The organism is Streptomyces sp. NPDC047974, assembly GCF_040653375.1.
Lineage (GTDB): Bacteria > Actinomycetota > Actinomycetes > Streptomycetales > Streptomycetaceae > Streptomyces.
Genome location: NZ_JBEZNU010000025.1, coordinates 1 through 112,230, shown reverse-complemented (window position 1 = coordinate 112,230; position 112,230 = coordinate 1). Strand labels below are relative to the sequence as shown.

Below are 112,230 nucleotides of genomic sequence, written 5' to 3'. Positions count from 1 at the left end.
GCCGGGGCGGCCCTCTTCGACCTGGGGGTGACGCCGTTCGCGGTGTACGGCTCCGGGCATGACGGGGCGGAGCCGGACCCGGCGAAGGACGGCGGTCTCGCGGCGGCCGGAGTGCCGTACCTGGGGCCGGGGCGGGCGCTGGACGAGGAGCGGCTGCGCGAGCTGCGGCCGGAGCTGGTGGTGGACGTCACGTACGACGGGAAGAGCCCGTACGCCGTGGACGAGGAGCTCCTGGGGCGGCTGGGCGTGCCGCTGGTGGCGCTCTCCGTCGGCAACGACCTGAGTCTGCCGGCGATCATCGGCCGGTTCGGGGAGCTGGGGGCGGCGCTGGGGGCGCCGGAGCACGGGCTGGACGGCGCGGGGGTGCTCGCGGAGGCGGAGGAGGCGGTGCGGGAGGCGGCCGCGGCGGCCGGAGCCGGGGGCGCGGCGCTGGCGCTCTCCGGCGGCGGCGCCGAGCAGGTCCACCTGGCGCGTCCGGTGGCCTGGCCGGAGCTGGCGCGGCTGGCCGGGCTCGGGGTCCGGCTGCTCGACCCGGGGCCGGGGCCGGGCGCGAACTGGCTGACCACCGGCTGGGAGCGGGCCCTCGACCTCGCCCCGGCGCTGGTCCTGTACGACAGCCGGGCCCACGCGAGCCGGCCCGAGGGACCGGAGCGGCTGCCGGCCGGTGCGCGACTGCTGCCGTGGAACCCCGAGACCCCACCGAGCCCGGCCGCCTACGCCCGCTTCTTCCACGCCCTGGCCCAGGCCCTCGCGGAGACCCCGCGTCCCTGAACCGGGTCCCGCCGAGCCCCGGTCCCCCGGGGCCCCTGTCCCCCGGGGCCCGTGCCCGCCCCATCCGAGCCGCCCGCCCCGTCCGACCCGCGCGGCCCCGTCCGAGCCGCGCGCCCCCGTCCGAGCCGCGCGGCCCTGACCTCCGCCCCCCGCCCCCGCCTCCCTGTCGCCCGTGGCCCGTCGCCGTCTCAGGAGGTGAGGCGGGAGCGGAGGGAGGCGGCGAACTCCTCGGCGCGGGTCAGCTGGAGGCGGAGGTCGGCGACGCGGGCGGCGGCGGCCTCCTCGTAGCGGCGGACGCGGGCGACCAGGAGCTCGCGCTCGTCCGGTTCGAGTTCGCCGTCCGTGCCGGGGAGGTCGGCGGCGAGGCGGTCGACCGAGGTGAGGAGCTCACGCGTCTCGTCGAGGCCGAAGCCGAGCGGCTGCATGCGGCGGATCACCATCAGCCGGGTCACGTCGGCGTCCGTGTAGAGGGGGAAGCCGCCCGGGGAGGCGGCCGAGGGGACGACCAGGCCGCAGTCCTCGTACTGCCGGATGGTGCGCAGGGGGAGTTCGGTGCGGGCGGCGACCTCGGAGATCTGCATGGGCTCGCCCACCGCGGTCCGTGCGCCGGGCATGCGGGCCGCGGACGGGCGCACTCCGGTCGCTGCGGTCGCTCCAGTCGCTCCGGTCATTCCGGTGAAGCCGGTCACTCGGGTCACGACAGGGTCCTCCTCGTATGGCGCCTGGGAACCAACCTCCACGCATTAGATCCGATTCGTCCTAATTTCAGGCGCTATGACGGTCGGAAACGCGGAGAGAGCCAGCCGTCAGGGCCAGACCAGGCAGTACGGCTGGTGGCCGGCCTCGTGGAGGCGGACGGAGAAGTCCTGCCACTCGTGGAGGAGCTGGTAGACGTCGAAGGCGTCGCGCGGGCCGCCGCGGTCGGGGACGGTGGACCAGATGAAGGCGGCGGCGCCGACCGACTCCTCGCCGATGGCGCGCAGCGGGTCGACCACGGTCGTCGGGAGCTTCACCACCGCGTAGTCGGGGTGCAGGACGACCAGTTCCAGCGGGGGGACCTTGTGCAGCGGCAGGCCCTGGATGCCGGTGAGGACCATCGCCGCTATCGTCTCCGGCTTGATCTTGGAGAACATGCCGCCCATGCCCAGCTCGTCGCCGCCGAGCTCCTCCGGGCGCATCGAGATCGGGACGCGGGCCGCCGTGGCGCCGTCCGGCGCGCCGAAGTACTTGTAGGTCACCGCCAAGCTGCGGCTCCCCAGGGGCGGGTCCGCAGGGGGCTGCTCGGGGGATGCGCGATTGTCCGGCGCGGCCGGGTCCTCCGCCCGCCGGCGCCGGTGCCTCCCCCGCCGGACAGGCTCCGGACCCAGGTCGTCCGTCCCCTCGCCCGGTCCGCCACCGCGATGCATATCTCCACCCGACTGCTTTTTCTCGGCAACACGACCCCGCCGCGCAACCCGATCATCGTGTCAGTGACCTCCCCCGCGTCACTGCGGTGAAACACCTGTCCGCAAGAAACGCCGCCGCCTCTGACACCATGGTTCCCGTGAGCCAACCCCATGAGGTCCCTGTCGCCACAGTTTCGCAGACGCGGCGGCAGGCCGCCCCGGCGTGACGCACAGGGTGCCCACACCGTCCCTCCGTACCAGACGTCGTACTCGCAGGTCAGGATCGTTGTGTCGTATTCATACGAAGCCCCAGTCTCACAGACGCTTTTCGACCGCGCGTCCCTTGTGACGCCCGGCGGCGTGAACTCACCGGTGCGGGCCTTCCGGGCTGTGGGCGGTACGCCCCGGTTCATGGTGTCCGGCACCGGTCCGTACCTCACGGATGCGGACGGTCGCGAGTACGTCGACCTCGTCTGCTCCTGGGGGCCGATGATTCTCGGCCACGCGCACCCCGAGGTGACCGCCGCCGTGCAGGCCGCGGTGGCCCGCGGCACCTCCTTCGGTACGCCCGGCGAGGGCGAGGTGGCGCTCGCCGAGGAGATCGTGGCCCGCGTCGAGCCGGTCGAGCAGGTGCGCCTGGTCTCCTCCGGAACCGAGGCGACGATGTCCGCGATCCGGCTCGCCCGCGGGTTCACCGGGCGCGCGAAGGTCGTCAAGTTCGCGGGCTGCTACCACGGGCACGTGGACGCGCTGCTTGCCGCCGCCGGCTCCGGCGTCGCCACCCTCGGCCTGCCCGACACGCCCGGCGTGACCGGCGCCCAGGCCGGCGACACGATCGTGCTGCCCTACAACGACCTGGAGGCCGTCCGGGCCGCGTTCGCCGCGCACCCGGGCGAGATCGCCTGTGTGATCACCGAGGCCTCGCCCGGCAACATGGGCGTCGTCCCGCCGCTGCCCGGCTTCAACCAGGGCCTCGCGGACCTGTGCCGGGAGAACGGCGCGCTGTACATCTCCGACGAGGTCATGACCGGCTTCCGTACCAGCCGCGCCGGCTGGTACGGCGTGGACGGCGTCAAGGCCGACCTGCTGACCTTCGGCAAGGTCATGGGCGGCGGCTTCCCGGCCGCGGCGTTCGGCGGTCGTGCCGACGTCATGGCGCACCTCGCGCCGGCCGGCCCGGTCTACCAGGCGGGCACGCTCTCCGGTAACCCGATCGCCACCGCCGCCGGGCTCGCGCAGCTGCGGCTGCTCGACGAGGCCGCGTACGAGAAGGTGAACGCGGTCTCGAAGGAGATCCAGGGCCTGGTCACCGGCGCGCTCGCCAAGGAGGGCGTGGCGCACCGGCTGCAGACCGCGTCCAACATGTTCTCGGTCTTCTTCACCGCCGACGAGGTGCGGAACTACGACGAGGCGAAGCGGCAGGAGGCCTTCCGCTTCAACGCCTTCTTCCACTCGATGCTCGCGGACGGCGTCTACCTGCCGCCGTCGGCCTTCGAGTCCTGGTTCGTCTCCGCCGCGCACGACGAGCGCGCGATCGAGCGGATCGCCGCGGCGCTGCCCGCCGCCGCCCGTGCCGCCGCGGAGGCCACGGCATGAGCGCGAGCGAGGACGTGAAGGGCGCGGCGGACATCACCGTCGTCCACCTCATGCGCCACGGCGAGGTGCACAACCCGGACGGCGTGCTGTACGGGCGCCGGGCCGGCTACCACCTCTCCGAGCTGGGCCGGCAGATGGCCGACCGGGTGGCCGAGTCGCTGGCCGAGCGGGACGTCACCCATGTCGTCGCCTCCCCGCTGGAGCGGGCGCAGGAGACGGCCACCCCGATCGCCAAGTCGCACGGCCTGGACCTGGCCACCGACTCACGCCTCATCGAGGCGGCGAACGTCTTCGAGGGCAAGACCTTCGGCGTCGGCGACGGGGCGCTGCGCCGCCCGGCGAACTGGAAGCACCTCACGAACCCCTTCCAGCCGTCCTGGGGCGAGCCGTACATCGAGCAGGTCGTGCGGATGATGGGCGCGCTGGACGCGGCGAAGGACGCGGCGCGCGGGCACGAGGCGGTGCTGGTCAGCCACCAGCTGCCGATCTGGATCGTGCGGTCCTTCGTGGAGCGGCGCCGGCTGTGGCACGACCCGCGGCGCCGGCAGTGCACGCTGGCCTCGCTGACCTCGTTCACGTACAAGGGCGACAAGATCGTCTCCGTCGGGTACAGCGAGCCGGCGATCGATCTGGTGCCGGTGCACCTGCGGGCCGGTGCCAAGCCGGTGAAGGGCAGGCAGAAGGCCTTCGGGGCGTAGCCCGCACCCGACCCCACCCGCTTGACTGGACATCGTCAAAGCGACATCGTCGAAACGACGTCGTCAGGGCGGCCGGAGAGAGGTTCCTCTCCGGCCGCCCTGAAATTTTTGTGCGAGTGACCGGAACCTCCGTGTTCCTCCCCGCATCTCACTCATTGTCGGTTTGGATGATGTTTCGGTCACACAACAGCGCGAATGGGGATGACATGCGCGGGATCAGTCGAAGGGGCCTTCTCGGAGCGGGTGTAGGAGCGGCGGCCGCGCTCGGGGTCGCCGGGTGCAGCGACAAGGACCAGGGCGGCAAGGGAAGTTCCGGACCGGACAAGGGCGGTGCCCCCACGACCGGCGGCGACGCCGCCACCCCCGCCCCGACCAAGGACGACGTCCGGCTCATCGGCGACGGTTCCACCGCCGACACCGGCAAGCAGCCCCACCAGCCCGACACCCCCGTCCCGCTCGAACCGGGCCAGACCCCGCCGCAGTTCGTGGTCTTCTCCTGGGACGGCGCCGGCGAGGTCGGCAACGGCCTCTTCCCCCGCTTCCTCGAACTGGCCCGCAACCACGACGCGGCCATGACCTTCTTCCTCTCCGGCATCTACCTGCTGCCCGAGTCCAAGAAGGACCTCTACCGCCCGCCGAACAACCGCGTCGGCGCCTCCGACATCGGCTACCTCACCGACGAGCACATCAAGGACACCCTCAAGAACGTCCGCCAGGCCTGGCTCGACGGACACGAGATCGGCACCCACTTCAACGGCCACTTCTGCGGCGGATCCGGCTCCGTCGGCAACTGGACCCCGGCCCAGTGGCAGAGCGAGATCGACCAGGCGATGAAGTTCGTCACCGAGTGGAAGACCAACAGCGGCTGGACCGACCTCGACCCGCTGCCCTTCGACTACTCCAAGGAGCTCGTCGGCGGCCGCACCCCCTGTCTCCTCGGCCAGGACAACCTGCTGCCCACCGCCAAGCGCCTCGGCTGGCGCTACGACGCCAGCTCGCCCGGCGGCCGCCAGACCTGGCCCGTCAAGCGCAAGGGCATCTGGGACTTCCCGCTCCAGGCCGTGCCCTTCCCCGGGCACTCCTTCGAGGTCCTCTCCATGGACTACAACATCCTCGCCAACCAGTCGAAGAACTCGACCAAGGGCATGCCCTCCCGCTATCCCGGCTGGCGCAAGCAGGCCACCGACGCGCTGATCGCCGGCTTCACGCGCGCGTACGAGTCCAACCGCGCCCCCTTCTTCGTCGGCAACCACTTCGAGCAGTGGAACGGCGGCATCTACATGGACGCCGTCGAGGAGGCGCTCAAGGCGATGGCCGGGAAGAAGGACGTCCGACTGGTGTCGTTCCGCCAGTTCACCGACTGGATGGACGTCCAGGACCCGGCGATCCTGGCCCGACTGCGTACCCTCGACGTGGGGCGGAAGCCGGCCGGTGGGTGGAGCACCTATCTCACAGCCGCTTAGGCGATCTTGACAAGGGGCGTTACGGGCACGTAGGGGGGTGCCCAAGATCCCCCAAACGCCCATGCGAAACTTTTCACATGAGCCTTAGCCGTGGCCTCCGTCCTGCCTCCCGACGCGCCCTCGCCGCCGTCGGCGCGCTGTCCGCCGCCCTCGTGCTCTCCGCCTGCGGTGGCGACGACAACGGCACCTCCGGTGGCGGCAACACCAACTTCGTCACCAGCAAGGGCGGCATCTCCACCGTCCCCAAGGGCCAGCGCGAGGGGATCAACCAGATCGCCGGCGAGACCCTGGAGGGCGAGAAGCTCGACGTCGCCGACCTCAAGGGCAAGGTGGTCGTCCTCAACGTGTGGGGCTCCTGGTGCGGCCCCTGCCGCGCCGAGGCCCCGCACTTCGCCAAGGCCGCCGAGGACCTGAAGGGCGAGGACGTCGCCTTCGTGGGTCTCAACACCCGCGACGCCAACAAGCAGCAGGCGCTGGCCTTCGAGGAGGAGTACAAGATCTCCTACCCGAGCCTCTACGACCGGGACGGCAAGCTCATCCTCTTCGGCTTCCCCAAGGGCACCCTCAGTCCCAAGGGCATCCCCTCCACCGTCGTGCTCGACAAGGAGGGCAAGATCGCCGCCCGCGCGCTCATGGCCGTCGACGAGACCAAGCTGCGGTCCATGATCGACCCGCTCCTCAAGGAGAAGTGAGCCGGTGAACGAGACCGTCACCAGCGGAGCCCTCCTGCTCGCCGTCCCCGTCGCCCTCCTGGCCGGCCTGGTCTCCTTCTTCTCGCCGTGCGTGCTCCCGCTCGTCCCCGGCTACCTGTCGTACGTCACCGGTGTCTCCGGCACCGACCTCGCCGACAGCCGCCGCGGCCGGATGACCGCCGGCGCCCTCCTCTTCGTCCTCGGCTTCACCGCCGTCTTCGTCTCCGGCGGCGCGCTCTTCGGCTACTTCGGCGCCACGCTCCAGGAGTACAGCTCCACGCTGAGCACGATCCTCGGCATCTTCATGATCGCCATGGGGCTCTTCTTCGCCGGGCTGATGCCGTGGTTCACCCAGCGCGAGTTCCGCTTCCACCGGAAGCCCGTCGCCGGCCTCGTCGGCGCCCCGGTCCTCGGCGCGCTCTTCGGCATCGGCTGGACGCCGTGCATCGGCCCGACGCTCGCCTCGGTCAACGCGCTCGCCCTCGAACAGGCCAGCGCCGGACGCGGGGCCATACTGGCCCTCGCGTACTGCCTCGGCCTCGGCGTCCCCTTCGTCCTCGCCGCCATCGCCTTCCGCAAGGCGCTCGGCGCGTTCGGCTGGGTCAAGAAGCACTACGTGTGGGTGATGCGGATCGGCGGCGGCATGATGATCGTCACCGGTGTCCTCCTCCTCACAGGCGTCTGGGACAGCATGGTCTCCACGATGCAGGGCTGGTCCAGCGGTTTCACGGTGGGAATCTGATCCATGAGCAAGACAGACACGACGGACGCGACCGACGCCGCGGACACCGAGCGGACGGCCGGTGACGACGCGGCCGGTGCCGACCTCTCCACCGCCCCCCGGGAAGAGACGATCGGCGGCCCCACCCTCGGGGTCGTCGGCTGGATCCGCTGGTTCTGGCGCCAGCTCACCTCCATGCGGGTGGCGCTGATCCTGCTCTTCCTGCTCTCCCTCGGCGCCGTGCCCGGCTCCCTCATCCCGCAGACCAGCGCGGACGAGATGAAGGTCGCCGACTTCAAGCAGGCGCACGAGACCCTGACGCCGCTGTACGAGAAGCTCCAGCTCTTCGACGTCTACAGCTCGGTGTGGTTCTCCGCGATCTACATCCTGCTCTTCGTCTCCCTCATCGGCTGCATCGTCCCGCGCACCTGGCAGTTCGTCGGCCAGCTCCGCGGCCTGCCGCCGGGCGCCCCCAAGCGGCTGACCCGCCTGCCCGCGTACACCACCTGGCGCACCGAGGCGGACCCCGAGGAGGTCCGCGAGGCGGCCCTCGCCGTCCTCAAGGGCCGCCGCTTCCGGGCCCGTACCGCCGGTGACGCGGTCGCCGCCGAGAAGGGCTACCTCCGGGAGGCGGGCAACCTCCTCTTCCACCTCGCGCTGATCGTGATGCTGGTGGCCTTCGCCTGGGGCCAGCTCTTCAAGTCCGAGGGCGGCAAGCTGGTCGTCGAGGGCGACGGCTTCTCCAACACGCTCACCCAGTACGACGACTTCAAGTCCGGCTCCCAGTTCGGCGTCGACGAGCTGGAGCCGTTCAGCTTCACCCTGGACGGCTTCACCGGTACGTACGAGAAGAGCGGCCCGCAGCGCGGCACCCCCCGCACCTTCGAGGCGGCCGTCACCTACACCCGGGGCGACGGCAAGGACGAGAAGGCGGTCATCCGGGTCAACGAGCCGCTGAAGGTCGGCGACTCCAAGGTCTATCTGATCGCCCACGGCTACGCGCCGGTCGTCACCGTCAAGGACGGCAGGGGCAAGGTCGTCTTCCGCGGCGCCGTCCCGCTGCTGCCGATCGACAACAACATCACCTCCACCGGCGCGATCAAGGTGATGGACGGCTACCGCGACAAGAACGGCAAGGCGGAACAGCTCGGCTTCAAGGCCTTCTTCGTGCCGACCTTCGCGGGCGCCGGGCAGGGGAACATGTTCTCCCAGTTCCCCGCGCTCGACTTCCCCGTCATGGCCCTCACCGGCTACCGCGGCGACCTGCGGGTCAACTCCGGGCTGCCGCAGAACGTGTACCAGCTCGACACCTCCAAGATGACCCAGTTCAAGGTCGCCGGAGGCACGGGGGTCGCCCAGCGGATGCGGCCCGGCGAGACCATGACGCTGCCCGACGGCGCCGGCTCGATCACCTTCGAGAAGGAGATCAAGGAGTGGGCGAGCTTCCAGGTCTCCCAGCAGCCGGGCAACGGCCTCGCCCTCTCCGGCGCGGTCGCCGCGATCGCCGGACTCACCGGCTCGCTCTTCATCCAGCGGCGCCGGGTCTGGGTCCGCGCCGTCCGCGGCGAGGACGGCAGGACCGTCGTCGAGATGGCGGGCCTCGGCCGCAGCGAGTCCGCCAAGCTGCCCGAGGAGCTCGCCGAGCTCGCGGTCGCGCTCACCGCCACGGCGCCCCCGGCGCCCGAACCCGCCGCACCGGAATCCGCCGCATCCGAACCCGCCGAAGCAGAAGCGGAAGCATCAGAAGGGGTCGAGAAGTGATCCTCGCCGCCGAGACCAACGAGAGCCTGGCGCAGATGAGCAACACGCTCGTCTACTCCTCGATGGCCGTCTACACCCTGGCCTTCCTCGCCCACATCGCCGAGTGGGTGCTCGGCAGCCGCAGCAAGGTCGGCCGCACGGCCGCCGCGCTGACGCAGCCGGCCGCCGAGGCCGCGAAGGTGACCGTCCAGGTCAAAGGGGCCGGCGGCACCACCGTCCTGGACCGGCCCAAGGTCGTCACCCGGGCCGCCGCCGGCACCCGTGACGTCCCCGACGGCCCCGGCGCCGCCGGCGGCACCGTCAAGGGCGACCTGTACGGCCGGATCGCCGTCTCGCTCACCGTCCTCGCCTTCGCCCTGGAGGCGGCGGGCGTGGTCAGCCGCGCGATCGCCGTGCAGCGCGCCCCCTGGGGCAACATGTACGAGTTCTCCACCACCTTCTCCACGGTGGCGGTCGGCACCTACCTCGCCTTCCTGCTGGCGAAGAAGAACGTCCGCTGGATCGGCCTCCCGCTGGTGACGACGGTCCTGCTCGACCTGGGCGTCGCCACCACCTGGCTGTACACCGAGAGCGACCAGCTGGTCCCGGCCCTCGACTCGTACTGGCTGTGGATCCACGTCTCCACCGCGATCTTCTGCGGCGCCGTCTTCTACCTCGGCGCCGTCGCCACCCTGATGTACCTCTTCCGCGACTCGTACGAGAACAAGCTCGCGAACGGCGGCGAGCCGGGGTCCTTCGCCCGGTCCGTCCTGGAGCGCCTGCCCTCCGCCGCCTCCCTCGACAAGTTCTCCTACCGGGTCAACGCCGCCGTCTTCCCGCTCTGGACCTTCACGATCATCGCGGGCGCCATCTGGGCCGGCGACGCGTGGGGCCGCTACTGGGGCTGGGACGCCAAGGAGGTCTGGTCCTTCATCACGTGGGTCGGCTACGCCGCCTACCTGCACGCCCGGGCCACGGCCGGCTGGAAGGGCCGCAAGGCCGCGTACATCGCGCTCATCGCCTTCGGCTGCTTCCTCTTCAACTACTACGGCGTGAACATCTTCGTCAGCAGCAAGCACTCCTACGCCGGCGTCTGAGCTGGCACGGCCCCCCTCGGGGGGCCACGCTGGAGGTATGAGCGAGATACCCCGGGGCAGGAGCGAGACCCACGACGGCGACACGCACCTGCTGCGGTACGTGATCGAGCTGCCGCACCCCCAGGCGGTGGTGTGGGAGAAGGTCGCCTCGCCGGAGGGGCTGCCCTCCTGGCTCTGCGCGGCGGACCCGCTGGAGCCGAGGCTGGACGGGAGGGTCACCCTCCGCTGGCTGAACGGCGACACCGAGGTCTCCGGGCGGGTGACCGCCTGGGACCCCGACCACGTGGCCGAGTACACGGTCGACGCCCCGCACGGACGGATCCGGTTCCATCTGGAACCGGACGCCGGCGGGGCGTCGACCGTGCTGCGTTTCACCAACGAGTTCCGGGGCGACCGGGACCTGCTCCTCGACTGCCTGGCCGGCTGGCACGACCACTTCGAGCGGCTGCGGGACGCGCTGGACGGCCGTCCGACGGACTGGCGGCAGTGGACCACCGGCCGCTGGAGCGAGCTGCGCGAGCTGTACGCCCAGGACACGGCGCGCTGGCCCAAGTGGGTGCCGTAGGGGACGCGGTCTATCCCTTCTTCGGCGGCAGGCAGCTCGTCGCCGGGGATTCGCCCTCGGGCCAGGCGGTCTGGACGAAGCGCTGGGTGCCGTCGGCGGCGAGTTCCACGATGGGCACGGCCTTGTTGTACGGGTTGCCGTGGTTGTCGAGGCAGATCCAGCCGCTCGCGCCCTGGACCCGCAGCGAGCCCTTGACCTGCGGCCACTGGGTGCCGACGTCGGCGAGCTCCGGGTAGGGGGCGTTCGCGGGGGTGGCCTGGCGGATGGCGTGGACGGCCGTCGCCATCGCGTCGTACGCGATGATCGCCTGCCCGTCCCGGAGCGGGATCGGCCGGGGGTCGGCGCGGGCGATGTCGGTGAGGAAGGTCTGGAAGGCGACGACCGAGCCGCCGGTCGTCGGCACCGGCCTGCCCGGTGCGGGCCTCCAGGCGTCGGGATGGGCGAGCGCGGCGTACCGGACGGTCAGCTTCTTGCCGAGGGCCGCGCGGTTCAGCTTCTCGTCGGCGCCGAGGTACGAGCCCTCGTCGCCGGTCAGGACGGTGAAGGCCCGGTCGGCGCAGCCGCGGGAGCCGAGCGCGTTGATGAACTGGCGCAGCTGGGTGTGGCGGCCGGCGAAGAAGACGGTCTCGGCGCGGGTGTCGCAGATCAGGTGGGTGATCTGGCGGAAGGTGTTGGCGGTGGTGCCCTCCTCGGTGTTGTCCTTCGGCGAGGTGTAGAGCTGCGGCTCGTAGGGGGCGCCCTTGAGGGACTCGGCGAAGGCGGTCCGCAGGGTGTCGATGTAGTGGTCGCCGGTGCGGGAGTCCTGGACGAGGATCGCGCGGGCCGCGTCGACCCGGCCGAAGTCGGCGAGGGCCCGGGCCTCGTCGCTGTTGGTGGGGGAGACCCGGGCGAGGCCGGGGAAGCGGTCGCGGCCGGGGCCGTTGGCGAGGTCGTCGGCGGTGATGGTGGTGCCGACGACGGCGATCCCCGCGCCGGTGAGGGCGGTGACCGCCTCCCGTACCTCGGCGGAGGAGGTCGCGACGCCGGAGACGGCGCGGAGCCGGTCGGGGGCGCCGGTCATGGTGACGAGCCGGTCGACGACCGTGCGCCAGTGGGCGTTCCTGTTGCCGGTGTTGGCGAGGACGAGCCGGATCTTCGGGGTCTCGCTGTTCGACTCGTGGTTGGCCCGGTACTGGTAGGCGTACGCGCCCTGGAGTTCGCGGAGGATCTTCTCCCGGGTGCCGGAGTCGGTGGCGGTGATCGGGAGCAGCACGGCGACGGTGGCGTACTCGCCGGCCTTGAGGGTGGCGTTCTCGCGCCCGATGGCGCCGGTGATGGCGGCGAGGGCGGGGACGCCGAAGGCGTGGCCGTCCCCGTTCACGCCGACGCACTCCCCGCTGCCGGAGGGCCGTTCCACGCCGGCGGCGCAGGAACGGTCCTCCGGCTGGAGGAGCCGCACCAGGCCCCAGCCGCCGAGGCCGGCGACGAGGGCGGTCGCGAGGAGCACGGTGAGGAGCTTCTGCCGGGGCGTCCAGAAGAAGCGGCGGCGCAGCCGGTCGAACATCGCGTCAGACTCCGTCCTCGCGCCCGGGCGGCAGCGACAGCTCCCGCCAGGCGCGGATGTCCCGCGGCCAGTGCCCGGCCGCGTCCCACAGTGGACCGCTGCCCGTGAGGTGACGGCCGGAGAGCCGGCGCAGCTCGTACGCGAGCCGGGCGGCGACCTCCTCGTCGGGCAGCGCGAGCGGATCGGTGAGCAGCCATACGGCGTGCAGCAGCCGCCGTACGGAGAGGTGCAGTTCGGCGGCGTCGGGGCCGAGCCCGTCGGGCAGCGCCGGGGCGGCCTCCTGGCCGAGGGCGACGGCCCGGCGCGGGTCGGGGCCGGTGCGGCCCCGCTCGCGCGGGTAGGGGGCGGCGGCGACGAACCGCAGCAGGCCGAGCCAGCCGAGGACGTCGGGGCCGGGGAAGGTGAGCCGGAGGTGGGCGACGGCCTCGGCGGTGTCGCCGAGCGCCAGGTCGTGGTGGAGCCGGTGCGGCCCCGGCTGGGGTCCGTAGTGGCGGCGGAGGGTCTCGTGGACGGCCCGCCAGGCCGAGTACTGCGGATGGTCGGCGTCCTCGAAGCGGAGCCGGTGCAGCAGCAGGGAGCGCAGCAGCGGGTCGCCGACGAAGTGGCCGGGGTGGTCGGTCCAGTGCTCGGCGCGGAGCCGGTCGCGGACGCGGAGGGCGACGTCGCCGTCGAGGGACTCGGCGGCGAGCCGGGCCTGCGCGAGGCGGCGGGCGGAGTCCTCGTCGTGGGCGGCGGCGAGGACCGCGTACGGCCCCGGTCGGGGCACCGGCAGCAGGGCGGCGAGGAGGGCGGGGGCGACGGGCAGGGGCGCGGCGTCCTCGCGGAGCTCCACGGTCCGGTCCAGGAGCCCGCCGGGGGTGAGGCGGGCGCGGTCGGCGGCCGGGGTCTCGCCGGCCGCGCGGGCGAGCAGGTCGACGCCGAGCGGACGGCCGCCGGTGAGCCGGTGGACGGCCCGGGAGAGCGTGGCGGGGGCGCTGCCGGCCGGGTCGTGGCGGTCGAAGGCGGCGCGGGTCTGGGTGGGGGTGAGCGGGGTCAGCTCGACGGCGAGGAGGCCGGAGCCGACCCGCCCGGTGCGCGGGCAGGGGGCCTGGTGGGCGGTCTCGGGCAGCCGGAGGCGGGTGGCGTGGCGCAGCGCCTCGTGCTCGCGCAGCCGGGAGGCGGCGAGGACGACGGTGTGGTCGCGGCGGCCGTCGGAGCGGGCCCGCAGAATCGGTTCGACCACGGCGCGGCCCACGAGCTCGTGGGCGTTGTCCAGGAGGATCAGGGGTCTTCCGACGCGGCTGCCGCGGCGCAGCCCGGTGTAGGCGCGGAGCAGGTCCTCGGTGAGGGTGAGGACGAGGAAGGCCTCGGCCTCCTCGCGGCGCGGCCCGCCCTGCGCGAAGTCGACGGCGAGCTGCTGGAGGCCGGCCCGGCCGCGCCCGCCGGCGTTGCGATAGCCGCCGAACCATTCCTCGGGCGCCTTCTTGAAGCGGTTGAAGAACTCGTCGACGACCGTCTCGACGGTGGCCTCCGCGACGAGCCCGGCGAAGGGAGCGCCGGCCTCGGCGGCGGTGCCGGCGAGCTTGGCGAGCACCCGGCCGACCCAGGCGGCGGCGGCCGCGCGCCCGGCGTCGACGGTGGCGAGCAGCGGCCCGAGGCGTAACAGGTCGCGGCGGGCCCGCTCGTCGTCCTCCCGCGTCCAGCCGACCGAGGTGACGGCGACGAGCCCGAGCGCGAGCCGCGGAAACGGTACGGCTCTGACGGCGTCGGCCTTCCGCCCGAGCTGCACCGAGAGCTCCGCGAGCGCGCCGGTGACCGGGGACCAGCCGGCCCCGTGGTCGGCCGGCTCCTCGACGTGGGCGCAGTCGAGCAGGGCGAGCGGGGTGAAGTCGCGGTAGCGGTTGCGGACTTCCTTGAGCAGCACGGTCTTGCCCATGCCGCGTCCGCCGGTGAAGACGGTGACGGGCGGGTCGTCGCCGTGCTCGAAGGGCACCCGCCCCTGGCCGTTCGGCCCGAGCCCGATGAGCCGCGCGGCCAGTCCGCGAGGATCCAGGACCGCCTCGCGGCCGTACAGCTCTCTGTCCACCCGCCACCCCCGTCGCAGTGAACTCCAGGATAACGACGGCGTGTTGGGAACAGGAGGGAACTGGAACGCCTTTTCGGGACCGTTGCCGAAGTGTCGTCACTCCGTGGCGATCGCGTCGAGCTGCGCCCGCAGATACCGGTGGGACTCGATGCCGTGGATCGTGGTGCCGGGGGTGCACTCGTAGAAGTACACCAGCGACATCAGCTCCTCGTCGGGCGCGTCGGCGGGCGGCGGCAGCACCCGGTGCCGTCCGGACCGCCACCGGCCGCCCGTCCAGCCCGCCATCAGGTCGCCGATGTTGACGGTGAAGGCGGCGGGGTCGTACGGCGCGTCCCGCCAGCCCCCCGCCTCGGTGAAGACCTGCAGCCCGCCCTTGCCGTGCTGCCGGTCGAGGACGGTGACGGTCCCGAAGTCGGTGTGCGGCCCGATCCGGAACTGCCCCGGCTCCGGCGCGCCGGTCCGCTCCTGCCCCGGGTACCAGTTGATGTTGAACCCGAAGGTGGGGTGCCCGGTGTGCCGCGTGAAGAAGTCCCGCTCCTCGCCGAGCGCCACCCCGAGCAGGTCGAGCACCCGGTCCGACAGCGCCTTCATCTGCGCGAGATACGTCTCCACCAGCGGCTTCAGCTCCGGCACCTCGGCGGGCCAGAGGTTCGGCAGGAACCACTCGGCGTCCACGGCGGGGTCGCCGGTCGGCTCCTCGGCGGCGAAGGACAGCGACTCCTTCAGGTCGGGCGGGGTGGCGGTCCCCTCCGCGTACCCGTTCGCCTCCGCCCCCGGCCCGAGCCACCCCCGCCCGCCGACCCGCACGGCGTACGGCTCCTTGACGGCGGCGGGGAGATGGAAGAAGGCGCGGGCGCTCTCGCGGATCGCGGCCGGCAGCGCGGGGTCCACCCCGTGCCCGGACACGAGCAGGAACCCGGCCTCGCGCAGCGCCCGGTCGACGGCGGGGAGCTGTGGCGCGGGGTCGCGGGCGAGGTCGATGGTGGGCAGCTGCGCGGTGTCAGTCACGGCCGATGTCCTCGTTCCAGAGGGTGGGGTGGGCGGCGATGAACTCGCGCATCAGCGCGACGCACTCGGCGTCGTCGACCACGACGACCTCGACGCCGTGCCGCGCGAGCCACTCCTGGCCGCCGCGGAAGGTCCGGTCCTCCCCGATCACGACCCGCGAGATCCCGAACTGCCGCACGAGCCCGGAGCAGTACCAACAGGGGGACAGGGTGGTGACCATCGTCGTCCCCCGGTACGAGCGCTGCCGCCCGGCGTCCCGGAACGCGGCGGTCTCGGCGTGCGCGGACGGGTCCCCGTCCTGCACCCGCCGGTTCCGCCCCCGCCCGAGCAGCGCGCCGTCGGCGCCGTAGAGCGCGGCGCCGATCGGCACCCCGCCCTCGTCCCGTCCGGCACGGGCCTGGTCGACGGCGGTGCGGAGCCACCGGCGGGCCTGGTCCTGGTCCATACGGGGAGCCTTCCCCGGCGGACCGGGCGCATCACACCTCGCGCCGACTCGCGTCCGTCGGGAGCGGGTCCGCGACGAAGGTGCCCTTGCCGTGGACGGTCAGGATCAGGCCGCGCTCGCGCAGAACCGAGGCGGCGCGGCGGACAGTGAGATAGGCGACCCCATACTCCGTGGCGAGGTCCCGCTCGGCGGGCAGACGGGCGCCGGGAGCCAGCTCGCCGGCCGCGATCCGCGCGGCGATGTGATCGGCCACCGCGACGTACACCAGCTGGGGGCCCTGGGGGTTGAACTCGGGGATCTGTCCGCTGTCGGTCACACGGCCAACGTAAGCACCGAAGATCTGTGCGAACCATTGATGAGCTATGCAGAGCTATACATGCCTTATAGGGTCGTGTGACGTGAAGACCCCGGCGAGGTGGCTAGACCTCCCGGGGCATGGCCACCAACTATCAACGGAGTTGATGACGTGCGGAACCTTATCGCGCACGCCCTGATCCCCTTCCTCCCTCTGCTCCTCTGGCTGCTCACGCCGGCGGCGCAACGCCGCCGCCGGTGGACCTTGTGGCTGGCCACGGTCGGCGTCGACCTCGACCGCCGGAACATCCACGCCGGAGCCGCCCGATGAGCCGCTGCGGGGCCCGGCGGTCCGTGTACGCCGTCGCGGAGGTGGTCCGGCCCGTGTGGGGCGGGTCCGTCTGCGTCCTCGACGTGGGCCATGACGGCCTGCACCGCGACCGCGCGGGCGACGGCTGGTGGGTGACGCCGGAGGTCGCCGACGCCGTGACCGTCTCCCTGCTCGCCCGCGCCCTCGCGCCGGAGCCCGAGCCCGAGTTCCGCTCGCCGCGCTGCATCGTCGGCCGCCACGACCGCTGCCGCGACCACGCGCCCCGCGACAGCGGTGTACCGGGGGTGCGGTACCTCGTGTGCGAGTGCGCCTGCCATACGGGCGGCCAGGCATGAGGGGGCATGCTCCGCGCCGGCTGGATACGCCGGCCGAGGCACCCCTGCTGGAGGGCATGGTGACGCCACAGGCCGACCACGCCGGAGAACTCATCCCCCGCCCCGAGCCGGGTGTCGGGCTCGTAGTCCCACCGCTTCACGTGCAACGGCTCCGCGCCCTTCTCCGGCGGCTGCATCCGGGGGGCCTGGGGGCCGTCACAGCCCTCCAGGGCAGGAGGGCTGTGAGGGAAGGCGTAGACGCCGCCGGGCGTCAGGCGCGCGTGGACCAGCGGCAGCAGTCGACTACGAGGACCCCGCCGAGCTGCCCGGCCGGCGTCGGAAGCGGCCCACGGCGTTCCTGTGGCCCGAGTCCGGGGGAAGGGAGTGGCTGGTCCCTCCGGACTCGGTGGTGCCGGAGGAGTAGGCCCCTTCCCTCCCCGCCTCACGCCACCGTCACGCCCCCCGCCTCCTCGTACGCGAACAGGGCCGGCGGGGTGTCGTTCTCGAAGAAGGTCTTCGCGCGGATGAGGGCCTGTTCGTCGGCGCGGATGCGGCCGGGGCGGGAGGCGGTGCCCAGGAGGACGCCGCCGAAGCGCATGCGGAGGTAGGCGGCGGAGTTGTGGAGGGCGGTGGTGAGGCCGTCCGCGACGACGTGGTGTTCGTGGGACAGGGCCGTGACGCCCCACAGGGTGCGGCCCGCCATGCGCTGCTTGAAGTCGGAGTCCGGGAGGTTCAGCCAGCCGGACCAGTAGTCGAGGTAGCGCTTGGTCTGGGCGGAGAGGGTGTACCAGTACAGGGGGGAGACGATGACGATGTCGGTGGCCTCCCGGGTGGCCTTCCACAGCTCCTCCTCGACCTCGCCCATGCGGTGCGCGGCGGTCTCGTGGCGGCCGTCCTGGAAGTCCGGGAGGTCGAGGGCGTTCAGGTCCACCCAGCGCTGCGGTGTCCCGGCGGGCAGGTGGGCGGCGGCTTCGCGGGCCAGGATCTCGGAGTTGCCGTCGGCGCGGGAGCTGCCGAGGACGAAGAGGAACGAGCGGTCCGAGCCGGGGTTCGCGTCGGGGGACATGGGGGCTCCTGGTTCGTGGGTGCGCACGGGCGGGGCGGCCGGGGCCGGTACCCCTGCCAACTAGTCGTCGTGCGCGGGTATTCCGCTTCCGCTGAAGAAGTCGATCGGATCTGCCGATGCGGGCCATCGGCAGGACGCCCCACTGGCCCGTGGACCCGTACGGGGCCGCGTCCGTAGCGTCGGCGGCATGAGAAACGAGACCAGGGGAACCCTCGAACTGACCCTCGCCATGGTGCTGTCGGGCACGCTCGGCGTCTTCGTCGTGGAGTCGGGCGCCTCGCCCTTCGAGGTCGTGTTCTTCCGGTGCCTCTTCGGGGCGGTCGCGCTCGGCCTCTACAGCCTGGCGCGGGGCTACTTCACCGGGCACGGCTTCACCGCGCGGTCCTTCGGACTCGCCGTCCTCGGCGGGGTGTTCATCGTCTTCAACTGGGTGTTCCTGTTCGAGGCCTACGCCGCCTCGTCCATCTCGCTCGCCACCGTCGTCTACCACACGCAGCCGTTCTTCCTCGTGCTGCTCAGCGCCTTCTTCCTGCGGGAGCGGATCCCCGCCGGGAAGGTGGCGTGGCTCGCCGTCGCCTTCGCCGGGCTCGTCCTCGTCTCCGGCGTACGGCCGGGGGACACCGCCTCCCTCAAGGGGCTCGGGTACGCGCTCGCCGCCGCCGTGCTGTACGCGCTCGCCACCTTCGTGACCAAGCGGATCGGCGGCGTACGGCCGCATCTGATCGCCCTCGTGCAGGTGGTGGCCGGGGTGCCGCTGCTGCTGCCGTTCGCCGACTTCGGGGCGGTCGCCGGGCTCGGCGCCGGGTGGGGGTGGCTGGCCGGGCTCGGGATCGTCCACACCGGGCTGATGTACGTGCTGATGTACGCCGCCTACGCCAAGCTGCCCACTCCGAAGATCGCCGTGCTCGCCTTCACCTACCCGGCGGTCGCGATGGTCGTCGACTGGGCGGTGTACGGGCACCACATCGGGCTCGTCCAGGCGCTCGGCGTCCCGCTGATCGTCCTCGCCAGCCTGAAGGTCACTCTCGCGCGAGCCGCCGCGCCTGCTCCACGAACAGCCGCACGTGTGCCGGAAGCCGCTTCCCCCGCCGCCACGCGAGCTGCGTGAAGAGCGTGAACGGCGGCTCCCAGCCCAGCGCCGCCAGCGCCCCGGACGCCAGTTCCTCCTGGACGGTGATCCGGGGCAGCAGCGCGATCCCGAGCCCGGACGCCACCGCCCGCTTGCTCGCCTCGATCGTCCCGAACTCCAGGAAATCCGGCCGGGACGTCCCCGCCCCCGCCCCCGCCAGCTCCGCCTCGAAGAGGTCGCGGTAGGCGCAGCCCGGCTCGGTGCCCACCAGGGCGGTGCCCGCGAGATCGGCCGCGGCCAGTCCCGTACGGCCCACGAGGGCGTGGTCCGGGGCGGCCACCAGGGCCAGCGGCTCCGGCGCCAGGACCTCCGTCTCCAGGCCGTCGTGCTCGGTCTCCGCCTCCATGAGGAAGCCGAGGTCGTACGTGCCCTGCCGCAGCGCCTGCCGCGTCGCGTCGCCGAGCGTGGGCCGCAGGGCCAGGCGGACGGCCGGGTACCGGTGGTGGACGTACTCCAGGAGCGGCGGGAGCCGGTAGGTGGTGAGGGACTCCATGGTCCCGATGGTGATCGTCCCGGCGGCCTCCCCGGCGGCGACCGCGGCCCGCGCCTCCTCGGCGAGCTCGGCCATGCGGCGCGCGTACGGCAGCAGCCGCTCGCCGGCCCCGGTCAGCCGGATGCGGCCGCCGAGCCGCTCGAAGAGTTCCGTGCCGAGGGCCGTCTCCAGGGCCTTGACCTGCGAGGTCACGCTGGACTGGGCGTAGCCGAGCTCGGCGGCGGCGCGGGTGAAGGAGAGGACTTCGGCGACCTTCTCGAAGGTCGCGAGGAGCCGCAGCTCCATCAGGCGGACTTCGCCGCGCGGGAGCGGGCTCGGGTGTGGGCTCGGGAGCGAGTGCGGGAGCGGCTCACGCGTCCTTCTCCCCGTCGCCCTCTTCGCGGCGCTTCAGCTCGTCCTCGCGGCGGCGCAGATCCGCCTCCCAGTCCTCGAACAGGGCGTCGTCCCGCTCCTTCTGCTCCGCGGCCTCCGCGGCCTTCTCGTCGGAGAGGGACTTCAGGAATTCGGGGTTGTCGTCCGGCGCCACCCAGCCGCCGCGGCCGCCGCGCCCGCCCCGGGCGCCGCCGGCCGTGGTCCGCCGGGCCTTGCCCGCGAAGATCCACACGATCGGCCCGACGATCCAGAACAGCAGGATGATGATCACCCAGACCACCTTGGGCAGGTGCTTGACCTCGTCCTCGGGGGTGTTCAGGCAGTCGATGAAGGCATAGATCGTCAGCGCCAGTGGCAGGATGAACATCAGTGCCCTGAGCATGTGGAGCAGCCCCCTGGAAGCGGTGGCGGGGGCGCGTCGAGTCGGCCCCGGTGACAAGTCCAGCGTAGCCGGTGACCGATACTTGCCCGTATGGCTTACGACGATCTCCGCTCGCTGCTCAGGGCCCTGGAGCGCGAAGGCGACCTCAAGCGCATCAAGGCCGAAGTCGACCCGTACCTGGAGGTCGGGGAGATCGTCGACCGCGTGAACAAGGCGGGAGGCCCGGCGCTGCTCTTCGAGAACGTGAAGGGCTCCGCGATGCCGCTCGCGATGAACGTGTTCGGCACGGACCGGCGGCTCCTCAAGGCCCTCGGCCTGAAGTCGTACGAGGAGATCAGCGAGAAGATCGGCGGGCTGCTCAAGCCGGAGCTGCCGCACGGCTTCGTCGGCGTCCGGGAGGCCTTCGGCAAGCTGGGCTCGATGGTCCACGTGCCGCCGAAGAAGGTGAAGTCCGGCGACGCGCCCGTGCAGGAAGTGGTCCTGACCGGCGACGACGTCGACCTCGACCGGCTGCCCGCGCTCTTCACCTGGCCCAAGGACGGCGGCTCCTTCTTCAACCTGGGCCTCACCCACACCAAGCACCCCGAGACCGGCGTGCGGAACCTGGGCCTGTACCGGCTCCAGCGGCACGACAAGCGCACCATCGGCATGCACTGGCAGATCCACAAGGACAGCCGGAACCACTCCGCGGTCGCCGCCGAGCGCGGCGAGCGGCTGCCGGTCGCGATCGCCTTCGGCTGCCCGCCGGCCGTCACGTACGCCTCCACCGCCCCGCTGCCCGGCGACATCGACGAGTACCTCTTCGCCGGCTTCGTGCAGGGCAAGCGGATCGAGATGGTCGACTGCAAGACCGTGCCGCTCCAGGTCCCGGCGAACGCCGAGGTCGTGATCGAGGGCTGGCTGGAGCCGGGCGAGATGCTGCCGGAGGGGCCGTTCGGCGACCACACCGGCTTCTACACCCCGCAGGAACCGTTCCCCGCGCTGAAGATCGACTGCGTCACGATGCGGAAGCGTCCGCTGCTCCAGTCGATCGTGGTCGGCCGGCCGCCGACCGAGGACGGGCCGCTCGGCCGGGCGACGGAGCGGTTCTTCCTGCCGCTCCTCAAGATCATCGTGCCGGACATCGTCGACTACCACCTGCCGGAGTCGGGCGGCTTCCACAACTGCGCGATCGTCTCGATCGACAAGAAGTACCCGAAGCACGCGCAGAAGGTCATGCACGCCATCTGGGGCGCCCACATGATGTCGCTGACCAAGCTGATCATCGTGGTCGACAAGGACTGCGACGTGCACGACCTGCACGAGGTGTCCTGGCGGGCCCTCGGGAACACCGACTACGCCCGCGACCTGACCGTCGTCGAGGGCCCGGTCGACCACCTCGACCACGCCTCCTACCAGCAGTTCTGGGGCGGCAAGGCGGGCATCGACGCCACGAAGAAGCTGCCGGAGGAGGGCTACACCCGGGACGGCGGCTGGCCGGACATGGTGGAGTCGGACCCGGCGACGGCGGCCCTGGTGGACCGCCGCTGGAAGGAGTACGGGCTGTGACCACGGCCGCGGTCCCGGGTGCCCAGCCCGGGCGTACCAAGGCGTTCCTCAGGCTCGTGATGATCGAGCACTCGGTCTTCGCCCTGCCCTTCGCCTACATCGCCTCGCTCACCGCGATGTTCCAGCTGGACCGGAGCATCGACTGGTGGACGCTCTTCCTGGTCACGGTGTGCATGGTGGGGCTGCGGACCTTCGCCATGGCCTGCAACCGGATCATCGACCGCGAGATCGACGCGCGTAATCCGCGCACCGCCCAGCGCGAGCTGGTGACGGGCGCGGTGTCGGTGCGGTCGGCGTGGACCGGCGCCGGGATCGCGGTCGTCGTCTTCCTCGGCGCCGCCGCGCTCCTCAACCCGCTCTGTCTGGCGCTGGCGCCGCTGGCCGTCATCCCGATGGTCGTCTACCCGTACGGCAAGCGGTTCACGAACTTCCCGCACGCGATCCTCGGCCTCGCGCAGGCGATCGGCCCGATCGGCGCCTGGCTCGCGGTGACGGGGGAGTGGTCGTGGGACGCGGTCATCCTGGGGCTCGCGGTCGGCATCTGGATCGGCGGCTTCGACCTGATCTTCGCCTGCCAGGACGTGCAGGCGGACCGGGCGCACGGCGTGATGTCGGTGCCGGCCCGCTTCGGCATCCCGGCGGCGCTGTGGGGCGCCCGCGCCTCCGCCGTCGTCACCACGGGGCTGCTGGTCTGGTACGCGCTGGCCACGGACGCGGGCCTGTTCTTCTGGGTCGGCCTGGTGATCGTCGTGGCGGCCTTCTGCTACGAGCACTCCCTCGTGAAGCCGCACGACCTGTCCCGGCTCAACCGTGCCTTCTTCACGACGAACGGGTTCATCGGCATCAGCCTCTTCGTCTGCGCCCTCCTCGACCTGCTGGTCCGAGGGCTCACCCTCTAGGCTCGGCGCCATGGACGACGGCAAGCGCACCCCGTGGGTCGTGGGGGTTTCCGGGGCGTCGGGGACGCCGTACGCGGCTTCCGTGCTGCGGGGGCTGCTCGCGGCGGGGGAGAGCGTCGACCTGATCGTCTCGCGGGCCTCGCGGCTGACGCTGCTCGACGAGACGGGGATCGGCTTCCGGGACGCGCACTGGCGCGAGGACCTGGCGGCGTGGCTGGCGCGCGGCGCGGACGGGAAGCCGGACGCGTACGGCGACGTGGACGTCAGCGACGTGCGGTACTGGGCGGCGGGCGACCTGGCGGCGGGGCCGTCCTCGGGGTCGTACCCGGCGAAGGGGATGCTGATCGTGCCGGCCTCGACCGCCGCGGTGGCGGGAGTGGCGCTCGGTCTGTCGAAGGACCTCTTGCAGCGGGTGGCGAGCGTGACGCTCAAGGAGCGGCGTCCGCTGGTCGTCGCGGTGCGGGAGACCCCGCTGAGCGGTCAGACGCTGAAGCAGATGGTGGCGCTGGACGAGGCGGGCGCCGTGGTGCTGCCCGCCTCTCCGGCGTTCTACGCGGGGGCGACGCACATCCAGGACCTGGTGGACTTCGTCGCCGGGCGGGTGCTCGACGCGGCAGGGGTGCCGCACGGGCTGTACCGCCGGTGGCGGGGGGAACTCGGAGGCGGAGCTCCGGGGGTCCCCCGTGCCGGTTAGCGCTTCTTCGCGGCCTTCTTCACGGCCCGCTTCGAAGCGGTGGTGGGCTGGTGGGCACGCGAGCGGTTGGCCAGGTCCTGCAGCTCGCGCATTCGGGCGTAGGCCATCTCGATCGTGTACACGGTGTTCTCACTCCTGAAAGATCGTCGTTGATCCGTCTTTGATCCACTGAAAGATTCGCAGGGTGTTGGCCCTGCATGCCTTAGATTCTACACCTAAACTTGCGGTATCGCTGGACAATGGAAGGTCGTATACCTATGGACGCCGTGGACAGGCAGCTCATCCAGGCCCTGCGCGAGAACGGCCGCGCCTCGTACGCCGAGCTGGGACGGCTCGTCGGGCTCTCCGGCCCCTCCGTCACCGACCGGATCAACCGCCTGGAGGCGGCCGGGGTCATCACCGGCTACCGCGCCACCGTCGACGCCGCCTCGCTCGGCCTCGGCGTCACCGCCCTCATCGGCATCTCCCTCTCCGACGCCGCCGACCACGAGGACGTGGCCCGCCGGCTGAAGGACCTCGCCGAGATCGAGGACTGCTGGTTCATCGCCGGCGACGACTCCTTCATGCTCAAGGTCCGCGCCAACGACGTCGACGGACTGGAGAAGACCATCCGCCGCCTCTCCGGCACCAAGGGCGTGTCGAGGACCCGGACGACGATTGTGCTCTCCACCAAGTGGGAGAACCGGGTCGGGGACCTGCCCGAAGAGGCCTGACGCGAAGCGGCAATGGGGGTGCCTCCCGCCCGAAGGGTGGGGGAGTACGGTGGGCGAAGCCTGATTTCGTCGGATACATGGGAGGCGGCCGCATGGACGCGGGGCTCAAGCGTGAGCTGGAGCAGAAGGTGCTCGCCGGTGAGCGGCTGAGCCGTGAGGACGGCATCGCCCTCTACGACTCCGACGACCTCGCCTGGCTCGGCGGGCTGGCCCACGAGGTCAGGACCCGCAAGAACGGCGACGTGGTCCACTTCAATGTCAACCGGCATCTGAACATGACCAACGTCTGCACCGCCTCCTGCGCCTACTGCTCCTTCCAGCGCAAGCCGGGCGAGAAGGACGCGTACACGATGCGCATCGAGGAGGCCGTCCGCCTCGCCAAGGCGATGGAGAGCGAGAACCTCACCGAGCTCCACATCGTCAACGGGCTCCACCCCAACCTGCCCTGGCGGTACTACCCCCGGTCGCTGAGCGAGCTGAAGAAGGCGCTCCCGAACGTCTCGTTGAAGGCCTTCACCGCCACCGAGATCCACCACTTCGAGACCATCTCGGGCATGTCGGCCTCCGACATCCTCGACGAGCTCATCGAGGCGGGCCTGGAGTCGCTGACCGGTGGCGGTGCCGAGATCTTCGACTGGGAGGTCCGGCAGCACATCGTGGACCACCGCACCCACTGGGAGGACTGGTCCCGGATCCACCGGCTCGCCCACTCCAAGGGTCTGAAGACCCCCTCGACGATGCTGTACGGGCACATCGAGGAGCCGCGCCACCGCGTCGACCACGTGCTGCGGCTGCGGGAGCTCCAGGACGAGACCGGCGGCTTCCAGGTCTTCATCCCGCTGCGCTACCAGCACGACTTCGTGGACATGCAGGACGGCAAGGTCCGCAACAAGCTGCAGGCGCGGACGACGATGGCGACCGGCGCGGAGGCCCTGAAGACCTTCGCGGTCTCCCGGCTGCTCTTCGACAACGTGCCGCACGTCAAGGTCTTCTGGGTCATGCACGGCGTGCAGACCGCGCAGCTGGCGCTCCAGCACGGCGCGGACGACATGGACGGCTCGGTGGTCGAATACAAGATCACGCACGACGCCGACAACTACGGCACGCCGAACAAGCTCACCCGCGACGACCTGCTGGAGCTGATCCGCGACGCCGGCTTCCGGCCGGTCGAGCGCAACACCCGGTACGAGATCATCCGCGAGTACCCGGGCCCGGACGAGGGGCGGCGGGAGTCGCCGCAGCCGATGCGGGTCTGACGTCCCGAGCACGCGGAACGGCCCGGCGGGGGATCCCCCGCCGGGCCGTTCCGCGTCACGCCGCCGTGTGCTCCACCGGGATCCACAGCTCCGCCGCCGCCGTCCTCCAGTCCTCCGCCGGGCGGACCGAGAGGATCTCGGGGCCGGGGCGGCTCCGGTACGGGTTCGAGGGGAACCACTGGGTGAAGACGTCCCGCCAGAGGTGCTGGAGCGCCTGCGGGTAGGGACCCTCGCTCTCGAAGACGGCCCAGGTGCCGGCGGGGACGAGGAGGCTCTCGTCCTGCTCCGGCCGCTCCGGCTCCCCGCGCTCCTCCGGTCCGGTGACCGCGCCGTACCAGTGGTCGAGCTCCACGCCCTCCTCGCGGCTGTCGGTGAGGTGGACGACGGCGGAGACGAGTCCGGTGGGCGCCCCGGCCGAGAGGCCCGTGAGCCGGTCCAGGGTCTCCCGGCCGAGCCCCCGGATCTGCGCGGCGATCGCCGGGTTCTCGCCCTCGTGGACGAGCGGGACCCGGGCCCTGCTGCCCGTGATCCGGAAGGCGCCCCTGGCCTCGGTGCGGTACTTCATGCTGCTGTTCCCTTCGACGACGAGGCGGAAGGACATGCGCGGCTGGGCGGTGAGCGCGACGCCGGCGCGGCGGGCCTCGCCGGGCCCGATGCCGTGGACGGCGCGGAACGCGCGGGCGAACGCCTCCCCGGAGCCGTAGCCGTACCGGACGGCGATCTCCAGGAGCGTCCGCTCCCCGGCGAGCACCTCGGCGCCGGCGACGGTGAGCCGCCTGCGCCGCACGTACTCCGACAGCGGCATCCCCGCGAGGGCGGAGAAGAGCCGCCGGAGGTGGTACTCGGACGTCGCGGCGATCCGGGCCAGCTCGGCCGGGTCGAGGTCGCCGTCGAGGCGCTCCTCGATGCGGTCGAGGGCCTGGTTCAGTCCCTCCAGCAAAGTCCCTCCAGCACGGCCTGTCCTTCCTGTTTCCTGTGGTCCCCACCGTAGGAACGGGGTGCGGGCCCCGACCCGACAATCGATGCCCGATCGGGTCGGGTCGGGCGGTCGGGCGGGTCAGGCCAGGGGCAGCAGCATGACGATGTCGTCGCGGTCGTCGCCCGGGGCGACGCGGATGGCGCCGGGGACGCGCCCGACCTCCTTGTACCCGGCCCGGGCGTAGAAGGAGTCGACGCCGGTGCCGCCCCGGCAGGTGAGCCGGATCGCCTCGATCGCCTCGAAGCCGGGGGCGGTGCGGGCGGTGCGCTCGGCGGCCGCCATGAGGTCGAGACCGTACCCCTTGCCCTGGTGCTTCGGGTGGACCATCACCGTGTACAGCCACACCCAGTGGGTCATCAGGCGGTGGGTGTTGAACGTGAAGAAGGCGGTGGCGGCGACCTCCCCGTCCTCGTCCCGCCCGACCAGGAGCCGGGTGGTGCCCTGGACCATGGCGGCGAGGTGCGTGCGGAGGGCGGGGCGGATCTCCTCGGCGGTGACGGGCGGGACGAAGCCGACGGCGCCGCCCGCGTTGGAGACGTCGGCCCAGAGGGCGAGGACGCCGTCGGTCAGGGACGGGTCGACGGCCGGATCGGCCTCGAAGGTAAGGGTCATGAATGCATTTTATCTATTACCCCCTCCGGCCCTCAAGAGGCTTCCGCCCCTCGGACGCCCCGCCCGCCGGAGGCGGGCGTACCGGCCCCCGCCTCCGGCGGGCGCCCCTCCCCGTGCTTCACTGGGGGACGCTCGTCCCGTAATGGGAAGGTTCGGCACCCCGGAACCCCGGAACCTCGGAACGAAAGAGTGGGTCATGCTCCGCTACTCGCTGATGCGGCTCGGCATCTTCGCCGGGTGTTTCCTCGCCCTGTGGGGCCTCGTCTACGTCGGCGCGCTCCCGCGCGGCCTCGGCGACTCCAACCTCCTGTGGGTCCTGCTCCTCTCCATCGTCGTCTCGGCCCCCCTGAGCTTCGTCCTGCTCCGCAGGCAGCGCGACGACCTGAGCGCCGAGATCGTCGAGAAGGTCGACCGCGCCAAGGGCCGCCTCCACGAGAACCGCACCCGCGAGGACGCGCTCTAGGCCGAGCCGGCCCCGCGCCTGGTGTCGTCCCGCCGCGGGCGGGGGCGATGTCGTCGGCGACCCCGGACCGTCCGGTGGAGGTGAGGTAGGGACATGGCGGGCGATGCGTGGATCAGTGAAGCCGCGCCGTACCTGGCCCCGCGTGAGTCCGGGCAGAGTGACGCGTGGACCGACGAGGCCGCTCGCCGGGGGCGTCGTGGTGGACAGAGGCTTCTCCACGCCGGTGAGGTGGAGGCTCCCGAGGTCGTGCGGGCGGCCCTCGGGCTGTCCGTCGGCGAGCGGGTGGTCGTGAGGCGGCGGCTGATCCTGCTGGACGACCTTCCCGTGGAGCTGGCCGACTCCTACTACCCCGTCTCCGTCGCCGGCGGCACGCCGCTGGCGGAGCCGCGCAAGGTGCCCGGCGGCGCCGTCACCCTGCTCAAGGAGCTGGGGTACGTCGGTGCCGAGGTCGTCGAGGACGTGAGTGCCGGTCTGGCCGTCGAGGAGGAGCGCGTACACCTCGGGCTCGCCGAGGGGAGTGCCGTACTCCGGCTGCTGCGGCTGACGCGGACCGCCGACGGGACGCCCGTGGAGGCGGCCCTGATGGTCATGCCGGACGGCAGGCACCTGACGTACCGGCTCGGGAAGCGAGGCGCGTGATGGCGGCGCACCGGTACCGGCTGTCCGTGGTGGACGAGGAGATGTAGGGGCCGCGTAAGGTTCCTCACAGATCGAGCGCCCCTGGTGTGAGCCGTACGGCTCACACCAGGGGTGTTTGTGTTTCGGCCCAGAGTGGCCGGTTCCTGGTCTCAAAGAAGGGCTTTGAGGTTCTCAAAGTTCAAGTGTTAACGTATCGGCCATGACGACAGCAGAGCGCTACCTCGACGCCGCGGGCATCCCGCTCGTGGCGCGCCTGCACGTCGATCTCTGCCGCTGTATGTCCGCGGCCTGTTGTCGCCGCGAGTCCTGAGGCCCCGGCCTCCCCGGCAGCATGCAGCGGCGCCCCGCGCGAGAGCGCGAGAGAGTGCCGCACCCCTTCCGTATTCCCCGATACGCATCAGTGGAGTGTGTCCGTGTCCGCGTCCGCGTCCGCCACCGAGGCCAAGCCCTCGTCCCGGATACCCAAGTTCCCCTTCTGGGCCCAGATCGTCGCCGGTCTGGTCCTCGGCGTCCTGCTCGGCTGGATCGCCCGGAGCCAGGACGTCGCCTGGCTGAAGGAGACCCTGATCCAGGTCGGCGGCATCTTCGTCCAGCTGCTGAAGCTGGCCGTCGCCCCGCTCGTGTTCTTCGCGATCCTCGTCTCGATCACCAACCTCCGGAAGGTCAACAACGCGGCCCGCCTCGCCGCCCAGACCCTCCTCTGGTTCATGATCACCTCGCTCGTCGCGGTCGCCATCGGCATCACGATCGGCCTGGTCACCAACCCCGGCGCCGGCACCGGCCTCACCCCGGCCGACGGCAAGGCCCCCGAGGGCCAGGGCAGCTGGATCGACTTCCTCACCGGCATCATCCCGACGGACGTCATCACGCCCTTCACCGAGCTGAACGTCCTCCAGATCGTCTTCATGGCCGCCGTCGCCGGCATCGCCGCCCTCCAGCTCGGCGAGAAGGCCCAGCCGATCCTCTCCCTCTCCGAGTCGATCCTGGAGCTGCTCCAGAAGGCCCTGTGGTGGGTCATCCGCCTCGCCCCGATCGGCACCGCCGGCCTCATCGGCAAGGCGATCGTCAACTACGGCTGGGACCTCCTCGGCAAGTACGCGACCTTCACCGCCGACGTCTACATCGGCTGCGCCCTGGTCCTCTTCGGCGTCTACCCGCTGCTCCTCGCGACCGTCGCCAAGGTGAACCCGGTCCAGTTCTTCAAGGGCGCCTGGCCCGCCATCCAGCTGGCCTTCGTCTCCCGCTCCTCGGTCGGCACCATGCCGGTCACCCAGCGCGTCACGGAGCGCCTCGGCGTCCCGAAGGAGTACGCCTCCTTCGCCGTCCCGTTCGGCGCCACCACCAAGATGGACGGCTGCGCCGCGATCTACCCGGCGCTCGCCGCGATCTTCATCGCGCAGATCTTCGACGTCCAGCTGGGCATCAAGGAATACCTGCTCATCGCCTTCGTCTCGGTGATCGGCTCCGCCGCCACCGCCGGCCTCACCGGCGCCACGGTCATGCTGACGCTGACCCTCTCCACCCTGGGCCTCCCGCTGGAGGGCGTCGGCCTGCTCATGGCGATCGACCCGATCCTCGACATGATCCGGACCGCCACCAACGTCGCCGGCCAGGCGCTCGTCCCGGTGATCGTCTCCGCCCGCGAGAAGATCCTCGACCGCGAGAAGTACGACACCGTCACCGCCTCCCCTGTGAACGACCGGGAGCCGGCGCTCGCGGCTTGAGCGGGCTCTGTGGAGGCCTTCGTGTCACCCCCCGTCCGGGTCCGGGCGGGGGGTGACTGCTGCTACGAATGTTCTATCTGTTCATAGTCGTACCGGGTCGTTCATCTTGTTGATGTGAGGCTTTCGGAGTGGGCGCGTCGGCAGGGTGTGTCGTCCGTCGAACGGAGGGAAGGTCCGGACCGGCAGGCGGCCCGGGTCCTGTCCGATCCGGACGCGGCCGTGATCGTGACGGAGCCCCGGGACCGGCTGGCACGATGCGGTGTCGAGTGCCTCGAAGCCGCCCTGTCGGCGTCGGGGCGGCGGCTGGTCTTCCTCGGGTGAAGAAGTTCAAGGCGCAGCCCGGTTTCGTGGTGCAGGCGTTCCGGTTCGCGCTGGATCCGAACGCGGCTCAGGAGCGGGCGTTGCGTTCGCACTGCGGTGCTGCGCGGGCGGCGTACAACTGGGCCGTGAGCTGGGTGACCGCGTCGTGGTGGCAGCGCAGGGCCGAGGAGACGTACGGCGTGCCCGAGGCGGAGCTGACGCCGTGGCGGCCGTGGTCGCTGCCCTCGCTGCGGAAGGCGTTCAACGCCGTCAAGCAGGACGATCCGCGTTTCGCCGGCTGGTGGGAGGAGAACTCCAAGGAGGCGTACAGCACCGGCCTGGCCAACGCGGCCGCGGCGTTCGACAACTATGCCAAGTCGAAGAACGGCAAGCGGCGCGGCAAGAAGAGGGGCCCGCCCCGGTTCAAGGTGAAGCGGAAGGCGCGTCTGGCCTGCCGGTTCACCACTGGCACGATCCGTGTCGAGGGTGACAGCCGGCACGTGACGCTGCCGAGGCTCGGTGCGATCCGCACCCACGAGCCCACCGGCAGCCTCCTCGCGCGCGTCCAGGCCGGGACCGCGCGCATTCTGTCCGCCACGGTCCGGCACGAGTGCGGACGCTGGTTCGCCTCCTTCCAGGTCGAGGCCAAACGGGACCTGGTCCGTGTCGCCCGCCCCGAAGCCGCCGTGGGGGTTGATCTCGGTGTGAAGTCCCTGGCGGTGCTGGCCGACAGCACGGGCGAGATCCGCACCGTGCCCAACCCCCGGTACTACGACCAGGCACTGAAACCGCTGCGCAGGGCCTCCCGTACCGTGTCCCGCCGCCAGGGGCCCGACCGCCGTACCGGCCGCAAGCCGTCGAAGCGGTGGGAGAAAGCCAACGCGGCCCGCAACAAGGTCCACCACCGGGTGACGAACCTCCGCGCGGATGCCCTGCACAAGCTCACCACCGCGCTGGCCGCCGAGTACGGCACCATCGTGATCGAAGACCTCAACGTCGCCGGAATGCTGAAGAACCGGCGCCTGGCCCGCCGGATCGCCGACGTCGGGTTCGGCGAGATCCGTCGCCAGCTCACCTACAAGACCCGCCAACGACACGGCACCCGCCTTGTGGTCGCCGACCGCTGGTATCCGTCCTCCAAGTCCTGTTCCGGCTGCGGCGCGGTGAAAGCCAAGCTGCCGCTGCACGTCCGGACCTACGAGTGCGACGTCTGCGGCCTGGTCATCGACCGGGACGACAACGCCGGACTCAACCTCGTCGCCCTCGCGGCGACCCGCAGTACCGGTACCGGAGTGGCCGGAGACCGGGACACCCCCGTGGTGTCGAAGCCTCGTGGAGCCGACCAGAAGACCCGCACCACCCGCCGCGGCCGCAAGGCCACGGTGGGGCGGGCAGACGGCGCGATCCCCGCCCCACGCGGGAAGGAAACGAGAGACCGTACTCAAACCGAAGCCCTCACGCTCTGGTGACGAGACGGACCTTCCGGGCCGAAATTCCCGGAATGCCGAGACCCGACTACGGTCTTGGTGACGGCACGTAGGCTTTCGCGGGCAACTCGGTAATCGATCTTGGAAGCAGGGCGGAGAGACGCGTGGCGGGGACCAAGAGGCTGCCTCGGGCCGTGCGCGAGCGGCAGATGATGGACGCCGCCGTGACGTGCTTCGCACGGCAGGGGTACCAGGCGGCCTCGATGGACGAGATCGCCGAACTGGCGGGCGTGTCCAAGCCGCTCGTCTACCTGTACCTGAACTCCAAGGAGGAGCTCTTCACCGCCTGCATCCGGCGGGAGGCCCAGGCGCTGCTCGCGGCCGTCGCCGAGGCCGAGGCCGTGGCCGACGCGTCCGCGCCGCCGGACGAGAGGCTGTGGGCGGGACTCCTCGCCTTCTTCGGGCACGCCGCCGACCACCCCGACGCCTGGGCCGTGCTCAGCCGGCACGCGCGCACGCAGGGCGAGCCCTTCGCGACCGAGGCGGCGCGGATGCGGGAGGAGATCACGGCCTTCGTGACCGGGCTGATCGACGGGGCCGCGCGGGCCGCGCACGGGCCGGTCGAGATCGGCGAGCGCGACGTGGCGGCGCTGGCGCAGGCGCTGGTGGGATCCGCCGAGTCGCTCGCGACCTGGGCCAACGAGACGCCGGGGGTGACGGCGCGGGAGGCGGCGGCCACCCTGATGAACTTCGCCTGGTCCGGGCTCGGAAACCTCATGAAAAACGAGCGCTGGTCTCCCCGTTGAGGCTTACCGCGCAGTAAGGTTACCGGCTAGTCAAAGACTGGTCCCCTGCTCCACGCACGTCCGCTCCACGCACGTCCGCTCCACGCACTTCTGCTCCACGACGTACGACCTTCGTTCATCGCGCAGACCGAGGAGCCGCCCGTGTCGACCGAGCTCGCCTTCCTCCGCGTCGACGGACGGGTACGGGAGGTGTCCGCGCCCGCGCTCGTGCCCCGGGTCGAGCGCGGTTCGCTCGCCGACCTGCCGTACGACAACGCCCGGCAGGAACCCGACGCCGTCGTCTTCTCCCGGAAGGACGGGGAGGGGAACTGGCGGGACGTCACCGCCGCCCGCTTCGCCGCCGAGGTGCACTCCGTCGCCAAGGGACTCGTCGCCCACGGGCTGCGCCCCGGCGACCGGCTCGCCCTGATGGCCCGCACCACCTACGAGTGGACGCTGCTCGACTTCGCCGCCTGGGCCGCCGGGCTCGTCACCGTCCCCGTCTACCCGACCTCCTCCGCCTTCCAGACCCGCTGGATCCTCCAGGACTCCGGCGCCGTCGCCTGCGTCGTCGAGGACGCCGGGCAGGCGCGGCTCGTCTCCGCCGAACGGAGCCGGCTGCCCGGCCTCAGCCACCTCTGGGTCCTCGACGCGGGGGCCGTGGAGCAGCTGCGGCAGGCCGGGGCGCGGGTCCCGGACGAGACGGTGACGGCCCGGCGAGGGCTGCTCACCCCGGACGTCCTCGCCACCCTCGTCTACACCTCCGGCACCACCGGCCGGCCCAAGGGCTGCGCCCTCACCCACGCCAACTTCTTCGCCGAGGTCGACAACGCGGTCAGGCTCCTCCACCCGGTCTTCGCCCCCGAGGGCGGCGAGCCGCCGTCCACCCTGCTCTTCCTGCCGCTCTCGCACGTCTTCGGGCGGATGGTGGCGGTGGGCTGCGTCCGGGCACGGGTACGCGTCGGGCACGCGCCGTCCGTGGAGGGCGAGGACCTCCTCGACGACCTGGCCGGCTTCCGGCCGACGTTCCTCCTCGCGATCCCGTACGTGATGGAGAAGGTCTACAACCGGGCCCGGGCCGTCGCCGAGCGCTCCGGGAAGGGTGCCGCCTTCGACCGGGCCGCGCGGACCGCCCGCCGCTTCGGGCGGACCGAGACGCCCTCGCTCTCGGTGCGGGCGGCGCGCGCCCTGTACGACCCGCTGGTCTACCGCCGGATCCGGGCGGCGCTCGGCGGGCGCGTGCGGTACGTGATCTGCGGCGGCTCGCCGCTGGGCGTGCGGCTCGCGGAGTTCTTCCGGGGCGCGGGCGTCGAGGTCTTCGAGGGGTACGGCCTGACGGAGACGACGGCCGCGTCGACCGTCACCCCGCCGCTCGCGCCGCGCACCGGCACCGTCGGGCTTCCGCTGCCCGGCACGGGGGTGCGGATCGCCGACGACGGGGAGGTGTGGCTGCGCGGCCCGCACGTCTTCGCCGGGTACTGGGACGCGCAGCGCGGCACCGCCGTCCCGTACACCGACGAGGGCTGGTTCCCGACCGGCGACCTCGGCTCGCTCGACGAGGACGGCTACCTCACCATCACCGGCCGCAAGAAGGACCTCCTCATCACCTCGGCCGGCAAGAACGTCGCCCCGGCGCCGCTGGAGGACTGGCTGCGCGCCCACCCGCTGGTCGCCCAGTGCATGGTGGTCGGCGACAACCGCCCGTACGTCACCGCGCTGATCACCCTCGACCACGAGGGGCTCGCCCACTGGCGGCGGATGCGGCAGAAGGACCACCTGGCGCTGTGGGAGCTGACGCGGGACACGGAGCTGCTCGCGGTGGTGCAGAAGGCGGTCGACGACGCCAACCGGCTCGTGTCCAGGGCCGAGTCCATCCGCGCCTTCCGCGTCCTGACCACCGAGTTCTCCGAGACCTCCGGCCATCTCACGCCCTCGCTGAAACTCCGCAGGCGGGCGGTGCTGCGGGACTTCGCGCGGGAGATCGAGGAGATGTACGGGACGGAGCACGCGTACGAGTAGGGCGCCCCCGTCCCGGGGGCGCCCCAGGCCGTCCCTTCCGGGTCATGCCCGGCTCACACCGTCAGGGGCACCTCGTGGATCTCGTCGGCCGCGTGGCCGGTCCGCTGGTGGATCCGCTGCACGGCGTCGGCGGAGGGGCCCGTCGACAGGCAGTAGACGGTGCCGGACCGGGGGTCCGCCCACGCCTTCTGGAAGTGGACCCCTTCCTCCTTCTCGATGGCGAGGTCGGCGCGGTGGGCTTCGAGGAGCTGGTCCTCCGTGATCCCGACCATGCCGCGGTGCACGTCCATGTAGGTGGCCATGGTTCTCACACCTCCCTTTCCATGGTGCGCCCTCAGGGCCAGAGCAGCTCCTTGGCCCAGCCGGAGGGGGTGTCCGGGGTGCGGCGGTAGCGGAGCCGGAGGTGGCGGCGGCGGGCGTCGCCCTGGAAGAACTCGACCTCGGCGGGTTCGACGACGTACAGGGTCCAGGTGGGGGCGTCGGCGTCCGGCTCGGCCTCGGCGCGGCGCCAGGCCGCGTCGCTCGCCGCGGCGAGGGTCTCGGGGGAGTCGAGGGGTTCGCTCTGGCGGCCGGTGAGGGCGGCGGCGAGGGCTCCGGTGGTGCGGGCGTGCAGGTCCGCGTACGCCTCCTCGCGGCTCGCGGTGGCGACGCGGCCCCGGACGCGGACCTGGCGGGCCCGCACCGGCCAGTAGAAGCCCAGCGCGGCCTCCGGGTTGGCGGCCAGCTGCCGGCCCTTCGCGCTGGTCGCGTGCGAGGCGAAGTGCCAGCCGCGGTCGTCGGCGTCGTGGAGCATCACGGTGCGGACGTCGGGGCGGCCGTCCGCGCCGGCCGTCGCGAGGGAGGGCGTGTGCGGTTCGCTCTGGCCGGCGGCGACGGCGTCGAGGAACCAGGAGTGGAAGAGGGCGAGGGGGTCGGCGGGGGCGGTGCCCGGGTCGAACGCGGGCAGCTCGCCGTCCCAGACCCGCAGCGAACGCAGCGCGTGATGGAAGTCGCTCATGCGCCGAGCGTAAGCCGCGCCCGGGTCGAACCCGGGCCCGCGACGGTGCGGTGGGTCCGGTCAGGAGCGGGCCAGGATCATCGTCGCGGCGGAGCAGAACCAGCCGCCGGTGGCGGAGGCGAGGGCGAGTTCGGGGAGGGAGCCGTCGGCGCGGCGGACCTGGAGGCCGGGGGCCTCGCCCCGGAGCTGGCGGACGGCCTCGACGAGGAGGAAGAGGCCCCGCATGCCGGGGTGGCAGGCCGAGAGGCCGCCGCCGTCGGTGTTGACGGGGACCGCCGTCTTGTCCGTGAGGTACGCCCCGCCCTCCCCCTTCGCGCAGAAGCCCAGGTCCTCCAGGGTCACCAGCGTCATGTACGTGAAGGCGTCGTAGACCTCGGCGACGTCGATGTCCGCGGGCGTCACCCCGGCCCGCTCGAAGGCGAGGCGGCCGCTGACCGCCGCCGGCGAGACCGTGAAGTCCGCCCACTCGGACATCGTCGTGTGCGAGACGTGTTCCCCGGTGCCGAGGATCCAGACGGGCGGCTTCGCCAGGTCCCGCGCGTACTCCTCGGCCACGAGCAGCACCGCGCACCCCCCGTCGCTGCGGATGCAGCAGTGGAGCTTGGTGAAGGGGTCGGCGATCATCGGGCCGTCGAGGACCTCGTCGACGGTGATCGGGGTGCGGAACATCGCCTCGGGGTTCAGCGCCGCGTTCGCCCGCGCCCGGACCGCGACCTCGGCGAGCTGCTCCAGGGTGGTGCCGTACTCGTGCATGTGGCGGCGCGCGGCCATCGCGTACTTGGCGACGAGGGTGTGGCCGTACGGCGCCTCGAACTGGAGCGGCCCGCGGGCGCCGAAGGAGAGGTCGGAGGTGCGGCGCCGGGCCTTGATGTCGGCGCGCGCGGTGGAGCCGTACACGAGCAGGACCGCCTTGGCGTGCCCCGCGGCGATCGCGTCGGCGGCGTGGGCGGCCATGACCTCCCAGGTGGCGCCGCCGACCGTGGTGGAGTCCACCCAGGTGGGGCGCAGGCCCAGATACTCGGCGACCTCCACGGGAGCGAGCGTGCCGAGCCCGGCGGAGGCGAGGCCGTCGACGAGCGAGCGGTCGAGGCCGCTGTCGGCGAGGGCGCGCCGGGCGGCCTGGGCGTGGAGCGCGTAGGGGGTGGCCTCGTCGACCCGGCCGCAGTCGGAGAGCGCGACGCCGGCGACGGCGACCCGGCGCCGGCCGGGGCGGGCGGTACGCGGGGAGGCGGTGGCGGTTGCGTGGGCGGTCATGAATCTGACGGTACATCAGATATCTGCGATCCGGGCCCCGTCGGTATGGCAACCCACCTTCCCCGGGCCTAGCATGACGCACCGTCAGATACGGAGGGAGTCCCATGGAGACCGCCACCGAGGAACAGCGGGAGATCCGCCGCGCCCTGCGGGACCTGCTCGACCGGTACGCCCGCCCCACCCCCGCCCCCACCCCCGAGGGGTACGACCCCGCCCTCTGGGCCCGCATGTCCGGCGAACTCGGGCTCGCCCGCCTCGCCCTCCCCGAACTCGCCCTCGCCTGCGAGGAGACCGGCCGCGCCCTCGCCCCCTCCCCGCTGCTCGCCACCACCGTCCTCACCGCCCCCCTCGTCGCCGCCCTCGGCACCCCCGCCCAGCGCGCCGACCTCCTGCCGAGGATCGCCGCCGGCGAGCTCACCTGCGCGCTCGCCGCCCCCGGCGGCTCCCTCGCCCACGCCCTCGGCCTCACCGGCGACAACACCACCGGCGCCTGGTCCGGCGACGGCCGGGCCGGCGGCGTCCAGGCCCGCCCCGCGCCCGACGGCGACGGCTGGCTCCTCTACGGCGAGGCCGCCCAGGTCCTCGACGGCCACAGCGCCGGCCTCCTGCTCGTCGCCGCCCACACCGGCGGCTTCGCCCGCAGCCGTACGCTCCTCTACCTGGTCCGCACGCGGGACGCCGGCACCGGGCTCGTCCGCACCCGGCACGCCGGACTCGACCCCACCCGCGCCCCGGCCACCGTCCAGCTCCGCGACGTCCCGGCCGAGCTCCTCGGCGAGGACCCCGCCGACCCCGCCGACATCACCCGCGCCCTCGCCACCGCGGGCCGCACCGCCGCCGTCCTCCTCGCCGCCGAGGCCACCGGAGCCGCCCGGGGCGCCCTGGAAGGCGCCCTCGGCCGCGTCACCGCCGGCGAACGGCACCGCCTCGCCGACCTCCACGTCCAGGTCGAGGCCGCCCGCACCCTGACCTACTGCGCCGCCCGCGAGCCGGGACCCGGCCCCGAGAGCGGGCCCCTCGCCCTCGCCCAGGCCCTCGACGTCCTCCGCGACGCCGCCGGGGAAGCCGTGCCGCCGCACGACGCCGACCGCTACGGCCGCCGCGCCACCGCCGACGCGCTCCTCTTCGGCCCCGCCGGACGCCTCCGGGCCCGCGCGGCGGAACGCACCGGCCTCCTCGGCCCCACCGGAGAGGCGGCCGCCTGATGCCCAGAGGAACGAGACTCGGCGTCGGACTCGTCCAGAAGGTCTCCTCGACCCGGACCTTCGCGCGGATCGCACCCCGCGTCATCCCCGCCCTCGACAAGGCCGTGCACCGGCTCAGCGGGGGGAAGACCCTGCTCAGCACCCGGATGCTGCCCGGCGTGGTGCTCACCGCCACCGGCGCGAGGAGCGGGCAGCGGCGGACCACCCCGCTCGCCTGCATGCCGGAGCCCGAGCGGGGGACCTGGCTGCTCATCGGCTCCAACTTCGGCCGCCCCGGACACCCCGCCTGGACGGCCAACCTGCTCGCCCACCCGGACGCGGAGATCAGCTGGAAGGGCGAGGCGATCCCCGTACGGGCCGAGCGGCTGACGGGGGAGGAGCGGGCGGCGGCCTGGAAGGCGGCCCTCGCCTTCTGGCCCCCGTACGCCTCCTACCAGGCCCGGATCGAGCGCGAGATCCGGCTCTTCCGGCTCACCCGGAGGTGATCCCGCCCGGGACGGCGGGCCGGGCGCTGCTCGCGCTCGCCGCCGGCCCGTACACACGACGACGCCGACGGCGGCCTTGCCCCTCGCGGGGGCGGTGACCGACGTCGGCGTCGACGACAGGACGGGTGAAGGAAGGGCTCCGGTACGGCCCCCGGCCTATCTGACCGGCTTCTTGCCCGTGATGCCCAGGTGCACCAACAGGGCGAGGTTCGGCTTGAGTTCGGCCTGCTTCACACCCCAGGTGGTGAAGCCCTTCTGGTGGCCGGCGACCGAGGCCAGCATCGCCACGAGCGAGCCGGCCATGGCGGCCGCGCTGACCTCCTTGTCGACCTTGCCCTTGGCCTGGAGCTCCTTCACCGCGTCCGTCAGGGAGTTGGTGACCGAGTTCAGGATCTTCATGCGGATCTTGTAGAAGCGCTTGTCGCCCTCCGCGGCGCCGAGGTCCACGACCCGCAGGATCGCGTCGTGCTTCCGCCAGAAGTCGAGGAAGCCGTCGACGAGTTCCTCGGAGGTCTGCCAGGCGGCCTTGCCGATCCAGGAGCGGCCGGAGACCAGTTCCGTCAACCCGGCGCCCTCCTTCGCCATTTCCTCCGCGATCTCCAGGACGGCGCCTTCGACGTCCGGGAAGTACTGATAGAACGTCGCGGGTGAAGTACCCGCCTTCCGGGCCACGTCGATGACCTTGACGTCCCGGTACGGCGAGGAGCTGAGCATCTCACCGAGGCAGTCGAGCAGCTTCTGCCGCGTCGCCTGGCCGCGTCGTCCGGCCACGCGGCCGTCGACGGTGCGTACTTGTCCTGTCATGCCGTCAGCTTACCGAGGGGCGATCAGCGCGCGATTCGGCCGACTGCAAATGGGGTGCACCCCGTTCTCCGAGGTCGGCGGGGGTCTCCTCGGCGCGTCGTGCGAAGGGATCGCGCCAGGTGCCCGCCCCGCCCCGGACGGCGCACACCGGAGGGCGCCCCCGTCCCCGCCGCCCTAGCGTGGGGCCATGGCCGTATACACGGAAGGCACCCCCTGCTGGGTGGACGCGCAGCTCCCCGACCTGGAGGCGGGCAAGCGCTTCTACGGCGAGCTGTTCGGCTGGACCTTCGACGACGACCGCGACGAGGCCCTCCTCGACGGCCGCCGGGTCGCCGGACTCCTCCCCAAGCGGGACGGCCGCATGCCCACCACCTGGACCGTCTACCTCGCCACCAAGGACGCCGGCACCGTCGCCGCCCGGGTGAAGGCCGCCGGCGGGCAGATGGTCATGGAGCCGTACCCCGTCGGCCCCTTCGGCGTCCTCGCCCTCGCCGCCGACCCCGGCGGCGCCGTCCTCGGCCTGCGCCAGTCCGGCGACGACGACGGCTTCGAGGTCACCAACGAACCCGGCTCGTTCTGCTGGATGGAGGTGTACACCCGCCGCCCCGGCCCCGTGGACACCTTCTACGCCTCCGTCTTCGGCTGGCTCGGCCGCCAGGCCGACCCCGCGGAGGAGGGCAAGGAGCCCGGCTTCGACTACCGCGTCTGGTCCCCGCCCGGCTCCCGCCCCGGCGACGACACCGCCTTCGGCGGCCGGGCCGTCATCACCGACGCCTTCCCCGCCGAGATGCCCGGCCACGTCCTCGTCTACTTCGCCGTCCGCGACTGCGACGAGGCCTGCGCCACCACCGTCCGCCTCGGCGGCCGGATCGCCGAACCCCCCGTCGACACCCCCTACGGCCGCATCGCCGTCCTCCACGACAACCAGGGCGCCCGCTTCGCCGTCCTCGCCGAACCCCTCCCCGCCGACCCCCTCCTCGCCCCCGGCGAACCCGCCGCCCTCTCCACCGACACCACCCCGCTCGGCACCCCCGCCCCCACCCCGTCCACCCTCTCGGAGCCCCCCGCCGCACCGTGAGCGATCCGCTCGATATGACCTGTGACACCCCGATCCGCCCCCGGGTTCGCAACCGGGGCCTCGGACAGGAAGAATCAGGGCCCGGGGCCGTATCGTCGTGGCCCGTACGGGGAGGTGGCAGGCAAGTGGAACAGCTGACGCAGCACGACCCGAGACGCATCGGGCCGTTCGAGGTGCTGGGCCGGCTCGGCGCGGGCGGTATGGGTCTGGTCTATCTCGCGCGTTCGGCGTCCGGCCGGCGCGTGGCGATCAAGACCGTGCGCACCGAGCTCGCGGAGGACCAGCTGTTCCGGGTGCGGTTCACCCGTGAGGTGGAGGCCGCCCGGGCGGTGTCCGGCTTCTACACGGCCGCCGTGGTCGACGCCGACCCGCGGGCCGCCGTGCCGTGGCTGGCGACCGCGTACGTCCCGGCGCCCTCGCTGGAAGAGATAGTGAACGAGTGCGGGCCGCTCCCGGCCCAGGCCGTCCGCTGGCTCGCCGCGGGCGTCGCCGAGGCGCTGCAGTCCATCCACGGCGCGGGGCTCGTCCACCGCGACCTCAAGCCGTCCAACGTGCTCGTCGTCGAGGACGGGCCCCGGGTGATCGACTTCGGCATCGCGTCCGGCGTCTCCAACACACGGCTGACGATGACCAACGTCGCCGTGGGCACCCCCGCCTACATGTCGCCCGAGCAGGCCCGCGACTCGCGCAGCGTCACCGGCGCCAGCGACGTCTTCTCGCTCGGCTCCATGCTCGTCTTCGCCGCCACCGGGCACGCGCCCTTCCACGGCGCCAACCCGGTCGAGACCGTCTTCATGCTGCTGCGCGAGGGCCCCGACCTGGAGGGCCTGCCGGACGAGCTGCGGCCGCTCATTGAGGCGTGCATGCAGATGGACGTGGCCCAGCGCCCCACCCCGGCCGACCTCCAGGCCATGCTCGCCCCGCACCTCTTCGGCCCGGGCAGCGACGACAGCGGCACCGCCTCCGCGTGGCTGCCCGAGTCCGCCGTCACCATGATCGAGACCCGGCGCGGCGGCCGCACGACCCCGCCGCCGCCGGTCTCCCCGCCGCCGATGCCGCCGCGCCCGCCCGCCCCGTACGAGGGCGGCGACCCGCGCTCGCCCGAGCCCGCCCACGCGGGCGGCCGGCACGCGGGCCCCGCGGCGGAGTCCGGCGGTCCGGTGCGGCTCGGCGGTGCCACCGTGCCGATCGGGCCCGGCCCCCGGGTCGCCGACACCCGGGCGGCGCTCCGCCTCGGCCAGGCCGCCGACCCGCACGCCACCGGCTGGGTCCGTCCGCCGGGCGGCGAGGCCGCGCCGGGCGCCACGCCCGCGCCCGTACCGCAGCAGGCGGCGCAGCCCGAGCCGGGGCCCTGGCGGCCGTGGCGCTTCCGCATGTCGAACGACGTGTGGGGGACGCCGGTCGTCGACGGCGACCTGCTCTACGTGACCTCCTTCGAGGTGCACGCCCTGGACACCGGCTCCGGCCGGCGCCAGTTCAAGACCCGGGACGTCGCCTGGTCGATGGCGGTGGCCCAGGGCCGCATCCACGCCTCCGACGGGCCGACCCTGTACGCGCTCGACGCCACCGACGGCGGCGAGCGCTGGCGGCTGCGCACCGACGCCTGGGTGTACTCCCTCAAGGTCGACCGGGGCACCGTCGTCACCGGCACCCGGGGCGGCGGCGCGCAGGGCTGGGAGGCGTCCAACGGCGCCAAGCTGTGGGAGGTCACCGGCTGCCAGACGGACTTCGAGACCCCGGAGGCCGGTCCGGCGATCCACGGCGACACCGTGTACGTGTGGCAGGACGCCCGGCTGAAGGCCCTCGACGCCCGGACGGGCACCGAGCGCTGGTCGTACCCGATCGGCGACGCCGCCTCCTGCGGGCACGTGCCGGTCCGGGTCGCCCCGGCCGAGGACGGCTGCGTGTACGTCTCCGCCGGCACCCGCGTCCTGTCGATCGACATCGCCGCCGGGCACGTCCGCTGGCACTTCGAGGCGCCCGCCGTCTTCCTCTCCCCGCCGGCCTTCGCGCCCGGCCCGGCCGTCACCGGCGGCGGCGTCTACCTCGCCGACCACCTCGGCACGGTGTACGCCCTCGACGCCACCACCGGCCAGGACCGCTGGCGGATCGCCACCGAGCAGCGCCAGTCGTCCGAGCCGGTGCTCGTCGCGGACGGCAACGTGCACGTGGGCAGCGGCAGCGCGCTCTACACCCTGGACGCGGTCACCGGCACGCCCCGGTGGCGGTTCGCGGCCGGTGCCGAGCTGGTCGGCACGCCCGTCGTCGCCGACGGCCGGGTCCACTTCGGCTCCGCCGACCACGTCCTCTACACCCTGGACGCGACCGGCGGACAGCTCCGCTGGAAGCTCGCCACCGGCGGCGAGATCACCGGCTCGCCGGTGGCCAAGGGCGGGGTGGTGTACGCGTGCAGCAAGGACCGGTGCGTGTACGCGCTCGACGCGGCGAAGGGCACGGCGACGGCCGGCCGGGGCGCGGCGGCCCGCTAGGCCGTTTCCTCCGGATCGAGCCCGGCATGATCCGGAAGAGACGGCCTAGGCCCTCGGGCCGCCGTCCGCCGGGCGGCCGTCCGGGTCGCGCGGCGGCTCGGCGGGGACGTCGAAGCGGCCGGGGGCGGCGTACGGCATGGACCGGGTCTCGCTGCCGTACGGCTCCCAGGTCCCCCGGTCCGTCGCCTCGTCCCCGGTTCCGTACGGCTCCGGCGGCGGGCCCTCGTCGAGCGTCGGGTGGGTGTGCGGCCGTGCCGCGGCCGGCTCCAGGCGGTGGTGCTTCGGGCGGCCGGACATGACGAGCGCGCCGAGCAGGAGCAGCAGCCCGCCGCCGACGGCGTTCGCGACGCCGTCGCCGAGGCCGCGGCCGTCCCCGGAGATCACCAGGCTGCCCTCGGCCTGCCCGACCCGCACCATCCACAGGACCGTGAAGCCGAGGACGATCACCCCGGCGGCCGCGACGAGCAGCCGGGAGCGCAGCACCACTCCGAGCAGGGTGACGAGGGCGGCGAAGGCGAACGGCAGCAGGATCGAGCCGATGACCCCGGAGTCGGAGCCGGTGATGCCGGTGAAGAGGTCCCCGATCGCGTAGTCGCTGCCGTGACGGCCGTCGTACCAGGCACGGAAGGGGCTCCAGACGGCGGCCGTCGCTCCGGCGAGGGCCAGGACCGAGCCGACGATGTTGCGGATCATCGATCGGCCTCCTCGGGGGCTGCGCGGTCCGGCTCTCTCGCTCCCGACGCTACGCCCGGTCCCGGGGGCCCGCCATGCGGGATCCGGGGCCCCGCTAGGGTGTGGCGCGCACACGACGGACGGACGGGGAGATGGTGACGGTGGTACGGACCCGGCTGAAGATGGCGGCGACGCTGACGGTGGTGGTGCTGGCGCTGACCGGCTTCCAGACGAGCAGCAGCGGCGGCGGCAAGGGCGGCAGCGGCAAGAGCAAGTCGAAGAGCAGCGGCGGGGGCGGCTGCTCCAGCGACAAGAAGGACAACGACGACTACGAGGGCTCCGGATCCGGCTCCGGCTCGGGTTCCAGCGGCTACGACAGCAGCAGCAGCAGCGCCGGCGGCGGCAGCGAGTACACCGCCGAGCCGACGGCCACGGCCACGTACGGCCCGGGTGTCGACGTGCTCGTCGTCGACTGCGTGAAGCCCGAGCAGAAGAAGCGCAAGGGCAAGCCCGCCCGCAAGGCCGACACCACGGCGACGCTCCGGATCGTCAACGAGGGGCTGTACAGCACCACCGAGACCTACCGGGTGACCCTGGAGTTCAGGAGCGGCACCGGTTCGGTCGTGGACACGGCGGAGACGGTCGTGACGGTGGAGGGCGGGCAGCGGAAGGACTTCGAGGTGAAGATGGCGAAGCCCCGCCTCGTCGACAAGGTCAAGAAGTGCGTGATCCGCGAGGCGGTCGAGACGGGCGCGACGCCTACCGCGTCCGGTACCCCGTCCCCCGCCTCCTGAACAGCTCCGCCTGCCGGTCCGCCGGCAGGTTGCCGAGCGTCACCAGGTGCGGGGCCTGGGCGAGGGCCTGGGACCTGACGGCCTCCTTGGCGGACCAGAGGGCGCGGACCGTGCCCTGGACGGCCCCGGTGGGGTAGGAGGCGATGACGGCCGCCGCCTCCCGCGCGGCGGCCGCCGCCCCGCCGGGCTCCGTCACCTCGCTGACCAGCCCCGTCTCGTAGGCCCGCCGCGCGGAGATCCGTTCGGCGGAGCCCATGAGGGCCATCCGGGCGATCTCCCCGAACGGCATCCGCTGCGCCATGTGGATGGTCTCGAAGGCGCTGACCATGCCGTAGGTGGTGTGCGGGTCGAAGAAGGCCGCCGTCTCGCCGGCGATCAGGAACTCGGCCTCGCCGAGCAGGTAGAAGGCGCCCCCGCAGGCCATCCCCTCCACCGCGGCGATCACCGGTTTCCACAGGTCGTTGGCCTTGGGGCCGATGGTGAGCAGCGGGTCGTCGAGGGTGTACGGGGACGAGGGCTGCGGCACCCGGCCGGCGTCGTCGCGGTCGATGCCGGTGCAGAAGGCCCGGCCGCCGGCGCCGGTGAGGACGACCGCCCGGATCTCGTCGTCGTACCGGAACTCCCGCCAGACGGCGGCGAGTTCGTCCGCCATGGCGAGGGTGATGGCGTTGAGCCGCTCGGGCCGGTCGAGGGTGACGACCGCGACGCCGGTCGCCTTGTCCCGCTCCAGGGAGATCGTCATCCGCGTTCCAGGAGCCAGCGGGGGACGGCGAGCCCGTCGATCCGGGTGAAGGCGACGCGGACGGGGGCGCCGATGCGGAGCCGGGCCGGGTCGACCGAGTTCAGGGGCGCGTCGGGGGCGGCGACGACGTTGCCGGCGAGGCGGATGCGGGGCGCGTCGGCGAGTTCGACGAGGACCGCGTTGTAGGGGGCCTGCTCGGCGTAGTCGGGGAGGAGCGGCGGGTGCGGGAGCACGTACGACCAGATCCGGCCGCGCCCGGACATCAGCCGCCACTCGGCGGCGAACGACTGGCAGTGCGGGCAGCAGGGGCGGGGCGGGAAGCGGAGTTCTCCGCAGTCCTTCCCGGCGCAGGCCTGGACGCGGAGTTCGCCGCGGGCGGCGTACTCCCAGAAGGGAGCGCCGTCCTCGTCGACGACAGGGGTCAGCATCGGTTCAGCTCCTGAGGAGTAGGGCGGACGTGGGGACGCCCTCGCCGGCGGTGACGAGGCAGGTGGCGGCGGACGGGACCTGGGCGGTGGAGGTGCCGCGGAGCTGCTTCACGCCCTCGGTGATGAGGTTGAAGCCGTGGACGTACGCCTCGGAGAGGCCGCCGCCGCCGGTGTTGAGGGGGAGCCGGCCGCCGAGTTCGAGGGCGCCGCCCTCGGTGAAGGCGGCGCCCTCGCCGCGGCCGCAGAAGCCGTAGCCCTCCAGGGAGAGCGGGACGAGCGGGGTGAAGGCGTCGTAGATCTGGGCGACGTCCACGTCGTCCGGGCCGAAGTCGGCGTGCTTCCACAGGTGGCGGGCGGCGGTCCAGGCGGGGCCGGTGAGCGGGTCGTCGTTCCAGTAGTTGACCATGCCGTGGTGCTGGGCGGGCAGGCCCTGGGCGGCGGCGTGGACGTAGACGGGCGTGCGGCGGCAGTCGCGGGCGCGTTCGGCGGAGACGACGACGCAGGCCAGCGCGCCGTCGGTCTCCAGGCAGTTGTCGAAGAGGCAGAGGGGTTCGCTGATCCAGCGGGAGGTCATGTACATCTCGCGGGTCAGCGGGCGTTCGTACATGATCGCGTCGGGGTTCTGGTTGGCGCGGTTGCGGCAGGCGAGGGCGACGTTGAAGAGGTGGTCGCGGGTGGCGCCGTACTCGTGCATGTAGCGGCGGGCGAGCATGCCGATCTCGTCGGCGGGGCGGAGCAGCCCGTGGGGGCGGGTCCACTGGCCGGGGGTGGGGAGCTGGACGGCGGTGTTCTTCCAGGGGCGGGGGCCGGAGCCGCGCTTCCTGGACCGCCAGGCGACGCCGACGCTCGCCTGGCCGGTGGCGACGGCGGCGGCGAGGTGGCCGACGGTGGCGCAGGAGCCGCCGCCGCCGTAGCCGACCTTGGAGAAGAAGGTGACGTCGCCGGCGCCGATGGCCTTGGCGACCTCGACCTCGTCGGTCTCCTCCATCGTGTACGAGGCGAAGGCGTCGACCTCGGACGGGGCGATGCCGGCGTCGTCGAGGGCGGCGAGGATCGCCCGGCAGGCGAGGGTCTTCTCGGTCTCGGGGAGGTGTTTCGCGAAGGCCGTCTGGCCGATCCCGACGATGGCTGTGGCGTCCTTGAGCACCGGACCTCCTTCTGGGGCAGCACTGCTGACAGCGCGTCAGGCTACAACTAATCTGACGGATAGTCAGCTACGGGTGGGCTACCGGGAGGTTGGGTATGGACGTGCGCGGCGACCTGGAGTGGGGCACGATCCCGGGACTCGTCCGGTCGGCGGGGGAGCGGTACGGCGAACGGGAGGCCGTCGTCGACGGCCGCACCCGGATCACGTACGCCGGACTCGCCGCCCGCGTCGAGCGGTCCGCCGCCGCCTGCCTCGCCACCGGGATACGCGCCGGGGACCGGGTCGCGGTCTGGGCGCCCAACAGCCTCGACTGGATCGTCGCCGCGCTCGGCGCGGTCACCGCCGGCGCCGTCCTCGTCCCCCTCAACACCCGCTTCAAGGGCACCGAGGCCGCCGACGTCCTCGCCCGCTCCCGCGCCCGCCTCCTCTTCGTCACCGGCACCTTCCTCGGCACCTCGTACGTCGCCTCGCTGCGCCGCGCCGGGGTGCCGCTGCCGGACCTGGAGCGGGTCGTCGTCCTCGGCGACACCGCGCCCGACGAGGCCGAGTGGACCACCTGGAAGGCCTTCCTCGCCGAGGGCGACCGGGTCCCGGCGGAGCGCGTGCGGGCCCGTGCCGACGCCATCGCCCCGGACGGTCCCTCCGACATCGTCTACACCTCCGGTACCACCGGCCGCCCCAAGGGCGCCGTCATCAGCCACGCCCAGACCCTGCGCTGCTACGCGGAGTGGGCCGGCCTCGCGGGCCTGGCGGAGGGCGACCGGTACCTGGTCGTGAACCCCTTCTTCCACACCTTCGGCTACAAGGCGGGCGTCCTCGCCTGTCTGATGCGCGGGGCGGTGATCGTGCCGCAGCCCGTCTTCACCGTCGACACCGTCCTCGCCAACATCGCCGCCGAACGGATCAGCGTGCTGCCCGGACCGCCCACCCTCCACCAGTCGCTCCTCGACCACCCGGCCCGCACCGCCCACGACCTGAGCAGCCTCCGCCTCGTCGTCACCGGCGCGGCCGTCGTCCCGCTGCTGCTCGTCGAACGCCTCCGCGCCGAACTGGGCGTCGGCACGGTCCTCACCGCGTACGGCCTCTCCGAGGCGAGCGGCCTGGTCACCATGTGCCACCGCGACGACCCGGACGAGACCGTCGCCACCACCTCGGGCCGCCCCGTCGCCGGCGTCGAGGTCCGCCTCTCCGACGCGGGCGAGGTCCTGGTCAGGGGCCACAACGTGATGCGCGGCTACTTCGAGGACGAGGCGGCGACGGCCGCCGCGATCGACCCCGACGGCTGGCTGCGCACCGGCGACATCGGCGTCCTCGACGAGGCGGGCAACCTCCGGATCACCGACCGGCTCAAGGACATGTTCATCGTCGGCGGCTTCAACGCCTACCCCGCCGAGATCGAGCAACTCCTGGGCCTGCACCCGGACATCGCCGACGTCGCCGTCATCGGTGTCCCGGACGCCCGCCTGGGGGAGGTCGGCAAGGCCTTCGCGGTGCGGCGCCCGGGCGCGCGGGTCACCGCCGACGACCTGATCGCCTGGTCGCGGCGCGAGATGGCCAACTACAAGGTGCCGAGGCAGGTCGAGTTCGTGGCGGAACTGCCGAGGAACGCGAGCGGGAAGGTGGTCAAGGGGGAGCTGCGGACGCGGGGTTGAGGCGAGGGGAGCGTTATCCGGAGGATTGGAATCCTTTTATAGAAAGCCCTCCGCGGCCGCAACCGGTCCGCCGCGTGTACACGTCATAGAGGCGCGCACTCCCCGTCCCCGTCCCCGTCCGATCCGAGGAGCAGCAGGTGTCCACCCAGGAGATCCCCCTCACCCTCACCCCGAACCAGGCCGCCACCGGAGTCGTCATCCCGGTCACCCTGCCGACCGGCCCCACCCAGCTCCACGTCCCGCCCTGCCGCCACGGCGACCTCGTCCCGGTCCGGCTCGCCGGCGGCACCGTCCTCCTCCGCATCACCGTCGCCGGAGGCCAGGCCCCGCAGCGGCGCAGGTCCGGCGTCGCCGGCTGCCTCGTCCCCCTCCTCGTCATCGGCGCGATCGTCGGAGGCTCGTACCTCCTCAACGCCAACGACGAGAAGGACACGCCCGACGCCCGGCCCACCATCCCCACCTTCTCGATCTCGCCCTTCCCCAGCCTGGACCTCCCCACCCCGGGCGCCGACCCCACCGCCGACCCCACCCCCACCGAGGAGGAGCCCGACCCGTACGACAAGGGCACCTGCCTCAACGGCACCCTCCCGAACTCGGAGACCGCCCAGTCCGTCAGCGGCGTCGAAGAGGTCTCCTGCTCGGCCTCGGACGCCCACTACAAGGTCATCCAGACCTTCCCCATGACCTCCGACATGGACCGGTGCAACGCCAACCCCAAGACGGAGTACGCCTTCTCCCACCGCTACACCATGAACGGCACCACCATCAGCGAGTACGTCTACTGCCTCGTCGGCCTGGGGTCGTACGCCCGCAACTAGGCCGTCTCCTCCGCCTCGACGCGGCCCGCACCCGATCCTCGGGCGGGGCGCGTCCGGTGGCACGCTTCCCGGCGGGCGCTCGCCCGTCCGGATGACACCCGGCCCATCCGCCCTTCCCGGCTCCGGACCTGCGGATACGCTCCGAGACCCGGTCCCGGATCGCGCGAGGAGCCCCTGATGCAGGCAGCCGGTCCCGTCGTGGCCGCCGCCGTCCTGGCGGTCGCCCACCTCCTCAGCCCGCACGCCGCCCGCGCCGAGGCCGGTCCCGCGCCGTGCGTCGCGGGGGAGTCCGAGACCCGCGGGGACTCCAGCGTGGACGGCAAGGAGCTCCGCTGGGAGGACGACAGCAAGTACAACGACGCGCTGACCTGGGCCCACCGGGCCTGGTCGCTCGGCCTGGTGAAGATCGCCCCCGACGACGCCGGAAGCGTCAACGACCTGGAATGGCGCGACTACTCCAAGGCCGACGGACACGGGGGCTACTGGCAGGGCAAGCCCGGCGTCGACTACGTCTACCTGAACTCGTACTACATGGACGGCCGGTACAAGGACCGCAGCTCTCGCCGGCACATCGCCGTCCATGAGCTCGGCCACGCCCTCGGCCTGTGCCACAAGCCGGACACCTGGGCCTCGGTGATGTGGACGAAGGTCCCCGACAACCCGCCGACGGCGCCCACGGACCGCGACGAGGCGAACTACCGCAAGCTCTGGAAGTGACCATGAACCGACCCCGGATCGCCGGCCTCGCCCTCGCCGGGACGCTCGTCCTCGGCGCCACCGCCTGGGCCGCGACGGAAGCCCTCACCGCCCGTACGGCCCCCGTGCACGCCCTCTGCCTCCCCGACCTCTCCCGCGACGAGTACGTGCCGGCCGCGATGACCCACCTCGCCTACGCCGCCGTCGAATCGGCCGTCGGCTACGACCCGGACGCCGACGGCGGCCCCGGCGGCATCCAGCGCGTCCGCCTCCGCGTCCTGCGCCCCCTCAAGGGCGAGGTCCCCGCCTCCCTCACCCTCGGCCAGGGCGTCGGCCGCGACCCTCAGGGCCGCTACACGAGCCACGACCCCCAGTACCCCGTCCTCGTTCCCGGCCGCACCTACGTCGTCGGCTACACCCAGGACCCCGCCTACGGCGACGGCTACGCCCGCTACGCCAAACAGGAACCCGACTCGGCCCTCGCCCGCTGGACGGCCCACGTCTCCGGCGGCGCGATCGCCCCGCCGGCGGAGGGCTGCGCCGAGGGGGCGTGAACGCGGGCGGCCGGTCGAGCGCCGGCATCGACGGGGCCGCACTCGACGCACGGAGCAAAGACAGGAGGGGCCGGGCGTGTGCCCGGCCCCTCCTGTGCGGTGGCCTGTCGCGTCGCGCGCGGTCGCTGCCCTGACGGATCCCCCCTGGCTCCGCCCGGCCGTCCCCCGGACCGCGCGCTCCCCCGTCGACCGGCCCCCTGTGGAGGGCACCGGCAACTCCCCCGAAGTCGCCGCCGGTGCCGTCATCCCCGTGGGGAGTGGCTTACTTGGCCGGGGCGGCGTTGCCCTCGCCGACGACCTTCTCCGTGATGGCGTCGACGGCCGGCTCGGAGGTGGCGTGCATGTCCTTGGTGGTGATGTCCGCCTCGGCCGAACCCGTGATCTTCTCGGTGATGGCGTCGACGGCCGGCGTCGAAGTGGCGTGCATGTCGAGGGGCTTGATGATCGGGTCCTGCTTCAGCGGGTCGGTCATGCTCGTCAACTCCTGCGTCTGGAATAAGAAGAGAGGAGAAGATCCGGCCGACCCTTCCCCCATGGAAAACCAGCCGGATCTCCGGGCCGACCACCCTAACCCCCGGGTCGTCGGCCTTGTCACCGGGCCGCCCGTCCCCCGACGAGGCGGCCTGTTCTGAGAACCAGCATGCCGGGTGGCGATAAACGAACGATGAACGTGCTGGCGGCGTGCGGTCTAGGCGGCCGCGGCCGGTTCCAGCAGCGCGCGGACCTGGGCCGCCTCCGGGGACTCGAGGGCGTCGAAGACGCCCAGGGCCTCGTGCCAGCACGCCTGCGCCCGGCCGCTCTGGCCGAGGAGGTAGAGGGCGCGTCCGAGGACGGTGAGCACGTTGGCCCGCCGCCACTCGCCCCCGATGCCCCGGAGCACGGTGAGCGCCATCTCGGCGTTGGACGCCGCCTGGGGGTACCGGCGGGCGGCGAGGTCCACCTCGGAGAGGCGGAACAGCGTCATGCCCTCCCAGAGCCGCTGCCTGCTGTCGGCGAAGACGGCCAGGGCCTCCTGCAGGCGCTCGCCCGCCGCGGCGAGCTGGTTGTCCTGGGTGAGCGCCAGCCCCAGCGCGTACCTCCCGTTCGCGCCGCGGAGGGCGTGCCCCATGGAGTCGTATATCTCCGTGCCGCGGAGGGCCAGTTCGATCGCGCTCGACGTCCGCCCCATGGCCAGGTGGATACGGGACAGGTTGCAGAGGGCGCTCGCCTCGCCGGGGTCGTCGCCGATCTCCCGGAACCTCTCGATGGCCTCGGTCAGGTGCTGCTCGCCCTCCGCGAAGCGGTTCTGGTAGAGCGCGATGATGCCCCGGGCGTTGGCGGACCAGCACGCCGGAACCGGATCGCCTGCCTTCTCCGCGCAGGGCAGCGCGAGCTCGGCGTCGCGGTCCGCCTCCTGGAAGCGGCCCGCCGTGTGGTGGACCCCCGCCAGGACCATGAGGGCGCGCCCTTCGGCCTTGTCGTCCCCGAAGGCGCGGGCGGCGTCCCGGGCGACGGCGCCCGTCGCCTCGAACTCCTTCGCGTTGGCTCCGGATTCGCCGAGGTCCAGGGACGCCCACAGCAGGTCCACCGCGCGGCGGAGGGTCGAGGGGGTGGTGGCGGAGTGGCGGACGCAGGCGAGGAGGCAGTGGGATTCGGCGTAGAGCCAGTCCTGGGCCTGGTGGCGGTCGGTGAAGGTGAGGCCTTCGTACTCGGTCGGTTCCAGGTGGTCGACCAGGCGGTCGCCGGGGCGTTCGATGGCGTACACCCGGGCCGCCGTCGAGAGGTAGAAGTCGAGGAGGCGGGAGAGGGCCGCGGCCTTCTCCGTCGGGGGGTGCTCGTCGCGGTCGGCGCAGGCGCGGGCGTAGAGGCGGACCAGGTCGTGGTAGCGGTAGCGGCCGGGGGCGGCGGACTCCAGGAGGGAGGTGTCCACCAGGGCCTCCAGGAGGTCCTCGGTGTCCCAGAGCGGGAGGTCGAGGACGGCCGCCGCCGCCGCGAGGGAGATGTCGGGGCCGTCCGCCAGGCCCAGGAGGCGGAAGGCCCTCGCCTGGGCCGGTTCGAGCTGGCCGTAGCCCAGTTCGAAGGTGGCCTTGACGGCGAGGTCGCCGGCCTGGAGTTCGTCGAGGCGGCGGCGCTCGTCCGCGAGCTTCGCGGCCAGGACCGAGACCGTCCAGGTGCGCCGCGCCGCCAGGCGCGAGGCGGCGATGCGGATCGCGAGGGGGAGGAAGCCGCAGGCCGCGACGACGTCGAGGGCCGCTTCGCGCTCCGCCTGGACGCGTTCGGTGCCGACGATGCGGGTGAAGAGCTGCAGCGCCTCCTCCGGGGACATCACGTCCAGGTCCACCAGGTGCGCGCCCGCCAGGTCGAGCATCCGGATCCGGCTGGTGACCAGGGCCGCGCAGCCCGCCGTGCCGGGCAGCAGCGGGCGGATCTGGGCGGCGTCCCGGGCGTTGTCCAGGAGGACCAGGACGCGCCGGCCGTCCAGCGTCGAGCGGTAGAGGGCGGCGCGGTCGTCGAGGGAGTCCGGGATGGCCGAGTCCGGGGTGCCGAGCGCGCGGAGGAAGGAGCCGAGGACCGTCTCCGGCGCCGCGGACTGCGCGCCCGCGCCCTGGAGGTCGACGTACAGCTGCCCGTCCGGGAAGTGCGGGCGCGCCTCGTGTGCGACGTGGACGGCGAGCGTGGTCTTGCCGACCCCGCCGATGCCGGCGAGCGCCGAGACCGCCATGACGGAGCCCTCGGCGGTCGCGAGCCGGTCGCCCAGCTCCCGCACGAAGGCGGCGCGGCCGGTGAAGTCGGGGACGGTCGCGGGGAGTTGTGCCGGGCGGGACACCGGCGCCGCCGCCGGGGCCTGCTCCTCGACCGGGCGGGCCAGTTCCGCGTCGCCCTGGAGGATGCGCTGCTGGAGGCGGGAGAGCTCCGGGGTCGGGTCGACGCCGAGCTCGTCGGCGAGGAGGCGACGGGTGTCGGCGTACACGGCGAGTGCCTCGGCCTGCCGGCCGCCGCGGTAGAGCGCGAGCATGAGGAGTTCGCGCAGCCGCTCGCGCAGCGGGTGCGCGGCGGTGAGCGCGGTCAGTTCGGAGACGGCCTCGGCGTGCGCGCCGACCTCCAGGTCGATGTCGAGCCGGGTCTCCAGGAGGGTGAGCCGCCACTCCTCCAGGCGGGTCCGCTGGTTCTCGGCGTACGGCCCCGGGACGGCGGCCAGCACCTCGCCGTCCCACAGGTCGAGCGCCTCCGCGAGCCGGGCCCGCGCGCCGGCCCGGTCGCCGCCCGCCCGCCGCCGCTCGGCCTCGGCGGCGAGCTCCCGCGCCCGGGTGAGGTCCAGCGCGGTCGTCCGCAGCGCGTAGCCGCCGTCCACGCTGACCAGTACCTCGGCGCCGAGCGCCTTGCGCAGCCGGGAGGCGTACGTGCGCAGCGCGGCGAGCGCCTGCGAGGGCGGCTCCTCGCCCCAGAGCGCGTCGATCAGCTCGGCGGCGGTCGCCGTCCGTCCGCCGCGCAGCAGCAGCGCGGCCAGGACCGCCCGCTGCTGCGGCGACCCGGTGGCCAGCGCCTCCTCGTCCCGCCAGGCCCGTACGGGGCCGAGCACGCCGAAGCGCAGAGCGGTCGTGGGGGTGTCCTCGGCCGCGGTGCCCCCGTCGGACCGGCCGGCTCCGCCCGCTTCCGGCCGCTGTCGGGGCACGCCGAGGGCGGCCCCGGCCTCCCGCGTGCGAGGGGCCTGCGCCGGGACGCGCGGCCCTCTGTCCTGACCCATGGCTCCCCCTGCCCTGCCGGTGGTATCGCCCCAGACAGTCTGCCTTGTCCGGAGGGAGCGCGTCAGCATCGGGGCGCCCTTGTGGAGGAGCTGTGACCGGGGCCGGGCGTCACGATAGCTGACGGTTCGTCAGATCGGCGCTACCGTGAGGGGTATGGAGACCCAGGAGACCTTCCCCAGGATCATCTCGGTGGACGACCACACCGTGGAGCCCCCGCACGTCTGGCAGGACCGGCTCCCGTCGCGGTACCGCGACACCGGCCCGCGGATCGTCCGCGCCCCGCTGAAGGAGATGACCTTCCTCGGCGGCAAGTTCGCGCCCGTCATGGGCGCGAAGGGCGACGACGGGCCCATCGGCGACTGGTGGGTCTACGAGGACCTTCACCGGCCCCTCACCCGGCTCGACACGGCCGTCGGCTACGACCGGGACGAGATACGGCTCGAAGTGATCACGTACGAGCAGATGCGTCCGGGTTCGTTCTCCGTGCCGGACCGGCTCGCCGACATGGACGTCAACCACGTCCAGTCCGCGCTCTGCTTCCCGACCTTCCCGCGCTTCTGCGGCCAGACCTTCACCGAGGCGTCCGACCGGGAGCTCGGGCTGCTCTGCGTGCGCGCCTACAACGACTGGATGGTCGAGGAGTGGTGCGGGCCCGAGGCGCGCGGGCGGCTGATCCCGCTCACCCTCGTCCCGCTCTGGGACCCGGAGCTGGCCGCCGCCGAGGTGCGGCGGAACGCCGCCCGGGGCGTCCGGGCCGTCGCCTTCTCCGAGATCCCGCCGCACCTGGGGCTGCCCTCGGTCCACACCGACCACTGGGACCCCTTCTTCCGGGCCTGCGACGAGACCGGCACGGTCGTCGCGATGCACATCGGCTCGTCCAGCCGGATGCCGTCCACCTCGGCGGACGCGCCGCCGGCGGTCGGCTCCACCATCACCTTCGCCAACTGCTGCTTCTCGATGGTCGACTGGCTGATGAGCGGCAAGTTCGAGCGCTTCCCGAACCTGCGGATCATGTACGCGGAGGGCCAGATCGGCTGGATCCCGTACATCCTGGAGCGGGCGGACGTCGTCTGGGAGGAGAACCGCGCCTGGGGCGGGGTCGCCGACAAGGTCACGCGCCCGCCGTCGGAGCTCTTCGCCGGGCACGTCTTCGGCTGCTTCTTCGACGACGCCTTCGGGCTGCGGAACCTCGACGCGATCGGTGCGGGGAACGTCCTCTACGAGACGGACTACCCGCACTCCGACTCCACCTGGCCGAAGTCCAAGGAGGTGGGGGAGGCGCAGATGGGCCACCTGGCGCCGGATGTCGTCGAGCGGATCGTGCGCGGCAACGCCGTCGACCTGCTGGGGCTGACCCCGGAGGGGCTGTGGCGGCCGTGAGGTGAGGGGCGGGGTCCCTCTCGGACCCCCGCCCCCGTGCCGCCTAGGCCAGGACGCTCCGGACGTTCTGTTCGCTCACGTCAGGCGCGTGGCGGGCGACGGTCCGGTAGTCGTCATCGTCGTGGAGGACGGTCAGGCCGTGGTGGGCCGCGGTGGCCGCGATGATCAGGTCGACGGCCGAGGCGCTCCGGTGCTCCCCGACCCTCGCCATCCGGCGCTGTACGGAGTCGATCCAGCGCCCGGCGTTCTTGGGTACGGCGACGTCGGGGTAGAGCTCGGTGAACATCTCGGCGATCTCGTCGTACTCGCGCCCGGAACGGGCGCTGTGCAGGAACTCGGCGCGCTGCGGGTAGCACGACGCGATCGCCTCGGCGTCGATCGCGTCGTACCAGGCCGACTGGAGTGCCGGGTCGCCGAGCAGCCGGACGAGGCCGGAGGTGTCGAGGAGGTAGATCACCCAGCGTCCTTCTCGGCCCGATGGCGTCGCTCGGCGTCCTCGACCGCTCCCCAGTGGCGAGCCCGCTCGAAGTGGCGCCCGATGCGCGCCGCGCGCTCCTGCCGGTCGGCGTAGAAGCGCAGGGCCAGGTTGACGGCCTCTTTCTTGGTCCGCGCCTTGGACAGGGCCATGGCCCGCTCCAGCGCGTCCTCGTCTATGTCGATCTGAGTGACGGCCATGGCGGGCCCTCCGTCCTGTGGGTCATGTACAAAAAACTATACCTCTTACACATGACGCTCGCCCGGCGACGCGTCGCCCCCCTTGCCTGATGACCCGTCAGCCGCCAGCATGGCCCCGTCACCGTAACTGACGCAGCGTCAGATGAGGGGGTTCCCGTGGTGGTCTACGGCATGCAGCTGCCCGTCCAGTCCCAGTCCGTGATCTACGCCGAGCCCTGGGAGGCCGCCGCCGGGCCGGCCGACCTGCTCGCCGTCGCCCGCGCCGCCGACGCGCACGGCTTCGACTACGTCGCCTGCTGCGACCACGTGGCCATCCCGCGCCGGCTCGCCGCCGGGATGAGCACCGTCTGGTACGACCCCGTCGCCACCCTCTCCTTCCTGGCCGCCGCCACCGAGCGGGTCCGGCTGCTCTCGCACGTCGCCGTCGTCGGGCTGCGGCATCCGCTGGTCACCGCCAAGGCGTACGCGACCGTCGACCACCTCTCCGGCGGCCGCCTGGTCCTCGGGGTGGGCGCCGGGCACGTGCAGGAGGAGTTCGAGGCGGTCGGGGCGGACTTCTCGGGGCGCGGCGGCGTCCTCGACGAGACGCTCGACGCGCTGCGGGCCGCGCTCGGCCCGGAGGAGTACCCGGAGCACCTCGGCGAGCGGTTCGCCTTCAAGGACCTCGGGCAGCGGCCCCGGCCCGCGCAGGAACGCGTCCCGGTCTGGGTCGGCGGCTCCTCCCCCGCGGCGGTGCGCCGCGCCGCGCTCAAGGGCGACGGCTGGCTGCCGCAGGGCGACCCCCGGGACGTGCTCGCCCGCCGGATCGGGCGGATCCGGCGGCTGCGCGAGGAGGCCGGGATCGCGGAGCCCTTCGTCTTCGGCGCGATCGCCGAGCCGCTGTACGTCGGCGCCCCCGGCTGGGAGGTCGGGCGGCGCACGCTCTCCGGCGCGCCGGAGGAGCTGGCGGCCTCGCTCCGGGAGTACGGGGCGATGGGCGTCGGACAGATCCAGGTGCGGTTCCGCAGCCGGAGCCGCAGCGAACTCATCGACCAGATGGCGGCCTTCGGGGCGGAGGTCGCCCCCCTTCTGTAGGGAGTGTGCGCATGGGCAAGCTGGACGGGCGGGTCGTGATCGTCACGGGGGCCGCGCGCGGGCAGGGCGAGCAGGAGGCGCGGCTCTTCGCCGCCGAGGGGGCGAAGGTCGTCCTCGCCGACGTGCTCGACGGGCCGGGGGAGGCCCTGGCCGAGGAGCTGGGGGAGGAGCGGGCCGCCTACGTCCGCCTGGACGTGACCCGCGAGGAGGAGTGGGCGGGTGCGGTGGCCGCCGCGAAGGAGCGGTTCGGGAGGATCGACGGCCTGGTGAACAACGCCGGCGTCCTCCGCTTCAACGAACTGCTCGCCACGCCCCTGGAGGAGTTCCAGGCGATCGTGTCCGTCAACCAGACCGGCTGCTTCCTCGGGATCCGGGCGGTGGCGCCGGAGATCGCGGCGGCCGGCGGCGGCACGATCGTCAACACCGCCTCGTACACGGGCGTGACGGGCATGGCCGGGGTCGGCGCCTACGCGGCCTCCAAGCACGCGGTGCTCGGGCTGACCCGGGTGGCGGCCCTGGAGCTGGCCCCGAAGGGGATCCGGGTGAACGCGGTCTGCCCGGGCGCGATCGACACCGCCATGAGCAACCCGGAGGGGGTGGACCCGGCGGCCACCGGCGAGCTGTACCGCAGGCTCGTGCCGCTCGGCCGGATCGGCCGCCCGGAGGAGGTGGCGGCCCTCGCCCTCTTCCTGACCTCGGAGGACTCCTCGTACGTGACGGGGCAGCCGTTCGTGATCGACGGGGGCTGGCTGGCGGGCGTCTCCCTGTTCTGAGCATCCCTGACGGATCGTCAGGTATTGACACGGCGCAGTGCATCCAAGAATCTGACGACACGTCAGAAACTCACGAGGACGGTGACTTCCGTGGAATTCGGGATCTTCGTACAGGGATACGTCGGCAAGCGCGCCGAGACCGATCCCGAAGCCGAGCACAAGGCCCTCATGGAGGAGACCGAGTACGTCATCCAGGCGGACAAGCACAACTTCAAGTACGCCTGGGCCTCCGAACACCACTTCCTGGAGGAGTACTCGCACCTCTCGGCCAACGACGTCTACCTGGGCTACCTCGCCCACGCCACCGAGCGCATCCACCTCGGCTCCGGCATCTTCAACCCGCTCGCCCAGGTCAACCACCCGGTGAAGGTCGCCGAGAAGGTCGCCATGCTCGACCACCTCTCCGGCGGCCGCTTCGAGTTCGGCTCCGGGCGCGGTGCCGGTTCCCACGAGATCCTCGGCTTCTTCCCGGGCATCACGGACATGAACCACACCAAGGAGATCTGGGAGGAGACCATCGCGGAGTTCCCCAAGATGTGGCTCCAGGAGGAGTACGCGGGCTTCCAGGGCAAGCACTGGTCCCTGCCGCCCCGCAAGGTCCTCCCCAAGCCGTACGGCGCGTCCCACCCCGCCATGTGGTACGCGGCCGGCTCCCCGTCCTCGTACGCCATGGCCGGGAAGATGGGACTCGGGGTGCTCGGCTTCAGCGTCCAGAAGGTCTCCGACATGGAATGGGTCGTCGAGTCCTACAAGAACGCGATCAAGGAGGCCAAGGCGGTCGGGGACTTCGTCAACGACAACGTCATGGTGACCTCCACCGCGATCTGCGCCGAGACCCACGAGAAGGCGGTCGAGATCGCGGTCGGCGGCGGGCTCAACTACCTCCAGTCGCTGCTCTTCCGCTACCACGACACCTTCCCGCGGCCCGAGGGCATCCCCGAGTGGCCCGAACTCCTCCCCGAGTACTCCGCCGAGATCATCGAACTCCTCATCGCCGAGGAGCTGATGATCTGCGGCGACCCGGGCGAGGTGCTCGCCCAGTGCCGGCGCTGGGAGCAGGCCGGCGCCGACCAGCTCTCCTTCGGGCTCCCGATCGGGATCTCGTACGAGGACACGATGAACTCGATCAAGCTGATCGGCGAGCACGTGATCCCCCGGATCGACACCGACCCCGTCCACCGCACGACCCGCTTCCGCCAGGCCTCCGGCGCGTAGCGCCCCCTGCGCGGCGCCCCTGCCCACGACGCGTGGGATCCGAAGCGCGAGGCGTCCGGCTTCCCGGGCCGGTGCCTCGCCACCCGCCCCGGCCGGCGGCCGTTCCGCGGCGGCTCCGGCCGGGGCGCACCCGCGTGCGGAAGCCTCGTACAGAAAGGGACCGCCATGCTCGACCACCTCATCAAGGGCGCCACCGTCGTGGACGGCACCGGCGGCCCCGCGTACGTCGCGGACGTCGGGATCCAGGCGGGACGGATCACCTTCCCGCCGCCCGGCGCCGCCGCCCGCACCACCGAGGACGCCACCGGCCTCGTCCTCGCGCCCGGCTTCGTCGACCCGCACACCCACTACGACGCCCAGCTCTTCTGGGACCCGTACGCCACCCCCTCCATGAACCACGGCGTCACCACCGTCGCCGGCGGCAACTGCGGGTTCACCCTGGCGCCGCTCCACCCCGACCGGCCCGAGGACGCCGACTACACGCGCCGCATGATGTCCAAGGTGGAGGGGATGGCCCTGGCCGCGCTCGAAGAGGGCGTGGACTGGAGCTGGTCCTCCTTCGGCGAGTACCTCGACGCCCTGGACGGCCGGATCGCCGTCAACGCCGGGTTCATGGTCGGGCACTGCGCCCTGCGCCGGTACGTCATGGGCGAGGACGCCGTCGGCGGGCAGCCGACGCCCGAGCAGCTGGACCGGATGGTCGCGCTCCTGCGCGACGCCATGCGCGCCGGCGCCTGGGGCCTGTCCACCACCCAGTCCTCCACCCACTCCGACGGCGACGGCGCCCCCGTCGCCTCCCGGCACGCCACCCCCGCCGAGCTGATCGCCCTCTCCAAGGCCGTCGGCGAGCACGAGGGCACCCAGATCGAGGCGATCCTCGCCGGCTGCCTCGACCGGTTCTCCGACGCCGAGATCGACCTCTTCGTCGAGATGAGCGCCGCCGCCGGACGCCCCCTGAACTGGAACGTCCTCACCATCGACGCCGCCGTCCCCGAACGCGTCCCCCGCCAGCTCACCGCCTCCGAACGGGCCCGCAAGTCCGGCGGCCGGATCGTCGCCCTCACCATGCCGATCCTCACGCCCATGAACATGTCCCTCGGGACCTTCTGCGCGCTCAACCTCATCCCCGGATGGGGGGAGGTCCTCTCCCTCCCCCTCCACGAGCGCGTCGCCCGGCTCCGCGACCCCGAGGTCCGCGCCGAGCTGCTGCGCCGCGCCGACTCCAGGGAGGCCGGCGTCTTCCGGCGGCTCGCGGACTTCGGCCGGTACGTCATCGGCGACACGTACAGCCGCGAGAACGAGGGCCTGACCGGCCGGGTCGTGAAGGACGTCGCCGCCGAACGCGGGCAGGACGCCTTCCAGTGCCTCGTCGAGATCTGCGCCAACGACGACCTGAGGACCGTGCTGTGGCCCATGCCCACCGACAACGACCCCGCCTCCTGGGCGCTGCGCCGTGAGACCTGGGACCACGAGGACGTGCTCCTCGGCGGCTCCGACGCCGGCGCCCACCTGGACCGGATGTGCGGAGCCCCGTACACCACCCGCTTCCTCGGCGACTGCCTGCGCGGCCGGAGGCTGGTGCCGCTGGAGCGGGCGGTGAAGATGCTCAGCGACGACCCGGCCCGGCTCTTCGGCCTGCGCGAGCGAGGCCGGATCGCCGAGGGCTACCACGCCGACCTGGTGCTCTTCGACCCCGAGCGGATCGACGCGGGCCCGGCGACCCTCGTCCACGACCTGCCCGGCGACAGCCCGCGTCTGGACTCGCGCGCCGTCGGCATCGTCTCCGTACGCGTCAACGGCGTGGAGACGGTCCGCGACGACGAGGTGACGGGGGCGATCCCCGGGCGCGTCCTGCGCTCGGGCCGCGACACGAGGACGGTGAGCACCCGATGACCATCACCGAGAAGCTCTACATCGGCGGCGCGTGGACCGAGCCCGACGGCGGGCACTACGAGGTGATCGACCCCGCCACCGAGGAGCTCGTCGGCCTCGCGCCCGAGGCCTCCCGGGCCCAGGTGTACGAGGCGGCCGCCGCCGCACGCGAGGCCTTCCGGTCCTGGTCGCGGACGAAGCCCGGGGAGCGGGCCGAGATCCTCGACCGGGCCGCCGCGATCATCGCCAGGGACGCCGACGCGCACACCGCGCTCGCCCGCGCCGAGACCGGAGCCACCACCGCCACCGCCCGCGCCATGCAGGTCGCCGTCGGCTCCGCCCGCTTCCGGCGCTACGCGCGGGGAGCCCTGGAGCCCGTCGAGGAGGCCCTGCCGCCGCAGATCAGCGAGGCCGGGCCGATGGGCGGGGCGGGGGTCCTGGGGGCCGTCGCGGTCCGCCGCCCGGTCGGCGTCGTCACCTGCGTCACCTCGTACAACAACCCCTGGGCCAACCCGGCCGGCAAGATCGCCCCGGCGCTCGCCATGGGCAACACCGTGGTGGTGAAGCCGGCCCCCCAGGACCCGCTGTCGGTCTTCGCCATGGTCCGCGCCCTGGAGGAGGCGGGCGTCCCGGCCGGGGTCGTCAACCTCGTCACCGGCTCCGCGCCCGCCGTGGGCGAGGCGGCCGTCGACTCCCCGGACGTCGACATGGTCTCCTTCACCGGCTCCACCGCCGTCGGCCAGGCCATCGGCGAGGTCTGCGGCCGCTCCCTGAAGCGGCAGCTGATGGAGCTGGGCGGCAAGGGCGCCGCCCTCGTCCTCGACGACGCCGACCTCGACGCGGCGGTGAGGGGGATCGGGACGACCTTCTCCTTCTACAGCGGCCAGATCTGCACCGCCCCGACGCGGGTCCTCGCCCAGCGCGGGATCTACGAGCGGCTCGTCGGCGGGCTGGCCGCGTACGCCGGACACCTGAAGGTCGGGGACCCGGCGGCGCGCGGCACGGTGGTCGGGCCGGTGATCTCGGCGGCCCACCGCGACCGGGTGGAGGCGTACGTGGAGCTGGGGCGGAAGGAGGGCGCCCGGATCGTCACGGGCGGCGAGCGCCCGGACCTCGCCCAGGGCTTCTACGTCGCCCCGACGCTGCTCGCCGACTGCACCGCCGGGATGCGGGTCGTGCGGGAGGAGATCTTCGGTCCCGTCGTCGTGGTCGTCCCCTTCGACGACGAGGAGGAGGGGATCGCGCTCGCCGGCGACAGCGACTACGGCCTGATCGACTACGTGTGGTCCGGCGACGTCGCCCGCGCCTTCCGCATCGCGGCGCGGCTGCGGTCCGGCGGGGTCGGGATCAACACCGTCGGCCGGAACATGGAGGCGCCCTTCGGCGGCTTCAGGAAGAGCGGGGTGGGGCGGGACGTCGGGTCCTACGCCCTGCACGCCTACAGCGAGACGCAGGCGCTCGTCTGGCCGGGCTGACCGGTCGGTACAAAGGCCGGAACCCAGTCCTCCCAAGGGTTCCGGCCGTCCGGCGGGCGCCCGGGAAAATTCCTCGGGAAAATTTGGAACCGGACATTTCGCCCTTCGCTGCGGTTCCCGCATATCGGACGCCCGGCGACCGACCTACCAGTTGGTCGGTCCATCGGGTTGGTCGATCTTTCAATCATTGGCGAGCGTCCCGATCTGCCCTCGCAATGCAAGGCGATGATCGATCAACTGAGCGGAGTTTGACCCTCCGGATAAGGAAACCGCAGCACTTAACGTCCTGTTCATGACTCAGGTGGAAGCACGGCCCCAGGCCGGAGACACGGTAAGGGGCGCGACCGCCCCGGGCGACGCCGGCGGCGTCCGCAAGAAGGGCCTCGGCGGCAATTCCGTCGGCCTCTTCGGCAACGCCGTCATCGGCATCTCCACCGTCGCCCCGGTCTACTGCCTGACCTCCACGCTCGGCTCCACCGCCGGCGAGGTCGGCCTCCAGATGCCCGCCGTGTTCCTCGCGGGCTTCCTCCCGATGCTCCTCGTCGCCTTCGCGTACCGGGAGCTCAACCGGGCCATGCCCGACTGCGGCACCTCCTTCACCTGGACCGTGAAGGCCTTCGGCCCGAAGATCGGCTGGATGTGCGGCTGGGGCCTGGTGATCGCCACGATCATCGTGCTCTCCAACCTGGCCGGCGTCGCCACCTCGTACTTCTGGCTCCTCGCGGGCGAGATCACCGGCAGCGACTCGATCGCCGCCCTGGACGACAACAAGGCCGTCCACATCCTCACCTGCCTCGCCCTCATCGCCGCCGCCACCGCGATCAGCTACCGCGGCATGACGGCCACCAAGGGCGTCCAGTACACCCTCGTCGTCCTCCAGCTCGTCGTCCTCGCCGTCTTCGTCGCCCTCGCCCTCTCCAAGGCGGGCTCCTTCGAGACCTCGGTCGACTTCTCCTGGTCCTGGATGAACCCCTTCGCGGTGCAGTCCTTCGCCGCCTTCACCGCCGGTCTCTCCCTCTCGATCTTCATGTACTGGGGCTGGGACACCTGCATGGCCTCCAACGAGGAGACCGTCGGCAGCGACAAGACCCCCGGCCGCGCCGCGCTCATCGCGATGGTCGTCCTGGTCGGCTCCTACCTCGCCACCGGCATCGCCGCGCAGATGGCCGTCGGCTCCGGCGACCAGGGCCTCGGCCTCGCCAACCCGGACACCTCCGACAACGTCTTCGCCGCCCTCGCCGGGCCGGTCATGGGCCCCGTCCTCGGCGTCCTGCTCTTCGTCGCCGTCCTGGCCTCCGCCGCCGCGAGCCTCCAGACCACCTTCATCCCGGTCGCCCGCACGGTCCTGGCCATGTCCACGTACGAGGCGCTGCCGAAGTCCTTCACCAAGGTCCACCCGGTCTTCAAGACCCCCGGCAAGGCCACCGTCGTCGCCGGCGTCGCCACCGGCGTCTTCTACACGGTCATGACCCTGGTCAGCGAGCACGTCCTGGTCGACACCATCTACGCGCTCGGCCTCATGATCTGCTTCTACTACGGCATCACGGCCTTCGCCTGCGTCTGGTACTTCCGCGCCGACCTCTTCCGCTCGGCCCGCGACCTCACCTTCAAGGGCCTCATGCCGGCCCTCGGCGGCCTCATGCTCACCGCGGTCTTCGGCAAGACCCTCTACGACATGTGGGACCCGGCCTACGGCTCCGGCTCCGCCGTCTTCGGCGTCGGCTCCGTCTTCGTCATCGCGGTCGGCCTCCTCGTCCTCGGCGCCGTCCTCATGCTGTGGATGCAGCGCCGCAGCCCCGCCTTCTTCCGCGGCGAGGTCCTGACGAAGGAGACCCCGTCCCTGGTGGTCCCCGACTGACCACGCGCACACGACACGCCTGAGTCACCGAGAACGCGAAAGTGGCGGCCCCGTGGGGGGTGCCGCCACTTTTGCTTTTTTCGTTCTCCAGTCACGCCGGTGTGGTGTGGGTGAAACCGAGGCAGGCCAGCCCTTCGGCCCGGCACAGTCGGTCGGAGGGGCCGGCGACCTCGGTCTGGAGCAGTTGGTAGGCGGCTCCGTGGGTCTGGCCCCAGCGCATCGCGGCCCGCCACAGGATGCGTCCGAGGCCCCGTCCTCGGGTCTCGGGCAGGACAGCGAAGTACTGGGGCATGAGGCGGGGGCGCCCGATGGCATCGGGGAGCACCTCCATGGGGCCGATCGCGCCCACGATGCGGTCCTCGACGGCGGCGGCGAGGACCGGGCCGCACCGGCCCGCCCGCATCTGGGTGTGGAGGAAGGCCAGGCCATCGCCCGCCATGGCCTCGGCGAACGGGGCGAAGGTCTCCTGAACAGCGATCGGCCAGGCGGTGACGGGCCGGACCGGACCACCCGGGTCGGGGCAGGGGGCGACGGTGAAGTCCTTCAGCTGGATACGGGTGCCCCGTGGGTGCGTGGTCTCGGGGCCGAGGGGGCGTACGACTCGGGCGTTGACCACATCGTGCACGGCCGCGAGTTTCGCGGCCAGCTCGGCGGCCTCCTCCACGACGCTGTCGCGGAGCCCGTAGGCGAAGACCTTGGCAGTGCCGCGTCCACGCCGACTCAGGGTGGGGATGAGGGTGTGCTCGCGCTGGTGCACCACGTCGCCGCGTAGGACTTTCTCGTCCTTCTCGCCGCCCCAGCGCCGGTCCTTGTCGTAGGGCAGGAAGTCCCCGGATTCGGCCGCTCGCAGTGTGTCCTCGAAGAGGCCGACGGCCAGGGCATCGGGATGGACGGGACCGAGAGTGGGCACGATCGGCGCGGTCAGTTGGGGCCGGAGCCAGTCCCAGCGGAAGAACATGAGCGGCACCCTAGCGGTGGGACGAGGGGGGCTCAGGCCCCGACGCGAGTACGCCGGGGCCTGAACGGAGTTGTCCGGATCAGGTGGGTCAGTGGGGGTTGTCGTCCCCGGCGTCGCAGGAGCACTCCGCGCTTTCCACGATCGCGTCCAGGTCCTGGACGGCGGTGATCGACGCGGTCGCGACGGGTGGGGCCGCGCGGCGGGCCGAGGCCGGCGGGCCGGGGAGGATGGTCACCGCTACGGGCGGGGTCATGAGGCGTTCTCCTTGTCTCCGTGCTGGCAGTAGCTGTGCAGCGGCGCCTTCGCCTCCTGGTAGTGCTTGGCCAGGGGGCGGCAGACCCGGCAGGTGCCGGACAGGGCGCAGCCCTCGCACCCACCGGTGCGAAGCATGAGGCGGTCGGCGATGGCACCGAGCCGGGTGAGGCCGTCGATGCCCTCGGTCATCAGGTCGATCCGGTCGTCGCGGCCGACCTTGCAGATCGACACCTTGGCGTGCGGGTCGGCGTGGAAGAAGGTGTGTCCCGCGTTGCAGCCGGTGAACGGCTTGCGCTGCCGCAGGTGGGCGGCGGACTGGGCGAGCAGCGGCTCACCGCCGCCGTAGATCGTGGGCGTCATGTTCGTGTACGCGTGGTTCTCGACGTTCCACTCGTCGGCGAGGGCGGCCATCTCGTCTGCCTCGGAGGCGTTGTCCTCGGTCACCACGACGTTGATGCGCAGCGGCAGTCCAGCCTCGCGTGCGGCGTCCATGCCACGCCGGAACGCCTTCCACGCCCCACGTCGCTGGGTCAGCGTGTCGAAGGACTCCTCGCTCGCCCCGTACATGCTGACCACCAGGCGGTAGGGCGGGCAGTCCCGGAAGAGCTTGAGGAGGTCCGGCCGCCAGAGCAGCGAGCCGTTCGTGGAGAGGGTGAGCATCATCCCGGCCTGCCAGGCGTACCGGTAGGCGCCCTGGAAGTGGGGATCCATGGTGGGCTCGCCGCCGGTGATCTGGAGCCAGAGGACACCGGCCTCACGCATGATGTCGAGCAGCCGCACCTTGTCCTCCCAGCCGAGGCCGGAGAAGGGCCGCTCGCCGAGGTAGCAGTGCTTGCAGCCGAAGTTGCAGCCGAGGTTGATCTCCCAGGACGCCCGGCAGTAGCCGTACGGGGACGGTTCGCGCACCAGCACGGTGCCCTGCGCGGTCTGGCCATCCAGGTCCAGGCCCCACATGTCGGCGGCGGTCTGCACCGCCCAGGTGGGAAGCGACCCACCTTCGGCGGCGGCCCGGCGCAGGCCCCCGAAGTGGTCGGCGGAGATTCGGGCGCCGGCCCTTGCTCCCGGCTTGAGGAGAAGGTGTCCGTCGAGGAACGGGGAGGCGATCAGAGCGTGGGCCATCGGTGGCCCTCCTTCCGGATCACGGAACGGGGACAGCACACGGGACTTCTGACGGTCGGCGCTGCAGTGGATCTCGCCCAGGCCGTTGCAGGTGCCGCAGGTCCTGCCGGACGAGTCGGCGCCGCTGCCACCGCAGTCCCCGCACTGTGCGTTGCGAGGCGAGCGAAGGCGTCGTCGGGGCCTGTGCGGGCTCGCGATCAGCTGGTCCACGAGACCTCCTCCGGGGCGTCTTCCCAGGTGTGCTGCTTGGCGTGGTCGGCGAACAGACAACAGCCCTCACCGTCAGGCCCCGGGGCGGTCACCGGGCAGTCCGGCAGCGCGACGAGTTCCGTCTCGTCCGTCCCACGCCAGCGGAGCCACAACGCGGTCCCGTATGCGTCGGCGTCGGTGAGGAGACCGAAGTGCTCACCCTCGTCGTGCGCGGACAGCTGGCACTGCACCGCTCTGTCGATGTACGGGGCGGTCGACTTCTCCCGTGCTTCCTTTGCCAGTTCGAGGGGCACCCGGCGCCAGTGCGCGCACCGCATCACGACACCATCCGGAAGGACGCGACGGCATTCCGTTCCTGCTGCGAGCACCGGGGGCAGACGCACGGCGGGTAGCGGCCCGGGTTCCCCGGGACCACCGGGTCCTCGCCCACGCGTACCTCTGCGCGAGGCCCCCATGTCCGGCCGGAGTCGCGGGAGACCCGCAACGTCATCCGTACGTCGTCCTGTCCGTTCGCCATGGTCAGGAGCATCGCGAACCGCATGCCCGGCCAGAAAGGCCAACCGGATTACCCAACTTGGGTAATATCACCCTCGGTTGACCAAGTGCAGCGATCCGTAGTCCTCATGCCGGAGCGTGCCCGATGCCCGAGCCATCTCGCTCGAAGGAACTCCCGGTCAGCCTGCTCACGGACCCAGTGATGATCGAGGCATGCCAGGCAAGAGACTTCGGCCGCATCTTTCAGCTGGTCAAGGCACGAGCAGGCATCTATCCGTCGATGGTCGCGCGTCGCTGCGACCTGACCCCGAGCCGCGTGGGCGAGGTGATCGCCGGACGGCGGCAGCTGCTGCACATGGACGTGATCGAACGGATCTCGGACGGACTGCGCATCCCCGGGCACATGCTCGGACTTGCCCGACGCTCCTGGGAGACGCCGCCCAGCCTGACGGTCACACCCCGCGAACCGGCCGAGGCACCGGCCTCAGCCGTCGAACCGCTGGCCGCCGGACTGCCAGGGGCGGACGTCGACAGCATCCTCGCCCTGGCTGCCGAGCGGGACCTCAGCGCGTCGACGCTGGACGCGCTGCATTCGTCGATCGCGGACTACTGGCGCCGGGACGACGAGCACGGCGGCGAGACCTTACGGCCGGCGGTCGTCGGCCAGCTCCGCTACGTCGTCGACCTCCTCAAGGAGCAGCGTCCGGCTCCTCTGCGGGACGGCCTGCACAGCATCGCGGCCGAGCTGGCCCGGCTCACCGGATGGACCTACTTCGACGCCCGCCAGTACCACCAGGCACGCGCCTACTTCACCGAATCCCTCGGCCTGGCCAAGGCCATCGACGACCGCCAGTTCATGGCCAACGTCCTCGCCTGCATGAGCCTCCAGGCCACCTACCAGGACAAGCCTGGCGACGCTCTCGCACTCGTCACGGCCGCCCAGGACCAGGCCCGAACGGCCGCGGGGACGACACCGCGCGTGCTGGCCATGCTCGCGATGCGCGAAGCCTTCGCCCACGCCACCCTCGGCAACCGCGGCGCGACCCACACCGCGATCTCGGAAGCCCATACCCAGTTCGGCCGGATCAGCACCGGCGATCCGGACCCGGCCTGGGTCGCCTACTTCGATGAGCCGAAGCTGATCGTGGACACCGGTATCGCGCACGGCCGCCTGGGCGAAGCCGCCCTCGCCGAACCCCTCATCGCGGACGCTCTCCGACGAGAACACCAGTCGAACCACCGGGGCCGCGCCTTCCACGCCTTCTGGCTCGCCCGCACCCAGCTCCAGCGCGGCAAACTCGACGAGGCGTGCCACACGGCCATGGACGCCTTGGCCCCGGCGGCGGCCGTCAGCTCGCAACGAGTCGCCGGCCACCTACGGGAGTTCTACGAGCAGCTGGAACCCTTCCGCCGGGAACCGGCCGCAGTGGCCTTCGAATCCCGGCTCCGGGAAGTGCTGCCCCGTCAGATCAGCGGATCGCCTCGTCCATGAGCACGTAGAGCAACCCGACGAGGGAGCCGCTGCTGACGATCTCGCGCCGGTCGATCAGGCCCCGCACGTCGGCCAGCGGGATCCACTCGATCCGGTCCGACTCGTTCTTCTCGGTCGGCGGACCCTCGTACGTCGCCCCGTCGGCCCGGAAGACGTGGTGCTGGGAGTCGGTGATGCCGTTCGCCGGCTCGGCGTAGATCAGTGACGTGATCGGCCCGGGCCGCCAACCGGTCTCCTCCAAGACCTCACGGGCCGCCGCTTCCGCCGGCGTCTCGCCCTCCTCGACGAGACCCATGGGAAGTTCCCAGGCCCACGCGTCCGTGATGAAGCGGTGCCGCCACATCATCAGCACCTCGCGCCGCTCGTTGACGACAGCGGCCACCGCCAGGTGCCGGAGCTTGACGACGTGGTGCTCCCAGCGGTTCCCGTCCGGCGTCTCGACGTCGGTGAGCCACAGGTTCACCCAGTTGTTCTCGTAGATCGGACGTTCCCCGTGGATCTTCCACTGCATCGCTGCGGCCCCTCTCGATCGGCCTCCAGCATCGCAGAACAGGGAGGGGGGCACCGAGCTTCACGGGATTAGTGTCGACCTGACGAATAAAAGGCGGCGCCTCCTGTGGGACACGCAAGGTCCACAGGAGGCGACGGAGGTGCGGTCCGAGCGGCGTCGCTAGCCGCGCCCGGGCAGCAGCTTGTTCACGGCCTGGTTGGCCTCGGGGAGGTCGGCGGCCTGGGGCGGCATCGGCTTCGGGTTCAGGACGCCGCTGAGGGGGACGACCGAGGGCAGGTTCATGCCGCCGGTGTCGGCGGCGGCGGAACCGGCGGAGGCGAGGCCGCCGGTGGCGGCGAAGGCGGTCAGGGCGGCCGCAGTGAGGAGCTTCTTCATGCCCGCTCCAACGCGGGGCGGGTGCGCGCGGTTACGTGCCGCTGCCTACCATCACGCCATCCCAGATCTTGCAGGGTATCCCCGGCTTTAGCCGGGGAGGGAATGCATCCTCGGCCCGGAGGTGCGCAGCGCCGGAGCTCACTTCGCCTCTGGGGTGGCGGTCAGAGCGGGCGCGCCTGGCCCTCGATGTACTGACGGATGACCGTCAGCGGTGCGCCACCGCACGAGCCCGCGAAGTACGAGCGGGACCAGAACACCGAGCCCATGCCGATCCGGTCGATGCGGCCGGTGTATTCGGCCCGCAGGCGCCGGGACGAGACGCCCTTGAGCGAGTTGATCAGCTTGGACAGGGCCACCTTCGGCGGGTAATGGACGAGCAAGTGCACATGGTCGGCCTCGCCGTTGAACTCCCGCAGCTCCGTCTCGAACCTGGCGCACACCTCCCGCATGATCTCTTCGCACCGTTTCAGCATGGCGTCGTCGAAGACTCCGCACCGGTATTTCGTGACGAACACCAAGTGGGCGTGGAGGTTGTGCGTGACGTGACGACCCATGCGTACATCAGGGTTTGATTCCCAGCGAGGTGACATACTCCAACTGTATTGTGGTGATCACCGAGCCGACGCGGGAAGGGGCGGGCCGGGTGATCCGCGCGTACAAGTTCCTCATGCGGCCCACCGTGGGCCAGGCCGCCGCGCTCGGCGAGATGCTGCGCGACCACTGCTCCCTCTACAACGCGGCCTTGCAGGAACGCCGCGACGCCTACCGGCATACGAGCAAGACGAGCATCAAATACGGGACGCAGTCTGCGCAGCTCAAGGAGATCCGGGCGTTCGACCCCGAGCGCCAGGGCCGGTGGTCGTTCTCGTCACAGCAGGCCACGCTTCGCCGTCTCGACAAGGCATTTGCCGCGTTCTTCCGCCGGATCAAGGCCGGAGACACTCCCGGCTACCCGCGCTTCCGTGGAGTCAACTGGTTCGATACGGTCGACTTCCCCAAGGACGGTGACGGCTGCCGCTGGGGATCCACCCCGCACGACCCTGTCACCCGCGTCCGCTTCCAGGGTGTCGGGCATGTCAAGGTCAACCAGCACCGGCCTGTGGTCGGCAAGGTCAAGACCGTCTCGGTCAAGCGTGAGGGTCGGCGCTGGTACGTCGTCCTCACCGCCGAGCAGACCCAGCCTGAGCCGCTTCCCGCGACGGGCAGCGTGGTCGGCATCGACATGGGTATCGCCTCGTTCCTCACTACCTCTGACGGCGAGCACGTCGACAACCCGCGCCACGCCCGGAAGGCCGCCGCGAAGCTCGAAGCCGCCCAGCAGCAGCTCAGCCGATTCGGGCGCGTCCGCGGGGACAAGCGGACCGGCAATCACCAGCGGGCCGTACGGCGCGTTGCCGACCTGCACCGCAAGGCCCGTCGTCGGCGTCTGGACCACGCGCACAAGACCGCGCTCGGTCTGATCCGTGACCACGACCTGATTGCGCACGAGGATCTCAAGATCCGCGACATGGTCAGGACCGTCGCGCCCAAGCCCGACCCGAAAGGCGAGGGCGTCTTCCTGCCCAACGGCGCCGGCGCCAAGAGGGGCCTGAACCGTTCGATCTCGGATGCCGGGTGGGGGGTGTTCCTCACGATCCTCACCAGCAAGGCTGAAAGCGCCGGCCGGGCAGTGATCGCCGTGGACCCCCGCAACACCTCTCGGACCTGCCCCGAATGCGGGCATGTCGCCAAGGAGAACCGGCCCACCCAGGAGAAGTTCCACTGCGTAAGCTGCGGCCACCAGGCTCACGCTGACCACGTTGGGGCACTCAATGTTTTGCGGGCCGGGCTGGTCCGTCGCGACGCCTACCCGGCATAGCGAGAAGCCTCCTCATTCGTGAGGGGGAGGAGTCACGGACGAGGGGTACGGGAGTGGGAGCGGAGAGCGGGGGCTGGCGGCTGCGGCCGGGGCGGTCCGAGGACGTCGAGGCCGTCGCCGAGCTGCGGGCGGTCGTCATGCGCGCGGACCTGGAGCGGCTCGGCCGCTACGACGCGCACCGGGTGCGGCAGCGGCTGAGGGACGGGTTCTCGCCCGCGTACACCTCGGTCGTCGAGACCGGGGACGGCCCGGTCGGCTGCGTCACGCTCCGCCCCGATCCCGCGGGCGGCCTCCACCTGGAGCACTTCTACCTGGACCCCGCCCTCCAGGGCCGGGGCCTGGGCACCGCCGTCCTGGACCGGCTCCTGGAGCGGGCCGACGCGGCGGGGGAGACCGTCCGGCTCGCCGTCCTCCGGGGGAGCGCGGCCCGCCGGCTCTACGAGCGGGCGGGGTTCGTGCGGGAGGCGGAGGACGGCGTGGACGTGTTCATGGTCAGGACGCCGGCGGCTCCGGCACCTCCGGTGCCTCCGCGATGAGGGCGGTGGCGACCGTGCGGAAGCCCAGGCGGGCGTAGAGGCGTTCCACGGTCGCGTCCGAGGCCGTCAGGAAGACCGCGTCGACGCCCGCCGCGCGGGCCCGCGCCACCAGCTCCGCGGTCACCGCGAGGCCCAGGCCGCGGCGGCGGGCCTCCGGGCGGGTGCCCACGCCGACGACCTCGGCCACCTGACCGACGGGCTGGACCTGGCCGCCGGCCAGCGCCTCACCGGTCGCCGTGTCGAAGGCGGCGGCGAGGACGGTCAGGCCGGCCGTGATCCGGTCCGCGACCCGCCGCGCGTCGGCGGGGCCGGGGGTCGCGCCGAAGGCCGCGTACGGGGCGGCGACGGCGGCCGCGAGGTCCGGGTCGTCCGCGCCGAGCGTCCGCACGGCCGCGCCCGCCGGCCCCGGCACGGGCAGCGGCGCGCCGTCCAGGACCATCAGCGGGTGCGCGTGCACCACGAGGCCGCTCGCCTCCACGGCCGCCCGCAGCCCCGGCGTCGTCTCCGCCACCCACTCGAACGCCTCCGGCAGCCCCAGCTCGCGCTGGCGGGCGCGCACCTTCTCCACGTCCGCCACCGACACCGGGCCGGGGTGCCCGAGCGCCGGGCGGGCGTAGAACGGCCAGCCGTCGGCGCCCTCCCGCACGAAGAAGGTCAGCGGGCCGAAGTCCTCCGCGCGGGCGGAGGAGCGGGGGACGGCGTCGTAGTACGCCTCGATTCGCGTCAGCACGCGGGCCATCCAAGCAGGCCGGCCGTGGCGGCACCCGCGGATTTCCCCGCCGCCGGACCCGTGCGCGGCCCGGCCCGGGACGGCTGCCGCCCCCGGCCGGCCTCCCGGGCGCCGCACGGCGACCCGGACGCGTCCGTCTCCCTCCCGGCGGCGGGCCGGTGCGCGCCGCGCCGCCGTCGGCGTCGTACCCCTCGGAATCCCGGGCCGCACCCCCTACCGTGCGGTCATGCGGATCTCGACCACGATCTTCCTGACCGACGAGACCATCTCGCCCGTGCGGCTCGCCCGCGAGCTGGAGGCGCGCGGCTTCGACGGGCTGTACCTGCCGGAGCACACCCACATCCCGGTGTCCCGGGACACCGAGCACCCGGCGGGCGGCGAGGCCGCCCGGGAGTACGGGCGGACCCTGGACCCCTACGTGGCGCTCGCGCAGGCCGCCGCCGTCACCGAGCGGCTCGGGCTCGGCACCGGCATCTCGCTGCTCGGGGAGCACGACCCGATCGCGCTCGCCAAGCAGATCGCGACGCTCGACCACCTCTCCGGCGGCCGCTTCACCCTCGGGGTCGGCTACGGATGGAACCGCGAGGAGGCCGCCGACCACGGCGTCGCCTGGGGCACCCGCCGGGACCTCGTGCACGACCGTCTCGCCCTGATGCGGGCCCTGTGGGCGCCGGAACCGACCGCGTACGAGGGCGGGTTCGGGTACTCCGTGCGCGCCTCCGAGGCCTGGCCGAAGCCGGCCGGCGGGGCGCCCCGCGTCCTCCTCGGCGGCGCGGCGGGACCGAAGCTGTTCGCGGCGGTCGCCGAGCGGGCCGACGGCTGGATGCCGATCGGCGGCCGGGGCCTCACCGAGAACCTGCCGGTGCTGCGCCGGGCCTGGGAGGACGCGGGCCGCGACCCGAAGGCCCTCCGGGTCGTCCCGTACGCCGTCCTGCCGAACCCGGGCAAGCTCGCCCACTACGCGGACCTCGGCTGCGCGGAGACCGTCCTCCAGCTGCCCCCGGCGGGGGAGGCCGAGGTGCTGCGGGTCCTCGACGCGTACGCGGAGTACGTGCGGTGACGAGCAGCGGGGACCCGTCCTCCCCGCACCGCCGCCGCTCGTATGCTCGGTGCATGACGGACCACCAGACCGGCCGGGAGGCCGACCAGCAGGCCGAGAGCTCGACGGCGCCCCCGACCCGGAACGCGATGCGGCGGGCGCTGCGCAGGGCGCGGGACGGGGTCGCGCTCGACGTCGGCGAGGCGGCGGTGCTGCTGCGGGCGCGGGGCGAGGACCTGGACGAGCTGGTGGCGGTCGCGGGGCGGGTGCGGGACGCCGGGCTCGAAGCGGCGGGGCGGCCGGGGGTGATCACGTACTCGAAGAGCGTGTTCATACCCCTGACCCGGCTGTGCCGGGACAAGTGCCACTACTGCACCTTCGTCACCGTGCCGGGGAAGCTGCGGCGCGACGGGCACGGGATGTTCCTGTCGCCGGACGAGGTCCTGGACATCGCCCGGCGCGGTGCCGCCCTCGGCTGCAAGGAAGCGCTGATCACGCTCGGGGACAAGCCGGAGGACCGGTGGCCCGAGGCGCGCGAGTGGCTCGACGCGCACGGGTACGACGACACCCTCGCCTACGTGCGGGCCATGTCGGTGCGGATCCTGGAGGAGACCGGACTCCTGCCGCACCTGAACCCGGGCGTCCTGTCGTGGACGGACTTCCAGCGGCTCAAGCCGGTCGCGCCCTCGATGGGCATGATGCTGGAGACGACCGCCACCCGGCTCTGGTCCGAGCCCGGCGGCCCCCACTACGGCTCGCCGGACAAGGAACCGGCCGTGCGGCTGCGGGTCCTGGAGGACGCCGGACGGTCGTCCGTGCCCTTCACCTCGGGGCTGCTCCTCGGGATCGGGGAGACGTACGAGGAGCGGGCCGAGTCGCTGTTCGCGCTGCGCCGGGTCGCGCGGGCGTACCACGGCGTCCAGGAACTGATCATCCAGAACTTCCGGGCCAAGCCGGACACGGCGATGCGCGCGGCGCCCGACGCCGAACTCGACGACCTGGTCGCCGCCGTGGCCGTGGCCCGGCTCATCATGGGCCCCTCCGCCTGTCTCCAGGCACCGCCGAACCTGGTGGACGCCGAGTACGGGCGGCTGATCGCGGCCGGCATCGACGACTGGGGCGGGGTCTCCCCGCTCACCATCGACCACGTCAACCCCGAGCGGCCCTGGCCGCGCATCGACGAGCTGGCCGCGCACTCCCGCGCCGCCGGCTTCGAGCTGCGTGAACGGCTCTGTGTGTACCCGGAGTTCGTGCGCCGCGGCGAGCCCTGGCTGGACCCGCGGATCGTGCCGCACGTGCGGGCCCTCGCCGACCCGGAGACCGGTCTCGCGAACCCGGACGCGGTCGTCCGCGGCCTGCCGTGGCAGGAGCCGGACGAGGCCTTCACCGCCTCGGGCCGCACGGACCTGCACGCGACGATCGACACCGAGGGCCGTACGGGCGACCGGCGCGACGACTTCGACGAGGTGTACGGCGACTGGGAGGCGCTGCGGGAGGCCGCCGCGCCGGGCCTGGTGCCCGACGCCGTGCCCGAGCGGATCGACGCCGACGTGCGGGAGGCGCTGGCCGTCGCCGCCGACGACCCGACGAGGCTGACCGACGCGCAGGCCCTCGCCCTCTTCCACGCCGACGGGCCGGCGCTCGACGCGCTGACCCGGGTCGCGGACGACGTGCGGAAGTCGGTGGTCGGCGACGAGGTGACGTACATCGTCACCCGGAACATCAACTTCACCAACGTCTGCTACACCGGCTGCCGCTTCTGCGCCTTCGCCCAGCGCCGCACCGACGCCGACGCGTACACCCTCTCCCTCGACCAGGTCGCCGACCGCGCCCAGCAGGCCTGGGAGGTGGGCGCGGTGGAGGTGTGCATGCAGGGCGGCATCCACCCGGACCTGCCCGGCACCGCGTACTTCGACATCGCCCGGGCGGTGAAGGAGCGCGTCCCCGGCATGCACGTGCACGCCTTCTCCCCGATGGAGGTCGTCAACGGCGCGACCCGCACCGGCCTGTCGATCCGCGAGTGGCTGACGGCGGCGAAGGAGGCCGGGCTCGACTCGATCCCGGGCACGGCGGCCGAGATCCTCGACGACGAGGTCCGCTGGGTGCTGACGAAGGGCAAGCTGCCCGCCGCCACCTGGATCGAGGTCGTCGGCACCGCCCACGAGCTGGGCCTGCGTTCGTCCTCGACGATGATGTACGGGCACGTGGACCAGCCCCGCCACTGGCTGGGCCACCTCCGCACGCTCGCCTCCATCCAGCAGCGGACGGGCGGTTTCACGGAGTTCGTGACCCTGCCCTTCATCCACACCAACGCGCCCGTCTACCTCGCGGGCATCGCCCGCCCCGGCCCGACGGTCCGCGACAACCGCGCGGTGACGGCGATGGCCCGCCTCCTCCTCCACCCCCACATCCCGAACATCCAGACCAGCTGGGTGAAGCTGGGCGCGGAGGGCGCGGCGGAGATGCTCCGGTCCGGCGCGAACGACCTCGGCGGGACGCTGATGGAGGAGACCATCTCCCGCATGGCCGGGTCGAGTTACGGCTCGTACCGGTCGATCCGCGACCTGGAGGCGATCGCGGAGGCCGCGGGCCGGCCGTCCCGCCCCCGCACCACGCTCTACGGCGAGGTGCCCGAGGAGCGCCGGAGGGCCGCCCGGGATTCGGACGGCCATCTGCCGGAGCTGCTGCCGGTGGTCGAGGGCTGAGGGGGGTCAGCCGACCAGCAGGTCGCGCCGGAGGTCCTTCAGCTCCCGGGCGCGGCGAGGCCGAGGAGGAGGGCGGCGGCCAGTGCCGCGGAGGAGTACGTGACTCGTGTCACGGGGGTCATGCGGCGGATCGTTCAGGCGAAGGGAGAAGCTCGGGTGAACTCTGGTCAAAAGCGGCCTGAAGGGCGTCCGATCACATAAGGTTCCGTCCCCCGAACGGACACACCCGGTCGATTAGAGTGCTGCGCAGACCGGTGTCAGAACGGCGAGAGAGCAGGACCTCGGACGGGGGAGGGCACGTCGTGACCACCACTGCCGCGGCCGTGTGGGGCCGCACCGAACAACAGGACTTCCGGGCGCGCGTCCGCGGCTGCCTGCTCGGCGCGGCCGTCGGCGACGCGCTCGGGGCGGGCGTCCACGACCGGACGCTGGGGGAGATCCGTACGGCGCACGGCGAGGCGGGCCTCGCCGAGCCCCCCGACGGCACCCTGCCCGTCACCGCCGCCACCCAGATGGGCCTCTTCACCGTCGACGGCCTCATCCGCGCCCACGTCCGCCGCGACGGCGGCGTCTGGCACCCGCCCACCGAGATCCACCGCGCCCATCTGCGCTGGGCGACCACCCAGCGCGACTGGGGGCCCGACGAACGCCGCCGCGACAACGGCTGGCTCGGCCGCCAGGAGTGGCTGTACGCCCGCCGCGACGCGCCCCGCGCCTGCCTCAGCGGTCTCGCCGACGAGCGCCTGGGCACGCTCGACCGGCCCAAGAACCCCGAGGCGGGCGACTCCGGCGCCCTCGCCCGCTCCGCGCCCATCGGGCTGCTCGTCGGCTGGGAGCCGCAGCTCGTCTGCCAGCTGGCCGTCGAGTGCGCCGCGCAGACCCACGGCGCGCCCGCCGCGACGCTCGCGGCCGGCGCGCTCGCCGTCATCGTCCACGGCGTGGCCCGCGGCGCCTCCGTCGAGGCCGCCGCCGGTACGGCCCTGGGCCTGCTGGCCGGGCGCCCGGGCCACGAGCCGGTGACGGAGGCGCTGACGCGCGCCCTGGCGGCGGTCCGCGAGGGGGTGCCGGACGCGGGGCGCGTCACGGCGCTCGGGGCGGACGAGGACCGGGCGGAGGGGCAGCTGGCGGCGGCCGTCTACTGCGCGCTCGTCGGCGAGGACGTGCGGCACGGGCTGCGCCTCGCGGTCAACCACGACGGGCCGTCCGCCGTCACCGCGGCGGTGGCGGGCGCGCTGCTCGGGGCGCAGCACGGGGAGACGGCGCTGCCGCCGGCGTGGCTGGCGGCGGTGGAGGGCCGCGGGACGATCCTCGAACTCGCCGACGACTTCGCCATGGAACTCACCCAGTCCCCAACCCTTCACACCCCCACCTGGCACACCCGCTACCCGACGCCGTGAACGGCGGCGGTCAGCGCATGAGTTCGCCGGCGTTGACCAGGAGGGACTGGCCGGTGATGGCGCGGGCCCGGGGGGAGGCGAGGAAGGCGACCGCGTCGGCGACGTCCGTGTCCGTGGCCAGGTCGGGCAGGGCCACGCGGGAGGTGAGCCGCGCCAGGACCTCGGCCTCCTCGACCGCCTCCGACGCCGCCGTGAAGCGGACGAACGCCTCGACCGGCGGTCCCCACATCCACCCGGGCAGCACCGTGTTGACCCGGATCCGGTCCGGGCCCAGCTCCCGCGCCAGCGAGTACATGGCCGAGGTCAGGGCGCCCTTGGACGCCGCGTACGCCGCCTGCTGCACCTGGGTCGGCGCGGCGACGGCCGACTGCGTGCCGATGAAGACGACCGCGCCGCCCCCGCCGGCCCGCAGCGCGGGCAGGCACGCCCGGGTCATCCGCAGCGTGCCGAGGAGGTTGACGTCGAGGACGCCCTGCCAGGCCGTGAAGTCCGCGTCGGCGAGGCCGCCGAAGTACGAGTCCCAGGCGGCGACGTGCACGACCGCGTCGATGCGGCCGAAGCGTTCGACGGCGAGCGCGGCGAGCGCCTCGCACTGCGCCTCGTCGGTGATGTCCGTCGCCCGGTGCGCGGTGTGCCCGCCGGACGGGTCGATCGCGCTCGCGGTCTTGACGAGGTTCGCCCCGGTCCGCGCGCCGAGGACCGCGTTGCCCCCGTCGCGTACCACCGCCTCCGCGACCCGGTGACCGAGTCCGGTCCCGACGCCCGACACGACGACCGTCTTCCCCTGGAGCAGCATCCGGGTGCCTCCCGCCTCTGGCCACTGATCTGACGGTCCGTCAGAGTAGGTGCCCCGAGTCGTACAGGGAAGGGAGACGGCAGTGACGAGTGACGTCGAGGCGTACGGGGAGCTGGCGGCGCACGGCCCGTACGGGGTCCGGCCCGGCCATGCGCTGATCACCATGGTGGAGCCGCACCCGGGGCACGAGTACGCGTACAACCGCTGGTACGAGGACGACCACTACTACGCCGGCGCGATGGCGATGCCCTGGATGTTCGCGGGCCGCCGCTGGGTCGCCACCCGCGACCTCCAGGAGCTGCGGACGCCCGAGAAGTCCGCCGTCGCCCAGCCGGTCACCGCCGGCTGCTACCTCTCCACGTACTGGATCACCGACGGCCGCTACGACGAGCACATGAAGTGGACCGTCGCCATCAACAAGCGGCTCAACCGCGACGCCCGCGTCCACCACGCCCGCACCCACGTCTTCACGTCCTTCCAGGACCACGCGGCGACGGTGTACCGGGACGGCGCGGCGGGCCCGCGCGACGTCCACGCCCTCGACCACCCCTACGCGGGCCTGGTCCTCCAGGTCGTGGACTGCGCGGGGGCGGAGGAGCGCGCGGCCCTCCTCGAACGGCTCGCCGCCCGCGAACTCCCGCGCCGGCTCGCTGGCTCACCCGCGGCGATGGTGACGGTCTTCCGCCCGACGCCGCTGCCCGGCGACCGGATGACGTACGTGAAGCAGGTGGAGGGCGTCGACACCCGGCTCACCCTGCTCTGGTTCCTGGAGCGGGACCCGCGCGACTGCTGGGACGCGCACTTCGCCGGCCTGGCCGACCTCGCCGGCGACGCCGGGCGGGTGGAGCTGGTGGCCCCCTTCGTCCCGACCGTCCCGGGGACGGACCGGTACGTGGACCTGCTGAGGTGAGGCGCTTCCGGGCCCGGACATGAGCGTGCCCTCTCGGCCAGGACGGCGGACCGGACGAGAGGGCGCTCTTGGGGTACTGCGCGCGGTGCTGCGGGACTCAGAGGGCCCCGTCGCTCACCTGGCCGACGAAGGCGTTCCACGAGCCCGGTCCGAAAGAGAGGGACGGACCCTCGGGGGCCTTGGAGTCGCGGACGGCGATCGCCGCCACGGCCGGGGACTTCACCTCGACGCAGGCGCCGTTGCCCCCGGAGTAGGAGGACTTGGTCCAGTTGTCGGTGGCACCCTGGATGATGGCCATGATGTGCTCAGCTCCGGTTCTGCCCGAAAGGGGGCGTGAGAGTCGGTGCCGGCGTGATCTCCACCGGCCTGATCGACGCTACTCGCCGGTCCCGAGCGGCGGGACCGGCGTTCACACGACCGGGTGGCATATTCCAACTGAGCTTCCGTCGGGCCGAGTCGGGGGTGTACCGTGCCTTCCCCCCTGTGGTCCGGACCTGTCAGGCCCCCGGGACGTCACCGGATCTGTCGGATCTGTCAGATCTGCCGGTGGCTCACGGTCGCTTTCCGGCCTGCCCGAGCCGCCGCGGCCTCCGGCCGGCTCAGCCCTGGGCGTACCGCTTCGCGATGTCGGCGACGAAGTCCCGCGTCTGCTCCACGCCCAGCGCCTGCGCCCGCAGGTGCTCGTACATGTAGCTGTACTTCGCGACGTCCGGCCCCTTCTCCAGGTACAGGTCGCTCGTCACGCCCTCGATGTAGACGACGCTGGAGTCGGAGGCGTCCGGGAACTCCAGGATCGAGTACTGGCCGCTGATGCCGGGGTGCGCGCCCGTGTCGAAGGGCAGCACCTGCACGGTCACGTGCGGCAGGTGCGACTGCTCGACGAGGTGCTCCAGCTGCTCGGCCATCACCTGCCGGTTGCCGACCACCCGGCGCAGCGCGGCCTCGTCGATGACCGCCCACAGCCGCAGCGGACGCTCCTCGTCGCGGACCCGGTCCTGGCGGCGGGTGCGGACGGTGGCCCGCTTCTCGATGTCGGCCGGCGTCGACTCGGGGAGCGCGCCGGAGATGACGGCGGTGGCGTACGCACGGGTCTGCAGCAGTCCGGGGATGATCTGCGGCTCGTAGACGCGCAGGCTCTGCGCGTCCGTCTCCAGGCCGATGTAGACGCTGTACGGGATGTCGCCGAAGGCGTGCCACCAGCCCTGCTGCCGCGAGTCCTTGGCCATCTGCATGAGGGAGTTGACCATCGCCTCGTCGTCGACCTCGTACACCCCGCACAGGTCGCGCACGTCGCGCTGGCTGATGGAGCGGCGGCCGTTCTCGAGCCGGCTGATCTTGGACTGGGAGACGAGGAGGCGCTCGGCGACCTGCTCGGCCGTCATGCCCTTGCCCTCGCGGAGCTTGCGCAGCTCCTGCCCCAATCGGCGTCGCCTGACGGTGGGGTTGACACTGGACGCCACGGAAACTGCACCTCCGGCTGCTGTCTGCGATGCGTAGCTGTGAGTATCTACTGCTTGGCAGACTGCCACCAAAGGTGCCGGGTGCGCTGGGAAAACCCGACAACCCGGGGCCGGGGACACCGATGTGCGGGACGCCCGGAGGCGCCCCGCACACCTGGTGCGGCTCCCGGAAGGGTCGTGGTGCGGCGGTGCGGTGGTGCGGCGTGGTGCCCGGCCCGTGCGCCCGCCTCAGTGGGCGGCGGCGCGGGCCATGCTGCCGCGCGGCTGGGCGGGTACGCCCTGACCGCTCCGGCGCGGCTGTGCGGCAGCGCCGTTCTGGACGTCCATCACGGCGTGCGCGACGAGACCGCCCATGGGGTCGTGCCGGATCAGGTCGCGCAGCCGGGACCGCGACGACCGTCCTTCGTTGCCGGGGTACAGGTGCTTGCCGAGACCGACCGCGTGGGCCAGTGCGGCGAGCGCCGCGGTCCGCGGGTCCGGGGGTACCCCGGTGCGGATCGCACTGTCCAGCCGGGCCCTGATCTCCCGGCTGATCGCCGTGTCCGTCGCCTGGTAGCGAGTCGTCGGCAGCACCCCGCACATCTGGCCCTCCACGGCATGCACCATGCCGCATCGCTCCAGATGCGAGAGATACGTCTGGCGGAGCCCCAGTCGGGGTCCGCCGATCCAGTGGACGGCCCGGACCGGACTGCCGCGCCTGCGCAGCAGTTCCAGTGCGGAGTCCAGAGTCGGATCTCCGGTCGGCCGTGGCATCACCACGGCGATACGATCCCCGTCAGGGGCTATCCGTCCTGCCAGGGCCAGCTCTACTAGCTGTGCTCCGGCCAGGCCCAGATCGAGCGACTGCGGCTGCGCTGTGGTACCCGTGGTCGGGTCCAGAGCGAGCAGCAGAAGCTCCTCCGGAATGGTTCTGCGGCTCCTGCCCATCCATGCCTCCCCGCGTGGATGAATGACAGGGTGACCCCTCTCACATTCATCTGTCGAGAGTGCCTGTGCGGTTCGTCCGGGAACCGGCAGGTATGTCGTTCTCGTCTAGCACGGGAGCCAAGGGGTTCACACAGGACACTGGTAGACGGTTCGGACGTACGCATGACGCATGGAGGAGGCACGGTGGCGGGCGAGTCCCCCGACAGGGCGGAGCAGCAGGGGTCGTCGGAGGGGAGGACGCCGGCGGTGTCGTCGACGGTTGCCTCCTCGGAGTCCCCGGCGTCCGCGGTGTCCGCGCCGGCGCCGGTGGACCAGCCGACGGCGGTCTTCAAGACCCTGGCGCCGCGCGTCCCGGAGGACGACGCGGAGCCGTCGGCGTCGAACGCGCCGGCCGGCCCGGCCGAGGAATCGATTCCGGAGCCCGGCGAGGCCCGCGACGAGGCCGCGCCCGAGGGCGACCGACTGAAGCAGGCCGTCGCGGCGTGGGTCGCGACGGCGGCGAAGGACGACGAGGCCGACGGGTCCGACGGGGCCGACGAGGGCGCCGAGGAGGAGCCCGGGACCGACGAGGCGTCCGCGAAGGCCGAGGAGCCCGCGTCCGCGCCGGAGGAGCCCGAGGAGCCCTCGGAGGCCGCCGAGGACGCCGACGAGCCCGTGGAGGCCCCTGCGGCGGCCGCCGAGGCGCCGAAGGCGGCGGAGCCGTCGTGGTTCGCCACCAAGAAGCCCGCGGAGCCGGAGGCCGAGCCGTCGAAGGGCGAAGCCGAGGCCCCCGAGGCCGAGACCCCTGAGGTCGAGGTCCCCAGGCCCGCCGCGCCCGAGGCGCCGAAGACCGAGGCGCCGAAGACCGAGGCACCGAAGACCGAGGTTCCCAAGCCCGCCGGGCCGAGCGCCGACGCGCCCGAGGCCTCCGCGGCCGAGCCCGAGGTGCCCAAGGCCGAGGTTCCCAAGCCCGCCGCGCCCGAGCCCGACGGGTCGAAGGCCGCCGTGGCCGCCGCGTCCGAGGGGCCGGTCGACCAGCCCACCACCATGTTCCGGGCCGTGCGGCCGCCGGTCGTGGACCAGCCGACGACCGCGCTCAAGCTCCCGCGCGACGTCGCGGGCCGCGACTCCGACAGCGAGCGGACGAGCACCTTCGTGCCGCTGCGCCAGGACGTCCCGGCCGAGCGGAAGGCGGCGAAGGCGAAGGCGGAGGCCGCCGCCCCCGAGCCCCGGCCGAAGGCGGACGCGGCCGCTCCCGCCCCCGCGCTCGCGGAGCCCGAGCGGACGCGGCAGCAGCCGCTGCCCCCGCTGCCGCCGCTCGACCTGCTCGCCGAGCTGACGAACACCCCGCCCCCGCCGCCGAACGCCTGGCGCACGACCGTGCGCCGGGTCCGGATCTGGACCCCGCTGGTCCTGCTCCTCCTGATCGTCTTCGCGATCGTGCAGATGGTCCGCCCGCTGCCGGCGCCCGTCCTGAAGCTCTCCGGGCCGCCGACGTACACCTTCGCGGGCGGCCCGCTGAAGATGCCGTGGCCCGGCGAGGGCCAGGGCGCGGTGGAGGTCGAGGGCGTCGGCTCCATGGGCACGTACGGGGCGCAGAAGCCGGCCCCGATCGCATCCGTGACGAAGACCATGACCGCGTACGTGATCCTCCGCGACCACCCGCTCAAGGGGAAGCAGAAGGGTCCGGAGATCACCGTCGACAAGAAGGCCGCCGAGCAGGCGAAGGCGGCGCACGAGTCGACGGCCGCGGTGAAGGAGGGGCAGACCTACACGGAGAAGGAGCTGCTCCAGCTCCTGATGATCCCGTCGGCCAACAACGTCGCCCGGCTGCTCGCGCGCTGGGACGCCGGCTCGGAGCAGGCTTTCGTCGACAAGATGAACGCCGCCGCCAAGGAGCTGGGCATGACCCAGTCCCGCTACACGGACCCGTCCGGCCTGCTCGACTCCACGGTCTCCACGCCGCAGGACCAGCTGAAGCTGGCGAAGGCGGTCATGAAGTTCGACGTCTTCCGCGAGATCGTGGACATGCCGAACGCCACCATCGAGGGCGTCGGCTACATCGAGAACAACAACAGCCGGCTGCTGCTCAAGGACGGGGTGACCGGCATCAAGACCGGTTCCTCCACCCCCGCCGGCGGCAACCTGCTCTGGTCGGCCAACACGGTCGTCGACGGCCGCACCCACCGCGTCCTCGGCATCGTGATGGGCGCGCAGGACGCCGCCAGCCTCAACAAGAAGCTGGAGCTGTCCCTCGACTACAGCTACGAGCTGATCAAGCAGGCGCAGGACGACGTCACCTCCGCGGCCGTCGTGAAGAAGGGCCAGGTCGTCGGGTACGTCGACGACGGGCTCGGCGTCCGGACCCCGGTCGTGGCGACGAAGGAGATCAAGGCCGTCGGCTGGCCGGGCCTGAAGGTCGACCTGGCGCTGACCGACGGCGGCAAGGCCGTCCCCCACTCCGGCAAGGCCGGGGACGTCGTCGGCACGGTCTCCATCGGCGAGGGCGACGCCAGGGTCAGCGCCCCGGTGGCGCTCGGGTCCGACCTGGTGGAGCCCGGCTTCGACAAGAAGCTGACCCGCGTGGGCTGACCCCCGGGAGAGCGGACGGCAGGGCGCCCCGGACGGCCGGGGCGCCCTGCTGTTAGCGTCTTCGGGGTGCCGGCCGCGCCCCCGTGAGAGGGACGACCCGCACGGGACAGCACGGAAGCAGCACGGGAAAGGGCCGCAGTGACCACCGTCGAGCCGACACGCGCGGACCGCGGCGAGGCCGCGCCGGACGGGGCCGCCACGGACCGGACCGCCACGCGCCCGGACCCCCGGCCGCGCTCTGGGCAGGACGCCGGGCCGTCCGTCGCGCAGGATGGCACCCAGGAGGCCGCCCCGGCCTCCGGCACCGTCCCGCCCCCCACCCACGGTTCACCGTCGCGAATAGTGCTCCCGAACCAGCGCTCCGCCCCCGAGCGGACCCCGGCCCCGGCCGTGCCCGCCGCCCCGCCCGCACCGCGGCGCCGCAAGCGCCGCTACCCCGTGCTGGTGGCGACGGGCGTCGCCGCGCTGCTGCACGTCCTCTGGTTCTTCTGGTTCGCGAACAGCGGCGGCGACCTCGCGGCGCAGGACGCCTGGGCCGAGTTCGTCGGCCGGCACCCCGACTCGGCGTACAACCTCGCCTGGTACGGGGGGATGCACCCGGTCTCGTACAGCGTGGTCTCGCCGTACGTGATGTCGGTGCTCGGCGTCCGCACCACGATGATGATCGCGGGGACGCTCTCCGCCGCCCTGACCGCGCTGATCCTGGTGCGGGTGCCGGCCGTCCGGAACCCGATGGCCTGCTCGCTCGCGGGCGTCTTCGCCTTCCTCTGCAACGCGCTGTCGGGCCGGGTGACCTTCGGCCTCGGCATGATGTTCGCGCTCGGCGCGGTCGCCGCCGTCTTCTGCTGGCCGCACCGCTGGCGCCGCAAACGGTGGGCGAAGGCCGCGGTCGCGGCGCCGCTCGCCGGGCTCGCGACGGCGTGCAGCCCGGTCGCGGGCCTGTTCCTCGGCGTGGTGGCGGCGGCGCTCTTCCTGAACAAGCGGAGGCCGGGCGCGTACGCCATCGGCCTCGCCCCGGTCGCGGTCGTCGCGGTCTCCTCCTGGCTCTTCCCCTTCTCCGGCACCCAGCCGATGTCCTTCGGGTCGACGTCGCTGCCGCTGCTCTTCGGGATCCTCGTCCTCGTCCTCGTACCGAGGGACTGGCGCACCGTCCGCACGGCCGCCGCCTGCTACACCGTCGGCACGTTCCTGACCTGGCTGATCGACTCCCAGATCGGGTCGAACATCTCGCGGCTCCCGATGCTCTTCGCGGGCGTGGCGCTGCTCGCGGCGCTGCCGTACACGCGCCCGCGGTCGCGCCGCTGGTACGCGCTGGCCGTCGCCTTCCTCGGCCTCAACTTCTGGATCGGCTTCAAGGGCGTCGACGACGTGATCCGCACCCGCCCGGACGCCTCCTGGGCCTTCGAGGTGGCGCCGCTGATCAACCAGCTCCAGGTGCGCGAGGCGCGGAAGGCGCGCGTCGAGGTCGTCCCGGCGTCGAGCCACCGCGAGTCCTCGGCGCTCAGCCCGTACATCAACCTCGCGCGCGGCTGGAACCGCCAGGCGGACATGGAGCGCAACCCGCTCTTCTACGACGACACGCTCAACGCCTCGAACTACCGCGAGTGGCTCCACCGCTGGGCCGTCCGGTACGTCGTCCTGCCGACCGGTGCCCCCGACTCGGGCGCCGAGCGGGAGGCCGAGCTGGTCGGCGAGGGCCTGCCGTACCTGAACCAGGTCTGGTCCGACGCGAACTGGCGGCTGTACGAGGTGGCCGGCGCCACCCCGCTCGCCGACGCCCCGGCGCAGGTCGAGCGCGCCGCCGAGAACGAGGTCGTCCTCCACCTGGACCGCCCGGCCCGGGTGAAGATCCGCGTCCCCTACTCCCCGTGGCTGGCGCTCATGGACGAGAACGGCGGCAAGCTGGAGCCCCCGCAGGAGACGGAGGAGTCCAAGCTGGCGCGGGAGGAGTCCGAGACGGAGCTCCCGAAGGTCTTCGCCAACGAGAACGGCTGCCTGGTGAAGGCCGAGCCGGACGAGCAGGGCGACGAGTGGACGGAACTGGTCGCCCCGAAGGCGGGCACCTACCGTCTCGCGGCCCCGTACAAGCTCTTCCCGCGCGGCACGGCCTGCCCGGAGGAACTGCGCTGAGCCCCTGCCGCGGGCGGGTCACCCGTAAGGAGGGCGAACCCGCCGGGGGACTGCTCGGCGGGCGGTACGGGCCCTAGGGTCGACCCATGCGGCAGGAACCAACTGAATCGGGGCGGGCGGACATGACGGACAGCACGGACGTGTCGACGGAGCCGAGGCCGGCCCCGGAAGCCGAGGAGGCCCCCCGGAAGGGCCCGCGCCGCACCCTCTCCCCGTGGCTGGAGTACCCCCTCCTCGCCGTGGTCGCCCTGGGTCTCGCCTTCCTGATCAAGACCTTCCTGGTGCAGGCGTTCCTGATCCCCTCGGGCTCCATGCAGAACACCCTCCAGGAGGACGACCGGGTCCTCGTCGACAAGCTCACCCCGTGGTTCGGCTCGGAGCCCGGCCGGGGCGAGGTGGTCGTCTTCCGCGACCCGGCCGACTGGCTCGCCGGCCACGAGACGAAGCCCCCGAGCACCGTCCAGAAGGCCCTCGGCTTCGTCGGCCTGATGCCCGCGGCCGGCGAACAGCACCTGATCAAGCGGGTCGTCGGCGTGGCCGGCGACACCGTCGAATGCACCGGCACCGGCCCGCTCGAACTCAACGGGACCCCGCTCACGGAGCCGTACGTGTACGCGGGCAACACCCCGTGCAGCGACGACGAGGGCGGCCGGTTCAAGGTCACCGTCCCGGCCGGCCACCTCTGGGTCATGGGCGACCACCGCCAGGCCTCCCAGGACTCCCGCTACCACCAGGACGACCCGCACGCCGGCATGGTCCCCCTCACCGACGTCGTGGGCCGCGCCATCGTGGTGGCCTGGCCGCTCTCCCACTGGTCGACCCTGCCGGTCCCGGACGCCTTCACACCGAAGGACTGAGCAAGGTGATCTATTCACGCCAAAATCGTTGAAGTGTTCGGCGTGATCGGGTCCAATGGTTCACCTTCACCGGTGCGAGGACCACGGAAAGTCCGTCATGACCCACCACAGCCAGCTGTACGCGACTGCTCCGCAGGCCCGGGTCGCGCTCCCCACGGCGGCGGAGCGCGCCTGGCTCGCCAGTCTCCAGAGCGCCCGTCATCTGGTCGACGCCGAGGTGCGGCGGCACGAACGGCGCAACGCGCTGCACACCCTGAGGGGCCTGCAGGTGCTCGCCCGGTTCGCGGAGGAACGGGCCGACGACTTCGCGTCCTCCCTCGGGGTGCCGCTCGCCACGGTCGAGGCGATCACCCGCCGGATCGGCGACCCCCTGGTCCGCGCCCAGGCCGTGGGCCGGCTCATCGCCGCCGCCGAGCGCGGCGTGGACCTCCGGCTCTGTCCCGCCTCCGGGCTGCCCGACGGCCTGGAGGGGGCGGGGGAGATCGGCGCCGTCCTCGGCAACCTCGTCGACAACGCCCTGGACGCCGTCACCGGCGACGGCCGGCCGGAGCCCCGCGTGGAACTCGCGCTCCGGTACGACCGGGGCACCGTCGACCTCTCCGTGCACGACAACGGGCCCGGCGTGCCGCCCCACCTGCGCCGCTGGGTCTTCGAGCGCGGCACCTCCACGAAACCGGCCTCGCCCGAACGACCCCGGGGCATCGGCCTCGCGCTCGTCCGCGCCGTCGCCGAGGCGCGGGACGGATCCGTCGAGGTGCGGGCCCGGCGGGGCGGCGGCGCCGTCTTCACCGTCCGCATGCGCGTCGGCGAACAGCGCCGGGGAGCCCGCCGGCAGACGGCGCGCCAGGGCGACGCGGGCCCGTCCGGCCGGGGCGGGGAGGACCGGTGATCAACGTGCTCGTGGTCGACGACGACTTCTACGTGGCGAGGATCAACGCCCACTACGTGGCCGAGACGCCCGGCTTCCGGGTGGCGGGCATCGCCCACAGCGCCGGCCCGGCCCTGGCGGCCGCCGAACGCGGCGGCATCGACCTCATCCTGCTCGACCAGCACCTCCCCAACGAGAGCGGACTCTCCGTCACCCGCCGCCTCCGCGGCCTCGACCTGGACGTCGACGTCCTCATGGTCACCGCCGACCGCAGACCCGAGTCGGTCCGCGCGGCCCTCCGCGCCGGCGTCCTGCACTACCTCGTGAAGCCCTTCACCCCGGAGGCCCTGCGCGAGCGCCTGGAGTCGTACGCCCGGACGCGCGCCGCGCTCGACGAGGCCACCGAGATGGACCAGGACGCCGTCGACCGGACCCTCGGCGGCTCCTGCCCGCCGGACGCCGTCCGCGACCTGCCCAAGGGCTTCTCCGAGCGCACCGCGGACCTCGTCTCCCGCATGGTCGACGAGCACGGCGCCGGGCGCGAGCTCGCCGCCCAGGAGGTGTCCGAGCTGACGGGGATCAGCCGCTCCACGGCCCAGCGGTACCTGAAGCACCTCGCCGACAGCGGGCGGCTGCGGCTCACCCTCAAGTACGGCACCAGCGGCCGGCCCGAGCACCTCTACTCCCGGGCGTGAAGCGGCGGTCCACCGCGCTTCCGTACGCCCGCCCTTCCGCACGCCCCGACCACGCGACAGGAATCCGACAGTGCCGATCCGCATACTCCCCGAGCCCGGCCCCACCCGGCTGCTGACGTTCATCACCATGGTGATGAGCCTGGGCCAGGGGCTGTGGATGGCCCTGAGCGCCATCTACGCGGTCACGGTCGTCGGCATGTCACCCGGCGAGCTGGGCATCGCCCTCGGCATCACGGCCGTCCTCGTCCTGGTGTCCAGCATCCCGCTGGGCCACCTCGCCGACCGCGCGGGACCCCGCACCGTGCAACTGTGGTCGTTCCTCGCCCTGGCCCCGCTGACCGCGGCCCTCGTCGCGGCGCAGGGCTTCTGGTCGTACCTGATCGTCACCTCCGTGCAGGGGCTGGCCTACCGGGCCGGCAACAACGCCCGCAAGGCGATGATCGCGGCCAACGTGCCCCGGAAGGAGCGGGTCCACGTCATGGCGTACATCCGGGCCGCGGTCAACGCGACCCTGGCGGTCGGCGCCTGCCTCGCCGGCCTCGTCCTCGTGTGGGACGAACGCGCCGGCTACCAGGGCGCCGTCCTCTTCACCGCCGTGTGCTTCCTGATCACGGGACTGCTCACGCTCAAGGAGCGGCCGGTGCCGCCGGCGCCCGCCACCCCGGGCGCCGCCTTCTCGGTGCTGCGGGACACGCCCTTCCTGGCGTTCACCGTCCTCGACGGCGCCCTCGCCACCCACGCCCTGCTGCTCGACCTCGTGCTGCCCCTGTGGGTCGTCCACCACACGGACGCGCCGCGCTGGACCAGCGCGGCCCTGCTCCTGCTGAACACCGTCCTCGTGGTGGCCCTCCAGACCCGGGCCGCGCGCGGTGTCGACGGCCCGAGGTCGGCGTCCTTCGCGAGCCTCCAGGGCGCCGGCTGCGTGGCCGCCGCCTGCCTGCTCTTCGCCCTCACCGACGGCGCGGAGGCCGTCGCGGCCGGGGTGCTCCTCGGCGTCGGCGCGCTGCTGCACGCGCTCGGGGAGATCCGGCAGGCGGCGGGCAGCTGGACCATCGTCTTCGACCTGGCGCCCGACCACGCGCAGGGCCAGTACCAGGGCACCTACAAGATGGGCCAGGACATCGGCAAGATGTTCGCCCCCGCCGTCCTCGCCTGGCTGATCATCGGGCACGGCGCCGTCGGCTGGGTCGTCCTGGCCGTGGCCTACGCCGTCCTCGGCGCCGCCGTCCCCGCCGTCGTCGCCCACGGCGCCCGCAAGGCCGCCGCGGCGGCCCCGGCGAAGGACGCCGCCACCGTCTGAGCGCGCGCCCGCGCGGTCCTCCCGCCCGTGCCCCGCGTGCGGGGGAAACGAGCAGAACGCGGTTTTCCCCGGTCAAGGGTGTTTAGCGCGGCAGCGCGCACAACCGGGACCGGCCCCCCGAGCCGTCGATAGTTTCGAGCCAATCCGCCGTCGACGAGTTCGGACAGACATGACCACAGCAACGGACGTACGCCTGGGCGCCGGCCTCCTCCGGCACGCGCTCGTCCAGCCGGACCGCACCGCGCTGACCCTGGGACGCCGCGAGATCGGCTACGCCGAGGCCGCGACCACCGCGCGCCGCTGGGCCGCCCTGCTGGTCGAGGCCACCGGCGGCCGGCCCGCCCGGGTCGCGGTCTTCGCCCACCGCAGCGAGGCCTCCTACCTGGGAGTCGCCGCCGCGCTCTGCGCGGGCGCCGCGTTCGTCCCGCTGAACCGCAGGTTCCCCGCCGAGCGGACCCGCTCGATGCTGGAACGCGCCGACGTCGACGCGATCATCGTGGACGCCGCCTCCCTGCCCGGCCTCGCCGAGCTGCTGCGGGGGCTGCCGCGGACGCCGGTCGTGCTGCTCCCCGACGTCGAGCGGGCCGAGGCCGGCGACCTGGGCGGCGCACGCGTCCTGGACGCCCGGGACCTGGCCGCCGCCGCGCCACTGGAGGAACTGCCCCCGGTCGCGCCCGACGACCTCGCCTACCTGCTGTTCACCTCGGGCAGCACCGGCGCGCCCAAGGGCGTGCCCGTCACCCACGGCAACGTCCGCGCGTTCCTCGACGCCAACCAGGAGCGCTACCGGCTCACCCCCGACGACCGGCTGACGCAGACCTTCGACCAGACCTTCGACCTGTCGGTCTTCGACCTCTTCATGGCCTGGGAGAACGGCGCCCGGGTCTGCTCGATGGACCCCATCGAGCTGCTGTCCCCGTTCAAGTACCTGGAGCGCAACGGGATCACCGTCTGGTTCTCCGTGCCGTCCGTCGCCGCCGTCCTGCGGCGGCGCGGCAAGCTCCTGCCCGGGACGATGCCCACGCTGCGCTGGAGCCTCTTCTGCGGCGAGGCGCTGCCCCGCGAGACCGCCGAGGCCTGGCAGGCCGCCGCGCCGGGGTCGGTGGTGGAGAACCTGTACGGGCCCACCGAACTCACCATCGCCTGCACGGCGCACCGCTGGGACCCGGTGACCGGCCCCGCGTCCTGCGTCCACGACAACGTGCCGATCGGCCGCCCCTACCCGGGCCTGCACCCGCTGGTGATCGGGGAGGACGGCACCCCGGTGGCGGACGGCGAGACCGGGGAACTGTGCGTGGCGGGCGCGCAGACCGCCCCCGGCTACTGGCGGGCGCCCGAACTCACCGCCGAGCGGTTCTTCCCGTACGAGGGCCGCACCTACTACCGCACCGGCGACCTGGTGCGGCTGCAGGACGACGCCTACGTCCACCTGGGCCGCAACGACCAGCAGGTCAAGATCGGCGGCTACCGCGTCGAACTGGGCGAGATCGAGGCCGTGCTGAGGCAGGCCGGCGCCGTGGAGGCGGTCGCCCTGCAGTGGCCCGACGCCCACACCGTGACCGCGGTCGTCTGCGGCGACGCCGACCCCGCGGCGCTCACCGCCGCCTGCGAGGCCGCGCTGCCGCCCTACATGACGCCCGCCCGGATCCACGTGCTGGCCGAGATGCCCCTCAACGGCAACGGCAAGACCGACCGGGGCGCGCTGCGCGAGCTCCTGCGGACCGGCCCGTGAGCACCGCCCCCTTACCCCGCGACCTCCGACCCGCGACCACCGAAGAGAGCCCATCGTGAGCACAGTCGACCAGCTCGTCGCCCGCACCCTGGGCATCACCGAGGACCGCCTCACGGCCGATCTCGCCTACCAGTCCGTCCGCGAGTGGGACTCGCTCGGCCACGTCGCGCTGATGGTCGCCCTGGAGCAGGAGTACGGCGTCGAGGTCGACGACGACCTCATGCTGGAGCTGCGCACCCTCGACGCGGTGCGCGCCTTCGCCGACGGCCTGGGCGGCCCCGCGGCCGCCGGGGCGCGCACGGACTCCGGTGCCGCGGACGCCCCCGCGGCCGGCGTCACCGTCCACCGGGGCCTGGAGGGCGTCACCTTCGACCACTCGGCCGTCACGCACATCGACGGCGCCGAGGGCACCCTGGAGTACCGGGGCTACAGCATCCACGACCTCGCCGAGCACGCCTCCTTCGAGGAGGTCGCCCACCTGCTGGTCCACGGCCACCTCCCCGACGCGGCCGGCCTGGAGGTCTTCGCCAAGCAGCTGCGCGCCGCCCGCACCCTGCCCGCGCCGGTCCTGGACCTCGCCCGCTCCCTCGCGCACGCCCACCCGATGGAGGCGCTGCGCACCTGCGTCTCGGCGCTCGGCGCGTTCGGCCCCCGCCGGGCGGCGGGCACCGACGAGAGCCTCGCGGAGGCCCGCGAGGCCGGCATCGAACTCATCGCCCGCATACCGATGATCGTGGCCGCGCACCACGCCTTCCGCAGCGGCCGCGAGCCGCTCGCGCCCCGCGAGGACGCCGGCCACGCCGAGGCGTTCCTCACCGTGCTCCTCGGCGAGGAGCCCACCCCGGCCGCCGTCCGCGTCATCGACAAGGGCTTCGTCGTCCACGCCGACCACGGCTCCAACGCCTCCGCGTTCACCGCCCGCGTCGCCATCGGCTGCCGCGCCGACATGACCGCCGCGCTCACCGCCGCCATCGCCGCCTTCTCCGGCTCGGTGCACGGCGGCGCCGCCGAACGGGCCATCACCCTCGTCGACGAGGTCGGCACCCCCGAGAACGCCGAGGCGCACGTCGCCGCCCTGCAGAGCCGCGGCGAGCCCGTCATGGGCTTCGGCCACCGCGTCTACCGCACCGAGGACCCGCGCATGCGCCATCTGCGCGCCAGCGTCGTCGAGTTGAGCGAGGAGCGCGGCGACCGCACCGGCCTCGACGTCCTCGACGCGGTCGCCGCCGCGATGCTGCCCCGGCAGCGGCACGGCGTCGCCCCCAACGTCGACCTCTACGCCGGTCTCTCCTACCGCCTCCTCGGCCTGCCGGACGACCTGGCCGTCGCCCTGTTCGTCGTCGGACGGGCGCCCGGCTGGGTCGCCCAGGCGCTGGAGCAGCACGCCAACAACGTCCTCATCCGCCCGCTGCTCGCCTACGCGGGCCCGCGCGGCCTCACCTACCCCTCGGGAGCCGCGCGATGAGCACCTTCCCTTCTCCCGTGCGGCTGCCGGACTTCGCCGCCGGGCACGGCTTCGACCTCGACGCCGTCCCCTACACCGGCCGCGTCCTGCTCGAATCGCTGCTGCGCGCCGGGGACCCCGCGCAGGCCGCGGTCCTGGGCAAGCGCCTGGCGCTCGGCGAGGACCCGGACCTGGAGATGCCGTTCCGCCCCGCCCGCATCCTGGTGCAGGACTACACCGGCATCCCGCTCCTGGTCGACCTGGCCGTGCTCCGCGACCGGGTCGCCGAGCCGGGCCGGGTCAACCCCGCCCTCCCCGTCGACGTGGTCGTCGACCACTCGGTGCAGACCGACTGGGCGGGCCGCCCGGACGCCCTGGGCCTGAACGAGGCCCTGGAGATGGACCGCAACCGCGAGCGCTACGCCTTCCTCAAGTGGGCCGAGGGCGTCTTCGACGGGGTGCGGGTGATCCCGCCGGGCCGCGGCATCGTCCACCAGGTCAACCTGGAGCAGCTGGCCACCGTCGTCACCGAGGGCCCCGACGGCCTCCTCGCGCCCGACACCGTCCTGGGCACCGACAGCCACACCACCATGGTCAACGGCCTGGGCGTGCTCGGCTGGGGCGTCGGCGGCCTGGAGGCCGAGGCGCAGATGCTGGGCCTCGCGCAGGCCATCCGCATCCCGGCGATCGTGGGGGTGCGGCTCACCGGCACCATCAGCCCCGGGACCTCGCCCACCGACGTCGTCCTGGCGCTGACCCGGCGGCTGCGCGAGGAGAACGTCCAGGGCCTGATGGTGGAGTTCACCGGCCCCGGCGTCGACGAACTCTCCGCGCCCGACCGCTGCACCGTGGCCAACATGGCCCCCGAGTACGGCGCCATGTCGGCGTTCTTCCCGGTCGACGAGGAGACCCTCGACTACCTGCGGCGCACCGGCCGCGACGAGCCGGCGGTGTCCCGCGTGCGGGAGTACTGCCGTGAGCAGCGCCTGCTCCGGGCGGCCGCCGAGCCCGTCTTCGGACGGACCGTCGTCTTCGACCTGAGCGAGGTGGGCCCGGGACTCGCCGGCCCCAGCCGCCCCGACCAGCGCATCTCCCTGGGCGAACTGCCCGGTTCGCTGGCCGCGCTCTGCCCGGAGGGGCCGCGGAGCGAGGGCGGAGTCCAGGACGGCGACCTCGTCATCGCCGCCATCACCTCCTGCACCAGCACCTCCAACCCCAAGGCGATGCTCGCCGCCGGGCTGCTCGCGAAGCGCGCCGTCGAGCGGGGCCTGCGGGTCCCCGCCCACGTCAAGACCAGCCTGTCGCCCGGCTCCAGGGCGGTCACCCGCTACCTGGCCGACGCCGGGCTCCTCGGCGACCTGGAGACGCTCGGCTTCCACGTCGCCGGGTACGGCTGCATGACCTGCAACGGCGGCAGCGGGCCCCTCAACGAGGGCGTCGGCGAGGCCGTCGACCGCGGGGACCTGACGGTGGCCGCCGTCCTCAGCGGCAACCGCAACTTCGCCTCCCGGGTCCACGGCCAGGTCCGCGCCGGCTACCTCGCCTCGCCCGCCCTGGTCGTGGCGCTCGCCCTGGTCGGCGACGTCCGCACGGACCTGGAGAGCCGTCCCCTCGGCGTCGACCGCGACGGCGTCCCCGTCCACCTGCGGGACCTGTGGCCGCACGCCGCCGAGCTGCGCGACCTGGAGGAGCGGTACGTCACCCCCGAGGTGTTCGCGGCCGACACCGCGCCGCAGCCCGCGTGGGAGGCGATCACCGCCCCCGAAGGCGAGGTGTACGCGTGGGACGAGGCCTCCACCTACATCCGGCCGCCCGCGTACGCGGACTCCGAGGGCGGGCTTCCCGTCCTGGCCGGGGCCCGCGCCCTGGTGGCCCTCGGCGACCACGTCAGCACCGACCACATCTCTCCCGTCGGCGCCGTCCCGGCCGCCTCCCCGGCCGGCGCGTACCTGCGCGAGCGGGGCGTACGCGACTTCAACTCGTACGGCTCCCGGCGCGGCAACCACGAGGTGATGGCCCGCGGCACGTTCAGCAACCCGCGCCTGCGCAACCTGCTGGTCGGCGACGGCGACAGCGGCGGCACCACCCTGCACCTGCCCGGCGGCGAGCGGCTGCCCGTCTACGACGCCGCCCGGCGCTACGCCGACAGCGGCACGCCCCTGATCGTCCTGGCGGGGCGCGGCTACGGCATGGGCTCGTCCCGCGACTGGGCCGCCAAGGGGCCCTGGCTGCTCGGCGTCCGCGCGGTCCTCGCCGAGGACTTCGAGCGCATCCACCGGGCCAACCTGTGCGCCATGGGCATCCTGCCGCTGCTCCTGCCCGCCGGGCGGAGCTGGCGCGACCTCGGCCTGACCGGCCGCGAGGAGTTCGGCATCGACCTGTCGCGGGTGCGCGAGAGCGGCGAGGCCCACGTCACCGCCGACGGCACCGCCTTCGCCGTACGGGCGGACGTGCGGTCGGCCGGCGAGTGGGACGTCCTGCTGGCCGGCGGCACCCTGCCCTACCTGCTGCGCACCATGGGCGCCCGACCGGAGGCCGACGCGTGACGCACATCCTCGACACCCTGGGCCTGCGCACCGCGGTCGAGGCCGACGCCCTCACCGCGGGCGCCAAGACCTTCGTCCCCGTCCACGCCGGCACCCACGACCTGCCCGTCGGCACCCTCCTCGACGCCCTCGCCGAGGACCCGTCGCTGCTGCCGCCGCGCACCGGCCACCTGGGCAACTGGGAGGACATCGCGGCCGGCCGCGCCGGGCCGATGGACTTCAACACCGCCATCTGCGGCGGCGGCCACGGCTACCCGCTGATCTACGGCTTCACCCGCACCGAGGCCGACACCGAAGGCGGCGACGAGGCGTACCAGCCCGGCTCCCTCATCGACCAGGGCAAGCGGCACGTCCTGCCGCTGCACACCTGGGACGGCACCCGCTTCGTGCGCCGCGACCGCTCCGCACCGCTGTTCTGCCCCCTGGTGCAGGCCGAGGTCGACGGACGGCTCGTCCCCCTCGTCGACCTGCACCGGCAGCGGATGGAAGCCCTGCCCGGCTACCGCTTCCGGCACTGGGCCACCGCCCTGACCGACCGCGCCGAACTCGTCACCGACATGCTCACCCTGCTCCTGGAGCAGGCCGCCGCCCAGGGCCGCAACCAGGCCTTCGCCGAACTGATCAGCCAGGCCGTGCGCGCGGACGGCGAGGTGGCCCGCTGCCGGGTGCGCCCGGAAGGCTCCGGCTACCTCCTGGAGGACCAGCACTACCCCTCGGCGCGCGCCCTGGCCGAGGCGGTCATGGCGACCGTCCACGCGCTGGTCGACCCGGCCGCGTTCTTCGCCCGGCTGCCCGGACTGCCGCCGCTGCTGCCGGTGATGTCGCTCCAGCTCACCAACGTCCTCTTCGCGCTCCTGGACATGCACCACCCCGACGCCCCGCCCGGCCCCCCGGAGCGGCCCTTCATCACCCACCTGCACTGGGGGGCGCGCGCCATGGCCGGCTGCCCGCCCCGGCGCCACGGCTACCTGACCCGGCGCTCCACCGTGCGGTCCCTGCGGGCCGTCACCGACCCGCTGGTCGAGCACTTCGAGGCCGCCCGCCCGGTGGCGTTCGTCCTGCTGCCCGCCCAGACCTTCATGCTCTGCCCGCCCAGCACCTCGCCCCGCGACGTCGAGTTGATGGCCGGCCTGTTCGCCCGGCTCCGGGCCGCCGGCCCGGCCGCCGCCCACGAGACGACGCTGCGCTGGCTGGACGGCCAGGCCGAGCTGCTCTCGCCGTACCTGCGCGGCCGGTTCGCCGGCGGCAGCGGAGTACCGGCCGACGGCGCCGTGCGGGAGCCCGCCGTCCCCGTCGAACCCGACGGCTTCCGGGCGCTGACCTTCCGCCAGGCGTGCGGCGCGGTCGCCGCGTTCGAGGAGGTCCTCGGATGAGGCTCACCCACCACGAGATCGTCATCGCCCTGCGCGAACCCTTCGTCAGCAACACCGGCGTCACCACCCGGGTCCGCCAGCGCGTCGTCGCGCTCGACTGGGACGGGCTGCGCGGCCTCGGCACCGCCCGCGACGCCGACCCCGACGACCTCGACGCCTGCGCGCCCGCGCTCGCCGGCGCCTCCCCGTACGGGCTGCGCGCCGCCCTCGACGCGCTGCCCGGCATCGGCCCGGCGGCCCGGTCGGCCGTCGACATGGCCCTGCACGACCTGCTCGGCAAGGCCACCGGCCGCCCGCTGCGCCACCTCCTCGGCCTCGACGGCCTGCCCGTACCGCCCACCGCCCTGTCCATCGGCGCCTGCCCCGACGACGAACTCGTCCGCCGGGGCCGCGCCCTCGCCCACTGGCCGGTCCTCAAGCTCAAGCTCACCCCGGAGGACGACGGCAGCCGCGCCGGGATCCTCCGCGCCGTCTACCCCGGCCGCATCCGCGTCGACGGCAACGGCTCCTGGGACCGCGAGCAGGCCCTCAGGGTCGCCGAGGAGCTCCACCGCCACGACGTCGAACTCCTCGAACAGCCCGTCGCCCCCGGCCGCCTCGACGACCTGCGCCACGTCCACGAGCGCTCGCCCGTCCCCGTCTTCGCCGACGAGGACTGCGCGGACGCCGACGACGTCCTGCGGCTGCGCGGACACGTCAGCGGCGTCAACATCAAACTCGTCACCTGCGGCGGCCTGGCCGAGGCCCACCGCATGATCCTGCTGGCCCGCGCCTGCGGCCTGCGGACCATGCTCGGCTGCAAGGTGGAGAGCGCCCTCGGCGTCTCCGCCATGGCCCAGCTCGCCCCGCTCGCCGACCACCTCGACCTGGACGGCCCCGTCGGTCTGCGCGACGACCCCTTCACCGGGGTACGCATCGACGACGGCACGCTCGCCCTCCCCACCGGCCCGGGCATCGGCGCCGCTACCCTCCATCCGACCCCGATCACCTGGGACAAGGACTGACATGAGCCTTCGCTGCGCCGTACTCGACGACTTCCAGCAGGTGGCCACCACCGCCGCCGACTGGAGCCCCCTCAAGGACCGGGTGGAGGTCGTCAGCTTCCCCGAACACTTCGCCACCGAGGACGAACTCGCCACCGCCCTGGCCGACTTCGACATCGTCGTGACCCTGCGCGAACGCGTCGTCTTCCCCGCCTCCCTCCTCGACCGACTGCCCCGCCTGCGCCTCCTCATCGCCTCCGGCATGCGCAACAGCGTCATCGACTACGCGGCCGCCGCCCGCAACGGCGTCACCGTCAGCGGCACCGCCAGCACCTCCACCCCGCCCGTCGAGCTGACCTGGGCCCTCCTCCTCGGCCTGGCCCGGGGCATCGTCACCGAGAACACGGCGCTGCGCGCCGGCGGCCCCTGGCAGTCCACCGTCGGCGCCGACCTCCACGGCCGCACCCTCGGCCTCCTCGGCCTCGGCAAGATCGGCAGCCGGGTCGCCCAGGTCGCCCTCGCCTTCGGCATGGACGTCCAGGCCTGGAGCCAGAACCTCACCGAGGAGCGCGCCGCCGAGGTCGGCGTCCGGCGGGCCGCCTCCAAGGAGGAACTCCTCGCCACCAGCGACTTCGTCTCCCTGCACCTCGTCCTCGGCGACCGCACCCGCGGCCTCCTCGGCCCCGCCGAACTGGCGCTCCTGAAGCCGACCGCGTACCTGGTCAACACCTCCCGGGCCGGCCTGATCGACCAGGACGCCCTCCTGGACGCCCTGCGCGAGGGCCGCATCGCCGGCGCCGGCCTGGACGTGTACGACGTCGAGCCGCTGCCCGCCGACCACCCGGTGCGCACCACGCCCCGCCTGCTGGCCACCCCCCACCTGGGCTACGTCTCCCAGAACAACTACCGCACCTACTACACGCACGCCGTCGAGGACATCGAGGCGTACCTCGCGGGAGCGCCCGTCCGCCTCCTCGGCTGAGACCCCTTCCCTCCCGCCCCACCCGCCCCTGCTTTGCCGACCGTGGAGAACCCCTGGTGAGTCCGCACCGCCGCATGATGAAGCTCGGCGCCTTCCTTCCCGCGCCCGGGCACCACATAGCCGCCTGGCGGCACCCCGAGGCCCGCCCCGACGGCGGCCTGGACTTCGACTACTACCGCTCCCTGGTGCAGACCGCCGAGCGCGGCATGTTCGACATGGTCTTCCTGTCCGACGGGGCGGGGGTGCGGACCCGGTACAAGGACGCCGACGAGCTGAGCCGCCAGGGCCGCATGGTCCACTTCGAGCCGCTGACCCTGCTGTCCGCGCTCGCCGTGCACACCCGGCACATCGGCCTCACCGCCACCGCGTCCACCACCTACAACGAACCCTTCACGCTGGCACGGCAGTTCGCCTCCCTCGACCACCTCAGCGCCGGCCGCTCGGGCTGGAACGTGGTGACCTCCGCGACGGACGCCGAGGCGCGCAACTACCACCTGGACAAGCAGCCCGAGCACGCCGCCCGCTACCACCGCGCCCGGGAGTTCATGGAGGTCGTCACCGGCCTGTGGGACAGCTGGGAGGACGACGCCTTCCTCTACGACAAGGAGTCCGGCCGCTTCTTCGACCCGGAGAAGCTGCACATCCTCGGGCACCAGGGCGAGCACTTCTCCGTACGGGGCCCGCTGAACGTCGCCCGCCCGCCGCAGGGCCACCCCGTCATCGTCCAGGCCGGCTCCTCCCCGGACGGCCAGGACTTCGCCGCCCGGTGGGCCGAGGTCGTCTTCACCGTCCAGCAGACCCTGGACCAGGCGCAGGTCTACTACCGCGGCCTGAAGAAGCAGATAGCCGACCACGGACGCGACCCCGACCACGTCAAGATCCTGCCGGGCGCCTTCATCGTGGTGGGCCGCACCCTGGCCGAGGCCGAGGACAAGTACGCGACCCTGCAGTCCCTCGTCGACCCGGTCGTCGGCCTCGGGATGCTCTCGTACCAGCTCGGCAACGTCGACCTCACCGGACATCCGCTCGACGGCCCGCTGCCCGAACTGCCCGCCATCGAGGGCAGCACCAGCAAGCAGCAGGTCATCTACGAGCAGGCCCGCAGGCAGGGCCTGACCATCCGCGAGCTCTACCTGGCGGTCGCCGCCGGACGCGGCCACCGCTTCCTGCTCGGCACCCCTCAGAGCATCGCGGACGAGCTGGAGGACTGGTTCGTCAACGAGGCGGCCGACGGCTTCAACATCATGCCGGACTACCACCCGGGCGGCCTCGACGCCATCGTCGACCTCCTCGTCCCCGAGCTGCAGCGCCGCGGCCTGGTCCGCACCCGCTACGAGGGCACCACCCTGCGGGACAACCTCGGCCTGCCCCGCCCGGCCTTCCCGCCGGTGGCGGCGGGCGGTTCCGCGGCTCCGGCGGGGCCCGCCCCGGCTCCGGCGGGCGCGGTATGACCGTCGACGCGACGGCGCTGCGTTCCGTCCTGCGCGCCCACCCGTCGGGGGTCACGGTCCTGACCGCCGCCGGGCCGGGCGGCCCGGTGGGAGTGACCGTCACCTCCTTCACCTCGATCAGCGCCGCACCCGCGCTCGTCGCCGTCGCCCTCGCCGACACCTCCACCACCTGGCAGAAGATGGCGCACAGCGAGCACTTCGCGATCCACCTGCTCGGCGCCGGCCAGGCGGACACGGCCGTCCGCTTCGCCACCCCGGGCACCGACCGCTTCGCCCCGCCGACCGCCTGGCACCCCGGCCCGCACGGCGTGCCGTACCTGGCGGGCTGCCTGGGCCGGCTGCTGTGCTCGCGCCACAGCACCGTGCGCCTGGGCGACCACCACCTGCTTGTGGGCGCCGTCGAGCAGGCCGAGCACGGCGAGCGGGGGGACGGCCTCGTCCACCGCCACGGGGACCTGCAGCCGGTCACGACTCCTCTTCCAGCAAGGACCTGACACATGCCCACCGTTCTGTTGTTCTCGCGCCAGCCGCTCGTCGGCCGCCCGCTCCAGGAGTGGCTCGACCGCCCCGAGGACGCCGTCCTGATCACCACGCCCAAGGCGGTCGCCGGCGCCGAGGACGTCCTCGCCGCCTCCTTCCCCCGCCACCGGCTGGTCGACGACTACCACGGCTGGGCGACCGAGGAGATCGCGGAGGAGGCCGCCCGCGCGTACGGGGCGGACCTGGTGGCCAGCACCAGCGAGAGCGACGTGCTGCGGGCCGCCCGGCTCCGGGCCCGGCTCGGGCTGCCCGGACAGGACGTCGCCTCGGCGACCGCCTACCGCGACAAGGTCGTCATGAAGGAGCTCGCGCGGGCCGCGGGCGTACGGGTCCCGGACTTCGCCGCCGTGGACAGCCCGCGGGACCTCCTCGACTTCGTCGACGCCCACGGCCTGCCCGTCGTCGTCAAGCCGCGCTCCGGCGCCGGCGCCGAGGGGGTGGCGTTCCTGCGCGAGCCCGCGGACGTCACGGCCTTCTTCGCCCGCGAACGCGGCTCCGAGGTGCCGTACCTGCCCGGCCAGTGGATGGTGGAGAGCGTCGCCCACGGCGACTTCCACCACGTGGACGGCATCATGCGCGACGGCCGGATCGTCCACTCCTGGCCCTCCCGCTACTCCGGCGGCCTCGCCGAGCGCGTCAGCGAGAACCTCCACACCGGCAGCGTCCTGCTCGCCCCGGACGACGCCGTCACCCACGCCCTCCAGCGGCTGGCCGCCGACGTCGCCGCCGCCCTGCCCCCGGCGCCGCACCCCCTCGCCTTCCACCTGGAGGCGTGGGTCGGCCCGGACGGCGTCCCCGTGCTCTGCGAGATCGCCAGCCGCGCCGGCGGCGGGCTCATCGCGGAGCAGTACATCAGGGCCTTCGGCGTCCACCTGGCGCGCGAAGGGCTCCGGGCGCAGTGCGGGCTCCCCCTCACCCTGACCACCCAGCCAGCCGCTCCGGCCCGGGCCGTCGGCCACGTGCTGTACTCGCCCGGCCACGGCGCCTTCGTCCCGCCGGCCGGGCCCTGCCCGGTCCCCGGCGTGGAGCTGACCCTCATGCGCGAGGCCGGGACGCTGTGCCGGGGCGTGGAGTCGGCCGCCGACGCGGTGGCCAACGTCTTCGTCGAGGCCGACACCACGGAGGTCGTGGAGTCCCGCCTGGCCGAAGCCACGGACTGGTGGAACGACAACACCACCTGGGAGTAGCCGACGGGGAGCGACCCCTCCCCCCGCCGTCTCCCGCTCTCCTCCCACAAGGAAGGGACAAGCCGCCTTGTCCGAGCACGTCCTGATCGTCGGCACCGGCCGCGACTTCCCCGCCCGCATCCGCGCCGCCCACCCGGGCGCCCGCACCACGGTGTTCTGCCGCCTCGACTCCGTCGGCCGGGTCCGCGCCCCCGGCGACAACGCCCGCGTCCTGGGCCTCCGGGACGACGCCCCGGAGCAGGAGTGGGTCGACCTGGCGGCGGCCGTCCACGCCCGGGACCCCTTCACCCGGATCGGCACCTTCGGCGAGCGCAACCAGAACCACTACGCCGTCATCGCCGAGGCGCTGGGGCTCGCCGCGCACCGCCCGGACACCGTCCACCTGGTGCACGACAAGCGCGCCATGCGGGCCCGGCTGAGCGAGGCGGGCGTCGACTCCACGGCCGGCGTCCGCGTGGCCGACGTCGACGAACTGCGCGCCTTCACCCACCGCCACGGCCTGCCCTGCGTGGTGAAGCCCGTCTCCAACTCCGGCAGCGCCGGCATCACGAAGGTGACCGACGAGAGCGAACTGGCCGAGGCCTTCGCCCGCGCCGACGGCAGCTACGGGGACCTGCCGAACGCGGGCGTCCTCGTCGAGGAGTTCCTCGACGGGCCGCAGTTCAGCGTCGAGGCCGTCACGGAGGCGGGCGAGCACCAGGTCGTCGCGATCACCGCGAAGTTCTCCGACCCGGCCACCTTCGTCGAACTCGGCCACGTCACCCCCGCGCCGCTCGCCGACGAGGTCCGCGACGGGATCCACGCCTACGTGGGCGCCGTACTCGACGCCCTCGGCGTGGAGTTCGGCCCGACCCACTCGGAGATCTGCCTCACGGAGAAGGGCCCCCGGCTGATCGAGACGCACGTCCGCATGGGCGGCGACGAGATCCCCGCCCTCGTCCGGGACGCCACCGGCGTCGACATCGACGACTGCGCGACCCGCCAGACCCTGGGCCGGAGCGTCCTGCCGTCCGTCCGCACCACCCTGGCCGAGCCCCGCCCGCCCCGCTGCTCGGCCGTCTGGTTCGCGGCCCTGGAGGCCACCGGCGTCCTCGACCACGTCTCCCGCCTCGACGAGGCCCGCTCCCTCCCCGGCGTCACGGAGGTCACCCTCCTCGCCAAGCCGGGCGCCAAGATCGCCGGCCTGACCTCCTCCGGCTCCCGCGTCGCCTTCGCCCGAGCGGTGGGGGCCACCCCCGAGGAGGCGGTGAACGCGGCACGAGCGGCCGCCGAGCACCTCGAATTCACCCTGAGGACCACCCCGCACCGCCCCCAGGCCGTCTGACCGCCCCGGATCCCCCTCCGGGAAAACGACGAGGACCCCTACCGTTCCCCGGTAGGGGTCCTCACGCCGTGTGCCCCCGGCAGGATTCGAACCTGCGACACCCGCTTTAGGAGAGCGGTGCTCTATCCCCTGAGCTACGGAGGCGGGGATGGCCGGTCACAGCCTAGCGGATGGGGGGTGGTGGGGGCGCCTCGGTTTGTGGGGGGTGGGGGGAGGCGGGGTGGTTACCTGGTGCGGGCGGTGAGGGTGGCGGCCGCGGTGAAGGACAGGTGGTCGTTCTGGACGGCCTGGACCTCGACCGTGTGGGTGGGGGTCGGGGCCGTGGTGATGTAGCAGGGGGCGTCCAGTTCGATGTAGCGGTGGAACGTGGTGTGCAGGCCGGTGAGGACGGCGGTGGGGTGGCCGTCCGGGGTGGTGTGGTGGGCGGCCTGGCGGGCGGCTTCGATGAGGAGCATGCCGGGGGCGTGGTCGACGGGGTGGTCGAAGAGCACCGGGTGCGTGGTGTCGATGCGCAGCTGGGTCCGGTGGGGGGCCGGGGTGGGGGCCAGGACGACGTCGCTTCGGCGGTCGCGGTCCACGTGGTGGGGAGGCAGCGGGGACGGCGCGGGGAGGGCCGTGGAGAGGGCGCGGGCCGTGTCGGCGTAGGGGCCGCGGAGCCGCCGGTAGAGGTGGGGCGGCTGGTTGGTGAAGGCGGCCTGCGCGGTGCCGAGGGGGGCGCCGTCGCGGGTGAGCTCGACCTGCATCGTGAGGCCGTGCAGGCGGCCGGCGCGGCGGGTGACGTCGGTGCACCGGACGTGCATGTCTACCTCGGCCGGGGTGGCGCCGACGGCGAGGGCGTCGGGGTCGAGCGAGAAGGAGAAGGTGTTCCAGATCTGGCGGTGGCCGAAGGGGACGTCGTAGGCGACGTGGCTCAGCAGCGGGACGGCCTGGCGGACGGTCTCGGCGAGCAGCAGCGGGTCGTGACGGCCGTCGGTGGGCGCGTAGAACGCGTGGGTGCGGGGCCACTGGGCGGTGACGGTGAAGGTGTCGGGACCTTCCGTCTTCCAGCCGGTGAGGAGGACTTCGGAGTGCGCGCTCTTGTGCACGTACTCCCTCGGTAACGCGCTGCTCAGACCCGCGTGGTTCGCGGTCGCGGTGTGATCGACGTATGGAGTCATCGGATTCCCCCAGGTGTCGTGCGCAGTGTGGATGGCCCTGACCGGGCACACGCTCTAAAATAGAGGATGTTCGTTTTTTTTGTCGAGAGGGGAGCGGGACGGTGGCAGATCGGAACCGGCAGAGGACGCCGCAACCGAGGGCGGTGCAGACGAGGGCGGTGATCCTGCGCGCCGCGGCCGAGGTGTTCGACGAGTTCGGGTTCAGCGGCGCCAGCATCAGCAAGATCATGAAACGGGCCGGCGTCACCCAGGGAGGCATGTACTTCCACTTCGGCTCCAAGGAGGAGCTCGCCTACTCCGTGATGGTCAGTCAGGGGGAGGGGCTCGACTTCCCCAAGGGGGAGGACGGGCTCCAGCGGCTCATCGACATCACCCTGTACCTGGCCGTCGAGCTGCGGCGCAACCCGCTGCTCCGCGCGGGAGTCCGACTCGCCGTCGAGCAGGGCGAGTTCGGGCTGCGCGACGACGTGGCGTACCAGGCCTGGGTGCTGGAGTTCCGGCAGCAGCTGCGGTTCGCCCGCGCCCGGGGCGAGCTCCTGCCCGGGCTCGACGACGAGGACTTCGCCTGGGTGCTCGTGAGCTCCTTCACCGGTGCGCAGTTGTTCTCCCAGGTCTCGTCCGAGCGGCGCGACCTGCCCGAGCGGGTCGTCTCCCTGTGGCGCTACCTGCTGCCCGGGGTGGCCGTGCCCGAGGTCCGGGACGCGCTGCGGTTCGATCTTCCCGAGTCGGAGGCGGACGCGGAGGCGGACGCGGAGTCCGCGTCGGACGGGGTCGGCGTCGGGGGGTGAGCGCCGAGGTGCCATAGCCGTCGTGTGAATCGGCGGTCTGCGGGCGGGTGGGATGGAAGCGCGGGTAGCGTCCGGCGGCGTCCCTCCCCTCCGCCTGAAGGAGCCCGACGTGTCGAAGGTCCTCTCGTCCCCGGTCCCGTCGTCCCCGGTCCTGCCGTCCCCCGTCGTCTCGCTCGCCGCGATCGTGAAGGCGTACGACGTCCGCGGGATCGTGCCCGATCAGTGGGACGAGGAGGTCGCCGGGCTCTTCGGCGCCGCCTTCGTCCGCGTCACGGACGCCGACGCCGTCGTCGTCGGCCACGACATGCGCCCCTCCTCGCCGGGGCTCGCCGGCGCGTTCGCCCGCGGCGCCGCGCGGGTCGGCGCCGACGTCACGGTCATCGGGCTCTGCTCCACCGATCAGCTGTACTTCGCCTCCGGCAGCCTGGGTCTGCCCGGTGCGATGTTCACCGCCTCGCACAATCCGGCCCGGTACAACGGCATCAAGATGTGCCGCGCCGGCGCCGCCCCGGTCGGCCAGGACACCGGCCTCTCCGACATCCGGGCGCTCGTCGAGCGGTGGCTGGCGGAGGGTGCTCCCGAGGCCGCCGCGACCCCCGGCACCGTCTCCGAGCGGGACACGCTCGCCGAGTACGCCGCCCACCTGAAGGCGCTGGTGGATCTCGCCGCGATCCGGCCGCTCAAGGTCGTCGTGGACGCGGGCAACGGCATGGGCGGGCACACCGTCCCCACCGTCTTCGACGGGCTGCCGCTGGAGACGGTCCCGATGTACTTCGAGCTCGACGGGACCTTTCCGAACCACGAGGCGAATCCGCTCGACCCGAAGAACATCGTCGATCTCCAGGCCCGTGTCCGGGCGGAGGGTGCCGACCTCGGGCTCGCCTTCGACGGGGACGCGGACCGGTGCTTCGTCGTCGACGAGCGAGGCGAGCCCGTCTCGCCGTCCGCGATCACGGCCCTCGTCGCCGCGCGCGAGCTCGCCAGGCATCCCGGTGGGACGGTCATCCACAACCTGATCACCTCCTGGTCCGTCCCCGAGGTCGTCCGCGAGCACGGCGGTGTGCCCGTGCGCACCCGGGTCGGGCACTCCTTCATCAAGGAGGAGATGGCGAAGACCGGCGCCGTCTTCGGCGGCGAGCACTCGGCGCACTACTACTTCAAGGACTTCTGGAACGCCGATACGGGCATGCTCGCCGCCCTGCACGTCCTCGCCGCCCTCGGGGGCCAGGAGGGGCCGCTGTCGGAGCTGGTCGCCTCGTACGACCGGTACGCCGGCTCCGGCGAGATCAACTCCACCGTCGCCGACCAGGGCGCGCGTACCGCCGCCGTCAGGGCCGCGTACGAGAACGAGGACGGCGTCGTCCTCGACGAGCTCGACGGTCTCACGGTCACCTCCGCCGACTGGTGGTTCAACCTCCGCGCCTCCAACACCGAACCCCTGCTCCGCCTCAACGTCGAGGCGCGGGACGCGGCGACCACGGCCAGGGTCCGCGACGAGGTCCTCGCCCTGCTCCGCGCCGACGGGTGACCGTCCGGCACGCCTCCCCGGCCGTCATGCCGCGCCGGGGAGGCGGTGGCGGCGCACGGGCACGGGAGCGACGTCGTAGGCGTACGCGGCCGAGACCAGCGTCATGTGGTGGTGCCAGCCGGGGTACGAGCGTCCCTCGAAGTCGAGGAGGCCGTACGCGTCGGCCAGACGGCGGGCCGTCGCCGCGGGTGCGCCCTGGTGGAGGGTCAGGTGGAGGAGGTCGTCCATCCGGTGGCGGGTGAGGGTCGTGAGCCAGAAGGGGCCGTTGCGGCGCTGGCTGAACAGGCGGCAGGGCTGCGGAAGATCAGGGAGGCGTACGAGGGTCGAGTGGACCCGCATCGCCTGGGGGTGGCGCAGCCGGCCGAGGGTGGCGACGCCGGCGGCCGTGAGTTCGGTGCCGGTGGGGAGACCGGCGGGGGTGAGCGTGAGCGTCGGCGGGACGGCGACGAGCAGGTCCCAGCCGCGGGCCGCGAGCGCGGCGATCAGCTCTCCCGCCCGTGCGGTCCGGCTCAGGTCCGCGACCAGGGGCGCGCGGGGCGCGTCCCGGACGGCGTCCGCGAGGTCCAGGATCAGCGCGGCGGGGGAGCGGTAGGAGGTCGCGGGGTCTATCCGGGCGCGGCGGCGCCGGTCGGCGTCGGCGAGCCAGGGCTCCGGGATCATCAGCCGCCAGTCGACCGGGATGCCGGTGACCTCGTCGAGGCCGGCGAAGATCCCGATGCCGAGCTGGCAGTTGAGGGTCCGTCCGGCGGCCGGGTCGAACCGGCGGTGCACGCCGACGGAGTGGGAACCGCGCTTGGGCAGGACCGCCTGCCCGATGGTCCAGGCGGCGGGGGTGTGGCGCTCGCCGACCCAGCGCAGGAGCTCGCGGCGGGCGGGCTCCCACTCCCAGGGGCTCGCGTTGATGAACTGCTGGAGCGACTGGTACGCGGTGGGGGAGTCCGTGACCGAGGCGGCCAGCTCCCGTACGGACTTCTTGCCCGGCGCGGTCAGCAGCCCCTGGAGGTAGACCCCCGCCCAGCGCCGCTGGTCGGCGCGGGACAGATGGCCGAAGAGCCGCTCGGTGTAGCCGGTCAGGACCGGGTCGGGGGTGGGCAGCGGTGTGGGTCCGGGTCCGGACCGCGGTGTGGGCTGGGGTAACCGCTCGTGCGGCGTCTCCGTGGCTCTGGGAGCCAGGGGCAGGGTCAGTGCCGTCATCTCTCCGCCTCCTCGGTAACGGCCGGCGGGTGCGTCGGCCGGGCGATCCATCGGATCCGTCGATCGATCCGTACCTGCAGAATACAGAACGATCGTTTTTTTTCGAGTGTTCCTCTGGCCTTCGAGGGACGACTTCGGCAGGTTGGGGGAGGGCGCCCGGCGGAGTGCCCGGGGGCGGGTGACGTCTTCGCCAAGTAGCCCTCGCGTCGGGGTGCGCGGACGGGCAGGCTGCGGGCCGCTGACCCCTCCGGGGGCGGCGCGCGACGGCGCGCGCCGACGCGTATCGGCGGGGCAGTGACGATCCGAATGGCAGTGATGAATACGTGGTGAAACAAACGCGCGCCGTGCGCACCCGTCAGCAGCTTCTCTCCGCGGCCGCGGTCGAATTCGACCTGCACGGTTACGAGGGGACCTCGTTCTCCCGGTTGAGCCGGCGCGCGGGCATTTCCGTGGGTGCGGTGACCTTCCATTTCGACGCGAAAGCCGATCTCGCCGCCGCCGTGGTGCAGCGCGGAACGGCCCTGGCCCGCGGCGTCGCCGGCGACGCCGAGCGGCGCTCCGGCCGGGCCGTCGACACCGCCTCCGTCCAGCTGCTCGCCCTCGGCGCGCTGGTCGAGCGCGAGGCGGCCGTCCGGGCCGCGATCCGCCTCAGCCAGGAGGGCGGGCGGTCCGGCCCGTCGTGGTGCGGCGCCTGGCTCCCGTCCTTCCAGGCGCTGCTCGAACAGGCCGCCGCGAGGGGGGAGCTGGCGCCGGGGGCCGAGCCCCGCCGGATCGCCGGGCTCGCCTGCCACCTGCTGTCCGGCACCGCCTGGCGCGTCCGGCGGCGCCCCACCGCCCTGCCCGGCCGCGCCCTGGAGGAGCTGCGCGAGCTGTGGCGGCTCGTCTGCCGGGGCGTGGTCGCGGAGCCGTCCGCGGGACCTCCCGCCGTCGGCGCGTACGGCGGGCTCCAGGCCGCCCTCCCGTACGGCGGTCGTCCGCCGTCCGTCCCGCCGCAGGGCGGCCCCTGACCTCCCTGCCCCCCGACCTCCCTGGCCCCCGACCTCCCTGCGCCTTGACCGCTCCGACCGCCTCGACCGCTCCGACCGCTCCGACCGCTCCGAACGCCGTGTCCGCTCCGCCCGCCCCGACCGTCGCTCTTTCGCGGTCGGGGCTTTTCGCATGAGCGCGGGAAACGTCACCGGAATCCCTCGTACCGCATTTACGGCATTCGGCTCGCGGTGGTCCACGCGACTTTGACGAAATGCCGAAGTGGCGTCCGGGGGAACGGCGGGAAGTGCTTTTCCGGGGTCGGATTCCCTAGCCTCACCAGCATGTCGAAAACACCTTCCCCCATCACCAAGGCGGTCATTCCCGCGGCCGGTCTCGGCACCCGGTTCCTGCCGGTCACCAAGGCCACGCCGAAGGAGATGCTGCCGGTCGTCGACAAGCCCGCCATCCAGTACGTCGTCGAGGAGGCGGTCGCCGCCGGCATGGCGGACATCCTCATGGTCACCGGCCGCAACAAGCGCGCCCTGGAGGACCACTTCGACCGCAACCACGAGCTGGAGGAGGCGCTGACCCGCCGGGGCGACCAGGACAAGCTGGACAGCGTCTGCGCCTCCACCGAACTGGCCGACATCCACTACGTGCGCCAGCGCGATCCGCTCGGCCTCGGGCACGCCGTCCTCTGCGCCGCCCCGCACGTCGGCGACGAGCCCTTCGCCGTGCTCCTGGCCGACGACCTCATCGACCCCCGCGACCCCCTCCTCGCCCGGATGACCGAGGTCCGCGAGCGCCACGGCGGCAGCGTCGTGGCCCTCATGGAGGTCGGTCCCGACCGCATCCACCAGTACGGATGCGCCGCCGTGCGGCACCTGGCCGGCAGCGACGGCGTCCGCGTCACCGACCTGGTGGAGAAGCCCGCCCCCGGCACCGCGCCCAGCAACCTCGCCGTGATCGGGCGCTATCTGCTCGACCCGGAGATCTTCGACGAGCTGCGCCGCACCCGTCCGGGGCGGGGCGGCGAGATCCAGCTCACCGACGCGCTGCGCGGGCTCGTCGAGCGCGGCCGGCCCGTGCACGGCGTCGTCTTCGGCGGCCGCCGTTACGACACCGGTGACCGCGCCGAGTACCTCCAGGCCACCGTCCGTCTCGCCTGTGAGCGCGAGGACCTCGGGCCCGGATTCCGTTCCTGGCTGCGGGACTTCGTCGGCGCGCAGGAGCTCGTGGGTGTCTGACCGGCCGCTTCGCCCGGTGGTGGGCGAGGTGGTGGGCGAGTGCGCAAGACCCGCAGTCGCCCACCACCGCCCGCCCCGGGGCGGTGAGTTGCCAGAGTCGCGCCGGGCGCCCACGTCCCATGCCAGTTACCGAACGGTAGTTACTTACTGTCCTTCTGGGTACGCCGCACGAACCCGGCGCCCGGGCCACTCCCGGAAGGAGGTGAACCCATGAACCTGAACCTGAACCTCAGAAAACTCCCCACCCCCCTCGCGCACACCACCCCGATCGCCGACGCCGCCGGCGCGGTGGTCAGAGTGCCGACCACCAGCCTGCGGACCGCCGACTCGCCGCGGACCGTCGGGCTCGACGAGGAGTACGCACGCACCCTGGCCACCGCCGAGGGTCCCTACCGGCCGCTCCTCGTCCACCGCGCCACCATGCGGGTCATCGACGGCACCCACCGGCTGCGCGCCGCACGGCTGCGCGGCCGGCACACCGTCGACGTCGTGTTCTTCGACGGCAGCGCCGAGGACGCCTTCGTCCTCTCCGTGGAGGCCAACATCCGCCACGGACGCCCCCTCACCCGCAGGGAGCGCACCACCGCCGCCCTGCGGATCCTCCGGACCCACCCGGACTGGTCCGACCGCTTCCTGGCCGACCGCACCGGGCTGTCCGCCCGGACCGTCGCCGCACTGCGCGCCCGGGCGACCGGGCCGACGGCGGTGGACGGCAGGATCGGCCGCGACGGCCGCATCCGGCCCCTGGACCCGGTGCGCGGCCGGGAGGCCGCGGCCCGGCTGCTCGCCGACCACCCCCAGGCGTCGCTCCGGGAGATCGCCCGGGCGGCCGGCATCGCCCCTTCGACCGTGCGGGACGTCCGGCGCCGGATCGGCGAAGGCGCCGACCCGGTGCCCGCCGGCCAGCGGCGCGCCCGCCCCCCGCTCCACGACGGCGGCGCCCTGTCCGGCGTACCCGGAGGGACCGGCGTACCCGGTGGATCCGGCCCGACCGGTGGATCCGGGCCGGGTGACGAACCCGGGCCGCCCGGCGCGGCCGGTCAGCGGCTCGCCGCCCTGGTGCCCGCACTGTGCAAGGACCCGCTGCTCCGCCTCAGCGAGGCGGGCCGGCTCCTGCTGCGGATGCTGGATCTCCAGGTCAGCGCCCTGCGCCAGCGGGAACGGATCGTCGCCGCGGTCCCCCCGTACCGCGCCGAGACGGCGGCCGCCGCGGCGGCCCAGTGCGCGCGGGTCTGGCTGGAACTGTCGGAGGAGCTCCGCCGCCGGGGCTCCACGGAGTCCTCCGCCTGAACGCGCCGCGCACCACCCCGAGTTCCCCCCAACTCCCACCCCCCACCTCCCCCATCCCCCTGCTTCCTGGTGTTCGAAGGGCCGTCCTCCCCGCTCGGAGGGCCGTCCCCCCTTGTGAAAGGACTGGTTGGTCATGTCGGTTGTCGAGAGTGCGCGTCCGGGTCCGGATGCCGGCGCGGCGGCGAGTGGTGGTGCCGGTGGTCCGGTACCG

Annotated in this window: 106 protein-coding genes, 1 tRNA gene and 1 pseudogene (1 of these 108 only partly in view); 68 read left to right on the top strand and 40 right to left on the bottom strand. The window is 73.0% G+C overall.

The genetic code is table 11. The annotated features are described in order from the left end of the window. On the top strand, positions 1 to 771 hold the 3' portion of the coding sequence (locus AB0E19_RS29535; protein ID WP_362185240.1) for an ABC transporter substrate-binding protein. 99 nt of this gene lie to the left of the window's left edge; 771 of the gene's 870 nt are visible here — the last part of the coding sequence; its start codon lies off the left edge, out of view; the stop codon is at positions 769 to 771. Positions 772 to 959: 188 nt separating this feature from the next. Here AB0E19_RS29535 and AB0E19_RS29530 read toward each other — a convergent pair whose 3' ends face one another. After that, entirely contained in the window at positions 960 to 1,352 is a 393-nt protein-coding gene (locus AB0E19_RS29530) for a MerR family transcriptional regulator (protein WP_362185256.1), read from the bottom strand. A gap of 225 nt (positions 1,353 to 1,577) precedes the next feature. Then, positions 1,578 to 2,177, bottom strand: coding sequence for a hypothetical protein (locus AB0E19_RS29525; RefSeq protein ID WP_362185239.1), 600 nt, complete (start codon positions 2,175 to 2,177; stop codon positions 1,578 to 1,580). A 267-nt stretch (positions 2,178 to 2,444) separates the two neighbouring features. Here AB0E19_RS29525 and hemL point away from each other — a divergent pair, with 267 nt between their 5' ends. The 8 genes from hemL (at position 2,445) to AB0E19_RS29485 (ending at position 10,728) form a co-directional block, all read left to right on the top strand. Next, positions 2,445 to 3,752, top strand: a complete 1,308-nt coding sequence (gene hemL, locus AB0E19_RS29520; RefSeq protein WP_362185238.1) for a glutamate-1-semialdehyde 2,1-aminomutase — start codon at positions 2,445 to 2,447, stop codon at positions 3,750 to 3,752. Next, the gene (locus AB0E19_RS29515; protein ID WP_362185237.1) at positions 3,749 to 4,450 is read left to right on the top strand and encodes a histidine phosphatase family protein; all 702 of its coding nucleotides are present in this window, start codon (positions 3,749 to 3,751) and stop codon (positions 4,448 to 4,450) included. Before hemL ends, AB0E19_RS29515 begins: the two co-directional genes overlap by 4 nt. 206 nt (positions 4,451 to 4,656) lie before the next feature. After that, entirely contained in the window at positions 4,657 to 5,913 is a 1,257-nt protein-coding gene (locus AB0E19_RS29510) for a hypothetical protein (RefSeq protein WP_362185236.1), read from the top strand. Positions 5,914 to 5,990: 77 nt separating this feature from the next. After that, entirely contained in the window at positions 5,991 to 6,605 is a 615-nt protein-coding gene (locus tag AB0E19_RS29505) for a TlpA disulfide reductase family protein (protein ID WP_362185235.1), read from the top strand. A 4-nt stretch (positions 6,606 to 6,609) separates the two neighbouring features. Further along, positions 6,610 to 7,347 carry a cytochrome c biogenesis protein CcdA gene (locus AB0E19_RS29500; protein WP_362185234.1) on the top strand — a complete coding sequence of 246 codons (738 nt, stop codon included), beginning with the start codon at positions 6,610 to 6,612 and terminating at the stop codon, positions 7,345 to 7,347. A 3-nt stretch (positions 7,348 to 7,350) separates the two neighbouring features. Then, positions 7,351 to 9,087: a cytochrome c biogenesis protein ResB gene (locus tag AB0E19_RS29495; protein ID WP_362185233.1), complete on the top strand. Its 1,737-nt coding sequence runs from the start codon at positions 7,351 to 7,353 to the stop codon at positions 9,085 to 9,087. Then, entirely contained in the window at positions 9,084 to 10,163 is a 1,080-nt protein-coding gene (gene ccsB, locus AB0E19_RS29490) for a c-type cytochrome biogenesis protein CcsB (RefSeq protein WP_362185232.1), read from the top strand. Before AB0E19_RS29495 ends, ccsB begins: the two co-directional genes overlap by 4 nt. 37 nt (positions 10,164 to 10,200) lie before the next feature. Beyond that, positions 10,201 to 10,728: an SRPBCC family protein gene (locus tag AB0E19_RS29485; protein ID WP_362185231.1), complete on the top strand. Its 528-nt coding sequence runs from the start codon at positions 10,201 to 10,203 to the stop codon at positions 10,726 to 10,728. Between the two features lie 10 nt (positions 10,729 to 10,738). On the opposite strand, the gene AB0E19_RS29480 is transcribed toward AB0E19_RS29485, so the two are convergent. From AB0E19_RS29480 to AB0E19_RS29460, 5 genes are all read right to left on the bottom strand, one after another. Continuing rightward, positions 10,739 to 12,271: a hypothetical protein gene (locus AB0E19_RS29480; protein ID WP_362185230.1), complete on the bottom strand. Its 1,533-nt coding sequence runs from the start codon at positions 12,269 to 12,271 to the stop codon at positions 10,739 to 10,741. A 4-nt stretch (positions 12,272 to 12,275) separates the two neighbouring features. Then, positions 12,276 to 14,336: a hypothetical protein gene (locus tag AB0E19_RS29475; protein ID WP_362185229.1), complete on the bottom strand. Its 2,061-nt coding sequence runs from the start codon at positions 14,334 to 14,336 to the stop codon at positions 12,276 to 12,278. Between the two features lie 96 nt (positions 14,337 to 14,432). After that, positions 14,433 to 15,344 carry a 2-oxoglutarate and iron-dependent oxygenase domain-containing protein gene (locus AB0E19_RS29470; RefSeq protein WP_362185228.1) on the bottom strand — a complete coding sequence of 304 codons (912 nt, stop codon included), beginning with the start codon at positions 15,342 to 15,344 and terminating at the stop codon, positions 14,433 to 14,435. Beyond that, positions 15,337 to 15,789, bottom strand: coding sequence for a nucleoside deaminase (locus tag AB0E19_RS29465; RefSeq protein WP_362185227.1), 453 nt, complete (start codon positions 15,787 to 15,789; stop codon positions 15,337 to 15,339). Before AB0E19_RS29465 ends, AB0E19_RS29470 begins: the two co-directional genes overlap by 8 nt. Positions 15,790 to 15,820: 31 nt before the next feature. Continuing rightward, positions 15,821 to 16,105 carry a winged helix-turn-helix domain-containing protein gene (locus AB0E19_RS29460; protein ID WP_362185226.1) on the bottom strand — a complete coding sequence of 95 codons (285 nt, stop codon included), beginning with the start codon at positions 16,103 to 16,105 and terminating at the stop codon, positions 15,821 to 15,823. A gap of 150 nt (positions 16,106 to 16,255) precedes the next feature. On the opposite strand from AB0E19_RS29460, the gene AB0E19_RS29455 reads away from it, so the two are divergent. Both AB0E19_RS29455 and AB0E19_RS29450 read left to right on the top strand, forming a co-directional pair. Further along, complete coding sequence (locus AB0E19_RS29455; RefSeq protein WP_362185225.1) at positions 16,256 to 16,414, top strand: hypothetical protein; 159 nt, start codon at positions 16,256 to 16,258, stop codon at positions 16,412 to 16,414. Continuing rightward, complete coding sequence (locus tag AB0E19_RS29450) at positions 16,411 to 16,749, top strand: hypothetical protein (RefSeq protein WP_362185224.1); 339 nt, start codon at positions 16,411 to 16,413, stop codon at positions 16,747 to 16,749. Before AB0E19_RS29455 ends, AB0E19_RS29450 begins: the two co-directional genes overlap by 4 nt. Positions 16,750 to 17,170: 421 nt before the next feature. Here the strand turns inward: AB0E19_RS29450 and AB0E19_RS29445 are convergent, their stop codons facing one another. Next, the gene (locus AB0E19_RS29445; protein ID WP_362185223.1) at positions 17,171 to 17,794 is read right to left on the bottom strand and encodes an NAD(P)H-dependent oxidoreductase; all 624 of its coding nucleotides are present in this window, start codon (positions 17,792 to 17,794) and stop codon (positions 17,171 to 17,173) included. A gap of 187 nt (positions 17,795 to 17,981) precedes the next feature. On the opposite strand from AB0E19_RS29445, the gene AB0E19_RS29440 reads away from it, so the two are divergent. Beyond that, complete coding sequence (locus AB0E19_RS29440) at positions 17,982 to 18,902, top strand: DMT family transporter (RefSeq protein ID WP_362185222.1); 921 nt, start codon at positions 17,982 to 17,984, stop codon at positions 18,900 to 18,902. On the opposite strand, the gene AB0E19_RS29435 is transcribed toward AB0E19_RS29440, so the two are convergent. Beyond that, positions 18,814 to 19,701, bottom strand: coding sequence for a LysR family transcriptional regulator (locus AB0E19_RS29435; RefSeq protein ID WP_362185221.1), 888 nt, complete (start codon positions 19,699 to 19,701; stop codon positions 18,814 to 18,816). The genes AB0E19_RS29440 and AB0E19_RS29435 overlap by 89 nt on opposite strands. Positions 19,702 to 19,765: 64 nt before the next feature. Continuing rightward, on the bottom strand, positions 19,766 to 20,170 hold the full coding sequence (locus AB0E19_RS29430; RefSeq protein WP_362185220.1) for a PLD nuclease N-terminal domain-containing protein: 405 nt from the start codon (positions 20,168 to 20,170) through the stop codon (positions 19,766 to 19,768). Positions 20,171 to 20,260: 90 nt separating this feature from the next. Here AB0E19_RS29430 and AB0E19_RS29425 point away from each other — a divergent pair, with 90 nt between their 5' ends. Genes AB0E19_RS29425 through AB0E19_RS29415 form a run of 3 tightly spaced genes read left to right on the top strand, consistent with a single transcriptional unit; the run spans position 20,261 to position 23,311 of the window. Continuing rightward, positions 20,261 to 21,718 carry a menaquinone biosynthesis decarboxylase gene (locus tag AB0E19_RS29425; RefSeq protein ID WP_362185219.1) on the top strand — a complete coding sequence of 486 codons (1,458 nt, stop codon included), beginning with the start codon at positions 20,261 to 20,263 and terminating at the stop codon, positions 21,716 to 21,718. Then, a complete protein-coding gene (gene mqnP, locus AB0E19_RS29420; protein WP_362185218.1) occupies positions 21,715 to 22,617 on the top strand; it encodes a menaquinone biosynthesis prenyltransferase MqnP in 903 nt (300 codons plus the stop codon). The genes AB0E19_RS29425 and mqnP overlap by 4 nt, the downstream gene beginning before the upstream one ends. A 10-nt stretch (positions 22,618 to 22,627) precedes the next feature. Further along, a complete protein-coding gene (locus AB0E19_RS29415; protein WP_362185217.1) occupies positions 22,628 to 23,311 on the top strand; it encodes a UbiX family flavin prenyltransferase in 684 nt (227 codons plus the stop codon). Here the strand turns inward: AB0E19_RS29415 and AB0E19_RS29410 are convergent. Further along, positions 23,308 to 23,433: a hypothetical protein gene (locus tag AB0E19_RS29410; RefSeq protein WP_360609572.1), complete on the bottom strand. Its 126-nt coding sequence runs from the start codon at positions 23,431 to 23,433 to the stop codon at positions 23,308 to 23,310. The genes AB0E19_RS29415 and AB0E19_RS29410 overlap by 4 nt on opposite strands. A 135-nt stretch (positions 23,434 to 23,568) precedes the next feature. On the opposite strand from AB0E19_RS29410, the gene AB0E19_RS29405 reads away from it, so the two are divergent. Then, positions 23,569 to 24,024 carry an Lrp/AsnC family transcriptional regulator gene (locus tag AB0E19_RS29405; protein ID WP_128976305.1) on the top strand — a complete coding sequence of 152 codons (456 nt, stop codon included), beginning with the start codon at positions 23,569 to 23,571 and terminating at the stop codon, positions 24,022 to 24,024. Positions 24,025 to 24,116: 92 nt separating this feature from the next. After that, on the top strand, positions 24,117 to 25,280 hold the full coding sequence (gene mqnE / locus AB0E19_RS29400) for an aminofutalosine synthase MqnE (protein ID WP_362185255.1): 1,164 nt from the start codon (positions 24,117 to 24,119) through the stop codon (positions 25,278 to 25,280). Between the two features lie 55 nt (positions 25,281 to 25,335). Here mqnE and AB0E19_RS29395 read toward each other — a convergent pair whose 3' ends face one another. Both AB0E19_RS29395 and AB0E19_RS29390 read right to left on the bottom strand, forming a co-directional pair. Further along, entirely contained in the window at positions 25,336 to 26,220 is an 885-nt protein-coding gene (locus AB0E19_RS29395) for an AraC family transcriptional regulator (protein WP_362185216.1), read from the bottom strand. 117 nt (positions 26,221 to 26,337) lie between these two features. Beyond that, complete coding sequence (locus AB0E19_RS29390; RefSeq protein WP_362185215.1) at positions 26,338 to 26,871, bottom strand: GNAT family N-acetyltransferase; 534 nt, start codon at positions 26,869 to 26,871, stop codon at positions 26,338 to 26,340. 196 nt (positions 26,872 to 27,067) lie between these two features. On the opposite strand from AB0E19_RS29390, the gene AB0E19_RS29385 reads away from it, so the two are divergent. From AB0E19_RS29385 to AB0E19_RS29355, 7 genes and pseudogenes are all read left to right on the top strand, one after another. Further along, positions 27,068 to 27,334 carry a DUF4229 domain-containing protein gene (locus AB0E19_RS29385; protein WP_362185214.1) on the top strand — a complete coding sequence of 89 codons (267 nt, stop codon included), beginning with the start codon at positions 27,068 to 27,070 and terminating at the stop codon, positions 27,332 to 27,334. 93 nt (positions 27,335 to 27,427) lie between these two features. After that, entirely contained in the window at positions 27,428 to 27,973 is a 546-nt protein-coding gene (locus AB0E19_RS29380) for a UTRA domain-containing protein (RefSeq protein ID WP_362185213.1), read from the top strand. A 413-nt stretch (positions 27,974 to 28,386) separates the two neighbouring features. Next, positions 28,387 to 29,697 (top strand): dicarboxylate/amino acid:cation symporter, encoded by a 1,311-nt coding sequence (locus AB0E19_RS29375; RefSeq protein ID WP_362185212.1) that lies wholly within the window; start codon positions 28,387 to 28,389, stop codon positions 29,695 to 29,697. Between the two features lie 192 nt (positions 29,698 to 29,889). Then, positions 29,890 to 30,006, top strand: a pseudogene (locus tag AB0E19_RS29370) (IS607 family transposase); the annotation flags it as partial. A gap of 8 nt (positions 30,007 to 30,014) precedes the next feature. Then, a complete protein-coding gene (gene tnpB, locus AB0E19_RS29365) occupies positions 30,015 to 31,466 on the top strand; it encodes an IS607 family element RNA-guided endonuclease TnpB (RefSeq protein ID WP_362185211.1) in 1,452 nt (483 codons plus the stop codon). Positions 31,467 to 31,606: 140 nt separating this feature from the next. Next, a complete protein-coding gene (locus AB0E19_RS29360) occupies positions 31,607 to 32,230 on the top strand; it encodes a TetR/AcrR family transcriptional regulator (RefSeq protein ID WP_362185254.1) in 624 nt (207 codons plus the stop codon). A 189-nt stretch (positions 32,231 to 32,419) separates the two neighbouring features. After that, the gene (locus AB0E19_RS29355) at positions 32,420 to 34,228 is read left to right on the top strand and encodes an AMP-dependent synthetase/ligase (protein ID WP_362185253.1); all 1,809 of its coding nucleotides are present in this window, start codon (positions 32,420 to 32,422) and stop codon (positions 34,226 to 34,228) included. Positions 34,229 to 34,281: 53 nt separating this feature from the next. Here the strand turns inward: AB0E19_RS29355 and AB0E19_RS29350 are convergent, their stop codons facing one another. Genes AB0E19_RS29350 through AB0E19_RS29340 form a run of 3 tightly spaced genes read right to left on the bottom strand, consistent with a single transcriptional unit; the run spans position 34,282 to position 36,479 of the window. Further along, positions 34,282 to 34,530, bottom strand: coding sequence for an SCO4226 family nickel-binding protein (locus AB0E19_RS29350; protein ID WP_362185210.1), 249 nt, complete (start codon positions 34,528 to 34,530; stop codon positions 34,282 to 34,284). Between the two features lie 32 nt (positions 34,531 to 34,562). Further along, the gene (locus AB0E19_RS29345) at positions 34,563 to 35,225 is read right to left on the bottom strand and encodes a pyridoxal 5'-phosphate synthase (RefSeq protein WP_362185209.1); all 663 of its coding nucleotides are present in this window, start codon (positions 35,223 to 35,225) and stop codon (positions 34,563 to 34,565) included. A 60-nt stretch (positions 35,226 to 35,285) separates the two neighbouring features. After that, entirely contained in the window at positions 35,286 to 36,479 is a 1,194-nt protein-coding gene (locus AB0E19_RS29340; protein ID WP_362185208.1) for an acetyl-CoA acetyltransferase, read from the bottom strand. A gap of 104 nt (positions 36,480 to 36,583) precedes the next feature. Here AB0E19_RS29340 and AB0E19_RS29335 point away from each other — a divergent pair, with 104 nt between their 5' ends. Together AB0E19_RS29335 and AB0E19_RS29330 are read left to right on the top strand one after the other, a co-directional pair. Then, on the top strand, positions 36,584 to 37,684 hold the full coding sequence (locus tag AB0E19_RS29335) for an acyl-CoA dehydrogenase family protein (RefSeq protein WP_362185207.1): 1,101 nt from the start codon (positions 36,584 to 36,586) through the stop codon (positions 37,682 to 37,684). Continuing rightward, on the top strand, positions 37,684 to 38,169 hold the full coding sequence (locus tag AB0E19_RS29330) for a nitroreductase/quinone reductase family protein (protein WP_362185206.1): 486 nt from the start codon (positions 37,684 to 37,686) through the stop codon (positions 38,167 to 38,169). Before AB0E19_RS29335 ends, AB0E19_RS29330 begins: the two co-directional genes overlap by 1 nt. A gap of 156 nt (positions 38,170 to 38,325) precedes the next feature. Here AB0E19_RS29330 and AB0E19_RS29325 read toward each other — a convergent pair whose 3' ends face one another. Further along, the gene (locus tag AB0E19_RS29325; protein ID WP_360609491.1) at positions 38,326 to 38,973 is read right to left on the bottom strand and encodes a TetR family transcriptional regulator; all 648 of its coding nucleotides are present in this window, start codon (positions 38,971 to 38,973) and stop codon (positions 38,326 to 38,328) included. Between the two features lie 187 nt (positions 38,974 to 39,160). Between AB0E19_RS29325 and AB0E19_RS29320 the strand changes: the two genes are divergently transcribed. Both AB0E19_RS29320 and AB0E19_RS29315 read left to right on the top strand, forming a co-directional pair. Next, on the top strand, positions 39,161 to 40,051 hold the full coding sequence (locus AB0E19_RS29320; RefSeq protein ID WP_362185205.1) for a VOC family protein: 891 nt from the start codon (positions 39,161 to 39,163) through the stop codon (positions 40,049 to 40,051). A 125-nt stretch (positions 40,052 to 40,176) separates the two neighbouring features. After that, the gene (locus tag AB0E19_RS29315) at positions 40,177 to 42,540 is read left to right on the top strand and encodes a PQQ-binding-like beta-propeller repeat protein (RefSeq protein ID WP_362185204.1); all 2,364 of its coding nucleotides are present in this window, start codon (positions 40,177 to 40,179) and stop codon (positions 42,538 to 42,540) included. A 45-nt stretch (positions 42,541 to 42,585) separates the two neighbouring features. Here the strand turns inward: AB0E19_RS29315 and AB0E19_RS29310 are convergent, their stop codons facing one another. Beyond that, a complete protein-coding gene (locus AB0E19_RS29310) occupies positions 42,586 to 43,233 on the bottom strand; it encodes a hypothetical protein (protein WP_362185203.1) in 648 nt (215 codons plus the stop codon). A 131-nt stretch (positions 43,234 to 43,364) separates the two neighbouring features. On the opposite strand from AB0E19_RS29310, the gene AB0E19_RS29305 reads away from it, so the two are divergent. Continuing rightward, a complete protein-coding gene (locus AB0E19_RS29305) occupies positions 43,365 to 44,006 on the top strand; it encodes a hypothetical protein (RefSeq protein ID WP_362185202.1) in 642 nt (213 codons plus the stop codon). Here the strand turns inward: AB0E19_RS29305 and AB0E19_RS29300 are convergent. From AB0E19_RS29300 to AB0E19_RS29290, 3 genes are read right to left on the bottom strand one after another with little or no spacing between them, the layout of a single operon-like run. Next, entirely contained in the window at positions 43,972 to 44,748 is a 777-nt protein-coding gene (locus AB0E19_RS29300; RefSeq protein WP_362185201.1) for an enoyl-CoA hydratase/isomerase family protein, read from the bottom strand. The genes AB0E19_RS29305 and AB0E19_RS29300 overlap by 35 nt on opposite strands. Further along, entirely contained in the window at positions 44,745 to 45,176 is a 432-nt protein-coding gene (locus tag AB0E19_RS29295; protein ID WP_362185200.1) for an OB-fold domain-containing protein, read from the bottom strand. The genes AB0E19_RS29300 and AB0E19_RS29295 overlap by 4 nt, the downstream gene beginning before the upstream one ends. A 4-nt stretch (positions 45,177 to 45,180) precedes the next feature. Next, a complete protein-coding gene (locus AB0E19_RS29290; RefSeq protein ID WP_362185199.1) occupies positions 45,181 to 46,323 on the bottom strand; it encodes a lipid-transfer protein in 1,143 nt (380 codons plus the stop codon). 101 nt (positions 46,324 to 46,424) lie between these two features. On the opposite strand from AB0E19_RS29290, the gene AB0E19_RS29285 reads away from it, so the two are divergent. The 4 genes from AB0E19_RS29285 to AB0E19_RS29270 all read left to right on the top strand — a co-directional run bounded on the left by AB0E19_RS29285 (position 46,425) and on the right by AB0E19_RS29270 (position 50,043). Further along, positions 46,425 to 47,975, top strand: coding sequence for a FadD3 family acyl-CoA ligase (locus AB0E19_RS29285; protein ID WP_362185252.1), 1,551 nt, complete (start codon positions 46,425 to 46,427; stop codon positions 47,973 to 47,975). Positions 47,976 to 48,112: 137 nt separating this feature from the next. Further along, positions 48,113 to 48,793 (top strand): hypothetical protein, encoded by a 681-nt coding sequence (locus AB0E19_RS29280; protein WP_362185198.1) that lies wholly within the window; start codon positions 48,113 to 48,115, stop codon positions 48,791 to 48,793. A 177-nt stretch (positions 48,794 to 48,970) separates the two neighbouring features. Then, a complete protein-coding gene (locus AB0E19_RS29275; RefSeq protein WP_362185197.1) occupies positions 48,971 to 49,510 on the top strand; it encodes a matrixin family metalloprotease in 540 nt (179 codons plus the stop codon). A gap of 2 nt (positions 49,511 to 49,512) precedes the next feature. After that, entirely contained in the window at positions 49,513 to 50,043 is a 531-nt protein-coding gene (locus AB0E19_RS29270) for a hypothetical protein (protein ID WP_362185196.1), read from the top strand. Between the two features lie 262 nt (positions 50,044 to 50,305). Here AB0E19_RS29270 and AB0E19_RS29265 read toward each other — a convergent pair whose 3' ends face one another. Beyond that, entirely contained in the window at positions 50,306 to 50,515 is a 210-nt protein-coding gene (locus AB0E19_RS29265) for a hypothetical protein (protein WP_362185195.1), read from the bottom strand. A gap of 216 nt (positions 50,516 to 50,731) precedes the next feature. Continuing rightward, positions 50,732 to 53,767: a BTAD domain-containing putative transcriptional regulator gene (locus tag AB0E19_RS29260; protein ID WP_362185194.1), complete on the bottom strand. Its 3,036-nt coding sequence runs from the start codon at positions 53,765 to 53,767 to the stop codon at positions 50,732 to 50,734. 154 nt (positions 53,768 to 53,921) lie between these two features. Between AB0E19_RS29260 and AB0E19_RS29255 the strand changes: the two genes are divergently transcribed. Further along, positions 53,922 to 55,148 (top strand): amidohydrolase family protein, encoded by a 1,227-nt coding sequence (locus AB0E19_RS29255; protein ID WP_362185193.1) that lies wholly within the window; start codon positions 53,922 to 53,924, stop codon positions 55,146 to 55,148. A 43-nt stretch (positions 55,149 to 55,191) separates the two neighbouring features. On the opposite strand, the gene AB0E19_RS29250 is transcribed toward AB0E19_RS29255, so the two are convergent. Both AB0E19_RS29250 and AB0E19_RS29245 read right to left on the bottom strand, forming a co-directional pair. Next, positions 55,192 to 55,605, bottom strand: a complete 414-nt coding sequence (locus tag AB0E19_RS29250) for a PIN domain-containing protein (RefSeq protein WP_362185192.1) — start codon at positions 55,603 to 55,605, stop codon at positions 55,192 to 55,194. After that, the gene (locus AB0E19_RS29245) at positions 55,602 to 55,823 is read right to left on the bottom strand and encodes a type II toxin-antitoxin system VapB family antitoxin (protein WP_030495222.1); all 222 of its coding nucleotides are present in this window, start codon (positions 55,821 to 55,823) and stop codon (positions 55,602 to 55,604) included. The genes AB0E19_RS29250 and AB0E19_RS29245 overlap by 4 nt, the downstream gene beginning before the upstream one ends. Positions 55,824 to 55,979: 156 nt before the next feature. Here AB0E19_RS29245 and AB0E19_RS29240 point away from each other — a divergent pair, with 156 nt between their 5' ends. The 6 genes from AB0E19_RS29240 to AB0E19_RS29215 all read left to right on the top strand — a co-directional run bounded on the left by AB0E19_RS29240 (position 55,980) and on the right by AB0E19_RS29215 (position 64,090). Further along, positions 55,980 to 56,897: a TIGR03619 family F420-dependent LLM class oxidoreductase gene (locus tag AB0E19_RS29240; protein ID WP_362185191.1), complete on the top strand. Its 918-nt coding sequence runs from the start codon at positions 55,980 to 55,982 to the stop codon at positions 56,895 to 56,897. An 11-nt stretch (positions 56,898 to 56,908) separates the two neighbouring features. Beyond that, entirely contained in the window at positions 56,909 to 57,670 is a 762-nt protein-coding gene (locus AB0E19_RS29235) for an SDR family NAD(P)-dependent oxidoreductase (protein ID WP_362185190.1), read from the top strand. A 90-nt stretch (positions 57,671 to 57,760) separates the two neighbouring features. Next, positions 57,761 to 58,885 (top strand): LLM class flavin-dependent oxidoreductase, encoded by a 1,125-nt coding sequence (locus AB0E19_RS29230; protein WP_362185189.1) that lies wholly within the window; start codon positions 57,761 to 57,763, stop codon positions 58,883 to 58,885. Positions 58,886 to 59,050: 165 nt separating this feature from the next. Further along, on the top strand, positions 59,051 to 60,778 hold the full coding sequence (locus tag AB0E19_RS29225) for a D-aminoacylase (RefSeq protein ID WP_362185188.1): 1,728 nt from the start codon (positions 59,051 to 59,053) through the stop codon (positions 60,776 to 60,778). Beyond that, positions 60,775 to 62,232, top strand: a complete 1,458-nt coding sequence (locus AB0E19_RS29220; protein ID WP_362185187.1) for an aldehyde dehydrogenase family protein — start codon at positions 60,775 to 60,777, stop codon at positions 62,230 to 62,232. The genes AB0E19_RS29225 and AB0E19_RS29220 overlap by 4 nt, the downstream gene beginning before the upstream one ends. Before the next feature lie 292 nt (positions 62,233 to 62,524). Continuing rightward, positions 62,525 to 64,090, top strand: a complete 1,566-nt coding sequence (locus tag AB0E19_RS29215; RefSeq protein ID WP_362185186.1) for an APC family permease — start codon at positions 62,525 to 62,527, stop codon at positions 64,088 to 64,090. Positions 64,091 to 64,181: 91 nt separating this feature from the next. On the opposite strand, the gene AB0E19_RS29210 is transcribed toward AB0E19_RS29215, so the two are convergent. The 4 genes from AB0E19_RS29210 to AB0E19_RS29195 all read right to left on the bottom strand — a co-directional run bounded on the left by AB0E19_RS29210 (position 64,182) and on the right by AB0E19_RS29195 (position 66,949). After that, complete coding sequence (locus AB0E19_RS29210) at positions 64,182 to 65,048, bottom strand: GNAT family N-acetyltransferase (RefSeq protein WP_362185185.1); 867 nt, start codon at positions 65,046 to 65,048, stop codon at positions 64,182 to 64,184. Positions 65,049 to 65,136: 88 nt separating this feature from the next. Further along, entirely contained in the window at positions 65,137 to 65,301 is a 165-nt protein-coding gene (locus tag AB0E19_RS29205) for a hypothetical protein (protein ID WP_362185184.1), read from the bottom strand. Next, a complete protein-coding gene (locus tag AB0E19_RS29200; RefSeq protein WP_362185183.1) occupies positions 65,298 to 66,422 on the bottom strand; it encodes a radical SAM protein in 1,125 nt (374 codons plus the stop codon). Before AB0E19_RS29200 ends, AB0E19_RS29205 begins: the two co-directional genes overlap by 4 nt. 197 nt (positions 66,423 to 66,619) lie before the next feature. Next, positions 66,620 to 66,949: a hypothetical protein gene (locus AB0E19_RS29195; RefSeq protein ID WP_362185182.1), complete on the bottom strand. Its 330-nt coding sequence runs from the start codon at positions 66,947 to 66,949 to the stop codon at positions 66,620 to 66,622. Between the two features lie 323 nt (positions 66,950 to 67,272). Here AB0E19_RS29195 and AB0E19_RS29190 point away from each other — a divergent pair, with 323 nt between their 5' ends. After that, complete coding sequence (locus AB0E19_RS29190; protein ID WP_362185181.1) at positions 67,273 to 68,619, top strand: hypothetical protein; 1,347 nt, start codon at positions 67,273 to 67,275, stop codon at positions 68,617 to 68,619. On the opposite strand, the gene AB0E19_RS29185 is transcribed toward AB0E19_RS29190, so the two are convergent. From AB0E19_RS29185 to tnpA, 3 genes are all read right to left on the bottom strand, one after another. Continuing rightward, the gene (locus AB0E19_RS29185) at positions 68,597 to 69,130 is read right to left on the bottom strand and encodes an NUDIX hydrolase (RefSeq protein ID WP_362185180.1); all 534 of its coding nucleotides are present in this window, start codon (positions 69,128 to 69,130) and stop codon (positions 68,597 to 68,599) included. The two genes, AB0E19_RS29190 and AB0E19_RS29185, sit on opposite strands and share 23 nt — an antisense overlap. A 159-nt stretch (positions 69,131 to 69,289) precedes the next feature. After that, positions 69,290 to 69,505, bottom strand: coding sequence for a hypothetical protein (locus tag AB0E19_RS29180; RefSeq protein WP_362185179.1), 216 nt, complete (start codon positions 69,503 to 69,505; stop codon positions 69,290 to 69,292). Between the two features lie 161 nt (positions 69,506 to 69,666). Continuing rightward, complete coding sequence (gene tnpA, locus AB0E19_RS29175; RefSeq protein WP_362185178.1) at positions 69,667 to 70,095, bottom strand: IS200/IS605 family transposase; 429 nt, start codon at positions 70,093 to 70,095, stop codon at positions 69,667 to 69,669. Positions 70,096 to 70,148: 53 nt separating this feature from the next. On the opposite strand from tnpA, the gene AB0E19_RS29170 reads away from it, so the two are divergent. Together AB0E19_RS29170 and AB0E19_RS29165 are read left to right on the top strand one after the other, a co-directional pair. Next, entirely contained in the window at positions 70,149 to 71,363 is a 1,215-nt protein-coding gene (locus tag AB0E19_RS29170) for a transposase (RefSeq protein WP_362185251.1), read from the top strand. Positions 71,364 to 71,416: 53 nt separating this feature from the next. Then, complete coding sequence (locus AB0E19_RS29165; protein ID WP_362185177.1) at positions 71,417 to 71,899, top strand: GNAT family N-acetyltransferase; 483 nt, start codon at positions 71,417 to 71,419, stop codon at positions 71,897 to 71,899. Here the strand turns inward: AB0E19_RS29165 and AB0E19_RS29160 are convergent. Further along, on the bottom strand, positions 71,856 to 72,638 hold the full coding sequence (locus tag AB0E19_RS29160) for a GNAT family N-acetyltransferase (protein WP_362185176.1): 783 nt from the start codon (positions 72,636 to 72,638) through the stop codon (positions 71,856 to 71,858). The two genes, AB0E19_RS29165 and AB0E19_RS29160, sit on opposite strands and share 44 nt — an antisense overlap. Positions 72,639 to 72,855: 217 nt before the next feature. On the opposite strand from AB0E19_RS29160, the gene AB0E19_RS29155 reads away from it, so the two are divergent. From AB0E19_RS29155 to AB0E19_RS29145, 3 genes are all read left to right on the top strand, one after another. Continuing rightward, positions 72,856 to 73,689 carry a TIGR03619 family F420-dependent LLM class oxidoreductase gene (locus AB0E19_RS29155; RefSeq protein WP_362185175.1) on the top strand — a complete coding sequence of 278 codons (834 nt, stop codon included), beginning with the start codon at positions 72,856 to 72,858 and terminating at the stop codon, positions 73,687 to 73,689. A gap of 53 nt (positions 73,690 to 73,742) precedes the next feature. Further along, positions 73,743 to 76,373 carry a bifunctional FO biosynthesis protein CofGH gene (locus AB0E19_RS29150; protein WP_362185174.1) on the top strand — a complete coding sequence of 877 codons (2,631 nt, stop codon included), beginning with the start codon at positions 73,743 to 73,745 and terminating at the stop codon, positions 76,371 to 76,373. 302 nt (positions 76,374 to 76,675) lie between these two features. Further along, a complete protein-coding gene (locus AB0E19_RS29145; RefSeq protein WP_362185173.1) occupies positions 76,676 to 77,770 on the top strand; it encodes an ADP-ribosylglycohydrolase family protein in 1,095 nt (364 codons plus the stop codon). Between the two features lie 10 nt (positions 77,771 to 77,780). Here AB0E19_RS29145 and AB0E19_RS29140 read toward each other — a convergent pair whose 3' ends face one another. Next, the gene (locus AB0E19_RS29140; protein WP_362185172.1) at positions 77,781 to 78,566 is read right to left on the bottom strand and encodes an SDR family oxidoreductase; all 786 of its coding nucleotides are present in this window, start codon (positions 78,564 to 78,566) and stop codon (positions 77,781 to 77,783) included. A gap of 82 nt (positions 78,567 to 78,648) precedes the next feature. Between AB0E19_RS29140 and AB0E19_RS29135 the strand changes: the two genes are divergently transcribed. Further along, on the top strand, positions 78,649 to 79,476 hold the full coding sequence (locus AB0E19_RS29135; protein ID WP_362185171.1) for a hypothetical protein: 828 nt from the start codon (positions 78,649 to 78,651) through the stop codon (positions 79,474 to 79,476). A 97-nt stretch (positions 79,477 to 79,573) separates the two neighbouring features. Here AB0E19_RS29135 and AB0E19_RS29130 read toward each other — a convergent pair whose 3' ends face one another. The 3 genes from AB0E19_RS29130 to AB0E19_RS29120 form a co-directional block, all read right to left on the bottom strand. Further along, positions 79,574 to 79,774 carry a DUF397 domain-containing protein gene (locus AB0E19_RS29130; RefSeq protein ID WP_169094264.1) on the bottom strand — a complete coding sequence of 67 codons (201 nt, stop codon included), beginning with the start codon at positions 79,772 to 79,774 and terminating at the stop codon, positions 79,574 to 79,576. 301 nt (positions 79,775 to 80,075) lie between these two features. Beyond that, the gene (locus AB0E19_RS29125; RefSeq protein ID WP_362185170.1) at positions 80,076 to 80,936 is read right to left on the bottom strand and encodes a helix-turn-helix transcriptional regulator; all 861 of its coding nucleotides are present in this window, start codon (positions 80,934 to 80,936) and stop codon (positions 80,076 to 80,078) included. Between the two features lie 228 nt (positions 80,937 to 81,164). Beyond that, entirely contained in the window at positions 81,165 to 81,863 is a 699-nt protein-coding gene (locus AB0E19_RS29120) for a GPP34 family phosphoprotein (RefSeq protein ID WP_169094262.1), read from the bottom strand. Between the two features lie 183 nt (positions 81,864 to 82,046). Between AB0E19_RS29120 and AB0E19_RS29115 the strand changes: the two genes are divergently transcribed. The 16 genes from AB0E19_RS29115 to AB0E19_RS29040 all read left to right on the top strand — a co-directional run bounded on the left by AB0E19_RS29115 (position 82,047) and on the right by AB0E19_RS29040 (position 103,846). Further along, positions 82,047 to 84,434, top strand: a complete 2,388-nt coding sequence (locus AB0E19_RS29115) for a serine hydrolase (protein WP_362185250.1) — start codon at positions 82,047 to 82,049, stop codon at positions 84,432 to 84,434. A 390-nt stretch (positions 84,435 to 84,824) separates the two neighbouring features. Further along, positions 84,825 to 86,564 carry an MFS transporter gene (locus AB0E19_RS29110; RefSeq protein ID WP_362185249.1) on the top strand — a complete coding sequence of 580 codons (1,740 nt, stop codon included), beginning with the start codon at positions 84,825 to 84,827 and terminating at the stop codon, positions 86,562 to 86,564. 122 nt (positions 86,565 to 86,686) lie between these two features. Further along, positions 86,687 to 87,421: a signal peptidase I gene (lepB, locus tag AB0E19_RS29105; RefSeq protein WP_362185169.1), complete on the top strand. Its 735-nt coding sequence runs from the start codon at positions 86,687 to 86,689 to the stop codon at positions 87,419 to 87,421. A 97-nt stretch (positions 87,422 to 87,518) separates the two neighbouring features. After that, complete coding sequence (locus AB0E19_RS29100; RefSeq protein ID WP_362185168.1) at positions 87,519 to 88,310, top strand: ATP-binding protein; 792 nt, start codon at positions 87,519 to 87,521, stop codon at positions 88,308 to 88,310. Next, on the top strand, positions 88,307 to 88,984 hold the full coding sequence (locus AB0E19_RS29095) for a response regulator (RefSeq protein ID WP_362185167.1): 678 nt from the start codon (positions 88,307 to 88,309) through the stop codon (positions 88,982 to 88,984). Before AB0E19_RS29100 ends, AB0E19_RS29095 begins: the two co-directional genes overlap by 4 nt. Positions 88,985 to 89,054: 70 nt before the next feature. Beyond that, complete coding sequence (locus AB0E19_RS29090; RefSeq protein ID WP_362185166.1) at positions 89,055 to 90,284, top strand: MFS transporter; 1,230 nt, start codon at positions 89,055 to 89,057, stop codon at positions 90,282 to 90,284. Positions 90,285 to 90,453: 169 nt separating this feature from the next. Further along, positions 90,454 to 92,016 (top strand): amino acid adenylation domain-containing protein, encoded by a 1,563-nt coding sequence (locus AB0E19_RS29085; protein ID WP_362185165.1) that lies wholly within the window; start codon positions 90,454 to 90,456, stop codon positions 92,014 to 92,016. A gap of 55 nt (positions 92,017 to 92,071) precedes the next feature. Further along, complete coding sequence (locus tag AB0E19_RS29080; RefSeq protein WP_362185164.1) at positions 92,072 to 93,481, top strand: citrate/2-methylcitrate synthase; 1,410 nt, start codon at positions 92,072 to 92,074, stop codon at positions 93,479 to 93,481. Then, positions 93,478 to 96,006 (top strand): aconitate hydratase AcnA, encoded by a 2,529-nt coding sequence (gene acnA / locus AB0E19_RS29075; RefSeq protein WP_362185163.1) that lies wholly within the window; start codon positions 93,478 to 93,480, stop codon positions 96,004 to 96,006. The genes AB0E19_RS29080 and acnA overlap by 4 nt, the downstream gene beginning before the upstream one ends. Further along, on the top strand, positions 96,003 to 97,379 hold the full coding sequence (locus tag AB0E19_RS29070; protein ID WP_362185162.1) for a DUF6025 family protein: 1,377 nt from the start codon (positions 96,003 to 96,005) through the stop codon (positions 97,377 to 97,379). The genes acnA and AB0E19_RS29070 overlap by 4 nt, the downstream gene beginning before the upstream one ends. Continuing rightward, positions 97,376 to 98,383, top strand: coding sequence for an enolase C-terminal domain-like protein (locus AB0E19_RS29065; RefSeq protein ID WP_362185161.1), 1,008 nt, complete (start codon positions 97,376 to 97,378; stop codon positions 98,381 to 98,383). Before AB0E19_RS29070 ends, AB0E19_RS29065 begins: the two co-directional genes overlap by 4 nt. A gap of 1 nt (position 98,384) precedes the next feature. Beyond that, positions 98,385 to 99,344 carry a D-2-hydroxyacid dehydrogenase family protein gene (locus tag AB0E19_RS29060; protein ID WP_362185160.1) on the top strand — a complete coding sequence of 320 codons (960 nt, stop codon included), beginning with the start codon at positions 98,385 to 98,387 and terminating at the stop codon, positions 99,342 to 99,344. 56 nt (positions 99,345 to 99,400) lie between these two features. Further along, a complete protein-coding gene (locus AB0E19_RS29055; RefSeq protein WP_362185159.1) occupies positions 99,401 to 100,795 on the top strand; it encodes an LLM class flavin-dependent oxidoreductase in 1,395 nt (464 codons plus the stop codon). Beyond that, positions 100,792 to 101,289: a flavin reductase family protein gene (locus AB0E19_RS29050; protein WP_362185158.1), complete on the top strand. Its 498-nt coding sequence runs from the start codon at positions 100,792 to 100,794 to the stop codon at positions 101,287 to 101,289. Before AB0E19_RS29055 ends, AB0E19_RS29050 begins: the two co-directional genes overlap by 4 nt. A 3-nt stretch (positions 101,290 to 101,292) precedes the next feature. Further along, on the top strand, positions 101,293 to 102,522 hold the full coding sequence (locus tag AB0E19_RS29045; RefSeq protein WP_362185157.1) for a hypothetical protein: 1,230 nt from the start codon (positions 101,293 to 101,295) through the stop codon (positions 102,520 to 102,522). Positions 102,523 to 102,589: 67 nt separating this feature from the next. Next, positions 102,590 to 103,846, top strand: coding sequence for an ATP-grasp domain-containing protein (locus tag AB0E19_RS29040; RefSeq protein ID WP_362185156.1), 1,257 nt, complete (start codon positions 102,590 to 102,592; stop codon positions 103,844 to 103,846). 71 nt (positions 103,847 to 103,917) lie between these two features. Here the strand turns inward: AB0E19_RS29040 and AB0E19_RS29035 are convergent. Next, positions 103,918 to 103,990 (bottom strand) — tRNA-Arg (locus tag AB0E19_RS29035). Between the two features lie 80 nt (positions 103,991 to 104,070). Further along, positions 104,071 to 105,003 (bottom strand): ScbA/BarX family gamma-butyrolactone biosynthesis protein, encoded by a 933-nt coding sequence (locus AB0E19_RS29030; RefSeq protein ID WP_362185155.1) that lies wholly within the window; start codon positions 105,001 to 105,003, stop codon positions 104,071 to 104,073. Positions 105,004 to 105,146: 143 nt separating this feature from the next. Between AB0E19_RS29030 and AB0E19_RS29025 the strand changes: the two genes are divergently transcribed. Together AB0E19_RS29025 and AB0E19_RS29020 are read left to right on the top strand one after the other, a co-directional pair. Further along, the gene (locus tag AB0E19_RS29025; RefSeq protein WP_362185154.1) at positions 105,147 to 105,791 is read left to right on the top strand and encodes a ScbR family autoregulator-binding transcription factor; all 645 of its coding nucleotides are present in this window, start codon (positions 105,147 to 105,149) and stop codon (positions 105,789 to 105,791) included. Between the two features lie 151 nt (positions 105,792 to 105,942). Further along, positions 105,943 to 107,319, top strand: coding sequence for a phosphomannomutase/phosphoglucomutase (locus AB0E19_RS29020; protein WP_362185248.1), 1,377 nt, complete (start codon positions 105,943 to 105,945; stop codon positions 107,317 to 107,319). 24 nt (positions 107,320 to 107,343) lie between these two features. Here AB0E19_RS29020 and AB0E19_RS29015 read toward each other — a convergent pair whose 3' ends face one another. Continuing rightward, on the bottom strand, positions 107,344 to 108,513 hold the full coding sequence (locus AB0E19_RS29015; RefSeq protein WP_362185153.1) for a transposase: 1,170 nt from the start codon (positions 108,511 to 108,513) through the stop codon (positions 107,344 to 107,346). Positions 108,514 to 108,836: 323 nt separating this feature from the next. Here AB0E19_RS29015 and AB0E19_RS29010 point away from each other — a divergent pair, with 323 nt between their 5' ends. From AB0E19_RS29010 to AB0E19_RS29000, 3 genes are all read left to right on the top strand, one after another. After that, on the top strand, positions 108,837 to 109,520 hold the full coding sequence (locus AB0E19_RS29010) for a TetR/AcrR family transcriptional regulator (RefSeq protein WP_362185152.1): 684 nt from the start codon (positions 108,837 to 108,839) through the stop codon (positions 109,518 to 109,520). A 303-nt stretch (positions 109,521 to 109,823) separates the two neighbouring features. After that, positions 109,824 to 110,729, top strand: coding sequence for a UTP--glucose-1-phosphate uridylyltransferase GalU (galU, locus tag AB0E19_RS29005; protein ID WP_362185151.1), 906 nt, complete (start codon positions 109,824 to 109,826; stop codon positions 110,727 to 110,729). 210 nt (positions 110,730 to 110,939) lie between these two features. Then, complete coding sequence (locus AB0E19_RS29000) at positions 110,940 to 112,019, top strand: ParB N-terminal domain-containing protein (protein WP_362185150.1); 1,080 nt, start codon at positions 110,940 to 110,942, stop codon at positions 112,017 to 112,019. Positions 112,020 to 112,230: the final 211 nt, after the last annotated feature.

Bases quoted from the DNA above. Each gene is read 5' to 3' on its own strand.
- AB0E19_RS29530 (WP_362185256.1), bottom strand. From the start codon at position 1,352: ATGCAGATCTCCGAGGTCGCCGCCCGCACCGAACTCCCCCTGCGCACC.
- AB0E19_RS29525 (WP_362185239.1), bottom strand. From the start codon at position 2,177: ATGCATCGCGGTGGCGGACCGGGCGAGGGGACGGACGACCTGGGTCCG.
- AB0E19_RS29515 (WP_362185237.1), top strand. From the start codon at position 3,749: ATGAGCGCGAGCGAGGACGTGAAGGGCGCGGCGGACATCACCGTCGTC.
- AB0E19_RS29510 (WP_362185236.1), top strand. From the start codon at position 4,657: ATGCGCGGGATCAGTCGAAGGGGCCTTCTCGGAGCGGGTGTAGGAGCG.
- AB0E19_RS29505 (WP_362185235.1), top strand. From the start codon at position 5,991: ATGAGCCTTAGCCGTGGCCTCCGTCCTGCCTCCCGACGCGCCCTCGCC.
- AB0E19_RS29495 (WP_362185233.1), top strand. From the start codon at position 7,351: ATGAGCAAGACAGACACGACGGACGCGACCGACGCCGCGGACACCGAG.
- AB0E19_RS29485 (WP_362185231.1), top strand. From the start codon at position 10,201: ATGAGCGAGATACCCCGGGGCAGGAGCGAGACCCACGACGGCGACACG.
- AB0E19_RS29480 (WP_362185230.1), bottom strand. From the start codon at position 12,271: ATGTTCGACCGGCTGCGCCGCCGCTTCTTCTGGACGCCCCGGCAGAAG.
- AB0E19_RS29465 (WP_362185227.1), bottom strand. From the start codon at position 15,789: ATGGACCAGGACCAGGCCCGCCGGTGGCTCCGCACCGCCGTCGACCAG.
- AB0E19_RS29450 (WP_362185224.1), top strand. From the start codon at position 16,411: ATGAGCCGCTGCGGGGCCCGGCGGTCCGTGTACGCCGTCGCGGAGGTG.
- AB0E19_RS29445 (WP_362185223.1), bottom strand. From the start codon at position 17,794: ATGTCCCCCGACGCGAACCCCGGCTCGGACCGCTCGTTCCTCTTCGTC.
- AB0E19_RS29440 (WP_362185222.1), top strand. From the start codon at position 17,982: ATGAGAAACGAGACCAGGGGAACCCTCGAACTGACCCTCGCCATGGTG.
- AB0E19_RS29435 (WP_362185221.1), bottom strand. From the start codon at position 19,701: ATGGAGCTGCGGCTCCTCGCGACCTTCGAGAAGGTCGCCGAAGTCCTC.
- AB0E19_RS29430 (WP_362185220.1), bottom strand. From the start codon at position 20,170: ATGCTCAGGGCACTGATGTTCATCCTGCCACTGGCGCTGACGATCTAT.
- AB0E19_RS29425 (WP_362185219.1), top strand. From the start codon at position 20,261: ATGGCTTACGACGATCTCCGCTCGCTGCTCAGGGCCCTGGAGCGCGAA.
- AB0E19_RS29415 (WP_362185217.1), top strand. From the start codon at position 22,628: ATGGACGACGGCAAGCGCACCCCGTGGGTCGTGGGGGTTTCCGGGGCG.
- AB0E19_RS29405 (WP_128976305.1), top strand. From the start codon at position 23,569: ATGGACGCCGTGGACAGGCAGCTCATCCAGGCCCTGCGCGAGAACGGC.
- mqnE (WP_362185255.1), top strand. From the start codon at position 24,117: ATGGACGCGGGGCTCAAGCGTGAGCTGGAGCAGAAGGTGCTCGCCGGT.
- AB0E19_RS29390 (WP_362185215.1), bottom strand. From the start codon at position 26,871: ATGACCCTTACCTTCGAGGCCGATCCGGCCGTCGACCCGTCCCTGACC.
- AB0E19_RS29385 (WP_362185214.1), top strand. From the start codon at position 27,068: ATGCTCCGCTACTCGCTGATGCGGCTCGGCATCTTCGCCGGGTGTTTC.
- AB0E19_RS29380 (WP_362185213.1), top strand. From the start codon at position 27,428: ATGGCGGGCGATGCGTGGATCAGTGAAGCCGCGCCGTACCTGGCCCCG.
- AB0E19_RS29350 (WP_362185210.1), bottom strand. From the start codon at position 34,530: ATGGCCACCTACATGGACGTGCACCGCGGCATGGTCGGGATCACGGAG.
- AB0E19_RS29345 (WP_362185209.1), bottom strand. From the start codon at position 35,225: ATGAGCGACTTCCATCACGCGCTGCGTTCGCTGCGGGTCTGGGACGGC.
- AB0E19_RS29340 (WP_362185208.1), bottom strand. From the start codon at position 36,479: ATGACCGCCCACGCAACCGCCACCGCCTCCCCGCGTACCGCCCGCCCC.
- AB0E19_RS29335 (WP_362185207.1), top strand. From the start codon at position 36,584: ATGGAGACCGCCACCGAGGAACAGCGGGAGATCCGCCGCGCCCTGCGG.
- AB0E19_RS29330 (WP_362185206.1), top strand. From the start codon at position 37,684: ATGCCCAGAGGAACGAGACTCGGCGTCGGACTCGTCCAGAAGGTCTCC.
- AB0E19_RS29325 (WP_360609491.1), bottom strand. From the start codon at position 38,973: ATGACAGGACAAGTACGCACCGTCGACGGCCGCGTGGCCGGACGACGC.
- AB0E19_RS29320 (WP_362185205.1), top strand. From the start codon at position 39,161: ATGGCCGTATACACGGAAGGCACCCCCTGCTGGGTGGACGCGCAGCTC.
- AB0E19_RS29310 (WP_362185203.1), bottom strand. From the start codon at position 43,233: ATGATCCGCAACATCGTCGGCTCGGTCCTGGCCCTCGCCGGAGCGACG.
- AB0E19_RS29305 (WP_362185202.1), top strand. From the start codon at position 43,365: ATGGTGACGGTGGTACGGACCCGGCTGAAGATGGCGGCGACGCTGACG.
- AB0E19_RS29300 (WP_362185201.1), bottom strand. From the start codon at position 44,748: ATGACGATCTCCCTGGAGCGGGACAAGGCGACCGGCGTCGCGGTCGTC.
- AB0E19_RS29295 (WP_362185200.1), bottom strand. From the start codon at position 45,176: ATGCTGACCCCTGTCGTCGACGAGGACGGCGCTCCCTTCTGGGAGTAC.
- AB0E19_RS29275 (WP_362185197.1), top strand. From the start codon at position 48,971: ATGCAGGCAGCCGGTCCCGTCGTGGCCGCCGCCGTCCTGGCGGTCGCC.
- AB0E19_RS29270 (WP_362185196.1), top strand. From the start codon at position 49,513: ATGAACCGACCCCGGATCGCCGGCCTCGCCCTCGCCGGGACGCTCGTC.
- AB0E19_RS29265 (WP_362185195.1), bottom strand. From the start codon at position 50,515: ATGACCGACCCGCTGAAGCAGGACCCGATCATCAAGCCCCTCGACATG.
- AB0E19_RS29260 (WP_362185194.1), bottom strand. From the start codon at position 53,767: ATGGGTCAGGACAGAGGGCCGCGCGTCCCGGCGCAGGCCCCTCGCACG.
- AB0E19_RS29255 (WP_362185193.1), top strand. From the start codon at position 53,922: ATGGAGACCCAGGAGACCTTCCCCAGGATCATCTCGGTGGACGACCAC.
- AB0E19_RS29245 (WP_030495222.1), bottom strand. From the start codon at position 55,823: ATGGCCGTCACTCAGATCGACATAGACGAGGACGCGCTGGAGCGGGCC.
- AB0E19_RS29235 (WP_362185190.1), top strand. From the start codon at position 56,909: ATGGGCAAGCTGGACGGGCGGGTCGTGATCGTCACGGGGGCCGCGCGC.
- AB0E19_RS29225 (WP_362185188.1), top strand. From the start codon at position 59,051: ATGCTCGACCACCTCATCAAGGGCGCCACCGTCGTGGACGGCACCGGC.
- AB0E19_RS29220 (WP_362185187.1), top strand. From the start codon at position 60,775: ATGACCATCACCGAGAAGCTCTACATCGGCGGCGCGTGGACCGAGCCC.
- AB0E19_RS29215 (WP_362185186.1), top strand. From the start codon at position 62,525: ATGACTCAGGTGGAAGCACGGCCCCAGGCCGGAGACACGGTAAGGGGC.
- AB0E19_RS29210 (WP_362185185.1), bottom strand. From the start codon at position 65,048: ATGTTCTTCCGCTGGGACTGGCTCCGGCCCCAACTGACCGCGCCGATC.
- AB0E19_RS29205 (WP_362185184.1), bottom strand. From the start codon at position 65,301: ATGACCCCGCCCGTAGCGGTGACCATCCTCCCCGGCCCGCCGGCCTCG.
- AB0E19_RS29200 (WP_362185183.1), bottom strand. From the start codon at position 66,422: ATGGCCCACGCTCTGATCGCCTCCCCGTTCCTCGACGGACACCTTCTC.
- AB0E19_RS29195 (WP_362185182.1), bottom strand. From the start codon at position 66,949: ATGCGGTGCGCGCACTGGCGCCGGGTGCCCCTCGAACTGGCAAAGGAA.
- AB0E19_RS29190 (WP_362185181.1), top strand. From the start codon at position 67,273: ATGCCCGAGCCATCTCGCTCGAAGGAACTCCCGGTCAGCCTGCTCACG.
- AB0E19_RS29185 (WP_362185180.1), bottom strand. From the start codon at position 69,130: ATGCAGTGGAAGATCCACGGGGAACGTCCGATCTACGAGAACAACTGG.
- AB0E19_RS29180 (WP_362185179.1), bottom strand. From the start codon at position 69,505: ATGAAGAAGCTCCTCACTGCGGCCGCCCTGACCGCCTTCGCCGCCACC.
- tnpA (WP_362185178.1), bottom strand. From the start codon at position 70,095: ATGTCACCTCGCTGGGAATCAAACCCTGATGTACGCATGGGTCGTCAC.
- AB0E19_RS29160 (WP_362185176.1), bottom strand. From the start codon at position 72,638: ATGGCCCGCGTGCTGACGCGAATCGAGGCGTACTACGACGCCGTCCCC.
- AB0E19_RS29155 (WP_362185175.1), top strand. From the start codon at position 72,856: ATGCGGATCTCGACCACGATCTTCCTGACCGACGAGACCATCTCGCCC.
- AB0E19_RS29150 (WP_362185174.1), top strand. From the start codon at position 73,743: ATGACGGACCACCAGACCGGCCGGGAGGCCGACCAGCAGGCCGAGAGC.
- AB0E19_RS29140 (WP_362185172.1), bottom strand. From the start codon at position 78,566: ATGCTGCTCCAGGGGAAGACGGTCGTCGTGTCGGGCGTCGGGACCGGA.
- AB0E19_RS29130 (WP_169094264.1), bottom strand. From the start codon at position 79,774: ATGGCCATCATCCAGGGTGCCACCGACAACTGGACCAAGTCCTCCTAC.
- AB0E19_RS29120 (WP_169094262.1), bottom strand. From the start codon at position 81,863: ATGGGCAGGAGCCGCAGAACCATTCCGGAGGAGCTTCTGCTGCTCGCT.
- lepB (WP_362185169.1), top strand. From the start codon at position 86,687: ATGACGGACAGCACGGACGTGTCGACGGAGCCGAGGCCGGCCCCGGAA.
- AB0E19_RS29100 (WP_362185168.1), top strand. From the start codon at position 87,519: ATGACCCACCACAGCCAGCTGTACGCGACTGCTCCGCAGGCCCGGGTC.
- AB0E19_RS29085 (WP_362185165.1), top strand. From the start codon at position 90,454: ATGACCACAGCAACGGACGTACGCCTGGGCGCCGGCCTCCTCCGGCAC.
- acnA (WP_362185163.1), top strand. From the start codon at position 93,478: ATGAGCACCTTCCCTTCTCCCGTGCGGCTGCCGGACTTCGCCGCCGGG.
- AB0E19_RS29065 (WP_362185161.1), top strand. From the start codon at position 97,376: ATGAGGCTCACCCACCACGAGATCGTCATCGCCCTGCGCGAACCCTTC.
- AB0E19_RS29060 (WP_362185160.1), top strand. From the start codon at position 98,385: ATGAGCCTTCGCTGCGCCGTACTCGACGACTTCCAGCAGGTGGCCACC.
- AB0E19_RS29050 (WP_362185158.1), top strand. From the start codon at position 100,792: ATGACCGTCGACGCGACGGCGCTGCGTTCCGTCCTGCGCGCCCACCCG.
- AB0E19_RS29045 (WP_362185157.1), top strand. From the start codon at position 101,293: ATGCCCACCGTTCTGTTGTTCTCGCGCCAGCCGCTCGTCGGCCGCCCG.
- AB0E19_RS29030 (WP_362185155.1), bottom strand. From the start codon at position 105,003: ATGACTCCATACGTCGATCACACCGCGACCGCGAACCACGCGGGTCTG.
- AB0E19_RS29015 (WP_362185153.1), bottom strand. From the start codon at position 108,513: ATGACGGCACTGACCCTGCCCCTGGCTCCCAGAGCCACGGAGACGCCG.
- galU (WP_362185151.1), top strand. From the start codon at position 109,824: ATGTCGAAAACACCTTCCCCCATCACCAAGGCGGTCATTCCCGCGGCC.
- AB0E19_RS29000 (WP_362185150.1), top strand. From the start codon at position 110,940: ATGAACCTGAACCTGAACCTCAGAAAACTCCCCACCCCCCTCGCGCAC.